We start from the raw sequence: 115,343 nt of genomic DNA, 5'->3' as shown, positions 1-115,343 counted from the left end.
GCCCCCCGATTTTCCGCCCGGGCTCGAAGAGCGTATTCTCTCGGCCACCGAAGAGGCCTCGAAGGTCGTCCCCATTTCGCGAGGGAGGCTCTCGCGCTTGGTGTCGGCCGCAGGGACATGGGCGATGCGCCCGCAGACCGCGATGGCCGCCCTCTTCCTTTTGATGATCGGGTCGAGCGCGGTGCTCCTCCGCACCCGCCAGCCGAAGGAGAGCATCTCCCTCACCGTCACCCAAGAGGGTGCCCCCTCGCCCGCCGCCGCGGCGCCGAACGAAGATCGCGAGTTCGATAGCAAGGGCGCGGCGAACGCCCATGGGCCGGCCGGAGCCGTCGCGCAGGCCACTCCCGTCGCCGCCGCGACCGAGGCCCCGCATGGTCCGGTCGCCCGTACGCTCCTCCCGACCGCCCCGGCCGACGAGCCGAATTCGCCCCTCGGGCTCCTCGCCCAAGGAGGGCGCGCCAAGGAGTCGGAGGCCAAGGAAAAGAAGCTCGACAACGGCCTCGGCGGCATGGGCTACTCCGGCGGCGGGGGAGCTTCTCCTCCTCCTCCGGCCGCGGCTCCGGCAGCCGCACCTGCCGCCCCCGGCCAGGCTGCCAAGGCCTCGTCCGAGAGCCGCGACGACGCCCTCACCGACCCGTTCCAGGCCGGAATGAGCTTCTACCAAGCGCGTCGCTACGTCGAGGCCACACCCAAGCTCGACCAGGCCGCCGCGTCGGGTCACCCGGCCGCAGCCCTCTGGGCCGCGCGCTCGGTGCGCGAAGGGCAAGGTTGTGCGCCGGCGATCCCTCGCTTCAACGCGGTGGCGAACAAGGGCGGCGCGACGGGGCACGATGCCATGTTCGACGCGGCCAAGTGCTACGAGGCTCTCGGCGACCGCGAGGCCGCTCGCTCCCGCTACACGACGCTGCTCACCGTGCCCGCCTACGCGTCACGCGCGCGCTCGGCGCTCGAATCGGGCAGCGAGATGGCGTCGCGAAAGGCCGAGGCGCGCCCCGCGAGCACGACCCAGCCTCCCGCCGCAGGCCCACCCGTCGGGGGCGCGCGCGCCGCTCCGGGCAAAGAGGCCGCTCCCAAGCCAGCCCCCGCCGCGGTCGACAAGGGCGCCGCGTACTGACGCTCGCGCCCATGCTCCTCCTCACGCCAGACGACGAACGCGCCGTGGCGGCGACCGAGGCGCTGCGAAGCGGGCTCGCCGAGTCCCACGCCGAGGGCCTGTCGACGACCGAGCGCACGAACCTCGCGGCCGCGATCGGGCGCGTCCTCGCGGAATGCGGCGCGACCCCCACCCTCGCCGCGACCCTCCTCGACGACGAGGCGTTGCGCGCGGCCCTCTGCGAGACCTACGTGCGCGCCCGCGAGGATCTTCGCGCCGAGGTCGACGCCTCGCGGTGGGAGGTCCCTGGCTGCGCGGTGCGCCTCGGGCACGATCGGTTCGCCGTGTGCGCGACCCCCCCACACGAGGACGACGCGGCCGTGGCCTGGGCGGACCGTACGGCCGCCGGTCTCGTCAAGCTCGGGGCCCGCGTCGTCGTCGTGTCGGGGAGCGGCGCCCCGCGCAAGCACCTCGAAGACGCGCTCGCTCTCCTCGGGGCGCGCGTCGAGCCCGAAGCGAGCGCCGAGCCGCCGAGCCCCTCGCGCTTCCGGTTCCCGTGGGCGCGGTGAGCCGAGCGAAGCCGTTTGCTCGACGGGAAATCTTCGGTACGTTGCGGCGAATCATGCGCCGCCCCTCGCCGAAAAGGCTCACGTCGAGCCCCTTCGTGACCCTCGCGCTGTCGGCGTGCGCGTCGACCGCATCGCCCGAAGGGATGACCGTCGACACTCGCTTCGTGGCCCCGAAGGGCCTCCTCGACACCGTGACCAAGGTCACGATCGACGTGTACGACGCGAGCGCCGAGGTGACGTGCGATCCCGCGAAGGGCACGACCACCGCCAAGCCCGAGACCCCCAAGGTCACCTCCAAGGAGCTCTCGCGGACGGGGTGCGCGCCGGGCGTCGCGTACTGCGGCGACCTCCGCGTCACCCAGGGCGATGCGGATCGCCACTTCGTCGCGCTCGCGACCGACGGCACAGGGGAGCTCATCGCGCGGGGTTGCGCGACGACCAAGGTAACGACGGACTCCGTCCCTCTCGAGATCAAGCTCGTCCGCGCGATCGCGCCGTCCACGTGTGGGAACGGCGCGATCGAGGGGCTCGAGCAGTGCGAGACGCCGAACGCGAACGGGTGCAGCGCCACGTGCACCACCGTCGAGGCGCACCTCTCCGCGGGGGTCACGGCGGCCGCCACACGAACGGGCGCTGCCGGCGAGAAGACCGACGTCGCCGCCCTCTGGCGCGAAGGGCCCGCGGGGCGGTTTTTCGGATTCTTTTCGGACACTTCTGGTCCATCGCCGGATGTGGGAGTGAGGGTCCTCGACGCGTCGTTCGCCAACGTGACGTCCCCCGCGGTCGCGGCCTCGGGGTTCGTATTTCTGCCGAACGGCTCGGCCCCGGCGGCCCCGGCACCGCGGCCCCAGTCGGCCCCCCGCGCGACGACGCTCGGGCGGTCCGTGTGGACGACCTTCCAGGTCGACTCGGCCACTCCCGAAAACGGCCTCGACGTCGCCGTGAGATCGTTCGACGAGACCACGCTCGCCCCGGGAGAGGCGACCCCCGTCGTGGTGAACGGCGCGTCGGGTGAGGCGGGCGCGCAGAAGCTCCCCGCCATCGCCGCGGGCGAGAACGGGAAGCTCTTCGTCACGTGGCAGGACGAGAGCGGAGGACCGGGGAGCGGGCGTGTCTTCGGCAGGATCCTCACCCCGCCGAGCACGCTCGGAAATCAACAAGAGCTATCGACCGGCACGGCCAACGCCCGGCCCCGCGTGGCAGCGACCCCGGGCGGTTTCGTCATCGTGTGGGAGAGCGGGGGCGACATCAAGCTGCGCGTCGTCAGCCTCGACGGCACCCCGGCGGGCGGCGAGCTCGTCGTCAACGAGAAGACCGCAGGCGTTCAAGAGCGCCCCGACATCGCCGCCCTCCCCGACGGACGTTTCGCCGTCGTGTGGGGGGACCGTGCGTCGGGCACGTCCGACATCGTGATGCAGCGCTACACCGCGCAGGTGGGCCGCGTCCCCGGCGATCAGGCGAGCCCCCTCAACGACCTCGTCAAGGACGGCGACCAGACGAGCCCCGCCATCGCCGCGACGGCTCAAAAAGCCGGGGTGTTCCTCGTCGCGTGGGCCGACGTCCCGCGAGGCGACGTGCGCGCGCGCTTCGCCCGGACAGGGGGCGGGTACCCGTTCAACACCGTCGACGGCTCCGACAGCGAGTTCGCCGTGGGCACGGCGCCCGGCCGAAAGCGCGCGGCTCCCTCGGTCGCGATCGGAGGAAAAGATCCGCTCGCCGCCATCGTGTGGGAGGACCGCGCCACGCCGACTCCCGGCATCTACGGTCGGCGCATCCCGGTCCCCGCGAAGTAGTCGGCGCTTCGCGCCACGCCTCGTGAAGAGCGCGCGCGGAACGACGCGGCACGAGCGCCCCCCCGCGACCGCAGCTACCGGCGACGAAACCCGGCTACTGCACCGCGAGCGTGCCGGCGACGATGCGGTTGTCCCCGTCGTGGGGGCCGCTCTTCACCTTGAGGCGCGTCTCGCCCGAGTAGAGCCCGAAGTAGATGGTGTAGGAGCCCTGCGTGAAATTCGGCTCCAGCTTGAACTGGTGATCGTCGACGACCACGTCGTCGCGGTTCCACATGGAGAGCGGGTACTTGCCCTCGCAGAGCTTGTGGTCGCCGTTGTGCCGGCGCCGGTAGCCGTCGATGTGGATGAACCCTTCCCACTCGGTCGTCATCGGGGCGAGCACGCGGATGTACGTCTTGATGTGGTACGTCCGGCCCGGGCCGACCGCCTCGACGAGGCGACCGCGATCGTCGGTGATGTCGATGCCGATCACCTGGAGCTTGTCCTCGAGGTTCACGTCGAGCGGCCGCTGCGGCTTCGGCGGCGCCGTGAGAAGGATTTTGTCGAGCGGGTTCTCGCTCACCTCGCCCGGGAGGAGCTCCGAGGCGACGAGGTTGATCTGGCTCGAGCGCCCGTCGAGCACGGGGAGGTTCGTGCGCCGCGCGGCGCGATAGAGCTGGTTCAGTCGAGCGAGCTGATCGGAGCGCACCGAGACGAACCGGCGCTGGCCCTGGGGAGCGCCCATGAGCCACGCGTACGCGGTAGGCGGATCGGCGAGCAGCGTGGGTTGCCCACCGGCGTAGTAGGCCGCCGTACGCCCACCTACACCGAGGAGCGCGAGCGGCTCGTCGCCCTTCTTGAACTTGCGGTAGCTCTCGAAGACCTCTTTGGGCGAGAGCTGGTTGGCGAGGGTCGGGTAATACTCGACCGAGAGCACGAGCCCCGTGAACGCGGCGAACGCCACCAAAAATGCGGCGCGGCTCCCGCGCAAGAGATCGCCCACGATCCCGAGACCGAGGAACGCGAGGACCCCGGAGGGGACGGCGAGCGCGACCGCGACGAGGGGACGAAACCCGGCCTTCTGGAGCACGACGAACGCGACGACCGGGATTTGAAGGAACAGGAGCGGGACGAGGAGCCCGAAGGACGTGGCCGAGACGGCCTCGTCTTCGGTGGCGGACGAGCCGAACGCCACACGCGCGAACGCGAGATGCCCGGCCGTCTTCTTCGCGCCGCCGCGTAGCGCCGCGACGAGCGACTCGAACGGCTCGAAGCCACGGCCGAGGCGGAGCTTCTCGTCGCTCGGCCCCCCGAAGGCCCAGAGCCACACGTCGCACCAGAAGAGGAGCCCGAAGACGAGCGCCGGCGGGCCGAGGGCCGCCTTCCACCACGCGCCGACGGCGATCTCGCGCATCTGGAGCGGGACCTGCGTGAGCCATTTCGCGTGGCTGCGGGTGCCGAACCACACGGCGAGCCCCGAGAGCGACGTGCCCGCCACGATGGCGAAGTACGCGAGGACGAGGAAGCCATCCCACGCGTCACGAATGGCGCGCAGAACGCCGAGGTAGGTGCGCGGATCGAACGGCTTTCGCTTCGGGTCCTTCTCGACCCAGGTGAGGAACGCGATGCCGGCGAAGCCCATGAGCACGACGTTCCACAAGGAGAGGGACTTCTCCTTGAACGACTCGGGGAAGGTGACCGCCTGCGAGATCCCGTAGGCCTGGAAGGCCTTGTCGGGGAGGTTGTGAAAGTCGTGGTGGAAGAGGCCGAGGAGCACCATGGTGCCGACGCCCACGGCGATCGACGGGTGGGCGCCGCGCTCGAAATCGCGGAGGGCGATGCCCACGGCGGCGGCGAGCAGCGCCGGCCCCGAGTACGCGATGAGATCGGTGCGCGACGCGAGGACGCCGTGGGCCACGAGAGAAGCGGACGCCCCGATGACGACGGCCATGCGCGCGGCGCTCTCGCGCGAGATCGACGTCTCGCTGCGGTCCGCTCCCTTCGGAGCGGCGAAGAGCCGACCCATGGCGAACGGGATGAACCCGCTCCACGGCGCGAGCGCGTGGGAGAGATGTCCGACGATGAAGTCGAACGTGGGATATTTCGTGGGGGGGTGCATCGTCGCACCGACCCAGGGGCTCATGTCCGTCGGCAACGGGTCGGCCGTGAAGGCTCCGTAGAACTTCCACGTGGCAGCGGCGCACACGGCGAGGGACAAACCTCCGACGGCGTGCGTGAGGGTGTCGAGCTTGCGCTCCGAGCCCACGAGCACGGCCCACGCACACGCGATCGACGCCGTAGGAACGACGACGCCGATGAGGAGGCCGCGGCTGTAGAACCCGCCGACGAGGCCGAGCGCGGCGACCCCGAGCCACGCGAGCCGCGGGCCCATGTCCGGGCTGCCGTCGTCTTTCGTGCCGAACGCCGCGACCGCCAAGCCACCGAACGCCATGGCGAGGCTCGCCATGGTGGTCACGTCGCCGAGCATCGTGCGTGCCTGGACGAAGTAGAGCGGCATCGTGAGGAGCGCGAGCGCCGAGAACACACCCGCGCGGCGATCGACGAGGCGCGCGACGAAGCCGTACGTGACGACCGCGCCGACGAGGCCCGTGAGCGCGAGCGGGAGGCGCCCTGCCCACTCTTGGAGGCCGAAGAACGAGAACCCGAGCGCGATGAGCGTGAACGGGAGCTGGGGCTTTCCGAGGTCGTTGAGGTGAGGGAGGGAGTTGTCGGCGCCCTCGAGCGCGAGCGACTTGGCGCCGTGGAGCTTCAGGGCGATGCGGCGCGCGAGATCCGCGACGTTGAGCTCGTACGGATCCCAGATGCCGGCCTTGGTGAGCGGCGGCAGCAGGAACAACAAGAGGAGGCCCGCGACGACGACCACCGCGAGGGGAACGAACGGCGAGCGCGCATCCGGGACGGCCGCGAGCACCGGGGAAGCGCTCTCGTCGGGGGCCTTCGCGCTCTCCTCGCGGTCGTTCGCGGGTCGACCGGCATCGTCTCCGGTGGCCGCTCGAGGCTCGTCGGCGCTCGCGTCGGAGGGAATGACGTCGGTTTCGGCGGGGGTCTGGGTGGCTTCGTCGGCTGCCATGAAAGCTCGTTCGGAAGGGCGCACGGCGAGGCTCGCCCGGGCATTCGGCCCGAGGACGGACGGCCCTCGCCACACGTCGCGTGGGTCATACCGAGACCAAAGGCCCGAAGCAACCGCGGTCTTCGTCGGATTTTCCCGCGCGGGCGTGCTAAGGGCGACCGCCATGGCCGAGCCGACCGCCGGAAAACGCGGCACCCCGACCCCGAAACGCCAGAAACCACCCGAGCGACGCGCCGGGACGGTGGCGCTCGTCGGCCGCCCCAACGTGGGCAAGAGCACCCTCATGAACGCGCTCCTCGGGGAGCGGCTCACGATCACGAGCGGGAAACCTCAGACCACCCGCGACCGAATCGCTGGCATTTTGACCAACGATATCGAGCAGTTCATCTTCCTCGACACCCCCGGTATCCACGCGGCGCGGACGAAGCTCGGCGCCCACATGAACGCCCTCGCCGAAGAGTCGGCGCGCGAGGCGGACGTGGTCGTCTTCGTGTGCGAGCTCACCCAGCCGCCGAAGACCGAGGTCGCTCGGGAGGACCGCGCCATCTTGGCGAAGATCCCCGAGGGCAAGAAGGTCGTCTTGGTGCTGAACAAGGTCGACCGCATCAAGGAGAAGGCGGCGCTCTTCCCGGTGCTCGAGGCCTACGGAAAGCTCCGCGATTTCGAGGCCATCGTTCCCCTCTCGGCGCGCAAGGCCGACGGGGCGAGCCGCGTCCTCGGCGAGGTCGGGAAGCTCTTGCCGGTGGGCGACCACCCCTACCCCGACGACGAGATCTCCGACAAACCCGTCCGCTTTTTCGTGGCCGAGTACGTGCGCGAGCAGGTGCTCAAGTACACGAGGGACGAGGTCCCCCATGGGGTGGCCGTCGAGGTCGAGTCGTTCGAGGAGGGCCTGCGGGTCCCCCGGATCCAGGTCGTCCTCCACGTCGACAAGGACTCGCACAAGGCGATCGTCCTCGGCGAAAAGGGCAGCCTGATGAAGGAGATCGGCAAGGGTGCGCGCGCGCGCGTCGAGGCGCTGATCGGGCGTCAGGTGCACCTCGCCGTGCACGTCCGAACCACCCCCGGCTGGTACGAGAGCGATCAACGGCTCATGGAGCTCGGGTACGCCCGGACCTCGGCCGAAGGCCGGAAAAAGACTCCGAAGCCTGCCAAGAGCAAGGCGAAGGGCGAACCACGATGACCAAACACTACAGCCCCCGCATCCGCCGCGGCGTCCCTGGCGGCACCTCCGGCCTCCCGATCGTCGCGGTCGTCGGCCGCCCCAACGTCGGCAAGTCGACGCTCTTCAACCGTCTCGCGCGAAAGAAGCTCGCGATCGTGCACGACGAGCCCGGCGTCACGCGCGATCGTCACTACGCCGACACCCACGCGTTCGGGCGCGAGTACACGCTCGTCGACACCGGCGGGTTCGACCCCGAGGACGACGATCCCATGCGCGCGGGCATCGCTCGGCACGTCAAGTCGGCGATCGAAGAGGCGGACGTCATCGTGTTCGTGACCGACGGGACGCTCCCCCTCACGGCCGCCGACAAGGCCGCGGTCGCCCTCCTCCGCCGCGCGAAGAAGCCCGTGTTCTACGCCGCCAACAAGGCCGACTCCCCGACGATCGACGCCGAAGCGTACGAGCTCTACGGGCTCGGCGTGAAGAAGGTGTACCCGGTGAGCGCGCTCCACGGCCGCGGCCTCGCCGAGCTCGAGGGAGACTTCGTCGCCGCGTTCCCGCCCGAGGCTCCCGCCGCCGAGGCCGACTCGCTCACCCGCATCTCGCTCATCGGCAGGCCGAACGCCGGCAAATCGAGCCTGATGAACCGCCTGCTCGGCGAAGAGCGCATGATGGTCGACTCGCGCCCGGGCACGACGCGCGACGCGATCGACGCCGTCGTCACGCGCGGCGAAGAGACGTTCGTCTTCGTCGACACGGCGGGCATCCGCAAGAAGGGCCGGGTCACCAAGGCCGAGGACGCCGTCGAGTCGATGAGCGTCGTGTCGTCGATCCGGAGCATCGAGCGCTCGAGCGTCGTCGTGCTTTTGTGCGACGCGAACGAGGGCGTCGCCGAACAAGACGCGAAGATCCTCGGCCTCGCCGAGGACCGCGGGCGGGCCATGATCATCGCGCTCAACAAGTGCGATCTCCTCGACCGCGAGGAGAAGAAGCGCGCCGTCTTGCTCGCGCGCGAGAAGATCTCGTTCGCCCCGTTCGTGCCCGTCGTCGAGATCTCGGCCAAGACCGGGCGCGGCGTGAACGAGCTCTTCGAGGCCGTGTCGACCGTGAGCGCCGGCTACTACCGCCGCGTCGGGACGGGCGAGCTCAATCGGTTCTTCGCCGAGGTGCTCGAGTCGCGCCCGCCGCCCACGCAAGGCGGCAAGGCACCGCGCCTCTACTACATCACCCAGGCCGACGTGGCCCCGCCGACGTTCGTCATCATCTCGAGCGCGCCCGAGGCGGTGCACTTCTCCTACCGCCGCTTCGTCGTGAACCAGCTCCGAAAGAAGTTCGGCTTCGACGGCGTGCCCATCCGCATCTTCTACAAAGAGAAGCGTCGGGGCCGAAAGAAAGAGGGCCCCTCGCACGACGCCGACGAGGCCGTCGAGACCGAGGCGCTCGAGTCGACGCCCTCGGTCGACACGGCGGCCACCGAGGCTCCACCCAAGGCGCGCGCGCAGGCGAGGCCTCGCCCCAAAAAGACGACCCGCCCGATGCGCATCCGCGACAAACGCTGAGCCACGGCCCGTGCCACGTGGCACACCGGCCGCGTGCATCTCGAGCAAAATCGATGACTTAGACGTGGCGCGCGCCTTGCTCATGGGAAGGCATGCGCCACTCCCTCCGCTCCGTGCTCCCGGTCACGATCGCCCTCGCCTTGCCGCTCGTGTCGATGGCCTGTGGAGGCCGTGTCGACATCGACGTCCCCGACGGCGGGCCCATCCCGACGACGACGCCGACCCCGACCACGTCGGGCACGGTGCCGCCACCCAGCACGAGCACGCCTCCCTTCCCGGGTGAGCCGCCGGTCCCGCCGCCGTCTCCGACTACGCCGCCCGTGCCGACGCCGGAGTGCAACCCGGCCGATTGCGCGCTCCCCAACACCGAAGCGACCACGTGCCGCGGCGGGGTGTGCACGCCCGCGGTCTGCACGAGCGGCTTCGCCGACTGCGACGGAAACCCGAGCAACGGGTGCGAGCTCGGCCTGGGTGGTCTTTTCCCCGACACCGACGGAGACGGCTTCGGCGACGGAACGAAGCCGCTCATGACGTGCCCGGTAGCGGGCGTCGACTACGTGAAAAACGGGGACGACTGCTACGACCAGAACTACTACGCGCGCCCCGGTCAGACCGGCTTCTTCGTGCCCGACCGCGGCGACGGGAGCTTCGACTACGACTGCGACGGCCAAGAGCAGCTCCGCGCCTCGGCCACCCACGACGAGGTCTGCATCTGCAGCGACTTCGGCTGCAGCATCGACGAGGGTTGGATTGGCCCCGTGCCGACGTGCGCGGCCACCGGCACCTGGGGTCGCGCTCCGGGCGGCTTCTCGTGCACGGCCATCCCGGAGCGGCGCGCTCAGGCCTGCCGCTGAGCCTCGCGGCGAGCGCGCGCCGAGACCGTTGCCCACAGGCTCGCGGCAGCGGTGCTCCTACCGCGTGCTCCTCGGGGGAGACTTGGCCTTCGAGCGCATGGTCTCGAGCTCGTCGCAGACGCGGTGGAGCCCGAGGGTGCAGGCCTTTTCCCAGAACGGCACCGCCCTCGCGTGGTCGGCGGTCTCTTCGTAGCTCTTGCCGAGGTGGAAGCAGCCGTCTCCCCACCCGGCGTCGCAAGCCTTCTCCAGGAGCCCGCGACGCTTTGCGAGCTCGGCCCGCTTGCTCGCCGCCGACTGCCCGTCGGAGAACGTGACGGACCGAAAGGCGAGCCACTCGCATGCGGGGCCGACGCGGGAACGACAGGCCCTCTCGAGGAGCGGCTCGAGGTCCTTTTCCTCGTCGGCTCCCTTCACGGTCAACGCTCCGACCTCTTGGATGTACTCGCCCTGGACCAACGTCGCCAGCATGTGGCAGGCGACGCCGCGACCACGCTCGCATGCGGCACGAAGCGGCGGCTCGAGCTCGCGCTGGACCTGCTCGATGGCCCGCGCGCAGGTCGCCTCGCACCCCTCTTTGCACGAGCGGCCTGCGCAACACGAGACGCTCGATCCCGTGATGGCGTGCTCGCGCGCTTGTGCAAGATCGAACGCGCCGAAGCTAAGCTCGCAGGTCGCACCGCGCTCGAAATAGGCGAAGGCCGCGAGGGGGTCGCGCTTTACACCGTCGCCGGAGGCGTAGGCGAGACCGAGGAGCACACACGCGGCGCGCTCCGTGGCACGTGAGCCCTCCGTCGCTGCGTCGCACGCCGCCTCGAGCGCGGCGTTGGCGCCGGGCGAGCCTGCGGGCTCCTCGCTCCAACGGACGAGCGCCGCGTGAAATGGGGACGGCTTGGACAGGATCGCCGTCGGTGCCTTGCACCTGACGTCGGCGTCCGTGGTGACGAGCGGGAGCCTGCCGTCCGGGCCGCTCGACGCGGCGCTGCGGGCGCTCGGCGCGCCGACGGGAGGGTTCGACCTGATCACGGGATTCCGGGTCGCGCCGCACGCTGCGCAGGAAAAAAGCGGCGCGAGGAGCGCCGACAGCAGGCGAAGGGTGCTATGTCGCGGATGCATTCGCGCCCATGGACCGCCCGAGCGCTGGAGAAGTTCCTGGTGGGCGCGATTTGCATCCGAGGAGCCGTAGGGCGGCCCGGCGGATCGTCGCGCACGGGCACGCCGGAGAGGAAGAGAGACCGCTCGAGATCGGGCGGGCGGACGTCGGTCCGGCGCCACCTCGAAGCGCGTGCCCTTCAGAGATCTCCGCCGCGCATGAGGACGTCGCCGAGATCGGCGAGCATGCGGACGTCGTGGACGTCGGTGGCGCGCTCGGCGACACGCACGACGGGGACGCCGCTCGTCGCTTGGGCCGTGATGGCCTCGACGTTGCGCGCGTCGAGGGCCGACATGCGGGTCGCGTCGCCGTGGGCCTCGGAGAGCCGATCTGCCGCGCCGTCGTCGAGCGTGAGGCCGTATTTGGAGATGCCCGCGGCCGCGTCTTCGGCTGTGACGGCGCCCGAAAAGGCCGGCGCTCGCCGCATGCGGTTCACGACGAACGCGCCACGAGGCATGTTCGCTTCGGCGAGGCGATCGGCGAAGTAGAGGACCTCTTTGATGCTCGGAGGCGAAGGCGACGTGACGAGCACGAACGCGACGTCGGGCGAACGGAGCGTCTTTTCGACGTGGCGCGCGCGCTCCTTGAAGCCCCCGAAAAGCTCGTTGATCTCGGAGATGAACTCGGCCATCGCCTCGAGCAGACCACCGCCCGTAAGCTTGCCGATCCCCTTCAGGACCGCCGACGCGCCCTTCGCGAGGATGTTGAGCGAAAACTTCCCGCTCGACTCGAACGCCTCTTGGAACCACTTCATGGCCGCGCTGTCGAGCATGCCGATGAGGCGCTCGGGGGCGTCGAGGAAGTCGAGGGCGTTGGCCGTGGGCGGGGTGTCGAGCACCACGAGGTCCCAGCGTGGGTCCTGTCGCACCTCCACGAGCTTCTCCATGGCCATGTACTCTTGGGTCCCCGCGAGGGACTCGGAGACGTACCGATAGAGCTTGTTGCCGAGCACACGATCGGCCTTCTCGCGCGACGACGCATGTTTCACGATGAGGTCGTCGAAGGTGCGCTTCGTGTCGAGCATCGCCGCCGTGAGCGACCCCGAGACCACGACGCCGGCGTCCGCGAAGATCTTCTCGTCGACACGAACGGCCTCGGAGCCCATCTCGGCGAGCCCGAGGGACTGCGCGAGGCGCCTCGCCGGGTCGATGGTGAGGCAGAGCACGTTCCTGCCCTCACGCGCCGCCGCGAGCGCGAGCGCCGCCGCCGTGGTGGTCTTCCCGACCCCTCCCGCCCCCACCGTGACGAGGACGCGTCGCTCGCGGACGAGCTCGGACAGCGGCACTTTTGCGACCATACCTTCTCCCGGTTACCACGTTTTCGGCAGCGCCCGCGGCCGAAAGGGCTACGGCTCAGCCGGCCTCGAAGTCTTCCTGGAATTCGCCCGGCGCGAGGTTGTCGAACCGCGTGTACTCCTTGTCGAAGCGCACCTTGACCGTGCCGGTGGGCCCGTTGCGCTGCTTCGCTACGATGAGCTCGGCCACGTTGGGCTCCTCGCTCGCTTCCTTCGTGTAGTAGTCGTCGCGGTAGATGAAGAGGATGTTGTCGGCGTCCTGCTCGATGGCGCCCGACTCACGGAGGTCCGAGATCATCGGCCGCTTCGACTTCTCGCTGCGCGTCTCGACGGCACGATTGAGCTGCGAGAGCGCGATGACGGGCACCTTGAGCTCCTTCGCGAGCCCCTTCAAACCACGCGAAATCTCTGAGATTTCTTGCTCGCGGGACTGTGCGCCGTCGCGCCCCTTCATGAGCTGGAGGTAGTCGACGATGACGAGCCCGATGCGGTGGGTGAGGTTGCCCGCCTCGTCGGTCCGGTTGAACTCGGCCTGGAGCCTCCTCACCTTCGAGCGAAGCTCCAGGATCCCGAGCGAAGGCGAGTCGTCGATCCAGATGGGGCATTTGCCGAGGAAGCCCGCCGACTGCGTGAGCTTCTGCCAGTCTTCCTGGCTCAAATAGCCCTTCCTCATCTTGCTGACGTCGACCCGCCCCTCGGAGCAGACCATACGATTGGCGAGCTGCTCGCGGGGCATTTCGAGCGAGAACACGACGCACCCGACGCCTGGCTCCTCCCACCGCTGGTTCGGGTCGTTCGCGAGCTCGCGGCCCTTCGGCGCGGCGACGTTGACGGCGATGTTGAGGACGAAGCTGGTCTTTCCCATGCCGGGGCGCGCGGCCACGATGGTGAGGTCGCCGTCGTGGAGGCCGGACGTGAGCGCGTCGAGTCGGTCGAAGCCCGTCGGGACGCCGATGATGCGATCGCCTCGCTTCATCGCCTCCGTGAGCTGCTTGAACGACTTCTTCATGACGTCGAGCAGCTTCTCGGTCTGCGACGTCTGGCTGACGCGGGCGATGTTGTAGACGGCCTGCTCGGCGTTATCGATGAACGACTGGGCCTCGCCGTAGTCGAGGTAGGCCTGCGCCGACACCTTCTGGCACGCGAGGATGAGCGCCCGAATCCTGAACTTTTCGAAGATCACCTGCGCGTACGCGGTGACGTTCGCGACCGCCGGAGCGCTGTTCAAGATCTCGGTCAGGTAGCCCATGCCGCCGACCTGCTCGATGCGCCCACGGCCCTTCAGCCACGAGCCCACGGTCACCACGTCGACCGGCTGCCCCACGGCGCGGAGCTCGAGGGCGGCCTCGTAGATGCGCCGGTGGGCCTCGGAGTAGAAGTGGTCGGCCTTGAGGAACTCCTGGACGCGGTCCATGGCCCCGCCGTCGATGAGGATCGCCGAGAGCACCGCGGCCTCCGAGTCGAGGTCGTGCGGCGGGACGATGCCCTCGATGGTGGGCGGCGTCTCGACCTCTTTCTTCTTGAACCCGAAGCTTCGTTCCACGGACGTATCCTCGAAAATGGGCGAACGCCCCAGTACCACCAGGGTACCGGGGCGCTCTCGTCACGAGAAGCCCGAGCCGCTCGATTCGCAGGAGCTGCGAGATTCGAGGGGCGCGCGCCCGGGCTCGTTGGCCCGGGACACGCGCGAGGGTCTCACTTCTTGACGACCTCGACCTTGAGGGTCGCGCCGATGTCGCCGAGGAGCTTGACCGGGACCTCGTGGGTCCCGAGCGACTTGAGCGCGTCGGCGAGGTGCATCTTCTTGCGGTCGAAGTCCGCGAGGCCGGCAGCGCGAACGGCCGCCTCGATGTCCTTCGCCGAGACCGACCCGAAGAGGCGGTCGTCCTCGCCCACGGGGCGAGCGATCTTGACCGTGAGCGCGCCGATCTTGGCGGCGAGCTCTTTCGCCTCTTTGCGGGCCTTTTCGGCCTTCGCGAGGGCGACGGCCTTGTCGTGGTTGAGGCGGTTCACCTGCGCGGCGGTCGCCGGGACGGCGAGCTGACGCGGGAGGAGGTAGTTCCGGGCGAAGCCGGGGCGGACCTTCACGAGGTCGCCGGACGTGCCGACTTTCGCGACGTCGCTCTGGAGAATGACCTGAATGGTGGCGGCCATGGGAAGCGTCCTTTCAGCCCGAAACGGTGAAGGGCAGGAGCGCGATGTTGCGCGCGCGCTTGATGGCGAGCGCGACCTTGCGCTGGTGGAGTGCGCAGTTGCCGCTGATGCGGCGCGGGGTGACCTTGCCTCGCTCGGACACGAAGTACTTGAGCGCTTGCGGGTCTTTGTAGTCGATCGTGGCGGCCTTGTCCGAGCAGAACTTGCAGACGCGCTTCTTGCCACCGCGGCGGCGGCCGGGGGCGTCGGCGTTGAGGTCCGGGGTACGGCCAAAGTCTTTGTCGTCATCCATCATGGCGAAATCTTCCAGTTCCGACCGCGTCGAGCGGTCACGGGGTCAAAAGTCTCGAGGGCGGGAGGGCTCAGTTGGCCTCTTCCTCGTCCTTCTTGGGGGCGTCGGCCTCGGCCATCTCGTCGTCGAAGTCGTCCTCGCCGCGGGGCTCGCGGCGCGGGGCGTCGTGCGACTCGATGAGTCCGAGCGCGCGCTCACGCGACTCTTTCTCCTCTTCCTCGGCCGGGAGCTCGAGGCGAGCGAACTTGATCTCCTCGGGGTCCACGGCGATGGCGCCGGCGTCGACGTCCGACGCGAGGAGGACCGTCTGGTACTTGAGGACGGCGTCCTGGAGCTTCAGGTTGCGCTCGATCTCTTGCACGAGGCCGCCCTTGCCCACGTACTTCACGTAGACGTAGACGCCCTTCGAGTGCTTCTTCACGGGGTAGGCGAGCTTGCGGCGGCCCCAAGCCTCGACCTTGACGAGCTTGCCCGCGTCACGCGAGATGACCTCGGAGATGCGGCCCTGGACCTTGTCGGCCGTGTCGGCGTCGACGTCGGGGCGGAGGACGTAGATGGTCTCGTATTCTTTCGACTTCAGCGTTTGTGCGGTGGCCACTATGGAATCTCCTCGTGGAATCCCCGTTCGGCCTCGGGAGGCCCGGGGGTAGCCCGCGGACGAGCCGCGAGCAAGGGGAGCGGGGCAATAGCACGTGCCACGTAGAAAGAAAGCCGAAAACGCCCTAACGAGGCCTTTCCGCGTAGAGCCTCCCTCATACCCGGGATCGCCCCGAGCATGGACCTAACCACTTGTATCTCCAAGGCTTTTAGGCTGATACGGCGAACACGGGGCGCCCCGAGGCCGGTTCCGGGGCGTCGACGACCCCCACCTCGCGGAACACCCCGGCTCGCACGAGCGACTCGAGCGCCGTCCGCGACGACGACACGACCACGCACGAAAAGGGCGCGCGTTCGAGCAGCTCGGCGGCTTCGTCGTGGAACACGCGGCACACGATCTTCACCCTCGGAGCGACGTCGCGGATGCGGTCGAGGAGCACGAGGTTCTTCCCGAGGTCGTCGTCCGCGACGAGGACGAGGTCGGCCGAGGGGACCCCGAGCGCCGAGAGCTCCTCGTGCGACTCGGTAGGGTCGGCCAGAGTGCACGGGATGCGAGCGTGCGCGAGGGCAGCGGCCACCTTCACGCCGACCGAGGTCGCGCCGAGCACGACGACCTTCTTGGCGCGGCACGCCTTCGCGTGGCCGAGCACGACCTCGGCCGCGACCTTCGACGTCGAGACCACTCGCGCGCGGTACGCCTTCGAGAGCACGCTCGCGACGTCGTCGTCCGAGCAGCGGACCACGAGCTCGCACGTGGGGGAGAGGGCGCGAACGTGGCGCGCCGCGACCGCTACGTCCTCGAGATCGTCGGCCGTGAGGAGGACGACCTTGGCGTGCGCGACGGACGCCGCCTCCAGCGCGGAGCGAGTGCGCCCCTCCCCTCGCACGACCGCGTGGCCCTCGCGCACGAGCGCGGAGCAGCGCTCGGCATCCGGGTCGACGACGACCACGCTCGCGCCGTTCGCGACCATCCGGTCGACGGCGCGGCGGCCTAGGTTCGAGAGACCCACGACGACCACGTGGTCTCGGGCCTCTCCGGCGAGCGCGCGGCTCGTCTCCTCGGGCCGGTAGCGGCGCGTGACGTTGGTCACCACCGTCGACACGACGAGCCCGAACACGACGAGCTGCGTGAAGGTTTGGTACGTCCCGACGAGGCCACCGTCGCCCTTGACGAGGCACGTCGCGACGGCGAGCGCACGCCCCGGGCGAAGCCCGACGATCTCGACGAGGACGCCGAAGGCCAACGCCACCCAGACGACGACGAACACGAGGGCGGCGCGGTTCTGTCGAACGGCGAGGCGCGCGCGCATCCAACCGAGCTTCGTGGCTTGCGACATGCCCATCACGTGGGCACGGTCGAGCTCCGAGAGAACCCCCTCGGTGCACACCTTTCGCCCTCTTTTCTCCGTCGTCACGGCACGGACACACACGGCGGTGGCACGCGCGGCGCGGGGCCTCGAGCGCACATTCCACGACATGCTAGGCTCCTCCGCGTGCGGAAGCATCGTTCGGCCCCTCTCGTGCTCTCGTTCGGCGCGGCTGCGCTCTTCGCGGCGTGTGGCCCCTCCCCCGTCGTCGACGTCACGGTGCGCTTCGACGGTGGCGACGCGAGCGAGGCTGGACCCATGGCCGACGCGGGCCCGGACGGCCCCTCCGACGATCCGACCCTCGGCGGCCCTTGCACCGACGCGCGCCAGTGCGACGACGGAATCCCGTGCACCTTCGACACGTGCGACGCCACGCTCGCGCGATGCCGCAACACCCCGGACGATACGCAGTGCGCGGATCCCGTCCACTGCAACGGGCGCGAGAGGTGCGTGCCGAGGCTCGGGTGCCGCCCAGGTGAGCCCGTCACGTGCCAAGACGGGAGCTCGTGCACCGTCGACCTGTGCGTCGAGGCCGAGAAGACCTGCGTGAGGCGCACGCGCGACGTCGACGGGGACGGCGAGGCCGACGATCACTGCGAGGGCGGCAACGACTGCGACGACACCGACCCGCTCGTCGGCGCGACGAAGACCGAGATCTGCGGAAACGGCAAGGACGACAACTGCAACCGGAGGGTGGACGAGGAGCCGTGCGCTTCCCCGCGCGACGACACCTGCGCGACGGCGCGCACCCTCGTCGCGCCCACCCGCGCGTCCCTCACGACGGTCGCCGCCAAACGCGATTTCTCGCCTCCGTGCAGCGTCGGGAGCCCCCAAGCCGCCCGCGACGTCGTCGTGCGCGTCGACGTGCCCGGGCAACCGGGGGACCCTCCCAAGGATCTCGAGGTGTGGGCCACGTCGCCGACGACCGACACCGCGGTCGCCATCCTCTCCGCGTGCGTGCCGTCGGGCGGGGCTCTCGCGTGTGGCCACACGACGAAGAGCTCCGAGGCCCGAGCGCGCGCCCGGAGCGTCGCACCGGGCACGTACTTCGTCGTGGTCACGACCCAGGCCGAGACGACGGTCGAGCTCGCGGTCGACCTCTTGCCCCCGACCTCGCCCCCCACGAACGAAGCCTGCGGACAGCCCGCCCTCGTCGCCACCGACACGCCCTTCACCGTGTCGCTCGTCGACGCAAAAAAGGACCTGACGACGGCGTGCGCGAGCGAGATCGGAGAGCTCACCTACACCTTCACACTCACCGAGCCGAAGGACGTCCGCGTCGTCACCACCCGCACACGCGGCACGGGAAGCGTGGTCACGTCGTTCCGCGGTCCGACATGCACGGACGAGGCCCGCTGCCGCACCGGAGGGACGCCGCCGCTGCTCGCGCGGAGCCTCCCCGCCGGCCCCCACGTGGTGGCCATCTCGGGCACCGCGGCCCTCGACGCGACCGTCCTCCTGCAGACGTTGCCGCCGTCGTCGCCCCCCGCGAACGGCTCGTGTGTCGCGCCACCGCCCATCGCCCCGAACACGACCGTGGTCCAGGACCTCGGCGGGTACGACGAGATCCCTAGCGGCTGTCTCCCTGGCGCGCCCACCGCCGCCTACACTCTCACCCTCACCCAGCCGAGCGACGTGCTCCTCGTGGGGCGGTTCCCTCCGAGCGACAACGGCGCCGTGTCTCTCAACCAAGGCCTCTGCACCAAGGCGGAGGAGCTCGCCTGCCAGAGCGGCACCACACCTGCGCGTGTCGCGCGGCGCAACGTCCCCGCGGGCACCTACCGCGCCCTCGTGCACGACGACCGAGGCGAGATCGTGTCCCTCGGCGCGTTCGTCCGCCCCACCGTCGCGCCCGTCACGGTCACGGCCGACGGGTGCGCCGACGTCGCCACGATCCCGTTCGAGGGAGGCTTCTTCACCGGCGACACGACGACCCGCGGCGCCGACTTCGCCGCGAGCTGCGACTCGGTGGGCGGCGCGACGCCGAACGGCGCGAACGACCAGCTCATGAAGCTCGAGCTCCCTCTCCGGCGCCGCGTGCTGCTCGACACGCAGGGCTCGAGCTTCCCCACGATCCTGAACGTACGCACGGGCGCCACGTGCCCGGGCCTCGAGATCCCCGACGCGTGTTACGTCGGCTTTCGGGCGCAGCGCTCCTTCCTCGACCTCACCCTCGACCCGGGCACCTACTGGGTGCAGATCGACGGCCACGCCGGGGCCGTGGGCGCGTGGAACCTCGACGTACGCATCCTTCCCCCGTAGCGGAGTCCTGGGGTAGCGTGCACCCATGGTGCCCCGACCCGCCCAGGCCTCCGAGACCCACATGACCGAGTACGTGCTGCCGCAGCACGCGAACGCGCTCGGGAACGTGTTCGGCGGTCAGATCATGGCGTGGATGGACGTATGCGCCGCGATCACCGCGCAGCGGCACACGGGAGAGATGTGCGTCACGGCCTTCGTGGATGACTTAAAATTTCAAAGCCCCGTAAAAGTGGGCGAGGTCGTCCGGCTGTCCGCGCGCCTCTCGGCCGTATTTCGGACGTCGATGGAGATCGAGGTCCACGTGCACGGCGAGGACGCGCGCTCGGGCCGTACGTGGCCCTGCGTGGACGCGCGCCTCACGTTCGTGGCGATCGACGCGCACGGGAAGGCCGTGCCGGTGCCTCCCCTCGCCCTCGACGACGAGACCACGCGGGCCTCGCAGGCCGCGGGTGAAGAGCGCCGCAAGGCTCGCCTCCGAACGAACGACCCGAGCCGCGCGTGAAGGCGCAAGCCCCTCTCGACGAGACGGGGCGTGTCGGACTAGCGTCCCGCCCATGCAGGTTTCCGTCGATGACGTGCTGAAAGGCCGGGGCGCGGCCAAGGTGGGTGAGACCGTGACGGTGGGCGGCTGGGTCCGCACCCGCCGCGACTCCAAGGCGGGGCTCTCGTTCATCGCCCTCTCGGACGGGTCGTGCTTCGACACGCTCCAGCTCGTCGCCAAGAGCGACCTCGAGAACTACGCGGACGTCCAGAAGCTCACGAGCGGGTGCTCGATCGAGGCCTCGGGCACGGTCAAAGCGAGCGAGGGCAAGGGCCAGAGCGTCGAGATCGAGGTCACGTCGATCACGGTCGTGGGCTGGGTGGCCGACCCGGACACCTACCCCATCAGCCAGAAGCGCCACACGTTCGAGTACCTCCGCGAGGTGGCGCACCTCCGCCCGCGCACGAACACGTTCGGCGCCGTGGCCCGCATGCGCCACGCCCTGTCGCAGGCGATCCACCGGTTTTTCCACGATCGCGGCTACTTCTGGGTGCACACGCCGATCATCACGGCGTCCGACTGCGAGGGCGCCGGCCAGATGTTCCGCGTGTCGACGCTCGACTTCTTGCACGCCGACGAGAAGAAGAAGCTCGACGCCCAAGACGACTTCTTCGGCCGCGAGGCGTACCTCACGGTCTCGGGCCAGCTCAACGTCGAGACGTACGCGATGGCCCTCTCGAAGGTGTACACGTTCGGACCGACCTTCCGCGCCGAGAACTCGAACACCGCGCGTCACCTCGCCGAGTTCTGGATGGTCGAGCCCGAGATCTCGTTCTGCGACCTCTCGAAGCTGGCCACGGTCGCCGAAGAGTTCCTCAAGGTCGTCATCGCCACGGTGCTCGAAGAACGCGCGGACGACATGAAGTTCTTCGAGGAGCGCATCCAGCCGGGCCTCATCGCGCGCCTCCGCCACGTGGTCGACTCGCCGTTCAAGCGCATCGACTACGGCGAGGCGGTCGACGTGCTCCAAAAGTCGGGGAAGGCGTTCGAGTTCGCGCCGACGTGGGGCGCCGATCTGCAGACGGAGCACGAGCGGTACCTGACCGAAGAGGCCTTCAAGCAGCCGGTCGTCGTGATGAACTATCCGAAGGACATCAAATCCTTCTACATGCGCCAGAACGACGACGGAAAGACCGTGGCCGCGATGGACGTGCTCGCGGGCGGCATCGGCGAGATCATCGGCGGCTCGCAGCGCGAGGAGCGCCTCGATCGGCTCGACCTCCGCATCGACGAGCTGGGCCTCCAGAAAGAGGCCTACTGGTGGTACCGCGACCTCCGCCGCTACGGGACGGTTCCGCACGCGGGCTTCGGGCTCGGCTTCGAGCGGCTCGTCATGTTCGTCACGGGGATGGCCAACATCCGCGACGTGATCCCGTTCCCGCGCACGCCCAAGTCGGCCCCCTTCTGAGAGCGGGCGGCCGACGACGAATCGTCGGCCACTTTCCTCCCCGAGCGCTCTCGGTTGCCGCTCGCGCTCAGTGCGCGATCGCGCGAAAGAGCTCCACGTAGGCCCGCGCCGAGGCGCCCCACGAGGCGTCTCGCGCCATCGCGCGCTCGATGACCTGGCGGCGCCCGACCTCGTCACCGTAGAGGACGAACGCGTCGTCGCAAGCGACCAGGACGTCGTCGACCGTCGCCCCGTGGGCCACGATCCCCGTGCCCGTGTCGTGAGCGACGGAGACCGGGCTCACCGAGTCGGCGAGGCCACCCGTCGGCGTCACGATCGGGATGGCCCCGTAGCGCATCGCGTACATCTGCGTGAGCCCACACGGCTCGAAGCGCGACGGCACGAGGACGAAATCGAGGCCCGCGTACATACGCCGCGCGAGCCCGTCGTCGAACGTGATGCGCGCGGCGACCCGCCCCGGGTGACGGTGCGCCGCTTCGAGGAGGCCCGCCTCGAGGTCGCGTTCTCCCGTGCCGAGGAACGCGAGCCGCGCCCCCCGATCGACCAGCGTGTCGACGAGCGGCAGCACGAGGTCGATGCCCTTCTGCCAGGTGAGGCGCGACACGAGGCCGAAGAGAGGCCGCGAGACGTCCGCGTCGAGGCCGAGCTCCTCGAGCAGGGCCGCTTTGCACACGCGGCGCCCGCCGACGAACGACGCAAAATCGTACTTTCGAGCGATCTCCCCGTCGAGACCAGGATCGAAGCGCAACTCGTCGATTCCATTGAGGATTCCGCTCACCTTCGAGGCGTGTGCGCGGAGGTGCGCGTCGAGCCCGAAGCCCCCCTCGGGGGTGAGGATCTCGCGCGCGTGGGACGGGCTCACGGTCGTGACACGATCCGCGAGGGCGATCGCGGCCTTCACGAGGTTGAGCGCGCCCTCGTGGCCGCCGATCTCGGGCGAGACCACCCACTCGGGGAGGCCGAGGCGCGCCACCGCCGAGACGTCGAGCACGCCTTGGTACGAGACGTTGTGCAGCGTCAGCACCGTGGGCACCCTCGCCCACTCGGGACCTAGAGCCTTCGCATGCACGATCGTAAGGGCCGCATGCCAGTCGTGCGCGTGGACCACGTCGGGACCGGCGCCGTCCCGGGGATCGCCGAAGACACGCGCGGCGATCGCGAGGGCGGCCCGTGACAACGTCGAGAAGCGCAGATCGTTGTCGCCGAACGGGCCGCGCGTGTCTCCGTAGATCCCCGCACGGTCGAAGAGGCCGGGATCCGAGACGAGGCAGGTGCGAAGGGTCCCTCCGCCCGCACGCTCGACCCGAGGCAGCTCGAGCACCCGGACCTCACGAGCCAAGGCGCCCTCGCCGACCACGAGCCCGTCCGACCACGGGACGCGCGGGACGGATGCGCGTGTGGTTCCGTAGTGAGGGGTGACGACGAGCACGTCGTGCCCCATGTGCGCGAGCTGGACGGCGAGCGCTGCGACGGCATCTCCGAGCCCACCCGTGCGCGCGAGGGTCTCGACCTCCGCCGAGACCATGACGATCTTGAGGCCCATCAGGTCAGAACCGCGCGAGCGGGGCCACCACCTTACCGAGCGACCCCGCGTCGACCTCGGGCTCGGGAGCCGTCGCGATCGCGATGGGCACGATGACGGCCGCGGCGACGACGGTCACGACGCCCGTCCAGAACCACCACTTCTTCGTGACGGGCTCCGGCTTCGACAGCGGGACGACGAGGTCCTTCGTCTGCCCGAGCTCGATGATCACGGGCACGGTCGCGTCCTTGTAGGCCTCGAGCTTGGCGACGACCTCGTGAGAGCCGGGCGCGAGGTAGAGCTCGATCGGCGGGTTTCCACGCGCTTGACCGTCGACGAGGATCGTAGCGCCCATGGGCTCGGTGCGGAGCCGGAGCGTCCCGGACGTGGCCTTGGGCACGAGGTCGACCCGCACCGGGAGCGGTCCGCCCGACTTCAGGAGCAACGCGGTGTCTTGAGCCCGATGCGACGCCGACACGATCTTCAAGGTCGTCTGCGGGTTGCCGTGCGGGATCGAGACGCGGATCATCGAACCGGCGGTCCTGCATCCACGGCTCACCTGGACGCCCCCGAGCTCGATCAACGCCGCGGGCTCGTCGACCGTGCACACGAGAGACACGGTGGCGACGCGCGCGCGCAGCTCGGCGACGACCTCGAGGATGCGTGGCACCTTCGCGCGCAGCTCCGGAGACGCATCGCGAAGGAAGATCTCAAGCTCGTCCACCGCCGCGGGGTAGTTCCCGCGGGCCTGGTGCACCTTGCCGAGGTTGTAGTGAAGGGTGGTATCCGTCGGCGTGAGCTCGACGGCCTTTCGGTATGCCTCTTCGGCCGCTGCGAAATCCAGGCGATCCATCGCCGCGCCGCCCTGGCGTTTGAGCTCGGCCGACGCGGTGGCCGGGTCGGTGGGCGTCGATTGCGCCCGAGCCGCACAAGGACCCAAGAGCCCCATCGCGAGCACGGTCAGCGAGAAGAGGCGCGCGATCGGGCGGGCGCGGTACGTCGGAGGCTTCGAAGGAAGGTGCATCGTCACAGATGGTTGGGGTCGACCGTGGGCGTGGGAGGAACTACCGGAGGAGGCTTCGGCGGGGCGGACGGTACGGGTGGCGATACCGCCGACGGCTCGCCCTTCGGCTTCACGATCGTGCCGGGCTTCGGGGTGGACGATGGCTGTGCGACCGGGATCGGCACCGGGGCTGCGCTCGCGGCGGGCAATGCGGTGACCGTCGCAGAAGGGAGTGAGGTCGACACCGCTGCGATCGAAGGGGCCGCGCTCGGCGTCACGGGAGGTGCGGCCGTGCTCGACCCGCTCGGGGCCCCCGACGCGACGGCCTTGCCTCCCGAGCCCTGCGCGCGACCATGAATCTGCCCCGCGATGACGCCGACCAACCCGAGCGCGACGACGATCGACCCGACGCCGACCCACTTCGTGAGCGTCGAGCCGCGCTCGGGCCCGGGAGAGCCCCACGAGAGCACGGTCTTCGCATCGCCTCGCACGGCGCCCGGCGACGTCGCAACGACCCTCGAGGGTTCGTCGCGGAGGGCCTCCTGGGCCGACAGCGCGCCGAGGCTACCGGCAGGCGCGAACGGGGCTATCTCCCGCATGAGCTCACGCACGGAGCCGAAACGGCCCGCAGGGTCGCGTGCGAGGCACCGCGCGATGGCCGACGCGATCGGCGCCGGGACATCGACGAGCGTGCCGATGGCCGGAGCGTCCTCGGAGACGATGGCAGCCACGACCTGCGTGGGCGTACCGACGAAAGGAGCGCGCCCCGAGAGCAGCTCGTAGAGCACCACCCCGAGGGACCAAATGTCCGCGCGTGCGTCGACGTTGCGGGAAGACTTCACCTGCTCGGGCGCCATGTACATGGCCGTCCCCATGACGGCCTCCGCCGCCGTGAGGCGCGCGTCCCCTTCGCTCGATACCTTGGAGATGCCGAAGTCGAGGACCTTGGCGACGCGGCCGCCACGCTCGTCCGAGAGGAACACGTTCGACGGCTTCAGGTCGCGATGCACGATGCCGAGGGCGTGGGCTTCGTCGATCGCCGCACACACTTGGAGGACGTAGTCGACCGCTTCGCCGACAGGGATCGCCTTCCGCGCGCCGAGCTCGGCGTCGAGATCTCTGCCGTGGAGGAGCTCGAGCACCATGTACGGGACGCCGCCTTCGGTGACGTCGACGTCCATCACGCGGGCCGTGTGGCGGCTCTTCAGTTGGCTCGCCGCGCGGGCCTCGCGGTCGAAGCGTTGGACGAGATCGTCGACCGGGACGAGCTCCGGGAGGAGCATCTTCAGCGCGACCTTCTGACCGAGACGGGTGTGCTCGGCCTCGTAGACGACGCCCATGCCACCTTCGCCGAGCACACGGACCAGGCGGTACTTTCCCGCGACCACTTGACCGGGCTGAGGTAACGCCTCCACGAGCCGGAGTGTACCCCGAACCGCGTGTGTGCCAACAGGGGTGTGCGCCCGAGGTCGCCTACGTTTCACGCCCGACGGTTTGCTTTCCGGTCATGGCGTAAACTTAGGGGTTCGCGAATCACGCGGGCTCTATTACCGTGGGAGGGGCATGGCGCTTTACGGCTCTTCGACGACGAGCGACATGGGCACGGTCGTCGAGTGCCGTCACGCGGAGCGGTGTGGTGGGTGCCCGATCCTGAACCTCACCTACGGCGAGCAGCTCCTCGTGAAACGCGGACGCGTCGTCCAGTCGGTCACGCGGTACCCGAGCCTCGAGCTCGTCTACACCGAGCCGCTGGTGCCGGCCGAGCCCATCACCGAGTACCGCACGCGCGCGAAGCTCATCGTCGGTCCGGGCGGCTCGGTCGGCCTCTACGGTCGCGGCGGCGGTCACCACGTGGTCGACATCCCCGGGTGCCGGGTGCTCTCCCCGGCGCTCGCGCGGGCGGCCGACCTCCTCCGGCAGCGAATCATAGTCGACGAGCGCGAGGGGGGCCCGCTCGCCCCCGCCGCCGATGGGCGCGGAGCGTTGCGTGCCATCGACCTCCGCGAGACCCGGACCGAGCCCGACGCGCCCGCGGCGGTGCTGGTGACGCTCGTCATGTCGCGCCAGAGGTGCCCCGCGGAGAGCGTGCTCACGACCCTCGCCGAGCACCTCCGCGAGGCACACCCCTTCATCGCGGGAGTCGCCGTGAGCCTCCACGACGGCGAGAGCCCCCAGGTGCTCGGCTCCGAGACACGAGTTCTCTCGGGTGAGGGGGCCGTGCTCGATCGTGTGGGGCGATCTCTGCACCTTGCGACGTACGGCTCCTTCGTACAGTCGCATCGCGGGCAGGCGGGCAACATCCACGCGCTGCTCGTCGATGCGCTCGGGCTCGAACGGAGCCCGGCCCCGAAACGCGTCCTCGACCTCTATGGCGGGTCGGGCTCGATCGCGATCGCCCTCGCGGCGGCGGGCGCGAAGGTGACGTTGGTCGAGTCGTTCCCTCCGGCGGTCGAGCAAGCGGTAGCGGCCGCGCTCCTCCAGGGCCTGTCGATCGAGGCCGAATGCCAGGACGTGGGCACGAGCCTGAAGGAGCGCTTCGGGCGCGGTGAGGCCTTCGACTGCGCGGTCGTCAACCCATCGCGCCGCGGGATGGGCCCGGTCGCCCGAGACGGCCTCGCGAAGCTCGAGATCCCCACGATCGCCTACGTTTCGTGCGATCCCGACACCCTCGCGCGCGACCTCGACCACTTCGTGCGGCTCGGGTACGGAACGACCACCTTGCGCCCCCTCGACATGATCCCTCTCACCGAGGAGGTCGAGACGGTCTCGATCCTGCGCCGAGGGGCGTCGCCGACCCCGCCCGTGCTCTTCGAGGACGACGACGTGCTCGTCGTCGCGAAGGCCCCCCACGAGCCGGTCCTGCCCCGCGCCGATGGGGCTCCCGGGGTGTCGCTGAAAGAGCGCGCGATGCGCTTGCCCGGGATCCGATCGCTCCGGCCCGTCGGCCGCGACGACACGAGCACCAGCGGGATCGTCTTCTTCGCCAAGTCGGACGAGAGTCACGACCTCTTCACGCGCGCCTTCGTCGCGCCGTCCACCCGCCGGGTGTACGTGGCGTACGTGCGCGGTGTGACGCCTCAGAAGGGCACGATCGCGCGCGACCTCCGCGAGGACGGACGGACCCACCCCGCTCGTACCCGCTACCGACGGCTCGCGATCGCGGGAGGCCACAGCGTGCTGCGCGTGGTGCCCGAGCAAGAGCGGCCCCACCAGGTGCGAAGGCACCTCGCCGCGATAGGTCACCCGGTGCTCGGCGACGAGCGCTACGGGCACCCCCCGTCGAACCGCTTCTTCGAGGAGCGTAACGGGCTCGATCGCACGTTCCTTCATGGGGTACGCGTCGAGATCGACCACCCCCGCACCGGCATTCGGCTCTTGCTCGAGAGCCCGCTCCACGGGGATCTGAGGTCCGTCCTCGAGCGCACGAGCGGCGCGGGGACCCTTCGCTTTCTCGAACAAAAACACGCACTTGGATCGGGCCCACTGTCGAGCTTCCCGCCGCCTTCGGAGTCCGAGTCGCCCGAGAGCGCGCTCGAGCTCGACCTCGGCGCTCCGTCGGTGCGTCTCGATCTCACCGGCGACGACGACGACTCGCGCGGGAGCGTCTTCTGACCGACGAAGCCGGCTTCGTCGACGACGCCGACTGCAGATTCAGACGAAGGCCGCGCGAAGCCCTTCGACTCCGAGCGACACGGCGAGAGCCGCCTTCGTGAGGCGCGGGAGGCGCTCTCCCGCGTACCACGCGGCACCGGCACGGCGGGCCGATGGCGAGTCCCGAAGTAGGGTGCGGTAGCGCGCGCCCGACGCTCCGTACACACGCGCGGCGAGCCAGGCGCTCTGCAGGAGATGGCGCCCGACACGCGACGTTCGGACGGCCCCTGGATACGCCTCGATGGCGTGCCGACCGACCCGAAGCGCACGCGCCAACGTCCGAGCTGCGATCTCGGCCATCACGATCGACTGCGCGATGCCCTCTCCCGTCGTGCGATCGATCCCTGCAGCCTCCCCGACGAAGACGATCCCCTCGTGGGCGAGCACGGTCTCTGGCACGAACGGTCGCGTGGGGAACGGCCGCAAGACGACCTTCTCGGGGTCGAGTCCACGCGCCGTCAACGACCGAGAGAGCACGGCCTTCACGTCGCTACGAGGGGTCATGTTCGCGTGGTAGATCCCCCGATTCACCCATTGCCCACCTGCGTCGGGCGCAGGTGTCGGAAAGTCCCAGTAGTAGCCCTCGACTCCCGCGCCAGTCACGTCGAGGTCGAAGTCGCACAAGTGAGCGAGAGCTCCGACGTCGGAGGTCGTGCTCGGCGTGTCGGTCACGTAGAGATGGCCTTTGCGGGCGGGCTCTCGCAATCCGAGGAGCTTTCGGGTGCGGCTCCCGGCGCCGTCGCACGCAGCGACGTACCTCGCCGAGAGAGCGCCCGTGGCCGTCGACGCACGAAACACGTCGCCTTCGCGCGCGAGCGAGACGAGCCCCGAGGCTTCACGCACCTCGACACCGGCGTTCGCTGCCTCACGGAGCAGCGCGGCGTCGAACGAGGTGCGGCGAACGAGCGCCCCGAGCTCGGCCTCGGTCGCCCCGAAGGCCCCTCCGTGGAGGACTCGGAGACCTCGCATCGGCACGCTCGCCACACCGAGAGAACGCAAGCTCACGCCGACCGCGCCGAGGGCACGAAGGCCCCACGAAGAGATCGCCCCGGCGCACGGCTTGTCGCGTGGGAAGCGCGCCGCGTCGATGACGACGATCCGCGACGGCTCGATGCCGTCGCACCGCACCAAGTGGAGCGCGAGGCTCGCACCCGCGGGACCCCCGCCGACGATCAGCACGTCGTACGGACGAGTCATTCGGTCGGGCCTTCGAGGAAGGGCACCTCGTCGGCGAGGCTCGCCAGGAAGGTGTCGAGCTCCGAGGCGCGGCTCTCGTGCGCCACCACGGAGAGCTCTCCTCCCCGCGTGGCGTAGACCGCGGCGAGCCCTTCGGTCGCCTCGACGATGCCCTTGAAAAACACCACGTCGCGCGCGCGAAGGACCACACGACGCGAGACCATACCGTGCCCGAACGAGCCGTCGATCACGGTGGCTCACTCCCTTCGGCGCGACGCTCGCGCCTTTCTCTCTGACGTTGTGCGACGAAGTCGACGAGCTTGTCGACATAGGTATGAAAGGGTGGGCACTCGAGCGGAGAGCTCGCCAAGAGCTCGTCGGTCGCCGACGTGTCGTACTCGACCGGAGTGAGCAGCGCGTCGAGGAAGGCTCGGGGGCTCTGGGCGACGCGATCGAGGCCCGGCGCGCGCAGGAGGGCCTTCGTGAGGTTCGCGGGGATATGCCCGCGCGGACCACGTTTTCCGCTGGCCTCGGCCACGAGCTCGAAGACCCTCCGCGCCGTAGGAGGAGAGGGATCTTTGACGTGAAACGTGCGGTGTACCGCGCGAGCATCGCCGCCGACGCGAACGGCGAACTTGGCGACGTAGTCGGCGGGGACGACATGGAGAGGGAAGCTCCCCTTCCCGACGAGCGGGATCGCGACGTCCGGGGGAGACGTCACGATGAGCAACATGAGGAAGTACGGGCCTTCGTGCCGATCCACCTCGCCCGTCTCCGAGTCGCCGACCACGAGCGTGGGCCGCACGATGCTCCACGGCACGCGCTGCTCCCGCCGCACGAAGCTCTCGGCGTGGGCTTGGGCCTCCTCGACGACCGTGCGGAACGACTGCCCATGAGCGAGCTCGTCCTCCCGGACGATGCCCGTGCGCGCGCCGGCGACGCACGCCGACGAATGATGCACGAGTCGCTTGAGGCCCTTCGTGTGGCGCGCGAGCTCGAGCACCTCTTTGGCGGACGCCACGTGCTCGCTCATGGCCTCCTCGCGCGAGAGGCCCAACCTCGAGCCGCCGGCGACGTGATGGATACGATCGACGGTCCCCACGAGGCGCTTCCACTCCGCCCCGGAGAGGCCGAGATCGATGGCCGCCGGATCCCCTGCCATCGCGACCACGCGCGCACGCGCTCCGAGGGGAAGCTCGTCGAGGAACGCACCGAACGCGTCGCGATCACGGTCGCGCACGATGGCGTGGACCCGCCGGGACGGTGAGCCCGCGAGGAGCGCCTCGCACGTCTTGCGGGCCGCGAACGACGGAAGGCCCGTGAGAAGCACCTCTTCCCCTTGGTCGCTCATGCGTCCTCTCTTAGCCAAAGCGGGCCGTCACGTCACCGCCGAGCACCGGCCGGACACAAAACTGCGAAGGACCCCGAAGGGCCCTTCGCGCGCACATCGCCGCACGCCTTTCGACGAGCTAGAGCGACTGTTCGAGCTGTGCTTTGGCGAGCGCGTCGGCCGCTTCTTTCATTTCCTTGTCGGCGGCCGACGGAGCCTTCTTGGGACCCTCTTCGGGACCCTTCGTCGGTCCGGCGGCGGTCGCTCCACCCTTACCGGGTTTGGGGGCCGGCTTCGCGGCGGGCTCTTTGGGCTCGGGCGCGGGCTGCGCCACGGCCACCTTCACGGGAGCCGGAGCGGCAGCCACCACGGGCTTGGGCTCGGCCTTCGGAGCGGCCGCGACGACCGCGGGTTTGCTCGCCTCGGTGGGGGCGACGGGGGCAGCGACCGGAGCGGCCGCGACCACCGCCCCCGGCTGAGCCACCGGAGGTTGCGCGACCACGGGCGCAGCGATGAGGTCGGCCGGGGTCACGGTGGGCTGAGCCGGCGGGGTCTGCGCGACCGGCTGAGCCGGAGTGACGGCCGGCGGCTGACCTTCGGGAGCCTGCGGGGCCGCCGAAGGAGCCGGAGGCTCGCCGACCTTCGACGGGTCCACGAACGCTGCCGTGGCGGACTGCGTGCTCGGGGCGCTGCGGTTGAGCCCGAACGCCGCGATCGCAGCGGCCGCGCTCACGGCCACGAAGGCAACAACCCACTTGCCCATCGGCTTGGGGCTCGTACGCGAGAGCGACACGGCCGTGCCCGGAGGGTCCATCGTCGACGGCGGGGCACCGGGGAAGGCCCCCGCCACCGCATATCCACCCGACATGTTCGCGGGCGCCATCTGCTGGGGGAAACCGCCCGACATCGACGCCATGTGCGCATGCGACATCGAAACGGCCGGCACCTGGCCCGACATCATCGCCGGCACCTGGCCCGACATCATCGCCGGCACCTGGCCCGACATCATCGCCGGCACCTGGCCCGACATCATCGGCTGCGGACCGGGCATCATGGCCGGCTGTCCCGACATCATGCCGGGTCCTTGCGGCATCGGAGCGCCCATCCCTTGCCCACCCATCATCGCCGTGCTCGCCAGCGGCGCAGGCGCGGGGCGAGCAGGAGCGCCCGGGAGAGGCGCGAACGCCTGCGTCGACATCTGCATGGGGGGCGGAGGTGACGACGGAGGCGCCGCGGGGGCCGCCGCGGGTGAAGGCCCCGCTCCGAGCTGCACCGTGAAGTCGGGAGCGTCGGCCCCCGAGTCGTCGGGCATGTCCATCACCACGGCCGAAGACTTCGGCAAAGAGATCTCGGGCACCCGGACGTCTTTCCGCGCGGAGCCGAGCTCGGGGTCCTTCGCCTTCGCGATCGACACCGACGACGTCGGGAGCGAGAGCTTGCCGCCCTTCGGCATGGGACGAATCTGAGTGCGTCCGTCCTCTTCGTCCTCGTCGACGATCGAAGGTGCCGGCGGCCGAATGTGCTTCTTCGCCGAGGTCTTCGTCTCCCCGGTCTCGTCGAGCGGAGAGACCCGCGGCTTCTTCGCCGGCGACGGCATGAACGTCGTCACCTCCTCGTCCGAGAGAGAAGGCTGGAAGGCGCGTGCGGGGGCAGGCTTCTCCTCCATCCGCGGCTGCGAACGCGCCGGGGGTGGCACGCTGCGACGCGCCTGCGAGGCATCGGCCTCCGAAGGTTCTCCATCGCGAGCATCACGACCAGGGCGCTTGTTGAAAGGGAGCACGTAGCCTCCGGGGTTCAGGTCGAGGAGCTGGGATGCGAAGGGCGAGCCACCGCCAGCTTTCCTCTTCAGACGAGCGTACGGGAATCACGATGGAGTGAAACCCCAAGAATGGCCCCAGGTTTTTTTTGGTGCGATATCGCCGCACGTCCACCTCAACCGTGGGGACGAACGCCCCGGGGTCCGGAGACGACGATGGGGGCATCGTCCACCTGGTGGTCGAATGATCCACGCAAGCTCGCCCCGAGAGCGCGGAATAGACGGCCCCGGACCACACGTACATGGGCGCGTGGATCACGTTCTGCGGTTCCGCCCTCGTGGACCGGAACTTTCCCTGGGCCACCACGTCAAGGAGTCCCCATGAGCGTTCGCACGAGGTGGCTGGGTCGTCGATTCCGTTCGGGTGCGGCCGCGGCGTTCGGCGCGGCGCTGCTCGTCTCGCTCGGCACACGTGAGGCTCGTGCAGGCGGGCTCGGCACGTCCGTCACCGTCGAGCCGATCTTTCGAGACGTGCCGCCGAGCGAGGGTTGGACCGACGTCCTCGTGACGATCGAGAACGCCGACGATGCTGCCTTCTCGGGAACGATCGAGAGCGGAGGCGACGAAGGCGCATCGTCGCCTCGCGTCACCCACGCGGTGGTCGTCGCGCCGCACGGCACCAAGGCCACGAGGTTCCCCGTGCGCGTGCCCCATTACGGCCATAGCCCCGTCGTGGTCGGCGTTCGCGACGCCCGCGGGGCGCTCGTCGCCCGCCGAACGGTCCCGACCGAGACCGGGAGCCACCCCCCTACTCTAGTCGACGTCGGAGCCCTCACGCCGTCGAGTGCCCTGCGCAACGCCGAGGTGTGGGTCCGCTCGGGGCGCGTGGGCAGCCGCAGCCTCCTCAGGGTGGGGTCCGTGGCGCGCGATCCTGCCACCCACGCGCCCCTCCTACCGACACGCACCGCCGCCTACGAGGGAGTCGACGTGGTGCGAGCCACCGTCTCCGACCTCGCCGCGCTCGAGAACGCGGAGATGCTCGCGCTCTCGACCTTCGTCCTCCAGGGGGGAACGCTCCTCCTCACGGGCGCGACCACCGCGGACCTCGACCACCCTCGCGTCGCGCCCATGGTCGACAAGCACGGCGCTCCCTTCGGGCGATCGTCCTACGGGCTCGGCGAGGTCGTCTTCGACACGGACGGCGACGGCAACGTCCCGGCCGCGGTCGGGAGGGCCCACGATCGTCGAGCGCTCCGGGCCTTCCCGAGTCGCGCCCTCGCGGACGAGGACGGCGCGCTCGAGAGCGACGCGATCGAGAGAGCGCTCGATCCGAACGAGAGCTTCCGGGGCGCGCTCGGCGCCTCGGCCGTGCTGCTCGTGCTCTACGCCATCCTCGCGGGGCCCGTCTTGCACCTGCGTGCGCGGAAACGCGGGAAGCCGTTCACCCCGCTCCTCGGCGCGCCCCTCCTCGCGGCAGGCGCGTTCGGCGCGGTGGTCGGCATCGGGCTCGTATCGCGGGGCGTGAACGGACGCGCACGCCACGTCGCGATCGTCGAGGCCAGCGCCGGGGCGTCCCGCGGGACGGGGGTGCTCTTTCGGGGATTTTTCACGAATCGAAGGCAACGGTTGGACGTTCGCGCGCTCGGGCCGACATCGTCCCTCGCGCGCCTCGAAAGCGGAGACACGGCGGCGGATCACCTCGTCGCGGACGGGCGCACGCTCACGCTCTCCGACTTCGTCGCTCTCCCGTGGCAGTCCTCGATCGTCCGAGAGACCGGCTACGCGCGCGATCTCGGCGGCACCGTCGACGTCGAGCGGCGCGACGGGAGGCTCTTCGTCCACAACGGGCTCGGGACGTCGCTCGTGGACGTGATCGTCGCCGAAGGTGACACGGCGAGGTACTTCGCCGTGGTCCCCGCCGGCGCCACGATCGATTCCTCCGAAGGAACCCGACTTCCCGATCATCGAAGCACGAGCGTCACGGTGCACGATCTCGCCGCCTACCGGCTCCGAGGAAACCTGCCCGATCCGGTCGCCGAGCGGGTATCGGCGAGATGGCAGCTCGCGGAGGGGCTCGCGCGCGGCGCCGATTTCTGGCCCGACGAAAACGCGGTCGTCCTCGCGGAGGTCGATGCCCCGCCCTCCCCTCGGGACGACTCCGGCGTCGCGCTCGAGAGCGACCGGCTCCTCCTCCGGGTGGTCGGCACCGGGACGCGGAGGTCGCCGTGACGAGCCCGATGATCTCGGTCCGCGGCCTGTCCCACGTGTTCGGAGATCGCCAGGTCTTGCACGACGTCTCGTTCGAGGTCGGCGCCGGCGAGATCTTCGGGTTCATCGGCCCGAACGGAGCAGGAAAAACCACGACGATCCGCGCGATGGCGACGCTGCTCGAGCCGACCTCGGGCACCATCGAAATCGACGGCATCGACGTCACGGCCGCGCCCGAGCGCGTGCGAGCGCGGGTGGGCTACATGCCCGATCACGCCGGGGTGTACGAGCGGCTCTCCGTGCGGGAGTACCTCGAGTTCTTCGCGGACGCCTACGCCGTCTCGCGAGGGGGCCTCGACTACAGCGTGGTCGACGCCGTCCTCGAGCTCACCGATCTCGCGAAGCTCGACTCTCGGATCGTGTCGACCATGTCGAAGGGGATGAAACAACGTCTGCAGCTCGCACGGATCCTTCTCCACGATCCCAAGCTTCTCATCCTCGACGAGCCGGCGAGCGACCTCGATCCGCGCGCGCGCATCGAGATGCGTGACCTCCTGCTCGAGCTCCGCGGCCTAGGAAAGACGGTGTTTCTCTCGAGCCACATTCTCACCGAGCTCGCCGACGTATGCACCTCGGTCGCCATCCTCGAGCGCGGTCGCTTGGTCGTGTCCGGACCGATCGGAGAGATCTCCGATCGCCTCGCGGCGGCCCACTCCCCAGAGGCACGGGTCACTTCGGGCTCGGCGCGCGCACGCCCCCGCGCGCTCCGGGTGAAGACCCTCGGGGCGAGCCTCGACGACGTCCGGCGCGCCACGTCCGGGCTCTCGGAGGTGACGTCGGTCGGCGCGGGCTCCGCGGGTTCGGTATCGATCGCCCACCTTGGCGACGACAAGACGGTCGCGAAAATCGTCGCGACCCTCGTCGCCGCGGGCGTCCCCGTGTGCGGCGTGGAGCCCGAGCGGAACGAGCTCGAACGGATCTTTCTCGAAGTGACCCAAGGAGACCTTCAATGACGGCCAAGCCCACACTCTTCGAGAGGGTCGCGTCCTCGAGCCCGATCTGGGTACGTGAGATGCGGCAGTCGGCGCGGCTCGCAAAGACGCCGTGGGTGCTGCTCTCGCTCACCGTCACGGTGAGCCTCGTCTTGGCCTCGGCCGGATGGATAGGGAGCCAGAGCCGGGCGAGGCCGGCGGTCGTGGGCTCGATGCTCTTTCAGGCATTTTTCGCGATAGCGACGATGGTCGTGGCGATCGTGGGTCCTGCCATCGCCGCGAACGCCGTGGCGGCCGAGCGCGAGGGACGCACCTGGGAGGCGCTCGTGCTGACGGGGATGACGGCGCGTGACGTCGCGCTCGGCAAGCTCCTCGCCGCCTACTCGACGCTAGCGCTCTACGTGGTGACCCTCGCCCCCGCCGGAGCGCTCGCGTTCGTCTTCGGAGGCGTCACGGCCACCGAGGTCGTCCTCGCCTTCGGGATCCTCTTCGTCCTCGCCGGCCTCGCGGTGGGGTTCGGTCTCGCGATGAGCTCGCTCATGCCGAGCCTCCGCGGAGCCTTGCTCACGACCCTCCTGGGAGCCGCGGCGATCGCCCCCGCGCTCGGGCTCGTCTTTGGCTTTGGCGGCTCCCGTGTCGCGCACGACATGTTCCGCGCCGTCCCGGCGCAGACGCCCATTTGGCTCCCTCTCGCCCTCACACGCGCCGACTTCGGACCGCTCTACGTCGTCTTGCTGGTGCTCGTCCCGGTCGGGCTCGTCCTCGTCGCGGGGCGCTTTCTCTACGCGCTGACCATCGCGAACCTCGACGAAGCCGGCGCCGATCCCGCGTCGCGCCTGACCCGCTGGTTTCTCTCCGCCACCCCGGCGGTCCTCGGGCTCCTCGCTCTCCCTCCCGCGCTCGCTCGGTCGGGGCGCGGCGAGCTGACGGTGCTGTCCCTCGGCACCCTCGCCACGTTCGGCTACTTCGGCGTGCTCCTCTTCGCGCGCGAGCCGGTCGCACCTTCACGACGTACGCAAAGAGCATGGGACCGCGATGGGGCTTCCTGGCTCGCCCGAGGGCTCGGCGGTGGCGCGGCCTCGAAAGCCGCCCTCGTGGCGACGACCATGAGCTTGTCGCTCGTGTGCCTCGCCTGGTTGGGCTCGCGCGCAGCCGACGCGGATCATTCCCCCGAGACTAGCCGCATGTGGGTCGCGCTCGCCGCTTCGTACACCATTCCCTTCCTCGGCTTCACGGCAGGGCTCATGGCCTGGCTGCGCGCGCGAGGGACGTCGGTTTGGGTGGCACGAGCCGTGTCGATCGCGACCGTCCTCGGCGCGCTCGTCGGCCCGTGGCTCGTTGCGGCGCTCGTGTCGGCCATTTCCGGGGATCCGGCGCGTACATGGATGGCTCTCGCGTCCCCGAGCCCCTTCTACGTCGCCACCATGTTCGACGCCGTGTCCCCATATGCCGGCATCGACACGGCTCGCATTCACGCGGGGCTGGTCGCTGAGCTCGGGTGGACGTTCGCAGCCGCCGTCCTCTTCGCGCGCGCATTCGTGCTGGCGCGCCGAACCGAGGACCGGGAGCGCTGACTGCGACACTCGGGGCGGTGTATGCGGGTATCTCCCGGATCAGCGCAAGACGAGGAGCGCGACGGCGGCGAGCACCAACACGACGCCACCGGCGATCGCAGGCACGAGCCAGGCTGGGGTCTTGCTCGGCACCCCAGCCAACGCGACCTCGACGTCCGGAGGCGACTCGAGGACACGGGCGGGACCGCTGGGCGCCTGGCTCGCGGCGGCGTGGTGAGACGGGGCGGGTGCGGGTGCGCGCGAGGGGGCGTGCGCTGGTGGCGGAGCCGACGCCCCGAACGGATCGCGCGCGGGGGCCGCGAACGGGTCCGCTTCGGCAGGACGAGGCGCCGCGGGGACGGCCGTCTCGAGCATCTTCGTGAGCTCGGCGAGGGGAATTTTCGCCCACTCGAGGTGCGAACCGGAGAGCCCGTACGCATGTCCGATGGCGTCCGCGAAGGCGCCTACCGACGGCTGCCGGTGGTTCGGGTTCTTCGCGAGCGCAAGCTCCATGACCTCGTCCATCGCGGCCGGGATCGGGTACTTCGCGTCTTTGCCCTTCTGCGTGGGCGGCGTCGGATCCTCGGTGAGGATGGCGAGGAGGATGGATGGACCATTGTTGCCGGAGAACGGCACCGTCCCGACCATGCACTCGTACGAGATCGCCGCGAGCGCGAAGACGTCGGCGCGGGCGTCGAGCGTGTCGAGCCCCTGCGCCTGTTCGGGCGCCATGTAGAACGGCGATCCGATGGTCGTGCCCATCACCGTGAGCTTCTTCGCGTTCGCGTTCTTGTCCTTCACCGAGCCGAAGTCCAAGATCTTGGTCGCGTCACCCTCGCGGGATCCACAAAGAAAGAGGTTGTCGGGCTTCAGATCGCGATGGATGAACTTGGCCGCGTGGGCGGCGTCGAGGCCGATGGCGACGTGCGACACCATGCGCACGAGGCGCGCGGGCTGAAGGAACTTCTCGCGCTTCAGGACGACGCGGAGCTCCTCCCCGTCCAAGAACTCCATCACGAGGATCCAAGCCCCCGCTACCGGATCCCGCTGGAAGTCGAGCACGCGGACCACGTGGTCGTTTCCAAGCTGACTCGAAATTTCATATTCACGCTTAAAACGGGCAAGGGCGACCTCGTCGCGGGCGACGTCCTCGTGGAGCACCTTGATGGCGATCCGGCTGTTCGTCTCCTTGTCGATGCCCTCGTACACGCGCCCCATCCCGCCATCGGCGACGATGCGCCGCACCTCGTAGCGCCCGCAGAGACGGAGGCCCACCCGTGGGTCTTCGGCGTTCGCTGCGGGGAGCGTGCTCGACGAGACGAGGCTCGCCCCGTCCTGCGGACAGAAGGCGCCGTCGTCAGGGTACGTCCGATAGCACTTCGGGCAGCTCTTCACGGTCGGGGCCCTCGCTTCACGACACGACGCTCGGTGCCGTGGGTGGCACGAAGAAGATGATCCGATTGCACGACGGGCACTGCTCCACGAGCGGCTCGCGACGCAGGCGGTGGAAGAGCTGGGGCGGGAGGGCCATGTTGCACGCGCTGCACGTGCCGTTCGTCGTCTTGGCGACGCCCGAGCCTCGCTTCTGACGGACCGCCTCGTAGCGGCGGTAGAGCACGGGCGGGAGCGCCTTGACGAGCGACTCGCGGCCCCCCGCCTTGGAGCCGTGGGCCGATTCGAGCTCGGCCACGTTCGCCGAGATCGCCGCCTCCTTCTCGCCGAGCTCGGCGAGGATCGCGGTCTCCTCCGCGCCAGCCGCCTCGAGCGACGCGCGAATGGCCTCGATCGACTTGGCGAAGCGCTCGATCTCCTCTTCGCGATCGCGCTGGAGCTTCTTCAGCTCCTCGATCTCGCGTTGCGCGGCGTTCGACTCTCGCTCGGTGCGAACCCGGTTGAGCTTGTCGCGCGAGGCCTCGAGCTGGGTGCCGTTGGAGCGGAGCTCCGATTGGGCGTCGTTGCGGGCCTTCTCGGTACGCGAGAGGTTCTCCTTCTCACCCACGATGGTGGCACGCACCGCGGTGAGGCGAGCGTTCAGCCCCTCGAGCAGGCCCCGTTCTTCGGCGAGCTTGTCGGACGTGGCCCTGAGCTCGGCGTCGAGCTTGGCAAGGTCTTCGAGGACACGAATCTGTTCGGCGATGGTCAAGCCCGATTCTCCCGAGCGAATGAGGTCGTCCCACCGAGGGTGGGGGCGAGAAAGAATGAGGGTAGGCCCACCTGGGTTCGAACCAGGAACGGCCCGGTTATGAGCCGGGGGCTCTCACCGATTGAGCTATGGGCCCTCGTCTTCACGCGAGGACGAAGCTAGACGATGCGGCACGAAGAAGGAAGGACACTCGAGCCGCTCGGCCTCGGGGGCCTCTTCGGGCGCTCCCACAGCAGCCGACGCCCGTTGAACGGGAGTTCAGGGGCAGCGCATTCGCCGCAGCATTCCCCTCGCCGGGCCGCCGTCACCTTGGACGATCGAGGCGGCGAAGAGGGAGCCCTCCGCGTACGCCACGAACCTGCCGCCCAGGGCCAGCGGCTCGCGGGACTGCACGAACGGGGCGTCGCGCGAGACGAGCATCGTGCGCTCCGAGCCGTCGACGAAGCTCACGAAAGGCCCCACGACGGTCGCGCCCCCCGACACACCGAAGGGTACGAGCTCGGACGATGTCGCAACTCTTCCGCCATGAACGGGAACGCGTACGATCCGCGACAACGAGCCGTCCCGCTGCACGGCGGCGTCCACGACGACCACGTCGAAGCCGTCGCCCTCCGGCACGAGCTCGAACGACGACGCGAATCCCCGCGCCTTCGGTGTGACGGGCACGGCGACCCCTTTGGGCCTGCCCGCCTCGTCGAGCGCGAGCACCTCGACCCACTGGTGGGAGCGCTCCTCCCCGGGGGCCTCGAGGTACGCGCCAGCGACGTCCGCGTCGGTGAGCCCGCCGTCGGTACCGACGCCCTCCCGCGCGAGCCACGCCACGAACACCTCCCCCTTCGCGGTTCGTACGAGCTTCGGAGTGTCGGCGTCGGTCTCGTAGGGCGAGACCACGACCGGCTCGGAGACCTTCCCGCCGGCGAACGTCGCGACCTTGACGATCCCTCGAACGACGCGGTCCGAGTCCTCGTCCCATGCGACGAGGCCGGTCTCACGGGAGCTCGGGAGGAGATCGAACGCCGAGGACTCGTCGGCCTGCTCCTTGACGCGCACGACAGGCGCGAGCGTGTCGCCGTCGAGCGACGCGATGGACAGCACCCGGGGTGGCGCCGCACCACGAACCGCGCCGCTCGGCGCGACCGCGGGCTTCGCCATCGGCTCCGGCTTCACGTGCGTGGCCACGAACCTCCGCCCGCCGCACGCAGCGCACGAGGTGACGATGGGCGCCGCGTCCCCCGCCGAGAGCTCCCCCAACGCGAGCGAGCGGACCTTGCCCAGCGCGAGATCCGCGACGACCACCGCGCCGACGCGCGCCCCGTCACGACCGAACGAGACACCGACCGCGAGCCCTCCTGCGCCGACGTCCGCCGAGCCGACCTCGAGCGAGTCCCCTCCTTCGAGCGGCGCCTCTGCGAGGGCGACCGTGCAGCGCGCGGCGAGCTCACCGGCATCGACACGCGCGTCCACCCCACCGGCCTCCGCGCTCGGAACGGCCCCTTCGCCTTGACGAGTCTCGCGGCACGAACCGCAGCCGACGAGCCCGCCCCCGAGCACGCACGCGAGCACCGTCGCCCGCACGAGCCGGCTCATCGGTCGAGGTAACCGTCGACGACCTCGAGCGCGAGCTCGTAGCGCTCGAGGGGTGGCATGATGTACGCACCCGCCACCCGTCCGCGCACGGCGGCCAGCATTTCTCGGGCGATCGCGACCCCTTCGGCGCGCGCCTGCGGCCCCGATCCGGCCTTTCGCATGCGCTCGCGAACCGCGTCGGGGACCGACATCCCGGGCACCTCGTTGTGGAGGAACTCGGCGTTGCGGTAGCTCGCGAGCGGCAAGAGACCGACGAGCACGGGGAGCCCGAGGGGCGCGATGTCGTCCAAGAACTTGTCGAGGACGACGGGGTCGTACACCGGCTGGGTCATCACGAGCTCGGCACCGGCAGCCTTCTTCTCGGCGAGGCGACGGAGCTCACGCTCGTAGTTGAGGGCCGCGGGCTCGGCCCCCGTGGCGAGGAGAAACCGCGTGACCCCGCCGAGCGGCTTCCCGCCCGGATCGACGCCATGATTCAGCTTCTGCGCGAGCTTGAGGATTCCGATCGAGTCGAGGTCGTAGACGGCCGACGCATCGGGGAAGTCGCCCATTTTCGGCGGATCCCCCGTGATGATGACGAGGTTCTTGACGTCGAGGTCGTGGGCGCCAAGGAGGTGCGCGAGCGTGCCGAGCAGGTTTCTGTCGCGCCCGCACACGTGGAGGATGGTCTCCATTCCCGCCTCGCGCTGCACGCGGACGGCCATGGCGAGGTTCACCATGCGGGCCTGCGCGCGCGCGCCGTCGGCGATGTTGACGACGTCGATGCCACCGGCCTTGAGCATCTTCGCCGCGACGATCGCTTTCGTGGGATCGAGGCCCACAGGAGGGTTCACCTCGACCGACACGACGAAGCGCTTCTCGGAGAGCTTCTTCGCGAGCAGGCTCTTCTCCGCGAAGGGCACGGGAGGGAGCGTCGGACGGGCGGAGGTGCCTCGCGAGAGGACCTCGACCTCGGTGGGCTTCGGCTCGGCCTCCGCGCTGGCCGAGCCCGCCATTTTGGCGGCGGCGGCGATGCGCTTGATGTGCTCCGGCGTCGTGCCGCAACACCCGCCCACGAGCTTCACCCCGAGCTTGAACATGCGACGCGCGTAGACGCCGAAGTACTCGGGCGTCGACACGTAGACGAGCCGCTCGTCGACGCGGCGCGGGAGGCCCGCGTTCGGCACCGCGTAGACCGGGAGCCCCGACTCGAGCATCGCCTCGGCGGCGTCGAGCACGGTCATGGGCCCTTCGGAGCAGTTGATGCCGACGACGTCGACCCCGAGATCTTTCAGCATGAGGGCGAGCTCGCGGGCCGACGTGCCGTCCGACATGCGGCCGTTCTCGTCGACCGAGGCGCTCGCGATCACGGGGATCTTGGTGCCCGCGGCCTCTCGGGCCGCCGCGACGGCGAGCTTGATCTCCGAGGTCTGCCGCATGGTCTCCACGGCGAGCACGTCGACCTCGGCGGCGACGAGCGCGTCGCACTGCTCGCGCAGGGCCGACTTCACGCGGTCCATGTCCGCCGCGCTCGGATCGCCCATGAACCAGCCGCTCGGCCCGACGTTGCCGGCCACGTAGGCGCGCGTCCCCACGGCCTCCCGCGCGAGGGCGACGGCGGCGGCGTTGATCTCGGCGACCTTCCCCGCGAGCCCGTGCTTCTCGAGGCGGAGCGCGTTGGCCCCGAACGTGTTCGTGACGATCACGTTCGCCCCGGCGCGGAGGTAGTCGTCGTGGATCTTCTTGACGAGCTCGGGACGGGAGAGGTTGAGGTCCTCGAAGCACGCGCTGTAGAGCACGCCGCGCTCGTAGAGCTGCGTGCCCATCGCGCCGTCGACCACGAGCCCTCCTTGGGCGATCGCTTCGAGGAAGGGCTTCTCGGGACCTTTTGCGCCGTGTGTCATACGCGGCGATGCCTTAGGCACAAACGCGGAGCGACGCAAGTCGACCTTTCGCGCGAAGGTCGGGGGATCCGCGCGCCTTCCCCGGAAAGCCGCGCACCCGACGACGCACTCCGGGTACTCTCCTCGTCCGATGACGTCCCTCCTCGATCGGCTGTCCCACGTGGTCCCCGGCGTTCGAGCTTCCGACGAGCGCGTCGAGCGGGTCGCCTACGCGCGCGACCTGTGGCCTCGCCATCACCTCGCGGTGCGCTCCGGCACCGGGACGCAGGGGCCCTTCGAGCCCGGCGCGATCGTGTGGCCCGAGTCGACCGACGACGTCGTAAGAATCGTGAAGTTCTGCGCAGATACGGGCACCCCTCTCGTACCTTTCGGGGCGGGCAGCGGCGTGTGCGGGGGCGTGCTCCCGACGAGCCGAGCGCTCGTGCTCGACATGAAGCGCATGGCTCGCATCGTCTCGATCGACAAAGCGCGCCCCTCGGTCCTCGTCGAGGCCGGGGCCATGGGCCTCCCGTTCGAGGACACGCTCGGACGTCACGGCTTCACCCTCGGTCACTTCCCGTCGTCGATCGTGTGCAGCACCGTCGGCGGCTGGATCGCGGGGCGCAGCGCCGGCCAGTGCTCCGGGAAGTACGGGAAGATCGAGGACATGGTCGAGTCGCTCGAGTGCGTCACGGGTCTCGGCGAGGTCGTCACGCTTCATCGGCGGGGGCACGGTCCGAGCCTGCTCCCGCTCGTCATCGGGAGCGAAGGGACGCTCGCCGTGATCACCCGCGCGACCCTTCGCCTGCACCCGAAGCCTGAGGCGCGTGCCTTCGCCGCGTTCGCCTTCGACTCGACCGAGCAAGGCTGGGAGGGCATGAGAGAGCTCTTTCAGCGGGGCCTCCGGCCGGCGGTCGCTCGCCTCTACGATCCGTTCGACGCGATGCTCGCCCGCCAAGGCACGGTGAAGGCCGACCGCGCGGCCTCCGAAGGCCCCGGCCACGCGGCCCCCGGAATGGGCCCGGCCGTGCTCCGTACGATCCTGCGAGCCCCCGGCGCCATGAACGCCCTCGTCGAGGGGCTCGGGAGCCGAGTCTTCGGAGGAGCGCTGCTCGTGCTCGTCTTCGAGGGGTCGGCCGCCGAGACCGAAGCCGACGCGCGCCGAGCCCGGCAGCTCCTCGAGGCACGAGGCGCGCGCTACGAAGGCGAGGGCCCGGCACGAAAGTGGCTCGCGCACAGGTACTCGGTGAGCTACCGGCAAGCCCCCGTGTTCGCAGGCGGCGCCTTCTCCGACACGATGGAGGTCGCGGCGTCGTGGGACAAGCTCGGCGCCCTCTACGACGGCGTCCGGCGGGCGCTCGGCTCGACCGTGTTCGTCATGGCGCACTTCAGCCATGCGTACCCCGACGGCTGTTGCATCTATTTTTCGTTTGCGGGGAGCGCGCCTCGTTCCGCGGCCAAAGGCGAGTGGGACAAGAGCTGCGAGGCCGTCTACGACCGCACGTGGCGCGCCGCTTTGGCCGCCGCCGTCGACGCCGGAGGCACCCTCGCCCACCATCACGGCGTCGGGAGATCGAAGGCTCCGAAGCTCGCCGCCGAGCTCGGGAGCACCGGCATTTCGGCGGGACTCGCCGCGAAACGAGCCTTCGATCCCAAGGGAATCCTCAATCCGGGCGCGCTCTTCCCGCCCATCTCACCTTCCCCCACCCTGGCGCGCGCCGGCGCCTTCGGAGACGAGCCATGAGCCGCATCGTTCTCGACCGTGTGAGCCTCCTCGCCGACGTCGCGGCCGACGTGAGCGTGCGCGACCTCGAGTCGCACCTCGCCGCGGAGGGCCTCACCCTCGGCCTCCGCGAGATCCCCGAGGTCTCCCTCGGCGCCTTCGTCGCGCGCGGCGCGGAAGAGGCGCCCTCGCCGTGGGACGACCCTGCCGATCATCTCGTCGCCGGGTTCACGGCCACCCACGTCGCGACGGGAGAGCGCCTCGTCGTGCGCGCCGCACCACGCCGGAGCACCGGCCCCGACCTCTTCGCGCTCGTCGCGGGGATGCACGAACGGTACTACGTGCTCGACCGAGCGACGGTGCGTGTCCACCTCGCGAGCGCTCCGCGTGTCGTGCTGCCCTTCGAGGCGGCCTCGGCCCCACCCCCCGGAGACGTCGAGCTCGCCCTCCTCGAGAGGCTCGGCGCCGAGCTCGCCAAAGGGATCTGAGCGCGCGCGGCTGCTGCGAGCCCTTGCGGTGCGCAAGGGGCGGACGATGCTCCTTCGCCGGTCTCTCCGCGTCAGTCGCGCCCGAGCGTGCCGTGCCGGTAGTCGTAGTAGGCGCGCTGGATCTCCTCTTCGGTGCTCATGACGAAGGGGCCGGACTGGACGATGGGCTCTCCGAACGGCTTTCCCGCGGCGAGGAGCAGCGAGGCTCCGCGCTCACCGGCCGTGAGCACGACACGCTCCCCGCGCTCGAGCACGCCCACCTCGGCGGCCCCGAGCGTGCGCCCCTCGATGTCGACCGCGCCCCCGCCGACGAACACGAACGCCGTGTGGGACATCGGTGTGGGCACGTCGATCCTATGGCCCGGGAGGAGCGTCACGTGGGCGAGCAGCGGGGCCGAGGGACGATCGCGCACGGGGCCGCGGGCTCCGAAGAGGTCGCCCGAGACGACGCGCGCCTCCCCTTTGCCGTCGAGGGACACCCGCGGCACCTTCTCGGGTTGGACGTCTTGGTAGAACGGCTCCGTCATCTTCTCCGCTCGGGGGAGGTTCACCCAGAGCTGGAAGCCGCTCATGAGCCCGCGCTCCTGCTCGGGCATCTCGGAGTGCACGATCCCGCGCCCCGCCGTCATCCACTGGATGCCGCCGCCACCGATGAGCCCCGAGTTTCCTCGGCTGTCCTTGTGCCGCATCCGACCGTCGAGCATCACCGTCACGGTCTCGAAGCCCCGGTGCGGATGGTCGGGGAAGCCGGCGATGTAGGCGTCGGGATCGTCCGAGTGGAAGCGGTCGAGCATCAAGAACGGGTCGAGGTTGCGCAGCTTCGGCTGGCCGATCACCCTCGTGAGCCGCACGCCGGCGCCGTCGCTCGTAGGCATGCCGGAGAGCGCACGCGCGATCCGTCGCGACGACGTGGGAGCGGCGACCGGCTGGGGCCCCTCGCTCCGGGTGCACCCGAGACCGCCGACGGCGACCGCCGCGACGACCTGCGACAACATTCCACGCCTCGAGATCATGGTCACGAGCGTAGGTCGCGTCGGCCCGTCCGGGAATGGTCGCGACACGCCGTTCTCCGTAGGAGAACGACGGCGGCGAATCCTCGGACGAGAGACCCCAGCAGGCGTTTCCCCTGAGGCGGAGGCCGGAGCCCTCCGAGGATCAGGCGAAGAGCGACGAGACCGACTCGCCCGAGTGGATGCGCTTGATGGCCTCGGCGAGGAGGCGAGCGATGGTCACCTGCTTGATTTTTCCGCAGGCCCGCGCAGCGTCGGAGAGCGGGATGGTGTCGGTCACGACGACCTCCCGGAGGGGCGACGCCGCGATGCGCTCGATGGCTGGACCGCTCAGGACGCCGTGCGTCGCGCAGGCGACCACGCTCTTCGCGCCGTTGTCCATGAGGGCCTTCGCGGCGCCCGCGAGCGTACCGGCGGTGTCGATCATGTCGTCGACGATGACGCAGTCGCGCCCGCGCACGTCACCGATGAGGTGCATGACCTCGCTCACGTTCGCGCGCTCCCGGCGCTTGTCGATGATCGCGAGCGACGCGTTCAGGCGCTTCGAGAAGGCGCGAGCGCGCTCGACGCCGCCCGCGTCGGGCGAGACCACCACGCACGACGAGTCGAAGCTCTTCTTGAGGTAGTCCTCGAGCATGACCGGCATGGCGTAGAGGTGATCGAACGGGATGTTGAAGAAGCCTTGGATCTGACCTGCGTGGAGGTCGACCGAGACGACGCGCGTGATGCCCGCGGCTTGGAGCAGGTCGGCGACCAGCTTGGACGTGATCGGCGTGCGAGGGGCGACCTTCCGGTCTTGCCGAGCGTAGCCGTAGTAGGGAATGACCGCCGTGATGTGCTTCGCCGACGCGCGCTTCAGCGTGTCGGCCATGATGAGGAGCTCCATCAGGTTGTCGTTCACGGGGCTCGACGTCGACTGGACGATGTAGGCGTCGACGGCGCGTACGTTCTCGCCGAGCTCGCAGAAGGTCTCGCCGTCCGAGAAGCGGACCACGCGGGCCTGCGCGAGGGGGATCTCGAGGGTGCTCGCGATGGCCGTGGCCAAGGCGGGGTGCGCGTTTCCGGTGAAGAGTCGAACCTGGGTGTGCACGCAAGTCTCCCGCGTTGTCGCGAGCCCGTGGCCCGTGAATTTGCGCGTGGTGTAGCCCCGTGACCTGAGCCTGTCAACGCACTGCATCGCATTCTTTCGGCGGTGGGTGAACCGGCTACTCTGTGGGCCATGTCGCTCGGACCGAAGCCGCTCGTGCTGCCGTCTGCCCCGCCCGACCGCACGCGGCGGCTCCGCGTCCTCGGCGCCCTGGTCGGAGTGATCATGGTCGTCGTGCTCGGCGCGTCGGGAGCGCCGGGGCCCGCGGCGCTCGCGCTCCTCCTTGCCGTGGCGCTGCAGTACTTCTTCTTCTGGGCCCGTCGGCGCGAGGTCGGTGTGCACCTCGCGCTCGCGGCCCTCGATCGGACGTCCCGTGGCCGGTTCGACGACGCACGCGCCATCCTCGACGCCGTGCCACCCGCGGTGCTCGGCAGCGTCGTCGGGCAAATGGTCGACTCCCAGCGGGCAGCCATGGCGCTCTACGAAGGAAAGCTCGAGGAAGCTGTGACGTTCGCGACACGCGCCGCCAAAGACGGCGCTCGCCTCGCCGCCCACGAAGAGATCCACCGCGGCTCGGCCCTCTCGATCCGCGCGGTCGCCCTCGCCGCTCTGGGGCGAGACGAGGCCGCCCTCGCCGACGTCCGCGCCGTGCGGGGAGCCGGCCTGAGGCAGGCGGGGTTCGTCGCGCGTGCGGCCCTCGCCGAGGCCATAATCCTCGCGAGAAGGAGTGACATCGACCGCCTGGCCGAGCTCGTGCGGTCGGAGCACCCCCTCCTCTTCGGAGCGACGAGCCCTCGGGAGCGGCTCGTCGCGCGGGCTCTCGGGAGGCTCGTCTCGGCACGCAAGCGGCATGTCTACCGTGAGCCCGCGCGGCGCGAGACCGACGAGCTCGAAGGCGACGCGAGCTGGGTCGCGAAGCTCGCACCCGAGGCGGCGGCCTACGCCAAGAGCGCCCCGCTCGGCGCCGCGACCGACGCGCCCGACCCGGTCGCCCCAGAGACGACGAAGGCCGCGATCGCAGCCGCGCCGAAGGCAAAACGCCGCGCAACGGCCTTCGCCGCGGTCGTGCTCGGGCTCGCCGTCGTGCTCGTCGGAGCGCTTCAGATCTTTGGCCTCGGCGCGGGTCCGGAGCTCGACGAGGCGGGCGGCGCAAAGGCTCGCTCGCCGTGGCCGACCTTGGCCGCGACCTACGTCGTGGCGCTCACGGCCGCGGCGACGTTCGTGGTCGTGCGCCGTAGGCGTGCCTTTCGCGAGAGCGCGACCCTCGCTCAGGCCATCGAGGCTCGTCTGCGTGGCGATCTCGCCGGGGCGCGCGGAGCGCTAGGGTCCGTCGTTCGAAGCCCGGTGCCGCTCGTTCGGCCTCAGGCCCTCCGAGAGCTCGCCGTGACGGCGTTTCTCGAAGGCGATTTCAAGCGCGCGCACGAGCTCGCCGAGGACGGCGTCAAGGCCACGCAGGTGTCGGAGGCCGTGCTCGCGATGGCGCGACCGGTCGTGCTCCCCATGCTCCATGGCGAGCTCGCGATGGCGCTCGCCGCGCAGGGTCGCATCGCTCGCGCCGAGGAGGAGCTCGACCTCGTGCGGCGGGCCTTCCCGACCTATCCGTTCACCGCGCGGGACACGTTCCGTGTGCGCCTCGTGGCCGCCGTGGCGACCGGGCGACGAGACGAGGCCGCTCGCATGGCGCGCGAGCGCCCGTCGGATCTCCCCTTGGGCCTCGAAGAAGAGCTGCTCTGCGACGCGCTCCGTGTCTACGCGAACGACACGCTCCCGGAGGGCGAGCGAGACCGGATCTTGGACGAGCTTCGGCAAGACTCGGGAGCGACGCGCTGGCTCGACGCCGTGAGCCCCGAGCTACGATCGGGCGCCCTAGGGACGCGGCCGAGGATCGCGCCCTCCGAGGAAGGCCAGGACGAGACTACGCCCACGCACGACTCGGAAGACGAGGCCGAAGACGAGGCCGAAGAGACGGAGGGCCGGGGAGGTCGAGCGAGACGCGGGACCTAGGAACACGCGCGACTACCTCAACCCGTGGGCCTTCCGCAGCGTGCGCATCGCCTCGTCGCACGCGGGCATGGCGTCTTTTCCGCGGACGAGGAGCTTCTCCGCGGCGTCGAGCTCGCCGAGCATCTCGAGCGCCTTCGGGTCTCCAGGAGCGAGCTTCGTGAGCTCGTTCGCCATGAAGGCCTCGACCGCGTGCTTCTTGGCGAGCCCTTCCCCCGTAGGCTTCGCGGTGGCGACGCACGCCGCCTTCGCGTCGCACACGTCCTTCGCCGTGCAGGAGACCGCCTCGAGGCGGGTCGCGAGCTCGGGGCGCCGCGTGTTGTCCGCCTCGCGGTACGCGAGGAATGCGCGGTCGAGATCCATCGCCTCCTTCTTGGCCGCCTCGTCGCACGCCGTCATGACGAGGAGCGCGCCCAAAAGCGCGAAGAGACCCAATCGACTCATATTTCCACCTTGCTCCACATTTCACGCCTCATGCGCTCTTTTTGTCCGTCGGTTCGGGTGATGATCCGAGCGACGCTGGTCGCCGCCAAGAGCTCGCCCTCTTGCCCGAGGGTCGGGAGCACGGAGCGACCGCACAGGAACGCCCCCTCGAGGGGCGAGCGGAGCGGCTCGGCGGCGAGGCCGTAGAGCTCGGCACCGGCGACGCGGTACCTCGGGACCATCGGCTCGGCCTCGACCGACCCACCAGAGGCCCGCAGCAACACGCGATCGCGTTCGATGCGCCGGCCCGAGCGAAAGTCCCACAGCGGTCGACCGTCGTGCGGCGAATCGCACACGAGCACGTGACGCTCGAGGAAGGGGATCTGCGCGGCGAGCGTGGCGATGACGGCCTCGCGCGCCTTCGCGAGCCGGGGTGTCGCGTCCGAGAGCAACGCCTCGCAAACGAGCCTTTGGGTGCCGGGCCATGGCCCCGGGCCCAGCTGGACACGGATGCTGAGCTCGGCACGGGATGGCTCTCCGAGGACGAACGCCTCGACGCCGAGCGGCGGCGGCACGGCTTCGTCGCGAACGACGAGGGTCGTGCACATACGGTGCTCCTCCGGGATGAGCTCCGGGAAGGCGTCGGCGACTTTTCGAGGCACGGGAAACGACGGCGCGAGCCGGAGCAGGTCTTCGAGGGTTCCGCCCGAGACGAGGAACCCGAGGCCGACAGGCTCGGCGCTCCCGTCGATCTCGACCGCCCGCACCTTGCCGCCGCGTTGCACGACGGACACGACCCGATCCTTCTCGCGCACCTCCCCGCCGTGCGCGCGAATGCGCTCGATCAAAAACTCGGTGAGCTCGGCCTCCCCTCGCGCGAGCGACGCGACGCCCCGGGTGTACGAGCCGTGCACTCGAGCGAGCGCGAACGAAGGGAGCAACGTGGCGTCGCTCGCGTGGCGCCCGGTCTCGATGACGAGCCTCCGAAGCGGATGCCTCAAGGGAAAGTCGGAGAGGAGGTCGCGCTCCGGCTCGCGCGCGATGCGGACCTCCGAGAGCGCGCGCCGGGTCTCGCGACGCTCCCAGAACGTCCCGGGCGGCCACGTGACGTCCTTTTCGAACGCCGAGTCGACCTCACCGTTGATGCGCCCGAGCTCGGCGTAGAGCTCGTCCGCCGCGCGACGCTGCGCGCCCATCTCGCGATCGACCTCGGCCCCGAAGAGCTCGACGTCGGGGGGGACGTCGAGCCGGAGGCCATCGCCGAGGACCTGGAACATCGGGCTCAGCGGGCGCGTCTTCCGGCGAAAGGTCATGGTCTGGGCGAGCTCACCGAGCGCCCGGGTCCACACGGGCGACGCGCCGAAGAGCAGCGTGAACGCTCTTCGGGAGAGCGGGCAATCCTCGAACGCGTACGACGGTGGGCTTTGCCCCTGTCCGAGGACGAGCACGCGCCAGGAGCGGCGCGAGAGGAGCGCCGCCGAGAGGAGCGGCCCGAGACCGAGACCGAGCACGACGACGTCGTAGTGTTTGCTCATGGCCCGCGGACGCTCTTAGCAAAGAGTCACGCTCCGTCTCGCACGAAGTTCGCGGCGAGGCCGTCGTCGAGGGCGCTCAGAAATGGACGGGGGCAGGCACGTTGAGCGTGTCGCCGTGCCCTGGAGAGAGCCGCCCGTCGTCGTTTCTGCCCCAGCAACGCACGGTCTTGTCCGTGTGGCGCACGCACGTCCCGTCTCCCGCGGCGACGATCTGCGCGGCACCGAAGATGCCTTGGATAGGCACGGGGACGTCGCTCGACGCAGGCCGCGGCGCGGCGAGCTGGCCTGCGCCATTGTCGCCCCAACACACGATGGTGCCGGTCTCGAGGCGTGCGCACGCGTGGGCTCGTCCGCTCGCGACCTCGGCGACCCCGCTCAGACCGTCGAGCTTGGGCGCGGACGGGAACCGCGCCGCGTCGCAAACCACACGCCCCTCGCGCAGGTAGCAGGCGGCCGGCGTGACCTGTACCTCTCCTTCGCCGACCCCGAAGCACTGCGAGGTGGAGGGCGAGACCACGCACGTCGCGCGCTCGGAGAAGCGCACGTCGACCACCTTCGCGGCGACGGGGAGCGCGTGCGGGCCCGGAGGCGCCGCGCCCGGACCGAGCTGACCGTCGGCCCCCCTCCCCTGGCACCGCAGCTCACCCGACAGGAGCTCGGCGCACGTGACGTGTGGCCCCATGAAGAGCCGCACGACGGGCGGAGGCTTGTTCTTCTTGGGGCAACCCGTGAGCCCAGTGAGCAGCACGAGACCGGCGGCGGCCCGCGCGACCGCGCTCACGGATGCCCCATGGCGGCCTTCGCGATCACCTGGGCCATGATGACCTTCGCCGCCTGCACGAAGATGACGATGCCGAGCACGTCGACGAGGCTCGCGATGAACGGCGTGGAGCTCGTGGCCGGGTCGAGCCCGATGCGCTTCAGGAGGATCGGGAGGAGGCTCCCCACGGTGCAACCCGTGACGACGATTCCGACGAGAGAAGCCGAGACCGTGAGCGCGAACGCGACGCCTTGCTCGGGATACATGAGCACGCGTACGAAGCCGACCGCCGCGAGCCCCAGGCCGAGCACGAGGCCCATCAAGGTCTCACGGACCATAATCCTGAAGAAATCCGAAGACTTAATCTCTCCGACGGCGAGCCCACGGATGATGAGCGTCGACGACTGCGAGCCCGAGTTGCCGCCCGCCGAGATGAGGAGGGGCACGTAGTAGGCCGCCCCGTGGATCGCCTCGAACACGGGGTCGTAGTGGCGGAGGGCCGTCTGCGTGAAGAACTCCCCCAGGAAGAGCGCGAGCAGCCACACGCCTCGCTTCCGGATGAAGCTCACGAACGACGTCTGGAAGTAGGGGACGTCGAGGGGCTCGACGCCACCGAGCTTCTGGACGTCCTCGGTCTGCTCTTGAGTGAGCACGTCGACGATGTCGTCGATGGTGATGACCCCGAGCAGGGCGCCGTCCTTGTCGATGACGGGCATCACGTTGAGGTCGTACTTGGCCATGCGCCGCGCGACCTCTTCTTGGTCGAGATCGGGGGTGACCGAGAGCACGTCGTCGTGGGTGACGGTCGAGAGGGCGACGTCGGGCTTGGCGAGCAAGAGGTCGCGCATGCTCGCCATGCCGAGGAGTCGCTCCCCTTTCCCGACGACGTACACGTTGTAGACAGGGCTGTGGTGCTCCTCCGAGAACGCGCGGACCGCCTCGATCGCCTCGTGCACGGATCCGTCGGGAGGCACCTGCACGAACTCCGTGGTCATGAGGTGCCCGGCGCTCGTCTCGGGCCACTTCTCGATCTCGCGGACCTCTTGGGCAGCCTCGGGGTCGACCTGCTCGAGGGTCGCGAGGAGCTTCGTGCCAACGTCGTCGGGGAGCGCGCTGAAGAGGTCGGCGCGATCGTCCGGGGCCATCTCGCTCGCGATGTGGGCGACCGACTCGGGCGCCATGATCTCGACGAGCTCCTCTTGTTCGTGCTCGTCGAGGCGCTCGAAGATGGGAGCGGCTTCGTCGGCGGGCAGATGCGAGAGGAGCTTTGCCGCCTCGTCGGGCTCGAGCTCGGCCACGATGTCGGCGAGGTCCTCGGCGTGGATCTCTTGGAGCAGGGCGCGAGCTTGCTCGGGATCGTCGCGGAGGACTTCTTTGAGGTCGGGGCCGATGAGCTTCGAGAGGCGCATGCGGGACGGCGCGAGACTACCTCGCCCGCGCGCCGCTCCGAGCCCCGAATGCACCTCAGGGTACGATTTCGGCGCGAAGGGCCGCCCGCTGCGAAGGGCTACTTTTTCTTCTCGGAAGCGGGGCCGTTCGCGTAGCCCCACTCCCGCAGCATACGTGCCATCTCCGCGGCACCCTCGCCCGCGGCGCCTTCTCGGCCGACGGCCCCACCCGCGCGATCACGCGCGACGAACAGGCCGTCGTCACGACGCGGATCGACCTCCGGGAACCGCCCCGCGCGGAGCGCCTGCCGCATCGCTTCGCCGCGGACCCCCGCCTCGAGCCCCGCCCGCGCGACGCCGAAGGGCCCCCCGTACGCCGCCGTGAGCGGCCCCCCGTCGGCCGTGAACGACCACGAGACGTCGGCCGAGGGTGGGCTCGTGAGGAGGTCGAACCCGACCACGTCCAAGGGGGCCGTGAGGAAGTCGATCTCGAAGCCCCCAGGGACCACACGGAGCGCGTCCTTCGCGATCCCCACGGGGACGAGATCGGTCACCTCGCCCTTCTCGACCGTGACGCGGCCGCGGATCGCACGCGTCTTTCCGGCCCCCGCGAACCGGGCGTGGAGGTACGGGAGCTCCTCCTTTTTACCGGCGCAGCCACGCTGCCGGCCGGCGCGACGTTCTTCAGGGCCGACGCGAGGCGCGCGCGCATCTCGGCGACCACGTCCGCGCGCGACCCGGCGAGGTCGTGGCGCTCGCCCGGGTCGGCCGCGAGATCGAAGAGCGACTCGTGCGCCGCGAAGCCCGGGCCACCATCTTTCGAGGCTTCGGCGTCGTGGACGACGAAGTGCCACGGGCCGAAGAGGATCGAGCGGGTCCCTCGACCTTCGGTCACCACGACGCGCGCCTCGGGCTCGGCCTGCCCCTTCGTGAGGCCCAGCGTCGACGCCCCACTCATCTTCGGGTGCGGCTCGAGCCCGAGGATGTCGAGCACGGTCGGGGCGATGTCGGTGCTCCGAACCCGCGCGTCCACGGCCTTGCCGGCGGGGACCACCCCCGGAAGCGACAGGACGATGGGAACCCGCGTGGTCTCCTCGAAATTGCTCGCGGAGTGATGGAACCGGATGGGGATCCCGTCGTTCGATTTTCCGACGTGCGCCGAGGAGAGCGTCTCTCCGTGATCGGCCGTCACGACGACCAGCGTCCGGTCCTTGAGCCCGAGCCGAACGAGCGCCGCGAGCAGCTCCCCTATGGCAGCGTCGTCCTTCGCGCCCTCGGCCATGTAGCGACGCACGAGGGGGTCCTTCGGGCCCTCGGGTGCGGGCGGCACCCTCGCGAGCATGTCGTCCGGAGGGTCGTATGGGTCGTGTGGGGAGTTGTAGTTGACGAAGGCGAAAAACCGAGTGTCCTTGCGGGTTTCCAGGAACGCGAGGGCGCTCTTCGTGACCTCGGCGGTGTCGCGCGTGCGGTACCTGTGGTCGACCACCTGACCGAAGGCCATGTCGAGCCCGATCGGCGTGTACCCGACGAGGAAATAGTTGTTCACGAACGCCGACACGACGTACCCGCGACGCCTCAGCCCCAGCGGGAGGAGCGGAGGGTCCGACGCGTAGAAGCGACCGACCGCGTCGCCGTCGAGCACCCAGTTCTTCGTCTCGATGCCGAGCTCGCTCGAGCGTGCGCCCGAGAGCATGGCGAGCGTTCCCGGTCGCGTCCACGACGCCGCGGAGGTCGCCGAGCGGAAGACCGTGCCCTCCTTGGCGAGCCCGTCGAGCGAGGGCATGAGCCCCGGCACCTTCGGGAGCAGGGCCTCGAGCGGCGGAGCCTCGGCGCGGAGCATCCTCTCGTCGCGGGCGTCGTCGTGGAGGCTCGCGATGACGTCGGGGCGGAGCGCGTCGACCACGATCCAGAGCACGTTGTAGGGCGCGCTCGGGACACGGCCGAGCAGCATCGGCTCCGCGAAGAGAGCGACGTCGAGCCGAGGCGGAGCTTCGTCCCCCGCCCCGCCGTCTCCGCGGGGGCGTGCACGTGGAGATGGCTCCGAGGAGCCCTCGTTCGCCTTGACGGACAGCTCGACGCTCCCTGCTTGCCCGGCGCTCGCCGAGAGGTCGCAGGTGACGTCGTGGAAGGCGCGGGCCGCGTCGGCGCCGACGACGACGTCGCACGGGCGCGGCGCAGGTCCGCTCGTCGGGACGAAGGCGACGCGGAAGGTCAGGGTATGCCGCGGTCGCGCGGCGAGCCCCGCGCCGAAGGTGACCCGGGCGCCCTCCGGGAGCACCACCGGGAACCGCGCCGTGGCGGGCGCTGGGAGCACGATCGACTCTCGCTGGTCGAAGCTACCCTCGTTCATGTTCCAGAGGCGCACGTCGGGTCGCCACGAGCCCGAGCCCGAGCCCGACCCGGAGGACTGCGTCTGCACGGCGAGCTGATCCTCTTTTTCGCTCGTGCGGAGGGAGAACGAAGAGACGAAGCGCGCCGAGTCGGGAGGGACCTTCGCGAACGGAGGCCTAAGCTTGCGCCAATATCCCGCGAGCGCCCCGTCGAGATCGTGGGCGAGCGGGGCGTCGATGCGCGCGGTCTTCATCTCCTCGGTGAACCTTCGGACGACGGCGAGATCCGCCGACGGCGACGCGCCACCGTCGCGTGAGCCGGCCTCGACGCCCGCGTCGGCGCGAGGGACCTCGGCCGGAGGATCGGCTGCGCCACCGCGCGAGAACGCGAGGGAGAGCGAGCCCGCGACCGCAGCCGCGATCAGGACGAACGGCGAGAGCCCCTCGGCGACCCGTGCAGCGCTGCGCTTCACTGCGCGTCCTCCCGTGGCACCAGCAGCCCGTCTTTCTGGGTCATGCCGCGATCCTCGAGCATCCACTTCCAGAGGACCCCGCGCAGGCGCTCCACCTCGGCTGGCTTCTCGCGCGCCACGTCGCGGACCTCGCTCGGATCGGTCGACGTGTCGAAGAGCCGGTAGATGGCGCCCTTGCGCGTCGGCACGTAGACGAGCTTGTAGCGATCGTCCCGCACCATGCGGTGGCGCGCCACGAGCGTGACGGGGATCATCGCCTTCTGCAGGACGACCTCGATCTGTCCGTGCGCCGAGTCGAGCTCGGTCATCTGCATGATCCCAGGATAAGGGAGCCGCTCGTCCGGCCGCACCCCGGCGATCTCCTCGGTGAACCAGAGCTCCGTCTCGGCGAAGGCGAACCGCTTCTCCGAGGGCTCGCCGTGCATGAGGGGCACGAGCGACGCGCCGTCGAGGCCGGGCGCGGGCGGCACCCCCGCGAGCGCGTACAGGGTCGGCGCGATGTCGACGTCACGGACGATCTCGCTCACGCGACGCGGCGCCGTGATGCGCGGGTCGTACACGATGAGAGGGACGTGGGTGCCCTCGTCGCCGAAGAGGTGATCGCCGTGGCCCTGGCCGTGCCCGTTCTCGTAGAGCGTCTCGCCGTGATCGGCCGTGACGACGACGATCGTGGAGCTCGCGAGGCCCTGCTCGGAGAGCGCCGTGAGCACCCGACCGATGGCCGCGTCGATGCTCAACACGGCCCCGTCGTAGAGGGCGCGAATCTGACGCACGTCGGCTTCGTCGGGCGGGAGCTCCCCGCCGAGCCCGACCGGTTTGTGGTACTTGTACCTACCTCGGTAGGCCGCATCGGTGAACGTGCGGTAGTAGGGAGCCGGAGCCGCGTACGGAAAGTGCGCCGTGGAGAAGAACACGGTGTCGAAGAAGGGCCGCGGCGTAGCTCGGAGGGCGGCGATGGTCTCGTCCGCGAGGAGGTCGGCGTCGGCCGCGTCGGACAGCTCCTTCAGCACGGGAAACAGCGCTCTCCCCGTGTGCGAGTGGAGAAAGGGCAAGAGCGGCGTCTCGCGCTCGAGCCCGCGCTGACGAAGGAGCTGCCGGAAGTCGAAGCTGGGGGTGTCGACCTTCTCGAACCCGAGGTCGACGCGACCGAAGATGTCGGCCGCATAGTCGCCGAGGACTTGGGTTCGGTATCCATCTCGGACGAAGCGATGCGGCGCGGCGTCGAGGTCCTTCGCGCGCTCCTCCCAACGCGGGAACATGCTCCGAACCCCGTGGTGATGAGCGTGCCGACCGGTGAGGATGTTCACCCACGACGAGAACGTGCGGGGGACCGAGACGTAGGCGCGCTCGAAGACCACGGCCTTCTTCGAGAGCGCGAAGAGGTTCGGGGTGGTCTCGGGGCCGATACGATCCGCGCGCAGAGAGTCGGCGGCGATGACGAGCACGTTCGGGCGCACGCCCGCCCCGGCGGAGGGCGGCCCAAGGGCGACGGTCGACGTCGCGGGCGGAGCCTTCGGGCTCTCGGTGGGCGCGGCGACACCGACGAGCGCGAGCGGAGCGAGCTTCGGGAGCCGACGGCGGAGAAGGAGGAGCCCTCGCGCGACGAACGGACGAACGAGCGCGCTGCGACCTCCCGGGCCGAGCACGTAAAACACGAGCGCGACGAGCAGCGCGAGCTTCACACCGAGAGGGCCGAGCACGTCGGTCACCACGACCTGGACCGTGCGCAACGGCCCCCCCTTCGCGTAGAACGACGCCACGTAGAGCTGCGGCGAGCGCGCCATACCGACGGCGAGGAAGGACGCGTGCACCGCCACGACCACGACGGCCGACTCGAGCACGAACCGCGAGAGGTGGGCTCGATGTGCGCCACGCGCCCACATGACGGCATACGCGATCAGGCCCAAAAGGAGCCCGATCCCGACGGCGGCCGCGCCGATCGCCGTCGCGATCTTGGCGACGTCGGTCGCGAACTTGGCCTCGATGAAGTGGCTCACGGCCTCGGCCTTGTCGCCAAGGGCAGCGTCGTCGCCTCGCCGACCCGAGACGGCGGCGAGCGCGAGGACGTAGAGGGCGCCGGTGAGCGCCGGGACGAGGGGACCGCGGCTTTTCCGCACGAGAGGTCAATACCTCGGTTTCGGCACTCGTTCCACGGGTCCTTCGCCGAGCGCGCGGGTGAGCGGGGCCCCTCGGCCGTCTCGAGGGTCGAAGGACTCGGCGAGGGCCGTCAGCTCGCGAAGGAGGCCCCCCACCTCTCGCCTCGGGAACTTGGTCGGGGCATGGTCCGCGAGCGCCTTGTCGCAGAAGAAGGTGCGGCAGCCGAAGGGCCGAGCGGAATAGACCGAGCACCGCCCGTCGTCCCCGAGGAGCGGGCACCTCCGCTCGCCGCTCACAGAGAGGCGCTTTCGCTTCGGGAGGCCCCCCCGCGCGCGGAGCTCGCGGTCGAGGAGCGCGAGCTCGAGGCGCGTGACGTACGGCTCGCGCCCCGTCACACCGAAGCGGCAGCAGTCGGTGCTGGCATCGCAGCCGAAGCCGTCGAGCGTCGCGTCCAATGCCTCGTAGACGGCACGTAGGCGCGAGAGGAGGTCGACGACGTCGTGCTTCGCCACGGGAGCGCGATACCATGACGGGGCCGATGAGCAAGCCCCCGACCTTGCCGAAGCTCCGCCCCGTCGACTCCTTCGTCGCGACGGGAGACGATGGCGAGCCGTGTCTCGTGCTCCGCGATCCCGAGGGTGTCGCTCGCGGTCCGGTGTTCGTCCCGCTTGCGCTCGCTCCGGTCGTCGCCCGGTTCATAGGTCGGCACACGACCGCCAGGATCCGCGCCATCCTGCTGCACGACGAGGGGCTCGACGTCCCCCTCGACGCCATCGACGACGCCGCGCGTACGCTCGACGACGCCCTCCTCCTCGAGGGGCCAGCCTTCCAGCGCGCGAGGCGCGACGCGGAGGCGGCGTTCGCCCGGGCGGAGGTGCGCGAGGCGGCGTTCGCGGGGTCGGCGTACCCGGGAGAACGAGAGGAGCTCTCCACCTACGTGGAGACTGCATGCATCGGGGGTAGGCATCGGTCCGAGGAGGCGCTGTCTCCGACCGACCGGCTCGCCGGGATCGTGATGCCCCACATCGACCCGTGGCGCGGGGCGCGCGGATACGGAGCCTGCGTCGACGCCCTCGTGCGTGCGCTGCCGCGTGAGCCAAAAACCTTCGTGCTCCTCGGGACGTCCCACGCCCCGATGTCCGCGCCGTACTCCGTGTGCGAGAAGGTGTTCGCCACGCCGCTCGGCGCGCTCCGCCCGGCCCGCGGCGCCATCGCGAGGCTCCGCGGCGCGATGCGGTTCGACGACACGGCGGACCTCCTCGGGCACCGAAACGAGCACTCGATCGAGCTCGCGGCCGTGTTCCTCCGGTACGCCCTCGACCGCCTCGGGGCGAGTGAGGGGTCGACTATCGTCCCCGTTCTGTGTGGCCTCGGTGCGGCGCGCGCGCGACGCGAGGACCCACGGAGCGACGGCGGCACCGCGAGCTTCCTCGACGGCCTTCGCCGCCTGGTTGCCGACGAGGGGGCGATCGTGATCGCCGCGGCCGACCTCGCCCACGTGGGCCCGAGGTTCGGCGACCCGCGGGCCCTCGACCACGACGCGCGTGCCGCGCTCGAGGCGCGAGATCGGGCATCCATGAGGCTCGCACGCGAGCGCGACGCGTCGGCGTTCTTCGATCACGTCGTCGAGGACCAGACCTCGAGGCGCGTGTGCGGCGCCGCCTGCGTGTACACGCTGCTCGACGTGCTCGGCGGCGCGGCGAACGGAAAGGTCCTTTACTACGATCAGAACGTCGACCCCGAGGAGGGCTCGATCGTGAGCCACGCTGGCCTCGCCTTCGTCGAGTGAGGCGAGGGCCTTAGGGCGCGGAGAGCTTGCCCGAGAACGGCAGCTTGACGACACACATCGATTGACCGCCCTCGACGAGCGTCGCCACGCCAGAAGCGATCCTGGCTTCTTGGAGGGTCGCCGAGAGCTCCATCGCGAAGGAGCCACCTGCCGACGGGTCGAGTCGCGTGAAGGCGTACGAGCCGGAGACGGCCACGAAGCGAGCACCGCAGTGATAGTGGTCGCCGTGCGCGTTGCACTTCTCCTGAGCCTGAACGGAGACCTTGGCGTTGCCTGGGTTGAGCTGCTCGTCCCCGAGCTCGCCGGAGAAGGCGCCCGAGGTGGCCCCCGCGGACTCACGGACGGTCACGGTAACGTTCGTCGTCCCGGACCGGCCGCGGAGGATCCACAGCCCCTTCTGCGTGGCTGGCTCGGTCGACACCACGGTCGAGAGCACGGGATCGAGGGAGAGCTCGACGAACGCGGGCGCGCACCCTGGGCCACCGTCGGCCGTCGGCCCAGAGCCGGCGTCGACGCCTCCATCGGGAGCGGAAATCACTTCGGTCGTACAGGCGAGCATCGGGACGAGCGCGAGAGCGCCGAACCCATGGCGGAGCGTCGGCATGACGGGGTCCTCGGGAGCGAACGGTAGGGAAATCTCAGTGAACGGTGTCGAGGCCTTCACCGGGCGGCGCCGGGTTGGCGCGCCGCACGGCGACGATGGTCAGCCCCTTCGCAGAGCGCTTGCGCGGAGCCTCCGAAGGGGGGAGCCCCTTGGCCTGCTTGGCGCGGACCGTGAGGTGCTGGCCGAAGAAGCCTCCGACGAAGAGGAGCGCGAGCCCCGCCCACGTGAGCGCGGCCACCTCCCCGGCGAAGTGCCCGACGACGAGGGCGAGGCACCCTGCCAGCGTGAACGCGAAGGGCCGATAGTCGCCCAGCGTGCGCGCCCGACGGAGGCCGAAGCCGATGGAGAGCAGCACCGCGAGGGCGAGGAACGCGAGGTGCTCGCGCTCGGAGAGCCACGCCGCGAGCCCTGCGACGGAGAGGGCCTTGGCGTACGTCGACAGACACGCCGGGCACAGCGCGCACGCGAGGGCCGGCAGCATGTCGGCGAGCCACCCGCGTACGCCCGGAGCCTCGTTCGTTCCACGGTGCGCGGGGCACCCGCACCCGTCACCGTGGGCGTGGACGTGAGCGTGACGTTTCGGAGCAACGCGCTTGGCGAATCGCATACGAGGCCTATAGCGCCCCCTCGACACTCTTGCAACTGGACTACACTGGAATCCAAGATCACCTTACGTCCAGAATGCGAAAGCCAGCACCACCTCGACCACCACGGCGAAAACGAGCCGATGCGGAGCTCGCTCGCCTCGCAGAGCGCATCCGAAGGACGAATCCCACCGGTCGTGGGCTGCCCGCCGCGGTCGAGCTCGCTCGCTACGCCGAGAAGGCTCAGCTCCAGTCGTCGGCCATCGAGCGCTACCCCGACCTGATCTCGGCGGTGTTCGATCGAGTCACGCCGGGGGTCGTGCTCTTGGAGGTTCCGTCTCTCGGGCTCTCCCTGTGCCACGCGATCGTGGCTGAGCTCTCTTCCGCCGCACGCGATCGGATCGTGCAGCTCAACGAGGCCGAACGCGCCGACGACCGCCTGCGTCGCGAGCCGAGGAGCCAAGGTGACATCGACGACCGCGTCGGAGACGAGGACCCGGCGCTCGAGGAGGAGGTCCAGCGGCTCGCGCGAGCGTACGACTACGCAGGAGCCCTCGAGACGCTCTTCGCGAAGAGGCAAACCACGCCCGCATCGACCTGGACCGAGCTCTTTCTCTTCGTCTCGGTCCACACCCTGGGCGACGTCGCGACCGCGAGCTCCGCGAGGCTCGATTCGTCCGCGGCGGTGACTCCAGAGGCGAAGCTCGCGATGGCTCGAGTAAGGCTGTTCGAGAGCAAGCCCCGCGAGGCCCTCGAGCTCGTGGCGCCCCTCCTCGATCGCGCGGACGTCGGACTCGTCAGAGACCTCGTGACCGCGATCCTGTCCGCGGACGACGTCTCACTCGAGTCGATGCTGGAGGACAGGCTCCTCGTTGCGAGAGGCGACGGGTGCGAGACGATCGCACCCCTCAGGTCACGGAAGGCGGAGCGATGCCGACGACTGAGAGAAGAGCTCGACGCCCTCGGCAGCGACCCTGAGTGCCCGGCATGCCGCGACATCGCCCTCGCGATCGGACGGCTCGCCCCCTCCGACGGGGTCGCTCGAGAGCTCCTCGCCGAAGGCCAACGGCGCCATCGCGAGAGGCACCTCCGAGCGGAGCTCACGCTCGTCGACGACCACATCGTCCAAGGGAGGCTCGACGCAGCGCGGAGCCTTTACGAGGATGTGCGTTCGAGGTCTCGCAGAATCGACGCGGTGCGGACGGAGCTCGAAGACGTCGAACGACGCGTGAGTGAGGCCGAATCTCAAGCAGTCGCGCGAGCCGCCAGGCTCATCGTCGCCGAAACGGTACGGAACGCGCGACTCGCAGCCGTCGCCGGCGCGAGCCCCGAGGTCCGTGCCGCTTGCGTCCTCCTCGCCCCTGACCTCGCTCGCTTCGTCGGGCTGTCCGAGGTCCTTCCGGTCAATGAGGCGATAGCTATCGAGGTCGCCCTCGAAGACATCGACGCCCTACCATCCCCCGAGGCGAAGCTTGCGCGGCTCAGAGCCTTCCGTCACCACGCGACCAAGGCTCCCGCCCTTGGCGCTCGACTCCGTGAGGTCGAGCGCACCATCGCGTCCAAGCTCGACGAGACGGCCGAAGGCCTCGACGGGGACCTCGCGGTCCTCCTCGACGAGGCGTGGCTCGATGAGGCGAGGAGACTCGTCGGCGCCGTTCTCGAAGTGGGCGTACCGCAGATCACCGAGCGGGCCATCACCCTCGATACCACCCTCGAGCGCATCGCCAGCGCGCGGCGAGTGGCACGCCTCCCGACCCGCTCCATGCGCCTCGAGGCCGCACATCGGCTCCACCCACGGGCGCGTTCCCTTCTCAGAGGCGTCCTCCGCGACGATTGGCTCCGAGAGCACTCATCAACTTACACTCCCTCACATGCGCGAGTGGTGATCGCTGGTGGGCAACCGATCGTCGCGTTCTGTGACGGGCCACATCTCGTCGTGCGGTCGGAGACGACCACGCTCGCGTTCGAGTTGGAGGAGCCTGCGGCGCTCGCCGAGCTCGTCCAGACCTACGGGAACATCTTCGCGTTCACCCGCAGAGGCGAGCTCCTCGCCCTCGATGCCCGGACACTCGAGCCCACGCTGCATCGGCGGCTCGACGGGAACGTGTCGGGCGCGCGGATGCTGCCGAATGGCGAGGCCGTGGTGTTCGACGACACGCTCGCGGAGCTACGACTTCACCGGACATCGGGCCAGGTGAGCCGCACGCGCCCGGCGCATCTGTGCCGCTTCGACGACGACGGCGGGCGGGTCGCCGTCGCGGCGGGAGACGCGATCGTCGTCACCTCATACGACCTCGATGTCATGGAGGAGTACCCGGCGGCCGAATACTCCCTCCTCGGACTTGGTTCGCACCCGCGAGACGGTGTGACCGTCTACGCGCTACGTCAGCGGGAGACCTGCGAGACCTCCCTGAGCTTTCGCCACGGGAGGACGTTCGTGACCGAATGGCTCGACGACGTCGACGACTGCGAGAGCGTGACCTTCGACTCACGCGGGGGCTCACTGTCCCTCCTCTTCTGTGGCACGGTCAGCTCGGCGCGCAAGTACCTCCCCTTCGACATGGGCCTCCTCGAGATCGGTCGCCATACGTTCTCGAGCACGCTCGTCGCCCACACGGGGGGAGGTCGCCTCGTCGAGGTCGCGACGGACGACAGCGACGCGAGCGGTGGTCTCATCGCGCGCGTAGCGCTCATCGGCGAGACGACGTCGCAGACCGGAGAGGCTCCTTGAGCTCGAGGAAGGGGCGCACCACCTCACGGTAGGTATCCGCGACGAGGCGTCTCGCCTCGTTCGCGGCGCGCTCCGCCGAGCTGACGCGGAGCTTCACGTAGACCTCGCCGCACTGGAGGAGCGTCAGCCACGCCCGTGCACCGCCGGCGTCGATACCAGAAGGGATCCTCGCCGCGAGCTCGAGCCCGAGTGCTCGTTTTGCGCCTTGGATGGCGACTGCGAATCGCCGCCGCGAGAGCACGAAGACACCTGCGTAGCGCCGCGAGAGCTCCGCCTCGGCCTCGGTGAAGTGGGTCACGAGGGACTCCCCGGCCCGGGCGCCGAACACGAACACGGTCACCCAGGGTTCGCCATCCTCGCCCGCCCGGTACGTAACACCTAGCGACGCGCCAAGGGCGTCATAGAGGCGCACGTCGATCCTGGGGAGCCCCGCGACCCGCGACGGAAACGAGAATCCCGTAGCCCGCTGAAAGACGTCGCCGTCCTCTCCGAGGACGACGCCCGGGGGGAGCATACCTAACCCTTGCGGGGTCATCGTGTCACGCGAGGCGGGGCGGCCACGAGAGCGCCATCACGTAGCGTCGCAGCCCCGTCCCTTCGATGGGGGGTGATCGATGCACCTGCCCGCGGACGTGCGCGCCATAGAGCTCGCCCTTCATCAGGAGAACGTCCCCGGTGCTGGCTCGGCGAATCGCGCCACCGTCTCGAACGACTCGGGGTGGCTCATGGCAGTCGCACGAGAGCGCATGATCGAGCGCTCCGACGTCTACGTCGTCCGGGGCCACCCACTCGGTTCCCGGCCCGGCGTAGGTCGTGACGAGACGCAGCGCGACATGATCGACATGGAAGTATCGGCACGAGTCGTCCGCGACACTACCCATCACGACCCGTGCGCGATCCGTCCCCGCGAGCGCGCAGAAGCGCGCGAAGAGCGCGGCGATGTCCGATCGAAACCACTCGCCCGCGAGGGTGGTTGGGGCACACAAGAGTGACTCGATCTCGGCGACTCGCGAGACGACCGCGTCGAACCTGGGAAGACGATGGAGCCAGGCCGCCTCCGAGACAACGTCCACGAGCCCAGCACCTCGCGAGAGCAGGGACATCGATACATCGTCGCGGTGGATGGCATCGAGCTCCTCCAGAGAAGCGACGCTGACCACGGCGCCAGGGCGACGCGCCAGCGGTCGGTCCAGCGAAAAGGGCTCCCTCGATGGTACGGCGTTCATGCGGCGAACCTACCCACCGCGCGCGCCTATCGCAACTGCCTTGCATTAGCACATAGAATACAATACATTGACGCTCCACCCCACGGAGGTCTCCATGCGCGACATCATCCAGCTCGTCTCCACCGCCGGCACCGGCTACGCCTACGTCACCACCAAGAACAAACGAACGATGGCCGAGAAGCTCGAGATCAAGAAGTTCGACCCCATCGCGCGAAAGCACGTCGTCTTCGTCGAGAAGAAGATCTCGCGAGGCTGACCATGGGCCCCCGAGAGAAGGACGACTTCGAGGACAGCCCCGTCGAAGCCATTCCCGGGCGCAGCGGGGCGCGTCGCGGCAAGAGGCTGGCGACACGGCTCGGCATCGGCTCCGACTTCCGCTTCGACTACAAGGACGTCGGGGTGCTGAGGTACTTCGTGACGGAGCGCGGGAAGATCATCCCGCGTCGCATCTCGGGGCTGTCGGCGCGCCAACAGCGTGACCTCGCCCTCGCCGTGAAGCGGGCGCAGAACATCGCGCTCCTGCCCTTCACGGAGGCGAACCCTCGCCGACTCTGAGCGGACGTCGGGGGCGGCCTCCATGAATGGGCCGCCCCCGGCGCCGACGCGTCATGCATCCCACTCGGGGAAAGGGTCGGGCAAGCGCTTCCACGCCTTGGGACCTCCTCGCATCTCGCCATCCTCGAGGAGGCACTCGGTGAGGCCTCGTTCGATGCGACCGCGGTCCATCCCCGCGCCGATGATCACGAGCTCCTGGCGACGGTCGCCCCACTCGCCATGGTGGTCCGCGCGGATCTTCGCGATGGTCTCCTCGTCGGCGTCCCACTCCGCCTCGGGGATGGCCGCGTAGAAGTGCCCTGCGGGCTCGGTCGCCGCGCTCGCCCCCGCGAGCGACAGCTCGCCCACCAGGTCGTGACGTGTCGCGAGCCAAAAAAAGCCCTTGGCGCGCAGCACACCCTCGAGCCCTTCGTGCAGGAACGCCCAGAAGCGCTCGGGGTGGAAGGGCCGCCGAGCCCGAAAAACGAAGCTCTCGATGCCGTACTCGACGGTCTCGGGCACGTGCTCTCCGCGCAGCTCGGCGAGCCAGCCCGGCGCCGCTGCCGCCTCGTCGAAATCGAAGAGGCCCGTGTCGAGCACCTCCTCGAGAGGCACTCTGCCCCGCTCGGATCGCACGATGCGAGCGCTCGGGTTGAGGTGGCGAAGGAGGGCCTCGAGGAGCCCAAGGTCCTCGGGAGCTACGAGGTCCACCTTGTTCACCACGAGCACGTTCGCGAGCTCGACCTGCTCGACCAGCAGGTCGGCGACCGTGCGCTCGTCGTCCTCGCCGAGCGCAGCCTTCCGCGCCCGGAGGTCGTCCTCGCTGTTCCAGTCGTCGAGGAACCGCCGCGCGTCGACCACGGTCACCATCGTGTCGAGCCGGGCCACCTCGGAGAGGGAGCGCCCGGTCTCGGGATCCTCGAAGGTGAACGTCTCGGCGACGGGGAGCGGCTCGGAGATGCCCGTCGACTCGATCAACAACGTGTCGAAGCGCCCCTCTTTGGCGAGCTTGGCGACCTCGACGAGCAGATCCTCGCGGAGCGTGCAGCATATGCACCCGTTCTGCATCTCGACGAGCTTCTCGTCGACGCGCGAGAGGGACGCGTCGGACGCGACGAGCTTCCCGTCGACGTTGACCTCGCTCATGTCGTTGACGATGACGGCCACCTTCCGCCCCTGTCGGTTCCTGAGGACGTGATTGAGCAGGGTCGTCTTCCCTGCCCCGAGGAACCCGGAGAGCACCGTGACCGGCAGACGGCGGTCCTCTTTCGTTGAAACTTGCATACTACCTCTATTGGGGGCACGTCAGGATTGGACGAACAGTGCGACGAGAAGCCCCGAGCCCCAGACGAGGCCGAGGGCGCCCGCGACGCGGACGAACACTCGGGACGCTGCCTTTCGGCGAAGGTAGAGGGCCGGGACGGACAGCGCGGCGGTCGCGAGGCCCATCGAGACGGTCGTGCCCGCGCCGAAGAGCACGAGGTAGCCGAGGGCGAGCCCCCGCGTCGGCAGCGTGGTCATCGCGAGGAGCGCGAGGCCCGCCGATCCGGCGAGGCCGTGCACGAGGCCCACGACCGCGGGCCGCACTCGCTCGAGGCGCGAGGCCCGTCGTTCGAGGTCGTCCTCGTCTCGCCTTCGAAGGGCGACGATGCCGAGGCCGATCATCATGAGGGCGACCATCGCCTCGACGGCGCGCTCGATCGCGCCCGACACGCGCAGGCCGAAAAGCACGATCGCGACGCCGAAGAGGAGCACCGAGACCGTGTGCCCGACACCCCACGATAACCCGGCGCGGAACGCCGCGCTCGACCGGCCCTCGCGCCCGACGAGCGTCCCCATCGCGACGACGTGATCGGGATCGAGGGCGTGGCGGACCCCGAGGAGGAGCCCCAAGCCCAGCGTTTCGGCGGGGGACACGCTCACACGTCCAACGTGAGGACGAGGCGACGCGTGCCCGAGGCCTCGATCGGCGGAGAGCGGTGCACCGCGCCGCGCCCCGCGTTTCCTGGGTACGACTCGCCCTTCAGGAACACGACGTCCCCCGGGTTGGCCCGCTCGATGCGGGAGGGGTCGCGGACGATGCGCGCGTTCTGGGCCTCGAACGACGTCTCGTGGCAGTGCCGCGAGACCTCCTCGCGAGAGACCGCGCGCTCCTCGACCCACTCGGTTCCGGGCCCCACGTACGTGCACACGGCGCGGACGGACTTGTAGTCGACGTGGAAGCGCTTGCACTTGTCGGTGGTCACGATCTCGAGCTGCACGGTGACGACCTTTCCGGGGAGGATGCTCCGGTAGGCGCCGAGCACGCCCTGCGCGTCTCGCTCCCACGCCGACTCGACCCGCCCCGGGAGCGACCCGACGAGCGCGCGAAGGTGGGGGACGAGGGCGTCCGGCTCGGTCACCCGCACGGGGCCCGACTCCGTCGCCCGCGCCGTCGCGGCCCGGAGCTCTTCGGCGAGGGAGGCAGGGAGCGCCCTCCGCCACACACAGGCCGAGAGACGCATGTCGTGGATGCACGCCACCTCACCGCGACGAAACACGGCGCTAAAGCTCTTTCTCCGGTAGGTGGGCGACCCGCGGTGAGTGGACGACGACGCTCGATCCATGACGACCAGATACGGCATCCACGACTCATATGCAACTACATCTCAAATAATGTCACCCGTCCTGCCGCGCTCCCGGCGACGAGCGAGCCCTTCCCGAACCGTAGGCTCGTCACGACGTCGTCGGTCAGGCCGAAGGCCGAGGGGGCGCGGCTCTTTCTCGGCTCCCAGAGGAAGACGGCGGTCTCTTCGCCGCCCGACGCGAGCAGGGCGCGGCGCTCCGCGAAGGCGAGCGACGAGACGAGCCCCTTGTGCGCGTCGAGCTGGATCGGCGCCGTGCCCTCCGGGCCCTTCCCTTGGAAGTCCCAGACCGTGACCTTGGTGTCGCCCCCGGTCGCCAAGAGGGAGCTCGCCGAGTCCCACGCGAGGGACTTCGGCTTGAAGGGGTACCCGGTCATCGCCGAATCGCGCCCCGTCGAGAGCCTCCAGAAGTGCACGCTCCCGTCCTGGCTCCCACACGCGACCACCTTGTCGTCGGGGCTCATCGCGAGCGAGACGAGCGAGCCCTTCCACTCGAATCGGCGGATGGTGCGGCGCTCTGCGAGCGAGAAGACGCACACACCGCCGTAGGCCGCGGTCAGAAGGCGCTTTCCGTCGCGACCGAACGTGAGCGCCGTGACCGTGCTCGGATGGTCCTCGCTCTCGACGACGGGGCTCCCGTCGACGCCGAAGACGCGGACCCTGCGACCACACGCGATCGCGACGAGGTCCCCCTTCGGCGAGAACGTAGCCGCCTCGACCCACGCGCTCGGCGACGGGAGATCCGCGTGCGGAACCAACGTGCGCGCGTCGAAGACACGCGCGCGGCCGTCTTGGCCGCAGGTGACGACGTGGGCTCCCGCTGGAGAGAGCGCCGCGGCGTTGGCTCGCCCGGCGTGCGCCCGTACCCGCTCGAGCGTCCGACCGGTCGCTCCGTCGAGGAGGAAGAGCTCTCCCTCCCCCGTCGCGGCGAGCACGTTCTCGCCCACGGGATAGGCGGCGATGACGTACCCCTCGACGGAGACGTCGACGCGCTTCTTGAGCTCGGGCACGCTCACGCGAGGCACCCCCGAAACCCGGCCTCGAGCTTCTCACGATCGAGGTTTCGTCCGATGAAGACGATGTCGTTCGTCCGAGGCGCGTCCCCCCAGGGCTTGTCTTGGTTCGTGTCGAGCAGCATGTGCACGCCCTGCAGCACGAGGCGCGTGGGGCTCCCCTTCAGCGCGACGATGCCCTTCATGCGGAAGATGTCCGTGCCCTGCTCGCGAAGGACCTTGCCGATCCACTCCTGGAGAGCTTCGGGCCGAAGCTCTCCGGTCGCCGAGAGGCCCACGGAGGAGACCGTCGCGTCGTGCGTGTGACCCGCCGCGAAGTCTCTCCGCCGCAGAGGCGCGAGCGCCCTCCCCTGCGCGAGGAGCTCGAGCGAAAACTCCTCGGGCAGGTGCTGCGTGAAGAGCGCGTAGGGGCCGGGCCTCGGCACCGTGATCCGCCACCGGCAAGTGCCCTCGCCGAGGACGAGCCTCCGCCACTCGCCGTTCGCCTCGACGACACCGTCGGGCGCGACGCTCGACGGGTCCTTCTGGTGCGCACGCATCACGCGCTCCGCGAGCGCCTCGATCGGCTCGTCCCCGGCGGGGAGCACCACCACGTCGATCGCGGGGTCCGGGCCGGGCTCGAGCTTTAGCTCCACGTTCTCCGTGAGCTCGAAGACCCCACCCCACTCGAACGGGTACTCGGGCTCGAGAAAGGTCGGCTTCTTCTCGAGCGCCCGGTCGAGGTCGAAGCCGCCCACGTCGAGCACGACGTCCATCGGGACCTTCGCGTGCTCGGCGCGAACGACGCGCGCCAGCGAGTTCATCGCGCGGAGGCGCGTCTCGACCCTCGCGAGCTCCTCGGCCGACACGAGGTCGGTTTTGTTGAGCACGATCACGTCGGCGAACGCCACCTGCTCCTTGCACTCGTCGCTCTCGTCCAGGTGGAGGCTCACGTGCTTCGCGTCGACGAGCGTGACGATTCCATCGAGCGCAAAGAGGTCCTTCGTGTCGTCGTCGACGAAGAAGGTCTGCGCGACCGGGCTCGGGTCGGCCATGCCCGTCGTCTCGACGACGATGCGGTCGAACTTGTCGCGACGCTTCACGAGGTTCCCGAGGATGCGGATGAGGTCCCCGCGGACGGTGCAGCAGATGCAGCCGTTGTTCATCTCGAAGACCTCTTCGTCGGCCTCGATGACCAGCGCCTGATCGATCCCTATTTCGCCGAACTCGTTCTCGATCACGGCGATGCGCTGCCCGTGATTCTCCGTGAGGATGCGGTTCAAGAGCGTCGTTTTGCCCGAGCCGAGAAAGCCGGTCAGGACGGTAACGGGGATCTTCGTGCCAGTCATGTCGCCTCCGATACAGAGATGCACTACCACATCGACTGCATCGCACATCCATTTCGATCACCATTGCTTTTACACACAGGTTGCATTACAAAGATAAGCGATGCCGCTCTTCGCGCGCTTCCACCCGTTTGCCCCGACCCTCGCGGCCGTGATGCTGCTCGGGGTCTCGGCGCGCGCCGAGACGGGCGAGGTGCGTGGCCCGGAGCTCGTTCACCATGACGAGGCGTCGTTCCCCGACGGTCAGGTGGACGAGAGCGAGGTCGAGCTCGAGCTGCTCGTCGACGTTCGTGGCGGGGTCGTCGAGGTACGCGTGACGCGGTCGGGCGGCGCTCCGTTCGACCACGCCGCAGAACGAGCCGCGCGCGCATATCGGTTCCGTCCAGCGACCCAGGCCGGCGTCCCTGTCGCGGCTCGGGTCCTCGTGCCGTTCCACTTCAAGAGGTCACGCGCGCCCCAGGATGCGCCCAAGGTCGAGCCCACGCCCCCGCCGAGCCCCGAGCGTGTGTCGGTTCGTGGCGGCGCGAGAGAGGTGTCGCGCGGCGGCTCCGACTACGACGTGCGCATCGGCAAGCTCGCGCTCGTCCCACGGGGCGACGCCGCGAGCCTCTTGAGGCTCGCCCCGGGGGTGCTCCTCACGAACGAAGGCGGGACGGGGCACCCGTACCAAATCTTCCTCCGTGGCTTCGACGCCCGAGAGGGCCAAGACATCGAGTTTTCGGTCGACGGAATCCCGATCAACGAGGTCGGCAACGTTCACGGCAACGGCCTCGCCGATACCCACTTCCTCCCGCCCGAGGCGGTCCTCTCGCTCCGCGTGATCGAGGGCCCGTACGCGCCGCAGCAGGGCAATTTCGCGGTCGCTGGCTCCGCTCAGTACGACGTCGGCCTCCCCGAGGCGGGGATCTTCGCCAAGACCACCCTCGGCTCCTTCGGGACGAAGCGGCTCCTCCTCGGCTTCCGGCCCAAGAAGCAGAACGCGCACACCTTCGCGATGGGCGAGCTCTTCCAGTCCGACGGGTTCGGCGCGAACCGTGCGAGCAAGCGGGCGTCGGTCATCGGCGGCTACGAGACCCAGGTCGGTGACACCGGGCTCTTCCGCGTGCTCGCGCAGAGCTACGCGACCTCGTACGCGCAAGCCGGCCTCCTCCGGCAGGACGACGTCGCCGCGGGGCGCAAGGGCTTCTACGACACGTACGACTCCGAGCAAGGGGGAGACGCGACGCGGACCTCGCTCGGGGCCACCTACACGCGAAAGCTCGAAGAGACGCGCCTCTCCCAGTCGGCCTTCGTGATCCTTCGTGACTTTCGGCTCCGAGAGAACTTCACGGGCTTTCTGAACGACCCTCAACGGTCGTGGCAGAGCCCGCACGTGCAGCGCGGCGACCTCATCGACCAGCGCTCGAACGCGGTGACCGTCGGCGCGCGATCCTCGGCGCGGCATGGCTTCTCTTGGCTCGACAGGCGGCAAGAGGTCGAGGTCGGGCTCTTCGCACGCCTCGACATGGTCGATGGAAATCAGCAGAGAAACCGCTCCGGGACGACCATCCCGTACCGCCGCGAGCTCGCCCTCGACTCGGCCCTCTCGAACATTGCACTCTACACGGACGCGAGCCTCTCTCCCCTCCCGAAGATCACGTTTCGGGGCGGCGCCCGCGCCGACTTTTTCCACTACCGGGTCGACGACCGCTGCGCCCTCACCTCGCCCTCGTCGTTCGGTGGAGACCCCGTCGACACCGAGTGCTTCGCCTCGGACCGGCTCGGCTACCGCAGCCCCGACCAAACCACGAGCACGGCGTCGGGGCTCTTCCAGCCCCGTGCGACCGTGCTCGTCGGGCCGTTCGACGGCTTTCTCTTCTCCGCGAGCCGAGGGACGGGGGCACGGAGCCTCGACCCGCAGTACGTCGACCAGCGGCTCGTCACTCCATTCGCCGAGGCCGTCGCCACCGAAGGCGCCGTCACCTACCGGAGAGACTTCGACGCAGCGTCGCTCGAGGTGCGCTCGGTGTTCTTCTCGACCAGCGTCGACAAGGACCTCTTCTTCAACCAAACCGAGGGGCGCAACACCCTGGCGGACGGCACGACGCGAACGGGGTTCGCCGGGAGCGCGCGCGCCACGGGCCGGTTCTTCGACGTGGCCGGTTCGGTCACCCTGGTCAACGCGCGCTTCTCCGACACCGGCCTCCCGATTCCGTACGCCCCGCCCGTCGTCGCGCGGTGGGACGGCGTGCTCTTCTCGGCTCTGCCCTTCCGTGTAGGTGGCACGAAGCCCGAAGCCTCCCTCGGTACGGGCATCTCGTACGTCGGGCGGAGGCCGCTCCCGTTCGACGAACGCTCGGACGTGCAGCTCCTCGTCGACGCGGCGGCGCAGGTCTCGTGGAAGGCCCTGACGCTCGGGATCACGTGCACGAACCTGCTCGGCCGCCAGTACCGGATCGGTGAGTACAACTACGTGTCCGACTTCAGGAGCGCACCTTACCCTACCCTCGTCCCCGCGCGGCACTTCTCGGCGGGCGAGCCGCGCGCGGTCTACGCGTCGCTCACGATCACCTTCGGACGAGAGTCCAAGGAGGACGGCTCGTGATCGGCCGACGGATGCTCCTCGCCGGCATGCTCGGGCTCGTGTCCGCGTGCGCGGGCGGCACCGGGGCACGAAAGTTCGACGTCGACGCCTTCGCGAGCGGTCATCCGGACGTCGCGAAGGGGCGCCCCTTCGTGAACGACAAGGGCTACGTCGTCCGGCTCGACCGCGCCACGGTGACCGTCGGGCCCGTCTACCTCAACGTGGTCGCGCCGCGAGGCTCGAGCACCGCCGCACGGGGTCTCCGTTTCCCGTTCGAGGGGGTCGCGCACGCCCACGGAGAGGACCACCTCGGCTCCGGGAGGATCGTGGGCGAGGTGCTCGGACAGGTCACGTTCGACGCCCTCTCCGACGCGCATGTACCCTTCCCGAGGCGCGCCACGGTCACGAACGAGCCCGTGCGCACCGTGGACATCTGGCTCTATCCCCCCCCGGGCGACGATCCCGAGACCAAGAAAGCGCGAGCATCGCTCGACGTCGAAGGCACGGCCGAGCGTGGCGGAGCGAGCCTCCGCTTCCGAGGCAGCCTCGCCATCGACGACGCGTTCCTGCCCGACGCCGAGCCCGGCACACGCGGCGCGAGGACGCTCTCCGAGATCCGCAGGATTCGTGGCATCGCGGCGTCGTTCACGCCCGAAGAGGGCGGCGCGCTCGAGGTGCTCTTCGACGTCCGCGAGGCCCTCCGAGGGTGCGACTTCGGCGCGCTCGACGCGAACCCCAAGGACGCCGACGGCGCGGCGCGCCTCGTCCAGTCCAAGGCGACCGGCAATGACCAGGTCGTCACCAGCCTCTTTCAAGGACTCAAGTCGGCCACGGGCACGTGGACCGTGCGCTTCGTCTCGCCATGAGCGGAGCGCTCTCGCCGACCCACTCGACACCTCCAGGAGAACCGTTCATGAAGCTCTGGCGCCTCGCGCTCCCCGTTCTTTCGGCATCCATCGCGACCATGGCCTGCTCGTCCGACCCCGTGGGGACCGGAACGGGCGGCACGTCCACGTACCCGCCGAGCGACCCCGGAAAGGGAGGAATCCTCGTGACGGTGTCGGGCGAGGACCTCGCCCTCAAGGGGTACGATTTCACGCCCGCGTCTCTCTCGGAGGGAGATCCCCCCGCGTTCGTCGACGGATGGGAGCTCCGCTTCGAGCACGTCATCGTCACGCTCGACAACGTGCGCCTCTCGGCCGACCCCGACAAAGACCCAGGCTCGCCCGACGTCGTCGGTGAGACCGTCGCCGAAGCCAAAGGGCCCTTCGCCGTCGACGTGACCGTCGGAGGCCCCATCACCGGCAAGAGCGGAGAGCCCGACGAGAAGACGGTCGCCATCGCCGCCTTCAAGGACACTCGCTCGGGGGCGTTCGATCCGCAGAGCCGCTATGCGTTCGGGTACGACATCGTCGCCGCGAACGACAAGGCGACGCTCGTGAACCTCGACGAGACCGGGAAGGCGCTCTACCGCGACGCGGTCGCCAAGGGCTACGCGACGGTGGTGGTGGGCACCGCCACGTACAAGGGCCCCGCGCCCGAGGCGGGCACGGTGTTCGCCAAGCTCCCGAAAAAGGTGAAGTTCACCCTCGGGCTCAAGAACCCGGCCTCGTACCTCAACTGCCAAAACACCGACCTCACGGCCAAGGGCGACGAGTTCCCTCGAGGCGTGCAGGTGAGCCCCGACAAGACGACCACGGCCCAGATCACGATCCACACGGATCACCTCTTCTGGAACAAGCTCAACGTCGAGGGCACCCCGCTCCACTTCGATCCCATCGCGGCGCGCGCGTCCACCTACGGAACCCCCGACAGCGAGGGCACCGTGACCATCGACGACCTCGAGCCCGTCGACGTCACCGCGTTCACGACGAAGGCCGGCGAGCCCCTGCCGGGGCGCAGCGTGGTCGCCGACTACAAGGCGCCTCAAGGTCAGCTCCGGTTCGACACGAACGGCGTCACGTTCACCAAAGCGAACAGCTTCGCGGCGTTTCTCGGGTACACGGCCACGTCGGGCGGGCACTTCAACTCGGACGGCGAGTGCGAGGTGAAGCTCGGGTACAAGCCCTGAGGCAGCATGGGTCGCGCCCCCGACGCCACCGACCCGAAGCCGTTCGCCGACCGCGCGGCGCGCCTCCTCCGTGAGCGAGGGCTCCGCGTGACGCGCGCGCGCCGCGCCATCCTCGCAACGCTCATGCGCGAGCAGAAGGCCATGAGCCACGCCGAGATGCTCGCGGCCGTGGGGGGCCTCGCGCTCGACCGAGCCACCGTGTACCGGGTGCTCGTCGGCCTCGCCGACCATGGCGTCCTCGCACGGCACGATCTCGGGGACCACCTCTGGCGGTTCGCTATGTCGGACACCACCGGAGGCCACGATCACCCGCACTTCGTCTGCGACGCCTGCCAGGACGTCACCTGCCTCGAGGGCGTCGTCGTCGCGACGAGGGACGGGCACGCCATCCCGATCGCCATCGCCCAGGGGTCCTGCACCGTTCGGCTCTCGGGCATCTGCGACAGCTGCAGACACCACGGCCCTCCGTCGGGCACCCGGCTCACGACGCGGCAGGGCCCCAAAGCGCCTCGACCCACCCCCATCGACAAGGATCCCACATGAAACACATGGTTACGGCTCTCTCGATCACCGCGGCGCTCTCCCTCGCCATCGCCTGCAGCGATGACCACGACCACGAGGGGGAGGACCACGACCACGGCGCGATGCCCGCGTCGTGCGAGGCCTTCCACGAGGCCTGTGTGAAGGCCGAGTCCCTCGGAGGGAAGGCTGCGGAGTGCCACGACCTCACGCACAAAGAAGGGGTCACCGAGTCGGAGTGCGCGGCCAAGAAGAGCGAGTGCACGGCCGCGTGCGCGTTGACCGCGCCGCCCGACGCGGGAGGCCCCGACGCGACAAGCCGCGACGTCGCGACCGGAGGCTGACGTTCATCCGCCGAAGGTCGCGCGGAGCTCACCCCGGCGAAACACCCACATTTCCCCGGGTTTTCCTACCGTCCAGGTCTCGTCTCGGGTGAGCGGAACCGTGGCCACCACGGCCACGCGATCGCGCGGCGTCGTCACCTCGGCGAAATCGACGCGCACCTCGTCGTCGGCGAGCGTCGCCTTCTGAAACGGTGCCTTGCGCACGATGTGGGCAAGCTTGGTCGCGCAGCGCGCGTAGAGATGCGTCCCGTCCCCGAGCAAGAAGTTCAGCGTGCCCTCCTCACCGAAGCGAGCGCCGAGCTCGAACACGGCCTCCCAGAGCTCCGACGCCTTCTTCGGGTAGGACGGGAACCGCCGCTCGAGCTCCGAGAGCATCGCGCAGAAGACATGCTCGCTGTCGGTGTCACCGATCGGCCGGAAACGGCCGATCGGCAAGCGCGACTTTCCGCGGACCGTGCCGTTGTGCGCGAACACGAACGTGCGCCCCCACAGCTCTCGCACGAACGGGTGCGTGTTCTCGAGGGCCGCGCGTCCGCGCGTCTTCTTGCGGACGTGAGCGATGGCGAGCAGCGTCTTCGTCGGGTGGTTCCGCACGAACTCGGCGAGAGGAGACCGCGCGGCGGCCGAAGGCTCGAGGAACGTCCGCGCCGCCTTGCCGTCGTAGAGGGCGAGCCCCCAGCCATCGGAGTGGGGCCCGGCCTTGCCCCCTCGGAGCACGAGGCCCGAGAACGAAAAGACGATGTCGGTCGGTACGTTGCACTCCATGCCGAGGAGCTCGCACATGGCGTCGAAGCATGCACGACGTGGGACCCCCACGTAAAGCGCCCACGCACGCGCCTGTCGACCACGGGCCGTCGCCTCGGCTATGAGGACGATGCCATGAGCGATGACCACGATCTCCAGAGCCAGCTCGAGTCCCTCGTCCGCACCGCTACCGTGGAGGCGTTCGGCCCCGAGCTCGCCGACGTCGATCCGCTCGTCCGAAGGTCCGATCGGGCCGATTTTCAGGCCGATCTCGCGCTCGGGCTCGCCAAGCGCACGAAGAAGCCACCGCGGGCCGTGGCCGAGGCCATCGTCGCCAAGATCGACACGACGTCGAGCCCCCTCCTCGAGAGCATCGAGATCGCGGGCCCCGGCTTCTTGAACCTCACGCTCCGCGCGACCTTCCTCGGGGAGACGTGCGCTCGCGTGCTCGCCGACGCGCGGCTCGGCGTGCCCGAGGCCAGCCTCAAGGACACCGTCGTCATCGACTACTCGGCACCCAACGTGGCCAAGGAGATGCACGTCGGCCACCTGCGCACCACGCTCATCGGTGACGCTTTGGCGCGGCTCCTCGAGCACCGTGGCCATAGGGTCGTGCGCCAAAACCACCTCGGCGACTGGGGCACCCCCTTCGGCATGTTGATCGAGCACCTCCACGACCTCGGCAGCGAGCAGGCCGAGAGCGACCTCGCGGTGGGAGAGCTCAGCGCGTTCTACAAGGCCGCGCGCGCCAAGTTCGACGCCGACCCGGCGTTCGCGGAGCGCTCCCGAAAGCGCGTGGTGATGCTCCAAGCCGGCGACGAAACGACCCTCGCCTCGTGGCAGGTGCTCGTCACGCTCTCGAAGCGCTACTTCGAGTCCGTGTACGAAAAGCTCGACGTGACGATGCGCACGGGCGACGCCTGCGGGGAGAGCTTCTACAACGGCAAGCTCGCGCCGCTCTGCGACGAGCTCGCGAAGGGCGGGAAGGCCACGATCTCGGAGGGAGCGCTCTGCCTCTTCCCGGCGGGATACACCAACAAGGAGGGCGAGCCCCTGCCGCTCATCGTCCGCAAGACGGATGGGGGGTTCGGGTATGCGACGACGGACCTCGCCGCCATTCGCTACCGGCTCGACGATCTCGGAGGGACGCGCCTGCTCTACGTCGTCGGAGCTCCCCAAGCGCAGCACCTCGGCATGGTCTTCCAAGCCGCGAAGGAGCTCGGGTGGCTCGCGTCGCCGAAGCGCGCCGAGCACGTCGCGTTCGGCTCCGTGCTGGGCACCGACAAACGCATGTACAAAACACGCTCCGGCGAGACGGTCCGCCTCGTCGACCTCATCGACGCGGCGATCGAGCGGGCCCTCGCCGTCCTCGCGGAGAAGGCCCCCGAGCTCGACGCCGAGACCCGCGACGACATCGCGAAGATGGTGGGCATCGGGTCGATCAAGTACGCCGACCTCTCCTCGGACCGCGTGAAAGACTACGTCTTCGATCTCGACCGTATGGTCTCGTTCGACGGCAACACCGCGGGGTACCTCCAGTACGCGTACGCCCGCGTGCGTTCGGTCTTCCGCAAGGCCGGGGTCGACGGCGGAAAGGGCGCGATCCTGGTCGCCGAGAAAGAGGAGCGCGCGCTCGCCCTCGCCCTCCTCGCCTTCCCGTCGGCCATCCGCGCGGTCGAGACGACGCTCGAGCCCCACAAGCTCACAGGCTACCTCTACGGCCTCGCCATGACCTTCACGTCGTTCTACGAGAAGTGCCCCATCCTGAAGTCCGAGGGCGCGACCCGCGAGTCACGCCTGTCTCTCGCGGATCTCACCGCGCGAACGCTCGCCGAGGGGCTTCGCCTTCTGGGCATCCGTGTGCCCGAGAAGATGTAGTACCGACGACCCGTCCCGCCACCCGGACGAGCACGGCTCACGAGCCACTTTTCATAATACTATCAAGCACTTGGTGGGGCCCCTCGTGCTAGGCCCCGATCCGGATCCCGACGCGGTTCGCCTCGCCGATGGCGTGGCGCAGCTTCGCTTCCTGCTCGTCGATCGCGCGCCCGGTCTCGCCACGCCGACGTCGGCTCTTCAGGAACGCGAGCTCCACGAGCGAGAGCTGCTTCTTGCGGCGAACGCGCCACGCCGAGAAGCCCAGCGAGAAGAAGATGCGGAGGTTCTTCGCTCCGAGCGTCACGTACGAGCTCACGAGCTTGAGCTCCGACGGATGGATCAACGTCCCCACCTCGCCGAGCAGCTCTCGGATGACGATCGAGCGGTCGCGGGTGACGAGCACCCACAGCAGCGCGAAGAACAGGAGGTCGATGAGCCACGACGCGAGCAGCATGAGCACGAGGCCCCCGTCTCCGAAGAACGTGGGGAGCCCGTTGTGCATCGCGTGCATCGCCATGGCGCACCCGAAGCCGAAGAGCGGAGCGAGCAGCTTGACGGCCATGCTCTTCGACTCGGCCGCGATCCCGAACCCGAGCCCCGTGCAGGCGGTGAACGTGCAGTGCGAAAAACCGAGGAGCACGGTTCGAAGGAAGAGCAGCACCACGAAGCCCCCGAGGCCCTCTCGCGCGTATTGCTGCGCGACGTAGAGGATGTCCTCCGTGAACGTGAAGCCGAGACCGACGACGCCTCCGTAGATGGCACCGTCGAGCGGGCCATCGAGCCTCTTCAGTCCGATGAGACCCAAGAACGCGATGAGCGCCACGCCGATCGCCTTGAACCCCTCTTCGAAGACGGGAGCGAGCACCGTGGAGCCGAACGCATCGAGCCGGGGATCACTGCTGCTCGCCCCCAAGACCTTCTGCACGGCGGTCTGCACGTACGCCGACGACGCGCCCCCGCCCGACGTCGCGAACACCGCGCCCCACACGAAGGCGACCGCGATGAGCCACCACGGCTCGGGCTCGAACCTGTCGACCCAACGGATCAGCAGCACGTACGTGAGGACGAACGGCGTGACGAAGAGCACTCCGAGCACGATCCCGGCGACCATCGGCTCGAGGGTACCACGAGGCCGAGCCCTTCCCTCACTCGGATGGCGCGGGCGGCCCAGGCTCCGACGCCGCGGGCGCGAAAGCGGCCCCGATCCCCTCACGGCCATCGGTCGACCGGGGCTCGGTCACGTAGAGGTACCCTCGCTCGCCGAGGTCGAGCAGGGAGGGCGCGCGCTCCTTTCCCTTCGCGGCGTACACGGGGAGGGGCTGGCGCGAGAGCTTGCCCGCGTGCCCGTACCGCGCCGCGAAGCCCACGACCTTCGCGCCGGCGGAGGACGTACCCGTGTAGAGCACACGCACGTGCACGCGCCCGGCCGGGGTCTCGCGCACCGAGACGTCCGGATCCCCCACGCCGGCCTCGTCGAACGGAGGCTTCTCGTTGGGAGCGAGGCTCTTCGGGTCGACGGTCGGGCTCGGAGAGAGCGCCGGATCGAGCTCAGGGGTGCTCGGATCGGCGTCGACACGCCGAAACGTGAGCGTCCCGGGGTCTGCGACCGCCTCACCGACGAATCCACCCGCGGCATAGAAGAGGTGCACCCTGTCGCCCTCGACGTAGGCCGTCGGGGCGCGCGGCGGCTCGACCTCCCATGGAGCGCGGCCCGTCTCGTCGAGCACGGGGCTGTCGGAGGGAACGAACGGGCCATCGAGCGAAGGGCCTCGCGCGAGCCCGATCCGCCCATTTTTCCCCGAGTAGAAGAGCACGACCTCCCCACGGAGGCGCATCACGAACGGTGACCGCACCTCGCCTTCTTCCCACGGTCGTGACGGTACGAGAGCGACCTCCGTGCCTCGCCCGGGACCGCCACCGCTCCCACGGAACGAACGGCCATCGAGCGCGCGGGTCCGAACGAGGATGGGCCCGACGGGGGTACCGTCGCGCCCCGAGCCCGTCGCTTCGGCGAAGAGCACGACCTCGGGCCCCGCGCTCGAGACCGCGAGCGCCGTAGGCTCCCGGTACCCACCCTCGCCGTCGAGCACGAACGGCGCAATCCCGACCACCTCGCCCGCGCGGAGCCGCCGAAAAGGCCCCACGCCAGCCGAAGGAAGGCCCACGTCGCCGAGCCCGTCGGACCCGATCGTCGCGCACGCCGAGAGCGCGAAGGCGAATAGGCAGCAGAATGCACGGATCCGCGCGACGGGACTCACCGGCTCGCTCCCTTTCCTTGGACCGCGGGTCGGGAGAACGCCGACACGACGGGCCCGTCGAACGCCGCCGTCAGGGTGGCTCCGAGGTTCCAGATCTGCCCCCCGGCGCGGAAGTCTCCGACGAGATCGGCGGGGCTCGCCTTCAGGGTGACCTCTTCGGGCATGACGCTCACCTGCGCGTGCGCGTCGAGCGAGAGGGTTCCACGAAACACCTCACCCGGGTTCTTCCACGCGAGGCCGAGCCCGAACGACATGGTGTGACGATCACGGTCGATGTACGAGACGGTGCCGGTCTGCGCCAAGATCGGCGTCTTCTGGTGCTCGTACCCGGCGCGGAGGGCCACGCGGCCTTTCGACCCGTCGACCGGGACGAGCTCGAGACCGAGGTGCGGGACGAGGCGATTTCGCATGCGGAGAGGGACGATGGCGGTCGGCGCGGGCGTCTCCGGGGGCGTGATGCTCGAGGGCCATCCGCCCTTGGGCGGCGGGATGTCGAGCGCGACACCGAGCGAGGCGACCGGCGCGACGTACGCGCTCCACTCGACCCACGTGAAGTCGGCGTTGACGCGGAGCGCGTCAGTGACGAGCCACGAGCCCCCGAGGACCACTTGCCGGGGGAGGTAGTTGTTCACGCTGGAGGTGGTGAGGTCGTACGTCGCCGTGGTGAGGCCCGAGATGTCGCCTTCGAGGTGCGCCGACAGATCGAGCCCGAGCTGGAACTCGTGGCGGTACACGGCCGCGAGCGCGACACGTTCGGAGAGCGCGACACGTGCCCCCACGTGAGGGTAACGGATGGCCGTGAGATCGGCGTCGACCTCGTGCCGAAGCTGGCTCTGCACCGGCGCGAAGATGTTCGCCGAGCCGCGGATGTCGAGGCGCCCGACGGTCGACGACATGAACGAGAGCCCTGCCCCGAGCTCGAGCCAGTCGGTCGGCGCGAACGCGAGCGCCGCAGTGAGCGTGAGCCTCTGGTTCCGGTTGTCGTAGAGCTCCCAGCGCGGTTGCTCTTGGCGGAACGCTCGGACACGCGAGATGCGATCGTCGGGGAGATGGGCCCCGAGGCCGAAGGCGAAGCGCTTGCCGAAGAGCTCTCCGGGCGCGACCACGCCGAAGACGAGCCCCTTTACCGGGTCGACCTCGTTGTCGGTGCCGTTCGTTTGGAGGTGGTGCGACGCCCTGAAATACCCGAGCGAAAGCTCGAGGCCACGCGCGCGCGCGAGGCCCGCGGGGTTGTAGTACACGGCCGAGACGTCGCTCACGTCGGCCGAGACCGCGTTCCCGAGCGCCGGCCCCCGCGAGCCGAACCCGAAAATATCGTGAGGGTTCGCCTCCGCCCGCGCTCCGACGAGCGCGACCCCGAGGACCGCGAGCGTGCCCGCGATGCGACGGAGCGCCTTCAAAACCGCACCCCCGCGAGGAACCCGTAGACGAGCACTCGCCCCGAGATCGACGTCCGCTCGGGCGGGCCCCCGGCAACCTCGCTCGTGATCTCCCGAGGGAGCACCGCGTGGAGCTGGGTGTAGAGATCGAGATCCAACGGAGGCAAGGGCGCCTTCATCGAGAGCCCGAGGCCGAGCGTTCCTGCGAGCCGAGAGCCGTCGTAGTAGCGAGTCGGGACGCTACGGAGCTCCTTCTGCGCGAGGTCGAACGCGTCCGACGACGGGAGCGTCGCGGGGAGCGGGCTCGTCTCGAAGAACGCGCCAACCCGCGCGTGGCCTTCGAGCGAGGGGGTCACGTGGATTCTCTCGTCGAGCCCGACGCGGACGACCACGGTGTCCCGGTAGGGGACAGTGGGAGGGACGAGCGCGCCGCAGCCCTCCTCCCCCTCGGGGCACGGGACCGTCGGCTCGATGGGGCCGCGGTACGCGCTCCATCCCTTGTAGGTTACACCCAACGCCACGGTTCGCTCTCGGCTCTCGTGGGCGAGCTCGACGGCGAGCTGCGCAGGATCGTACTGGGCGAGCCCGCTGATGTTGAACACGGGGATGTTCAAGGACGAGAGCTTGGTCGCGTCGATGAGGACGGAGAAGCGTGCGTCGAGCGTGCCGCGGAACGTCGCGCCAAGACGCGCGCCGCGCCAAAAAGGGAGATCGTACGTGGCGCCGAACGTGGGGGCATACGACGCGACGAGCTGGTCCTCCACCCGCGTGCCCACGCGGCCCGAGGCGTCCGTCGCCACGATGACGTCGCCGACGATCTCGGCGAGCGCCGCGAACCCGGCCCCGACGCGGAGCCCGTAGCCTATGTCGACGCCGAAGCCCGCGCGCACCGTGAGCGACTGCGCACGCTCCCCGAGGAGCGGGAACTGAGGCTTGTCCGGGTAGAGGAGGCGCCCGCGGATGATGATGCTCGACGGGGTGTAGAACGCGAGCGCCGCGCCCACACGATCCTTCAAGATGCCGCCGAACGGGAGCGGCAGATCGGCCCCGATGAAGATGCCCCGCGCCGCCTCGGCGTCGTGCGAGATCGACGGGCCGCCCTCGGGCGTGCGCGTGAGCCCGAAGGTCGCGCCCCCGTAGCCGAGCGTGAGCTTGCGTGACGTCATCCGCGACAAGAGCGCAGGGTTGCCCCAGGCCGCCTCGAACCCCTGGGCCGACGCCGCGCCCGTGCCGCCCATGGCCGACGAACGCGGACCGTACCCGAAGAGGTCCTCCGGCGACGCGCTCGCCTCACGTGACGCGAAGAGCGCGACGAGCCCCACGACCAAGCCCGCGGCCCGCGCCCCTCTCGCCCCCTCCGACGTGCCCCTACGATCGACGCTCACCGTGCTCTCCCACGGTTTTCAGAATCGCTCGTCGAACACAAGGGCGACCTTCTCCCACATCACGAAAGTGCCTTTATTTCGAGCACTTGCAGGGTCACGTCAGCCGCGGCCGGCGAGCTGCCCGCACGCGGCGTCCACGTCTCCGCCGCCGCTGTACCGCTTGTGGGTGTGCACGCCCTCGGCTCGAAGCGCCTCGCGGAAGGCCTCCTCTCGCGCGTCGGACGAGCGGACGAACGGGTCGTCCTCGTCGGCGATGGCGTTGTACGGGATGATCGAGAGGCGCGGCCTCTTGCCGGTGCGCTTCGAGAACCCGTGCACCACGGCGGCGAGGGCCCGCGCGTCCTCGGGGTCGTCGTTGTGGCCGGCGAGCAGCGTGACGGCGAAGAGCGGCGCGAGCCCGGTTTCGGCGACGTGGAAGGCCGCCGCATCGAGCGCGACCTCGAGCGGGTGAGCGTCGTCGATGGGCATGAGGCTCTTGCGGCGTCCGGGGCGCGCGCTCGCGATCGAGAGCCCCAGGCGCACCTTCGGAGCCTCGACGGCGAGCCTTCGGATGCCTGCGGGCAATCCCGAGGTGCACACGGTGATGGCCCGCGCGTCGATCGCGAGCCCGCTCGGCTCGGTCATGACCCGAATGGCGTCGAGCACCCGATCGGCGTTCGCGAGCGGCTCTCCCATGCCCTGGAACACCACGCCGTGCACCCGCGGACGCGCGGGCCCCCCCGGGTCGAGGTGCGCGCGCACGATGCGCACCTGCTCGACGATCTCCCACGTCTCGAGGTTCCTTCGCAGACCGAGGCGCCCGGTCGCGCAGAAGGCGCACTTCAACGCACATCCGACCTGCGAGCTCACGCACACCGAGAAGCGCCCGGGCTCCTCGAGCGGGATGCGCACGGCCTCGATGCGCTCGCCGTCGTGGGTCGCGAGCAGGTATTTCACGAAGGGATCGACGAGGCTCTTGCGCTCGGCGAGCACCTCGAGCGACGGCACCGAGCCTCGCGCGCGCACCGCCTCGAGCGCCGTTCGCCGCACCTGCTCGACCGGACCGCGGAGCGCCTCTCCCCCGAAGCGGACGATCGTCGACACGATCTTTCGCGCCTCGCCGAGCGAGACCTCGGGAAACGCGAGCGTCATGGCCTCGGGTGTGAGCCCCTGGAGCGCTGTCACGCCCCCCTCGTAGCAGACGCGTCGCGCCGCCGCACCCCGAGATGAGCGCGGGAGGCGCGGGAGGCGCGCGCGACGAGGGCCACGGCTGCGCGGCTCTGCTACCGTGAGAGGGTGCGCCTCCCCTTCGCCTCACGCCTCCTCGCCGCCGCTGTCTCCTTGCCACTCACCGCGTTGGCCTGCGGCCTCGCCCTCGACGAGGAGCCTGGGCCGCCCACCGCCGACGCCGCGGCCGACACGTCCCCGGGTGACGAGCGCGCACCCGACGACGCGCGCACCCCCGACGCCACGCCCCGCGACGGTGCCTCCCCGGACGCGATCGCCGTCGACGGCGAGGCCGGCCCGGTCGTGCCCAGTTGGGACTTCGACTGGACCACGATCGTCGGCACGGGCCAGAGCCTCTCGATCGGCTCGCAGGGCGCTCCGCCCCTGTCGACCGCGCCGTCGTTCGACAACATGAAGCTCGACGACGACGGCCCCGAGCCGAAATTCCAGGCGGCCGCGGGCCTCAAGCTCGTCCCCCTCGCCGAGCCCATCCGACCTACGACCTGGGGCGCGCCCCTCTACACGGCAGGAGTGTATCCTGCAAACATCCGCGGAGAGACGCCCCACACGGCGATGGCCTCGCAGATCACCGCGCTCGCCCGCGCCGCCGGCATGGTCGGCCTGCCCCAGATCCACTCCGTGGTCGGCTCCGGCGGGAAGCCCATGAGCTTCATCGCGAAGGGGGGCACGGGCAACTCGTTCGAGCGCACCACGTTCGAGGTCACGGCGCAGAAGGCCCTCGCTCAGACCGCCGGAAAGCGCCTCGGTGTCGGCGCGGTGATCCTCACGCACGGCGAGGCCGACGCGATCCTCGGGACGTACGAGGCCGGGCTCGTCACGCTCCAGCGCGACTACGACACGGATCTCCGCGCGCTCACCGGGCAGACCTCGACGATCCCGATGTACGTCTCGCAGCAGCACTCGATCCCGCGCCGCGGCGACGCCATGCTGCGCTCCACGTCCACGCTCGCGGCGTGGACCGCGAGCCGCACGGCGCCCGGGAAAATCGTGTGCCTCGGGCCCAAGTACCAGTACCCCTACGTGAGCGACAAGGTCCACATGGACGCCTTCGGGTACCGGAGGCTCGGCATCAAACACGGCGAGGCGTTCTTCCAGAACCAGGTCGAGAAGCGGCCCTTCCGCCCGCTCGAGCCCACCGCGGTCGCGCGCGTCGGGCGGGTCGTCACGGTCACGTTCCACGTCCCCTACCCGCCGCTCGCGTGGGACGCCGTGCTCCCCACGCCGCACCCCGAGGCCGGGCACCCGTGGGCGCTCGGCAAGGGCTTCGAGGTCGAGGACTCGAACGGCAAGGCCGTCATCGAGAGCGTGGCGATCGCCGGAGACAAGGTCACCATCACGCTCGACACCGAGCCCACGGGGCAAGACCTCGTGGTCCGCTACGCGATGACGATGGACGACACGGGGCCCGCGGGCGCGCGCGCCGGCGAGGGAGATGGCCGCATGGGGCTCCTCCGCGACTCGGATCCCCTCGTCGGCATCGACGACGAGCCCGTCGTGATCGAGGCCGTGACGGGCGCGACGTCCGTCACGGGCGACTTCTCCAAACACGGGCGCTACGAGCTCGTCGTGGGAGGCGGCCTCCCCGCAGAGACGGCCATCGTCACGCGCACGGCCACCTCGGCGGAGCTGTCGGAGCCGTGGCCCGGGGCGACCGGCACGGCCACCGTGCGCGTCCGCTCGAACCAACACAACTACGCCGTCGCGTTCGAGCTCCCCGTCCCGTAAACGGCCGTAACTACGGCACAATTCAGGGGCGAACGCCGCCCGCGAACGGGAGGATCGTCTTGAGGTCCTCGTCCGTGAAGCGGAGCTGGAGGCCCAAGAAGAAGTCGCGGCGTTGCTCGAGGAACACGTGGTCCACGCCGCCGAGCAACCAGAAGTGGTCGAGGAACTGCCAGGCCGCGTAGACGCGGTAGCGAGGCACGGCCTCTTCGCCGAAGCCGAACACGTCTTGCACGAGCTCGAGCCGGTTGCGGAAGAGCGTCGTGTCGACGCCGATACCACCCGACGACTCCTTGATGCCGAAGCGCCCCGTGAACGGCCCGAGCCGCTTCGCGAACTGGATCGAGAACCTCAGCGACGACTGCGTGGTCGTGGTCACCGTGCGTGACTGTGCGGGTTTGTTCGGGTCGGTCGACTCGACGTCTTCTTGTTTGTACGAGGTGACGCCCCGCGGATCGTTGATGAGCTCGACGAGGTAGTACTTGTCCTCGCGGGGCTGGAGGCGGAGCTCGACGTAGCTCTTCACCGTGCTCGAGAGGTAGTTGTAGTCCGATCGGAGACCGACCACGGTCTGCAGGCGGCGCAGGCTGTCCACGTAGTCGTTCACGCCCTCGGCGACGCCTTGCACCTCGTTCACGAGGGCCTCGTCCTTCGAGAGGCGGCCGAGCGTTCCCTCGCCGCGATCCATGCGGCCGGCGATGTTGTCGGCGTGGGAGAGCGTGCTCTCGAGGCTCTTCGACGCGCGGTTGATGCGCTCGATCGTCTGCCGGAGCTCGCCGCTCTCGCCGTTCTCGCCGCCGTTCTTGGCGAGCATCACCTTCACGTTCGCGGTGATGACCTTGACGTTCTCGAGCACCTCGTCGATCTGAGGGCCGCTGCGCGTCGTGATGCGATCGACGTTGTCGATCGTGTGCTTCAGCCCGGCGCGGTTCTCGCGGACCATGAGATCGAGCTGCTCGGTCGCGTCGGCCACGTTGCGCAGGATGTCGCGCATCTCTTGGCCCCCGCGGTCGGTTCCGACGCTCTCGGCGAGCTGGTGCGAGACCTTCTTGATGTCGTCCGCGATCGACGAGAGCTGCTCTTTCAGGTTGTCGAAGCTCTTCGGCTCGGGGAGCGTCGCGATCTCGTCGCCGTCCTTCTTCTTCGGTCCGCCGACGCCGGGCTGGAGCACGATCACGTTCTCTCCGAGCAGGCTCGCCGAGCGCACGCCGAGGGTGGCCGTGGCGTTGAGCTCGACGTCGCTCCCGACGTGCACGTCGACCCGCGCGCGGCCGCCCTCGAGGTAGATCTTCTGGATTTGCCCGACGGGGATGCCGGCGATCGTGACCCGCGAGTGCGGGGCGAGGCCGGACGCGTCGTTCAGGTAGGCGTGGACGGTGTAGCCCGTGCCGCGCCCCACCTCTTTTTTCACGGTGTTGTAGACGAGGAAGCCACCCGCCGCCGAAATGAGCAGAAACGCTCCGACTTTCGCGCCTTGGGTTACCGTCGCCATGCCGTTCGAGGGGCTACCCTAGCGGAATTCGAGCGCCTTTGCCTCGGGTTTGGCGAAGCCGACGCCAACGTCAGGGCGCGCCCGCGTCTCCGTCGTCGGGGGCCTCGTCGTACACCTCGTCTTGGGCCGGGGCCCCTGCGTCGACGGCCGACGGAGCGGCGGGCAGCGGGACGGCGTCGAGGGCGGCGTCGAGGGCGGCCCGCGCGCGCGCGAAGGCCTCCCGGTCCCGCGCGGGGAGGACGCGCACCCCGTCCATCTTGAGGGTCATCGGATCGATGAATTTTCCGTCTTTCTTAAGGGCAAAATGGAGATGCGGCCCGGTCACACGGCCGGTGGCGCCGACGAGCCCGACGAGCTGCCGCGTGTCGACGTGCTGCCCCGCGTGCAGGCCGGGCGCGAACTTGGAGAGGTGGCAGTAGGCCGTGACGAGGCCGCCCGCATGCTCGATCTGCACCATGTTCCCACACGGCCCGCCGTTGCCCGCGAGGAGCACGGTCCCCGAGGACGCCGCGTAGACCTTGGCGCCGGTGGGCGCGGCGAAGTCGATGCCGTTGTGGGGCATGACCACGTGAAGGACCGGGTGGAGACGCTGCGGGTTGAACCGCGACGAGATGCGCGCCCCGGGCACGGGTGACCGGTAGCCCCCGTGGTACGGCTGGTGCCCCTTCGCGTCGAAGAAGCCCGTCGGTCGATCGTGTTTTTTGCTCTTTTTGTCCTTGCCGCGCCGCTCGTCGGGGTCGTCGTCCTCGTCGAAATGGTAGACGCGCATCACCCCCTGGCCGGACGGCGGGCGGACCTCCGCGGCGTCCACGTGGGCGTACTTCGCGAGCTGCCCCTCCACACGAAGCTCGGTGAGCACTAGGCGAATGCGTGTCCCCGGGCGCAGATCCGAGAGCTCGAAGTGACCGTCGAGCGCGTCGTCGAGGCGCTTCATCGCGTCGTCGTCGAGGCCCGCCCGGGTGACGGCCTCGTGGAGCTCACCGGTCACCGCGAACCCTACCGCGACCTTGCGGCGCTCGACCGAGAGCTCGAGCTTCTTCACGGTGAGGCTGCCGTCCTCGTCTCGCGCCTGCCACACGTCCTCGGGCGAGGTAGCGAGCTCGAACGCCGTGAGGCGGCCCTTCTCTTTGTCGACCGCGAACACGAAGGTGTCCTTCGGGCGGAGCCTGTCGACCTTCTTTTTCCCCTCGAGCGCCTTCAGGAGGCGGTGCACCTCGCGCGAGGGCAGGCCCGCTTTGGTGAGGGCCGCCGTGAGGGTTCGTTTGCCGACCGTGCCCTCGGCGAAGGTGACCTTCGGATCGTCGCGGAGCTCGGTGACGCGCCACACGGCCGGCCCCTTCGGGGTCGCGGGCGGGTCCTTCGGGCTCGGCAGCGGGGTGAGCCCCACGGCCACCGCGGCCTCCGTCGACTCTCCCTCGGCCCGCTCCGCGCCCGCCTCCGGAGCACCCGCGTCGGCCGCCACGAGCGCCGCTCCATCCGGGGGTGTCGCCCGCCGTCCGGCCACGAAGAGTCCGGTCGCGACGAGCACCGAGGCGACGAGCGCGATCGCGCGAGGCAACGCCCCAGGGGCTCGCGAAGGCGGTCGGGGAGCCGAGGGGGCCACGTCCTCGGGCGCGCTCGGAGCGTCCTCCCCGGCTTTCGGGCTTCCGACCGGCTCGCCATCCGGAGCCGCGGTCTCCCCAGCCTGCTCGTCCCCCGCGGCCTCGCCGTCGCCCCGCTCGTCAGGGGGCTCGCCCTCGAATTCATTATGGATTTCGGTAGCTTGGGCAGTTCCTTCGCCAGGCTCGGGCCGAACATCCAGAGGCGCGACCGGCGCGATCGGGGGCAAAGGCCGCGCGGCCTCGTCGGCCGGTTGGGCGTCCGGGCCGTCCTCGGGGGCGGCCACGTTCTCCGAATCGTGCGTCAAGGCCCGCACGGCTTACCCGCGACCGGCCCGCGAGGCAATCCCCGTGTGGTCCAAGGCCCCCAGGAGGCCAGGCGACAAGTCTCGACGCGTCAGGTGAAACAAACTAAAAATGGGCGGGGTCCGCCTCCTCGGCGGGCCGCAAGGAGACGCCTTCATGTCGGTGAGCGAGCGCGTGAAACAACTCGTCGTCCTCGGCCGCGAGCACTACGGGAAACGCGAGTTCGAGCAAGCGGAGCGTGTGCTTCGTGAAGTGCTTCAGGAGCACGACAAGTACGCCGACGTGCACGACATGCTCGGGGTCATCTGCCACTCGCGGGGCAATTTCGTGGCGGCGGAGCACCACTTCGAGCGCGCCCTCGAGCTGAACCCTGCCTACACCGAGGCCGCCCTGAACCTCGCCGTCACCTACAACGACCGAGGAAAGTACGACAAAGCGAAGGAGATCTACGCCAAGATCAAGGCGGGCCCTGCGGGCTCGGGCTCCTCGCTCGACCCGTTCGCGCGCGGCAAGATCGCGAACATGCACGCGGCCGTGGGCGAGGCGTACGCCGACGCGGGCCTCCTCCGCGAGGGCATCGCCGAGTACCAATCCGCCGTGCGCCTCTGCCCCGAGTTCGCCGATCTCCAGGTTCGCCTCGCCGCTCTCCACCGCAACGTCGGAGACCTCCCCGCCGCGCGCGCCGCGTACGAAGCGGCGATCTCGGCGCGCGACACCTACGTTCCGGCGCGCCTCGGCCTCGGCATCACGCTCTTCACGATGGGCGACACCAACGGCGCCGAGCGCGAGTGGAAGAAGTCCCTCGAGCTCGAGCCCGACAGCTCCCAGGCGAAGCTCTACCTCCGCATGCTCGAGCGGGCGCGCACCCAGCCTCCTCCCAAAGCCGAATGAGCGACGCCCCCCCGACCGGTGAGGGCGGGGTCCCCGACACCGAGACGACGAAGGCCCCCGCGCGGGGCTTCCGAGGGCGGTTTCGCGCCTTCGTGCAGCACGACAAGGTCAAGGCCGCGTGGGCGCGCGTGCGCGGCGGTGAGCTCACGTTGGGCCGGGCCGCAGCCAGCGTCGCCGTAGGGGTCCTCGTGGGGACGACGCCGCTCTACGGCCTCCACTTCTTCCTCGTGATGGGGATCTGCCTGCCCCTCAAGCTCGACGCGGCCATCGCGTACGTGGCGTCGAACGTCTCGCTCCCGATCTTCGCACCCTTCATCAACATCACCGAGATCGAGGTGGGGGCCTACCTGCGCACGGGCTCGCTCATCCACCTCGACCGTGCCGACTTCGACGCCCGCGGCCCGCTCGACTACGCGCGCGAGCTCGCCCTCGGGACGCTCGTCGTCAGCCCCGTCTCTGCGGCGGTCGCCGCGGGGCTCACGTACGCGGTGGGATGGATCTCGAGGCGGCGCCGCGGCACGAGCGCGAACGTCGCGAAGGCCTGACCCTCGCGACGCGTCGCTAACCCATTGGAACTAGGGGAGGATCTGCTCCTCGAGCGGTCGCGTCAAAAGCCGACCACGAGGGACAACGTCCCACCGACGAGGAACTGCGGGTCGACCTGTGGGGTCACCGCGATGGCCTGCCCCGCGATGCTGACGACCTGCGGATCGCCGTCGTACTTGGCGAACATGACGGCCGGATCGAACGAGGCGTCGAGCGCGACGTTCGCGCCGAACACGTGCCGGAAGCCGACGCGCCCCCGGAGGTGGAAGGTGTTGAACGCCGCGGCGTTCGATCGATCGAGGCCGCTGTACCGCTCGAAGCCCGGGCCGAGCGCCAGGAGGATCTGGTTCGAGGCGTAGGGATCGAGCTTCAAGCGAATCTCGGGCGCGGCCCACACCTGAACGCCGCCGACGGCCGTGCGCGGGCGAGTGCCCACGCCCGCGAAGCCGAGCTCTCCGATGACACTGAAGAACGAGTTGAACGAGTACCGAGGCGTGACGCCCACCGCGTAGGAGAGCTCGTCGGCGAAGCCCTTCGTCGCGAAGCCGCGGAACGACAGGTAGAACCCGAACGCCCCACCGGACCCCGAACGGATGCTCGAGCTCTCGGCTTCGTCGCGGCGCTTCACGCGCGCAGAGAAGTCGTCGTAGCTGGTCGCCGCCTTGTCGTCGCTCGACTCGCCGGACCCGCCCTTCGTCGAGCCCTTGGCCTCGGCCTTCTCGCCGTTGATGGAAAGCGAGGCGCTGGCCTCCGCTCCGCCCCCGCCCTTCGTGTCCTCGGGCTTGCGGGCCGCCTCGAGCTGACCGTCGAGCACTTGAATGCGCTCTTCGATCTCCTTCGCGTCCTGGGCCTCGGGCCGGGCATAGAGGTACGCGCGGTAGTCCTCGATGGCGGCGGTGGCGTTGCCGAGCTTGTCGTGGCACGCCCCGCGATCGCGCCGGAGCGTGGGCTCGATGGTGATGCGGATGGCCTCGTCGAAGAGGGGGAGCGCAGCTTCGCACTCACCCGCCTTCGCCTTCGCGCGCGCGCGCTGGGCGGTCGACGCCGACGCGTCGCTCGAGCTCAGGTTGAGCGGCTGGTTCCGGCTCCGCGGCGGAGGGCCCCCCGCCTTTTGGGCGAACGCGGAGCCGGAGAGGAGGGCCGTGGCCATGAGGAAGCCTGCCTTCAAGAAGCGCGAGCACGTCGAGATCGACATGCGCCGAGCATACTGAGGTTTTTTTGGGCGGCCGAATTTCCGGACAGTCCGACATGACGACGAACGGCCCCGGGGGGCCCGGCAACGAACCTCGTGGGCCGATACCGCGCCCGCAAAAACTCTGGTAGCTGCTCGGTGCCCATGATCGTCATCGTCGACTACGAGGTCGGGAACATCGGTTCCATCCTCAACATGTTGAAATTCCTATCCATTCCGGCCAAGGCAAGCCGCGACAGGGCCGAGCTCCTCGCCGCGCCCAAGCTGCTCTTGCCCGGGGTGGGGGCCTTCGACGCAGGCATGGAGCAGCTCAAGAGGCACGACCTCGTCGGCGTCCTCGACACGTGCGTCCACGAGAAAAAGACGCCGGTGCTCGGGATCTGCCTCGGCATGCAGCTCCTCACCCGCGGCAGCGAAGAGGGAAACCTCCCCGGGCTCGGCTGGATCGACGCCGAGTGCAAACGCTTCACGAAGGACCGCGACCCGACGGGCAAGATGAAGGTGCCGCACATGGGCTGGAACGTGGCCACGCCGGTCGACACGACGTCGGGGCTCTTCGCCGGCATGACCGACGAGTGCCGCTTCTACTTCGTGCACTCGTACCACGCGGTGTGCGACGACGCGGGAGAGGTCGCCGCGACGACGCCCTTCTTCGGGCCGTTCGTCTCCTCGGTCCGCAAGGGTCACGTGTACGGCGCGCAGTTCCACCCCGAGAAGAGCCACAGGTTCGGCATGCGTCTCCTCAAGAACTTCGCCGCCGTTCCGTCCCGCGAGGAGGCCGCCTGATGCTCCGCGTCCGTGTCATCCCGTGCCTCCTCCTCCGGCGAAACGGCCTCGTGAAGACGGTGAAGTTCGAGAACGCCAAGTACGTCGGCGATCCGATCAACACCGTGCGCATCTACAACGAGAAGGAGGTCGACGAGCTCTTCTTCCTCGACATCACGGCCACGCCCGACAAAAAAGACCCTCCTTACGAGATGATCCGCGAGATCGCGACGGAGTGTTTCATGCCGTTCGCGTACGGCGGCGGCGTGAGGACCTTCGAGCAGGCCGCGCGCATCTTCGGCATCGGCGCCGAGAAGGTGTGCCTCAACACGCAGGCCGCAGAGAACCCGGAGCTCCTCTCCCGGATCGCCGACAAGTTCGGGAGCCAGGCCGTGGTCGCGTCGATCGACGCCAAGCGTGACTTCTTCGGGCGGTACCGCGTGGTCACGAACGGCGCGCGGAACGCGACCGGCAAGGACGTGGTCGAGCAGGCGAAGCTCATGGAGAAGATGGGCGCGGGCGAGATCCTGCTCACGTCGGTCGACCGTGACGGCACCTTCGAGGGTTACGACGTCGAGCTCGTGCGCAAGGTCACGCGGGCCGTCTCGATCCCGGTCGTCGCGTGCGGCGGCGCGGGCAAGCTCGAGCATCTCCCGGCCCCCGTGAAGGAGGGCGGCGCGTCGGCCGTGGCGTGCGGCAGCCTCTTCGTCTACCAGGGAAAACACCGCGCCGTGCTCACGAACTACCCCACGAGGGCCGAGCTCACGCGCCTCTTCCCCTGAGCGCGACGCGGCCGGGCGTGCGTGCGCGGGCGGGCGTTCCGTGGTTCGATGAACCCGTGAACGGACGCTCGCCCCTGACGAAGCTCGCTCCCCTGCCCCTCCTCTTCGCGGCACTCGCCGGCGCTTGCGGAGACGATCCCGTGGGCGAAGGTGACGCCGCGGCCCTCGACGCGAGCACGAACGAGTCGGGGGCTCCGAGCGACGCCACCCCGCCCGACGCGCGCCCGGTCGACGCGGAGGTCGACGTGGCCGAGGCCGGTCCCGTCCGCGCGCCCTTCGGCCTCGACGTTCGCCCCCCGAACCCCACGTGCACGGCCCCGGCGCGACCGAAGAAGAGCGGGCGCGAGGTGCGCTTCACGCAGGTGTTCCAGGGCGCGGGCCTCACGAGCCCCATGGTGCTCGCGCAGATCCCGGGCGACAGAACGCGGTTCTTCGCCGCCGAGCTCGGGGGCAACATCGTCTCGTTCGCCGCCCAGAACCCGACGTCCAAGACCGTGGTCGGGCGCGTGCCGGGCGAGGTCTACACCGAAGGCGAGTGTGGCCTCCTCGGCATGGCCTTCCACCCGCGCTTCGCTCAGAACGGCTACGTCTACCTCTCCTACGTCCGCGAGACGCCGGCGTTCGAGCTCGAGTCCCTCGTCGTGCGCATGCAGAGCCCCGACAACGGCGCGACGTTCGGCAACCCCGTCACCATCCTCGGCCCGTACCCCGAGATGGCCGCGAACCACAAAGGCGGAGACCTCCACTTCGGGAACGACGGCTTCCTCTACGCGAGCTTCGGCGACGGCGGCGGGCTCGCCGATCCGTTCGGCAACGGGCAGAGCCGCTTCGGGCACTTCTCCAAGATCCTCCGCATCGACGTCGACTCGGCCTTTCCGTACGCCATCCCCGATGGGAACCCCTTCAAAGCGGGCGGCGGAGAACCCGCAACGTTCGCTTATGGATTCCGAAATCCCTACCGATTTTCGATAGATCCGGTCACGGGCGACGTGTGGACGGGCGACGTGGGTGAGGCCGACTGGGAAGAGGTCGACAAGGTCGTCGCGGGAGGGAACTACGGGTGGAGCCTCCGCGAGGGCGCCCACTGCTTCCCCCCGGGCTCGTCGTGCAACCAGGGCGGGCTCGTCGACCCGTATTGGGAGTACGGGCGCGACACGGGGGTGTGCCTCATCGGCGGCCCGATCTACCGCGGCAGCAAGATGCCCGACCTCGTCGGCAGCTACCTCGGCGCCGACTGCGCGTACACGAACGTGTTCACGCTCTCGCCCGACCCGGTGACGGGCGCCCCCGTCTACACGCGCCACAACCCCGAGGGGCCCGGGTACAACTGGCTCGGCTTCTCCGAGGACCTCGATCACGAGGTCTACCTCATGTCGTACGACTCGCGGGTCTACGCGCTCGACCAGGGGCCCGGCACGCCCGGCGTCGCCTTCCCCGAGAAGCTCTCCCAGACCGGCTGCTTCGACACGCAAGATCCGAAGAGCCCCGTTGCCGCGATGATCCCCTACGCGCCGGTCGCGCCGTTCTTCTCGGACGACGCCGACAAGGAGCGATTCTTCGCGATCCCCGATGGCACGACCGTCGGCATCGGGCCCGACGGCGACTTCGACTTCCCGAACGGCACGGTGCTCGCGAAACATTTCCGCGTCGGGGGGAGGCTCGTCGAGACGCGCCTCTTCGTCCGCCACGACGACGGCGAGTGGGGTGGGTACACGTACGAGTGGAACGCCGCCCAGACCGACGCGACCCTCCTCCCCGCGGGCAAGACCGTGGCGCTCCCGCAAGGAAAATCCTGGTACTTCCCCGACCGCGGCGAGTGCCTCGCGTGCCACACGCAAGCCGCCGGGCGCTCCCTCGGCCTCGAGACCGCCCAGCTCGACGCCGACTTCGTCTACACACGGAACAATCGGCTCTCGAACCAGCTCGCCACTCTCGCACACATCGGCGTGCTCGCGTCGGCCCCGCCTTCGGCGCAGACCGTGCCGAGGCTCGTCGCGCCGTTCGGGCAGGCGCCGCTCGAGGCTCGCGCGCGCTCGTACCTGCACACGAACTGCGCGGGGTGCCATAGGCCGCAGGGGCCGGGCCGTGGGCCGATGGACCTCCGCTTCTCGCGCACGTTCGCTCAGACGAGCACGTGCAACACGGAGCCCGTGGCCGGGAACCTCGGCGTCGCGGGCGCGAAGCTGCTCACTCCCGGCGCTCCCGCGACGTCCCTTCTCTCCCTCCGCCTCCGGGCCCAGGGAGCGGGCCGCATGCCGAACGTGGCGGCGCGCACGACGGACACGGCGGGAGCGGGCCTCGTCGACGCGTTCATCCGAGCCCAAGGAGCCTGCCCATGAAGCCTCGCCACGACCGCGCCGCGCTCGTCGCGTTCCTCTCGGCCCTCGGCGTCGCGGCGACCTTCGGCGCGTGCGGCGATCCGGACCCGAGCCCCGAGGCCGACGCCAGCACCGACGTGGGCGCCCCCGACGCCCCCTCCGACACCCTCGCACCCGTCGACGCCACGCCCGATCGCGCGGCGCCGGACGCCTTCGCCGACGCGACGACCGACGCACCTACGCGAGCCCCGTTCGGCCTCGACGCGCGCCCGGCCAACACGACCTGCAAGGCGCCCGCGCGCCCCCCTAGGCCCTCGCGCGCCATCCGGTACACGCAGGTCTTCCAAGGGGCGGGCCTCGCCGAGCCCACGGTGCTCGCGCAAATCCCGGGCGATCGCACGCGTTTCTTCGCCGCGGAGCGCGGGGGCACCGTGGTGTCGTTCGCGGCGCAGAACCCGACCTCGAAGCGGCTCGTCGCGACGATGCCGGAGCCCGTGAACACCACGTACGAGGGCGGCCTCCTCGGCATGGCCTTCCACCCGCGCTTCGCCCAGAACGGATACGTGTACTTTCTCTACACACGCTTCGGCGGTGCGCGCCCCTCGAACATGCAGACGAAGATCGTCCGCATGCGCAGCCCCGACAACGGCCTCACCTTCGTCGACCCGGTGACGATCCTCGGCCCGTTCGACAAGGAGGACGTGAACCACTGCGGTGGGGACCTCCACTTCGGCCCCGACGGCTTCCTCTACGCGAGCATCGGCGACGGCGGCGATCAGGCGAACGCCCAGAATACACAGGGGTTTTTGGCCAAGATCCTGCGGCTCGACGTCGACACGGCGTTCCCGTACGCCATCCCGCAAGATAACCCCTTCCGCACGGGCGGCGGCGAGCCCACGACCTACGCGTACGGCTTCCGCAACCCGTACAGGTTCTCGATCGATCCCGTGACGGGCCAGGTGTGGGCGGGCGACGTGGGCCAGGCCGCGTGGGAAGAGGTCGACAAGGTCGTGCCCGGCGGCAACTACGGGTGGAACGAGCGCGAGGGAGCTCACTGCAACCCGCTCGTGACCCAGCCCTGCAAAGACACGGGCTTCGTCGAGCCCTACTGGGAGTACCCGCACGGCGTCGGCGCCGTGGTGATCGGCGGCCCGGTCTACCGAGGCACGAAGCTCACCGAGCACGTGGGGCGCCTCTTCGTCGCCGACTTCAACTACTCGTGGGTGAAGACCCTCGCCGACGATCCCGTGACCGGGAAGGCGACCGAGATCGACGTCACCTCGCCCGCGATCGCCGAGGCATGGATCGGGTTCGCCGAGGACAACGACCACGAGCTCTACCTCATCAACGTCCTCGGCGGCGTCTTCGCGCTCGACGAAGAACCCGCCCCACCGGGGCCCGCGCCTACGTTTCCCGACAAGCTCTCCAAGACGGGCTGCTTCGACGCGCAAGACCCGAAAAAACCGGCACCCGGGCTCGTCCCGTACGCCCCGGTGAGCCCCTTCTGGTCCGACGGCGCGGACAAGGACCGGCTCTTCGCGATCCCCGACGGCACCACCATCAGCGTCGCGGCGAACGGGCACCTCGACCTCCCCGTCGGCACGGTGCTCACGAAGACGTTCCGTATGGACGGAAAGCGCATCGAGACGCGCCTCTTCGTCCGCCACGACGACGGCGGATGGGGCGGCTACTCGTACGAGTGGAACGACGCCGAGACCGACGCGACCTTGCTCCCGGCCGGCAAGACCCGTGCGCTCCCCGGCGGGAAGACCTGGATCTATCCGAGCCGCGGAGAGTGCATGAGCTGCCACACACAAGCGGCCGGCTACTCGCTCGGCCTCGAGGTGGGCCAGCTCAACTCGGACTTCGTCTACGAAGCGACGAACCGCATCTCGAACCAGCTCGCGACGATGGACCGCATCGGGCTCTTCTCGCAGCCGCTCGCGCCGGTCGCCACCCTGCCCGCGTACCCGAGCCCCACCGGGCAAGCCTCCGTCGAGGCCCGCGCGCGCTCGTACCTCCACGCGAACTGCGCCCAGTGCCATAGGCCTGGAGGCCCGACGCGCGCCACGATCGACCTCCGCTTCGAGCGCACGTTCGCGCAGACCGGCCTCTGCAACGGGGCGCCCGTCGCCGGAGACGTGGGCCAGCCCGGCGCGAAGCTGCTCGTCCCCGGAAATCCCGCTCAATCGGTCCTCACGAAGCGCCTCGGCGGCGGCCCGGCCATTCGCATGCCGCCGCTCGCGAGCCGGGTCGTCGACACGAGCGGCACGCAGCTCGTCGAGTCGTGGGTGCGCGGCCTCACGAGCTGCCCGCCCTGAGCTAACGTCGCGCGACCGGCTCGGTAGGGCGCGCGACGACCTCATTGCGGGCCCACGCAACGGGTGCGCGCGCCGACGCTGGCGCGCGGTGAAAGGCCACGTGGCATCGATCCTGCTCGAGCGAAGGTATGCGCCCTCTGTTCCTCGCCGTGCTCGTCGGATGCGCCGTCTCGTTCGCCCCCTCGCGCGGATGGGCGACGCCGGGCACCCACCCGACCATGGTCTCGACCTGGGACACCACCGCATCGAGCATCACCGGGTCCTTCACCGGCGCGTCCTTCGGGAGCGGCGGTCGCATGTTCGTGGGCAGCTACGCCTCGAGCTTCAGCTCCACGTCGGGAAACATCGGCGCGCAGTTTGGTGTGCACTACATCAATTACGCGGAGAGCAGCGTGGCCCCGGTCGCGCATGGTGGCTCGGGCACCGCGGCGTTCGTGTTCAGCGCGCCGCTCCTCGGCCGGCACGCGTCGGGGCTGCCCAAGGTCGCGCTCGGGTTCTATGTCGGTGTCGCGCCCACCCTCCTCGTGAGCGGAGAGCGCAACTACGGGTGGGTGCCGCTCACGACGGGGATCGCGGCGCCGATCTCGCCCTGGCCGTTCCTGTCGGTCGTGCCCTCGCTCGAGGCGGGCATGGGCATCACGATCGACACGATCGTCCGCGCGCCCGACTTCACCACCACGGCGGGCACCGTCGTCGGTCCCGACGGGTCCATCCGCTTCTCGCAAGCCGACATCGACCGCCTCGTCGCCGACTCGCTCCGCTACGAGGTCCGCGGCGCGGCCACGTTCCGGGGGGGTCTCGGCGTCGCCGTGCACCTCGGCGAGCGCGTCGACATGGGAGCCGACCTCGCCCTCGGGAACGTCGGCACCTTGTCGGAAGGGTCCCTCGGAATCTTCGCCGGCGCCAAGCTCCAGCTCCACTGGGACAGCGTCGTCCCCGCGGCGCTCCCCGCCCGCACGCGCCTCGAGCGAGAGTCCTGCGAAGACGTCGAGGAGCGCTTCCGCACCTGCCCAGGGTTTTCACGCCCCGTCACGCCCGCGCCCGCATCCAACCCCACGCCCGCGCCCGCATCCAACCCCACGCCCGCGCCCGCAGCGACTCCCGCGCCCACGTCGATCACGACGCCCGCCCCCGACGCGACGCCGAGCGCCCCCGCCGCCCCATGAGCGCGGCGAGGGACGATGGACGAAGCGCCGACGTGCACGAGCGCGCGACTCTCAGCCGACGACGCGCGAAATCTCCGAGACGACCTTCTTCACGTCGTCCACAGCGAGCCCCTCGTAGAGCGGCAAGGTGAACGCACGCGCGAAGACGCGGTCCGCGACGGGAAAATCCCCCGGGCGGAAGCCGTAGCGCGTGCGGAAGTACGTCGTCATCGGCATGTGCCAGGTGCCGATGTTCGTCTCGATGCCGCGCTCGCGCAGCGTCGCGATGATCTCGGCGCGACGCGGGGCCGCGTCCTCCGGGAGCAAGGTCACGTAGCTCTGGTACGCGTGGGTCGCCTCGGGCTGCACGAACGGCGCCGTGACACGCGTCCCGGCGAGCTCCTTCGCGTAGACCCCCGCGAGCGACGTGCGCGCCGCGAGCACCCGCGGCATCTTGGCGAGCTGGGTGACGCCGAACGCCCCTTGGAACTCGGTCATGCGGCAGTTGAAACCGGGCATGACGAAGTCGGGCGTCTTGGCCGTCGGATCTTGGCCGTGGTTCCTGAGGGCGCGGAGGCGGTTCGCGAGGGCCTCGTCGTCCGTCGTGATGGCCCCGCCCTCGCCCGTCGTGACGGCCTTGCGCGGGTGGAACGAGAAGCAGCCCATGAGCCCGAGGCTGCCCGCTTGTTTCCCGTTCCACGTGGCGAGCAAGGCGCACGCCGCGTCCTCGATCACGGGCACGCCGTAGCGCTCTCCGACCGCCAAAAGACGGGTCATATCGGCCATTTGGCCGAAGGTATGCACGGGTAGGATGGCCTTGAGCCGGCGCTTGCCGTCGGCCGTCGTCGTCACGCGCGCGAGGGCGGCCTCGAGGGCGTCGGGGCACATGTTGAAGGTCTTCGCGTCGACGTCGACGAAGACCGGCGTCGCTCCGCAGAGCTCGATGACGTTGGCCGTCGAGAGCCACGAGTACGCCGTCACGGCCACGAGATCCCCGGGGCGCACGTCGATCGCGAGGAGCGCGAGCTGGAGCGCCGCCGTGCAGTTCGTGAGTGCGACCGCGTGCTTCGAGCCCGTCATCTGGGCGAGCTTCTCCTCGAACTTGGCCACGTTCGGGCCTTGCACGAGGAAGCCCGTACGGAGGACACGCTCGACCTCGGCGACGTCGTCGTCCTCGATGCTCGGGATCGAGAGGCGGATCACGATCCGAGCCTCGTGTAGTACTCGGCCGCGCGGCGGATGCCCTCGTCGAGGTCGACCTTCGCGTCGAAGCCGATGAGCTCGCGCGACTTCCTCACGTCGGGGATGCGCATCGCGACGTCGGCCAGATCGCGCGGGACGAGAGTGATCTTGCTCTTCGAGCCGAGCACGCGCACGGTCTGCTCGGCGAGGCCCAAGATCGTGCAGATCGCACGGGAATTTCCGATGTTGAACGTCTCGCCGACGGCCTTCGGGTGCTCCATCGTGAGGAGCACGGCGTCGACCATGTCGTCGACGAAGCACCACGCGCGGATCTGGCTGCCGTCGCCGTGGACCTCGATGGGCTCGTTCTTGATGGCGCGCAGGATGAAGTTGCGGAGCGCGCCCTCCCCCACCTGACCGGGGCCGTACACGTTGAAGGGCCGGACGACCGACGTCGGGAGCCCGTGCTCCTTGTGGTAGGCGATCGCGAGGTGCTCCTCGGCGAGCTTGCCCACCGCGTACGTCCAGCGCGGCTCGCCCACCGCGCCGATGACCGTGGAGTCGCTCTCCTTCGACCGGAAGGCGTGCACGCCGAAGACCTCGCTCGTCGAGAAGCACACGACGCGCGACACCTTCGGGAGCTTCGCCGCCGCCTCGAGCACGTTCGCCGAGCCCATCATGTTCACGCGGAGCGTGGTGCACGGGCTCTTCGTCACGGTGTCGATGCCCGCGATCGCCGCGCAGTGCACGACGAGGTCCGAGCCCTCCATCGAGCGGCGCACGTGCTCGCCGTCCATGACGTCGCCCTTGATGAGCTTCAAGTTCTTGTGATCCCTAAAGGTTTTGTCCTTCAGGGAGTCACGGGCGAGGTTGTCGTACGCCACGATCTCGTTCTTCTCGATGAGGCGCCCGATGAGCGTGGAGCCGATGAAGCCCGCGCCGCCCGTGATGAAGATCTTCGCTCCCTCGATGCTCATTTGACATTCCCTCTCTCGGCCGCGTTGCCGAGGCTCCTCACCACGAGACCGGCCGCACGCGCGGCCCCGACGTCGAACACGTGACGGGCGTCGACGAACGCCTTCGTGCGCAGCTTGGCGGCGACGGCGCCGAGGTCCAAGCCCTTGTAGGCCGTGTGCGCGACGAGCAAGACCGCGCAGTCGGCGCCCTCGAGCACCTTCCACAGGTCGCCCTTGTGCTCCTCGACGTACGGGTCGTGCACGACGCACTCGCAGCCCTTCTCCTTCGCGCGAGCGATGAAGTACTCCGAGGGCGCGTGCCGCGTGTCGTCCGAGTCCTCGAGGTACGAGAACCCGAGGATCGCGAGGCGCGCGCCGGCGAGCTTCTTGCCGTGCTCGGCGAGGGCCGCCTCGACGAGCGAGAGCACGTGCGAGGGCATGCCGTCGTTCCGGGCGCGCGCGGCGGCGATGACCTTCGTGTCGAGCTCGGGCGCGCCGTGCGCGAGGAGCCACGGGTCCTTCGTGATGCAGTGGCCGCCGACGCCCGCGCCGGAGAGGAGCACGTTGCGCCCGGGCGACTTGTTCACGAGCTCACGGACGCGCATGAATTTGCCGCCCGAGGCCTCGCAGATCATGGCGAGCTCGTTCGCGAACGCGATGTTCACGTCGCGGTAGGTGTTCTCGGCCGTCTTGACGAGCTCGGCGGTGACGCAGTCGGCCTCGTCGAGGTCGCCCTTCACGATCGTGCGGTAGAGCGCCACCATCGCCTTCGCGGTCTCGGGCGTGCTGCCGCCACACACGCGGGAGAGCTCGGTGAGGTTCTTGAGGAGCCGCCCGGGCATCACGCGCTCCGGGCAGTGACCGAGGAAGAAGCCCTCGTTGCGCTTCTTTCCGGAGACCTTCTCGAGCAGCGGGGCGACGACCTTGTCCACGGTGCCGGGGGCGATCGTCGACTCGACGATGACGAGCACGCCGTCCTTCATGACGGCGCCGAGCGCCTCGCACGCGCCGCGGAGGGCCTTGTACGCGGGGCGGTTGTCGGCCTCGACCGGCGTGTCGACGTCGATGAGCACGACGTCCACGTCCGCGAGCTTCGCGTAGTCCGAGGTGACCACGAGCCGGCCGTCGGCGACGACCTTCGTGATCATGGGCGCGAGGCCGGGCTCTTCGCCCTCGATCGGGCACTCGCCCGCGGCGATCTTGGCGAGGCGCTCCTGCTTGAGGTCGACGCCCGTGACCTTGAAGCCCGCGTCGGCGAGGCACGCCGCGACGGGGAGCCCGACGTACCCGAGCCCGATGACGGCGATCTTCGCCTCTTTGCGCTCGACCTTGGTGGTGAGGTTCGACATGACGTTTTCCTAAAAGTTACGAACAGTTGGAGAGCCTCAGCGCGAGCCCCAGACGTTGATCGGCACCTTCGTCCGGAACGTCCACTCTTTGGCCCCGGCCTTCTTGAGGGCGCGCTCGACCTCTTGCCAGGTCATGGGCGCGTCGTACGCCGGCGCGAGCATGTCGAACGTGTCGAGCACGCTCTCGGCGTAGCGCTGCTCGCGCGAGTACTCGGTGCGCTCGGGGTAACACGCGACCGGCATCGTGAACCGCGCCACGTCCCCGAGGACGGGCACCCGGAAGAGGGCGTCGGCGACCGGGAACACGAACGGCATCGAGGCCTTGATGGCGCCGAGGAGGAGGTCGTCCGGGAGGCGCTTCGTGAGCGGGCGAATGAGGTACTTCGTGTTGAGCTTCGTCCACGGCTGCCGCGCGTAGGCGGTCATGGCGAACTTGCCGCCCTTCGGCTTCGTGACGCGGGCGACGGAGGTGCACGCGCCCTCGGGGTCGGGCGTGTGCTGGAGCACGCCGATGCTGTAGGCGAGGTCGAACGTGCCCGGCCGGAACGGCATGTCGAGCATGCTCGCCTGCACGACGTCGACGTTGGAGAAACGCTCGAGCGTCTTCTTGGTGGCCTCGACGGCCGACGAGATGTCGAGCCCGACGAAATCGCCCCCGCGCGAGGCGGCGACCTCGGCGAAGCGCCCGGCCCCGCAGCCGGCGTCGAGCACCCACTTCCCCGCGACGTCGTCCGACGTCCAGCCGACGTCGTTGTCGAAGCGGTTGGTCGAATGGGCGGTGCGCGTCTCGCTGTCGACCTGCACCTCGCGGAACATGTTCCACTGCTTGCCGAAGTTCTCGGCGTACATCGAGTTCGGCACGAAGCGCGGGATGCCGCGCACGATGGGGTACGTCTTGCCCGTGAGCACGCTCACGAGGTCGCCCGAGACGATCTCGCCCCCCTCACGCACGAGGTTCTCCGGGCGGAGCTCGGCGTAGGTGGTCGGCTCGACGAGGATCGACAGAAGCTTTTCTCTCACGACGTTCCCTCCAGGACGCGATGGCGCGGCGCACGGCCCGAGGACGACGCCGCGCGGGCCGAGCCGCGATGGGCTCGTTTCCGCGACTTTTTGGCTCGATTCGTCATGGGCTAGGGCTCCGCACGCGGCTTCGACACACGAGATCCGCGTTCGGTGCGAGCCGCGCGGTCGGCATTCGATACGCGCCTCTCGGCGCGATCCGGCTCTATAGCCGGCCTCTTCGCCCCGGGGAAGACGCGCCGAGCGGTCGTTTCGGCCCCTGTGCCGGCGGGCGACCATGGTGTAGCGTGCGGCGCCGCGCGGCGGGTCGGCGCGGAGACGGGATCGACGCTCGCGTCGCCGATGCACGACCTCGCACGCCGCCGACCCAGGAGCTTCTCACGTGATTTCCTCGAAATTGCCCCGAACCCAAGAAGACCGCGCCATTTTCTTCGACGAGAAGGCCTGGCTCAATCGATGGGACCGCCTCACGGAGGAGGGCAAGAAGCTCCGGCGGTGCAAGCGGTGCCTCTACGGAGAGGACATCCCCTCCATCAAGTTCGACGAGCGGGGCGTCTGCAACTACTGCGCGATGCACGACAAGCTCGCCGCCGAGTACCAGACCGGCTCCCCCGCGGCCGAGCGCCGCTTCGCCGAAATCGTCAGTAAAATCAGGCAAGAAGGCAAGGGCAAACCCTACGACCTCGTGGTCGGCGTGAGCGGCGGCGCCGACTCGTCGTACCTCATTCACCTCGCGAAGGAGCGCGGCCTCCGCCCCCTCGCCGTGCACTTCGACAACACGTGGAACTCGAGCATCGCCGTCGAGAACATCCACAACGTCCTGAAGAAGCACGACGTCGAGCTCAACACGTACGTGGTCGACAACGAGGAGTACGACGAGATCTACCGCGCGTTCCTGCGGTCCGGCACGATCGACCTCGAGATCCCGACCGACCTCGGGCTCGCCACGGTCCTGAACCGCGTCGCCGAAGAGGTGGGCACCCGCTTCATCTTCGAGGGTCACTCGTTCCAGAGCGAGGGGCTCTTCCCCATCGGCTGGCTCTACATGGACGCGCGCTACCTCGAGAGCGTCGTGAAGCGGCACGGGTACGTGAAGCTCGACACCTACCCGAGCCTCTGGCTGAAAGACCAGCTCCGCTGGATGCTCATGCGCCGCATCACCAAGGTGCGCCCGCTCTGGTACCTCAAGTACGACAAGCCCGCGGTCAAGGAGATGCTCCAGCGCGACTACGGCTGGAAGTGGTACGGCGGCCACCACCTCGAGAACCGCATGGCGTCGTTCTTCCACACCTATTTCGCGCCTCGCCGGTGGGCGATCGACGCGCGCATCGTGGGCCACTCGGCGCACGTGCGCTCCGGCCTCATCGGCCGCGAAGAGGCCGCGAAGGAGATCGAGCCCCCGCCCGACTGCTCGATGGACCAGGTCTTCATGCTCATGAAGCGCTGGGGCTTCGATCAGACCCAGTTCGAGGACCTCATGACCCTGCCCTTCCACACGTACCGCGAGTACGACAACTACAAGCCGATCTTCGAGAAGTACCGGCCGTTCTTCTACCTGCTCGCGAAGGCGGAGCTCATCCCGATGAGCTTCTATGTAAAGTACACGTCGAAGGACAACATCTGAACGCGGCGGGCGTGCGCCGAAACGAAGGACGATCGATGACCACCTCTTCGCACACCGTCGAGCGCGGGCTCGCGATCTCCCAAGACGACGTCCGCCCCCTCTTCGCCGACTACGAGCTCGGGCGCTACTGCGCCGACTGGTCCATGCCCAAAGAGGGCGCGCGCGCGATCGAGGCCGAGGCCGCCTTCGCGCTCGTCTCGAGGCCCTCCGCGGTCACCTTCTACGCGACCCGCGGCTCGCGAATCGTGGGCTTCCTCACCGGCCAAAAATCCGCGTGGGACACCGATTTCTGGGGCATCCCCTACGCCTCTGTCGATCAGCTCCACGCCATCGGAGAGACCGAGGCCGAGCGCGAGGAGATCCACGTCTCGCTGCTCGAGGCCTTCGACGGGTGGCTCGCGAGCGAGGGCATGCGCTTCGCGAACGCGCGCGTCCATATCCTCGACCTCGCGCAGGTGCACGCGCTCGAGCGGCGCGGCTACCGCTACATCGAGACCACCCTCACGAACTGCCTCGACGTCCGCAAGGAGCGCTTCTCTCTCCCGGAGGGCTACGTCATTCGCGCCCCCAAGGAGGGGGAGACCTCGCTCCTCGTCGGCATGACGAAGGATGCCTTCGTCACCCACCGCTTCTACGCCGACCCGGGTTTTCCCCGGAAGAAGGTCGACGAGATGTACGAGCGGTGGGTCGAGTCGAGCCTGACGTCGCCCGCGTGGACCACGATCGTGCTCGACAAGGACGGCGACGCGAAGGGCTTTTTTATCTACAAAATCGAAGACTTGCGGAAGCACATCGGCCTGCGCATCACCAAATGGCGCATGGGCGTGCTCGGCGGCGACGACCGCGCCAAAGGGCACGGCATCCCGCTCTTTCAAGGGGCGATGGACTACGTGCGCGCCGAGAGCGACATCGTCGACTCCGGGCTCTCGCTCCGGAACACCAAGTCGTTCAACCTGCACACGAAGCTCGGCTTCCGCGGGCTCGCGTTCTCGTCGACCTACCACAAGTGGCTGTGACGCTCGCGGAGCCGCCGGCCTGAGACGACGATGGCCCGCGTCACCTCTCGACGGAGGGAGCGCGGGCCTCTTCGATGCTCGAGCGCGTGACGCCTACTTCTTCGGTGCGACGGGCTTCTTCGCGCCCGCGTCCCCGCCGGAGCCGCCGTCCTTTGCGCCCGCGTCCGTGGCCGCGCCCGCGTCGCCTGCCCCCGCGTCCGCCGCGCCCGTGGGCTCGTCCGACACGAAGCGCACCTTGCCGAACCGCGACGACTTGTGGAAGTTGCCCTGCCCCAAGATCGCCGACCACGCGACGCCGCCGTTGTCCTGCATCGCGTAGAAGTTCACGCGCCACGTGTCGCCCGACTTGGGTGGCAACGTGGCCGCGCCCTTCGTGTAGGCGGCCCACGGGATCGCGACCTCGACCACGTAGCCTTCGTCTTTGTCGTCGGCCTTGTCGAGCGTGCCCTGGATTCCGACCGCGCTCTTCAGCTTCGGGTCCCAGTCTTCGTGGCCGAACGGGCCGTAGTCGCCGCCGCGCGGGGCGTTGTACCCGTCGAACTGGCTCTTGAAGACCTTGTTCTGCGGGTTGATCTGGAGCTCGTAGTAGTTGACGTTGTCGCCGTCGCCGTCGGGGTCGACCATCATCTCGACGGTGTGCCCGTTCCAGAGCATGGGCTGCCCGGTCGACGTGTGGCGCTTCGGTTGATCCTTCGGATCGGTGAAGCCGCCCGTCACGTTCGGATCCTTCACCTCGAAGAGGACGTAGAGGTTCTCCTTGTCCCACGCGAGCTTCGCCTGGCCACCGAGCGCGCCCGTGTTCGGCTCACCGCTCGACACGTTGACGAAGGCCCCCGTGCTCGGCGCCACCTTCCACGCCGGCTCGTCGCCCTTGCCGTCGACGACGATCTTCTCGGTGGCCGCGAGCTTCTTGACGGAGAGCTCCGGGATCGCGCCCTTTTCTTGAACCTTTTCGGGAGCTTGCGGGGCGAGCCCCGTCTTCAGCTTGGCCGCGATCACGCGGTTCTGGCCATCGGTCGGGCCGCTCTGGATGCGGAGGCGCGCGTCGTTCTTCCAGATCGAGAGGTAGACGAGCGAGTCGGGCCCCTTCAAGTCCGTGGGCATGCGGTACGTCTGCTCGTCGACGTAGATCTTGCCGCGCTCCCAGCGCGACGGCCCGAAGATCTGCTGCCCTTCCTTCCACTCGCGGAGGGGACCTGCGGCGTCGAGGTTGTCGGGGCGCTCGAAGCCCTCGTGCTGCACGTGGGTCGACAGCGCCCAACCCGGCTCGATCGGCTCGTCGCAGCGCCAGTAGAACGTGAGCTTCACCTCGGTGCCCGGGGGCGCGTTCTCGGGCTCGGCGCGCACACCGACGAGGTGGATTTTGTTCTCGAAGTTGGCGTCGATCTTCTTGGCGTTGTCGGGGACCGACTCGACGACGAAGGCCTTGAGGCGCTCTTTGTCCTCGGCCGACTGACCCTTGCCTCCGCCGACACACGCCGCGAGGCCGAGGGCCGCGATCGCCGCGAAGAGGAGCGCCGGGCGGACCCGCTTCGTCACTTTAGAGATGGTCGTGCTCATGACGTCGTCCTCGGGCTCAGCGGCGCGTCTTCTTGCGGGCGTCTTTTTCGCGCTTTCGTGCCGCTTTTTTGGCGTTCTTCTCGGCCGTGGAGAGGGGCTTCATCTTGGTGAGGCTCTCGTCGGGAGCGCCCTGACCGAACATGTTGCCCATGCCGGGGAAGCCGCCCATCCCCGGCATCCCGGGGAAGCCGCCCATCCCCGGCATCCCGGGGAAGCCGCCCATGCCAGGCATCCCCGGCATCCCGGGCATCCCGGGGAAGCCGCCGCCGCCTTGGGCCATCTTCTTCATTTGGCGCGCCATCTGGACGCCCTTCATCCCGGGGATCTTCCCGAGCAGACCGCCGAGCCCGCCCATACCGCCCATGCCGTCCATCATCTGCTTCATGAAGAGGAACTTCTGCACGAGCTCCTGGACGCCTTGCTCGGTCTGTCCGGAGCCCTTCGCGATGCGGGCGACACGCGACGGCTCGCGCACGAGCGCGTACGGGTCGTTCCGCTCGAAGGTCGTGAAGCTCTGGATCATGGCCTCGATGCGCACGAGCTCGCGGTCGTCGAGGTTCACCCCCGGCGGCACCATCTGCTCCATGCCGGGCATCTTGGCGACGATGTCGTTCAAGCTGCCCATCTTCTTGATCATGCGGATTTGATCGAGGAAATCGCCCAGCGTGAAGTTGCCCGAGAGCATCTTCGCGGCGTCCTCGGCGGCCTTTTTCTCGTCGATGACCTCTTGAAAGTCCTTCATGAGGCCGACGACGTCGCCCATGCCGAGCACGCGGCTCGCCATGCCCTCGGGGCGGAACTCCTCGAACTTGTCGGTGCCCTCGCCCATACCGACGAAGCGCACCGGCGCGCCCGTGACCTCTTTCACGCTGAGCGCCGCGCCGCCGCGCGCGTCGCCGTCGAGCTTCGTGAGCACGACGCCGGTGAGCCCGAGGCGGTCGTGGAAGCCCTTCGAGACCTTCACCGCGTCTTGGCCGATCATGGCGTCGACGACGAGGAAGATGTTCTCGGGAGACACGTTCTCCTTGATGTCGGCGAGCTCCTTCATGAGCGCCTCGTCGATCGCGAGGCGGCCCGCCGTGTCGAACACGATCACGTCGCAGCCCTTGGATTTCGCCTCGGCGATCGCCTTCGTGCAGATCGTGACGGGGCTCTCTCCGGGGATGTTGAACACCGGGACGCCGATGCTCTTTCCGAGCACGGTGAGCTGCTCGACGGCCGCCGGGCGCTGCATGTCGGCGGCCACGAGGAGCGGCTTCTTGCCGTCTTTTTTGAGCATGCGCGCGAGCTTGGCGCACGTGGTGGTCTTGCCGGAGCCCTGGAGGCCGACCATCATGATGCCGGTCGGGCCCTTCGACGCGAAGGTGATCGGCGCGCCCTCGGGGGGCGCCATGAAGCCGACGAGCTCGTCGTAACAAATCTTGGTGAACTGGTCGCCGGCCGAGACCTTCATGGTCTCCCCGTCCTGGCCCTTGGCGCGGATGCGCACGACCTCGCCGAGCGCCTTCTCCTTGACGCGGGCGAGGAAGGTCTTCACGACGCCGATCTCGACGTCGGCCTCGAGCAGGGACAGCCGAACCTCGCGGAGGGCCGTCTCGACGTTGCCCTCGGTGAGCTCGGTGAGGCCCGCGAGGCGGTTTTTGGCTTGGCGAAACCCTTTGGCGATGGCGTCGAACATGGAGCCTCGCACTTACCACGGGACCGGGCGCCCGGGAACGCGTTCGCCGGCTCTTTTCCGCGAGCCCACGACCCTCCGGCCCCCCGGCCGACCGCCTTCGCGCTTTCCGCGTGATCGAGCATGGGCTCCCGGGCGACCGCGTATGCTAGGGTACGTCACGTGTTCGGAATGGGCTTCGGCGAGCTCGTGCTGGTCGTGATCGTGGCGATCGTCGTCATCGGTCCGAAAGACCTGCCCAAGGTGCTGAAGAAGCTCGGGATGTGGTCCGGCAAGCTGCGCCGGATGGCCTTCGACCTCCGCTCCCAGAGCGGCATCGACGACGTGCTCCGCGGCGAGGGCCTCGGCAAGGACATCGCCGAGATCCGAAAGCTCGCGCGCGGCGAAATCGAGAGTGTTTCCCGGGACATACGGATCGACGACGGCCCCGCGTACTCGCCCCCCGACCCGTACGTCGACGCGGCGCTCGGGGCGAGCTTCGTCTCCGAGGACCGCGAGCACCCCATCGTCGGCCCCGACGGGTTCGACGCCATGCCCGACACCTCGTTCGTCTACGACGCGAGCTTCCCTCGCTCCGCGCTCGACCGCGATCCGCTCTACCGCACGGGCTCGGTCGACGGCATCGTCCCCGACGATCCGGTCCCCGACGAAGGCGACGACGGAGAGACCGACGCCGACTCCGGCGAGCCGTCCGAGCCCACGGGCGACGTCACCTCGACCGACCTCCCTAACGACGGCAGCGACGGCACGGCCAGCGGCGTCGCCGTCGACGCCCCCCTCCGCGCCGAGGCCCCCGAGGCGGAAAAGAGCGCGCCATGAGCACCGACGAGACCGAGGAGCTCACGCACACGGACCCCGAAGCCGACGTGCGCATGACCATCTGGGAGCACCTCGACGAGTTCCGCAAGCGGGTCATCAAGGCCGCGGCGGGCACGCTCATCGGCACGATCGCGTGCTGGACGTACAAAGAGAAGCTCCTCCGCTTCCTCGCCCTGCCCTACCAGCGCATCTGGAAGGAGCACTTCCCGGACATGAAGTTCGAGATGCAGGGCCTCGCCCCGGCCGACGCCTTCTCGAACTACCTCCAGCTCGCCATGACCGGCGGCGTCGTCATCGGCGCGCCCATCATCTTCTACCAGCTCTGGGCGTTCATCAGCCCGGGCCTCTACTCGCGCGAGAAGCGCTACATCGTCCCGTTCGTCTTCTTCTCGACGGGGCTCTTTTTGTCGGGCGTGGCGTTCGCGTACTACGTCGCGTTCCCGTTCACCTTCAACTACTTCTTCTCGCTGAACGGCCGGGTCGACGGCGACGCCGACATGCTGCTCATCACGCGTCCTACGCAGGAGCACTACCTCGATTTCGCCACGCGCATGTTGCTCGCGTTCGGCTTCGTCTTCGAGCTGCCGCTCTTCATCACGTTCCTCGCGATCGCGGGCATCGTCACGCCGAAGCAGCTCGTCAAGTTCAGCCGCTGGGCGATCTTGGGCTCGTTCATCCTGGGCGCCATCGCCACCCCCGGCCCCGAGGTGACGAGCCAAATCGCCGTCTCGGGCGCGCTCTGCCTCCTCTACTTCGTCTCGGTGGGCGTCTCGTTCCTGGTCGCGCCGAAGCGCCCGGAGCCGGAGCCGTCGGCGGACGAATGACGTGAGGCTCGGGGTGCGCCATCGAGCCCGCGCCCGCGCGCTCTCGGCCTCCGTGGTCCTCGCCGCGGCGGTCACGCTCTCCCGGGCCGCCACGGCGACGCCGACGGCGAAGCTCGTCTACGTGCGCGGCGAGGGCGCCACCTCGTGCCCCGGCGAGGACGAGCTCCGTCGGGCCGTCGTGCAGCGCCTCGGGTACGATCCGTTCTTCCCCGTGGCCGACACGACGCTCGTCGCCGAGCTGGAAAAGCGTGATCCCATGGGGTTTTCTGCCCGAGTGCGCGTGATCGACAAAGAGGGGAAGGTCACGGGCACCCGCGCGCTCCAGTCGTCGTCACGCGAGTGCGGCGAGCTCGTCCGCACCGTCGCGCTGAACCTGAGCATCGTCGTCGACGACCTCGCCGCGTCGCTCCCGAAGACCCCCGAGCCCGAGGCGACGCCGGAGCGTCCGCCGGAGCCCGTCCCGGAGAGAGCGCCCCCGCCACCTTCGACCTCGGACCGCACGGAGCCCCCCGCCGCCCCGGCCCCGGCCCCTCGCACCGTCTTCCCCGAGGCCACGATCACCGGGCTCGGCACGGCCGGGCAGTCCCCCGCGCTCACGCTCGGCCTCGGGGCCGGGCTCGGCCTCCGCGTGAGAGACGTGCGCGTCGCGGCCGATTTCGTCGCGCTCTTGCCGTCGGAAGGCTCCGAGGGCGCCTTCAAGGCTCGCGCGTCCGTCGCCACGGGCTCGCTCTCGGTCTGCTACCACCTGGCCCTCCCCTACGCGTGCGCGAAGGGCGCGGTCGGTGTGCTCGAAGGCGGAGGCGCGGGCATCGACGCCCCCAAGTCGGGCACGGCGATCGTCGCGTCCGCGGGCCTCGAGCCGGGGATCGAGCTCGTCTTCGGAGAGCACCTCGTGCTCCGCGCGTTCGCGGACGTGCGCTTCGCCCTCACACGGCCGAGCATCGCGGTGAACGGCATCCCGGCCTACCGCACCGGCCCCGCGGCGCTCGGTCTCGGCCTCCAGGTCGCCGTCCGGTTCTAGAGCATGCCGAAACGGCATATGTCCCCATCGGGCCGAAAATGCTGGGGAATCTGGCCGTGCGAGGGTCCACGGCGTGCCGTACGCTGAGGTGTGGGCGACGCGGCGGAAGAAAGCGAAATGGGCGCGGAGGGGCCGGCCCAAGCCATGGATGTGACCCTGACGCTCTCCCCCCTCCACGCCGCCTCGGCGCTCGACAGCGAAGCGCCGCCCGCGCCCGAGGCCCGGCCTCGCACGAGCGAGCGGGTCTTGAGCTTTCGCGCGATCTTCGAGGCCCACTACGACTACGTCTGGATCTCCCTGCGGCGCCTCGGGGTCTCCGACCGCGACCGCGAGGACGTGACGAACGAGGTCTTCTTCCGCGTGCACGGCAAGCTCGGCGCCTACGATCCGGCGCGCCCCATCCGGCCCTGGCTCTTCGCGTTCGCGGTCCGCGCTGCATCCGATTACAGAAAGCTCGCCCGCAACCGCCACGAGACGCTGGGCGGTGAGTCGGAGCCCCTACAGGCTCACCCCGGGCCCATGCCCGACGAGCAGGCCATCCGACAGGAGGAGCGTGTGCTCGTGGCCCGCGGCCTCGACACCCTCGACCTTCCCCATCGATCGGTCTTCGTGATGCACGAGCTCGATCACGTCCCCGTCCCCACGATCGCCGAAGCCCTCGGTATTCCCCTGGGGACGGCCTACACGCGGCTCCGCGCCGCACGCCAAGACTTCGCCGCGGCGATCCGCCGGCTGAGCGCCCAAGGGAGCCGCCCATGAGCTACGACCTTCCCCCCCTCGACGACGACATCTCCTCCCTCCTCGATCGCGATCGCCTCGCCGAGCCCTTTCCCCCTCCGGGCGCCCGAGAGCGGGCCTTCGACGCCATCATGAAGCGCGTCGAAGCCGCGGAAGCCGAAGCCACGGCACCCGTACCGCCCGCGGCGCCCGCGCCGAGCCGAGCCGCATCCCCCATCGTCACGGGTCTCGTGGGCGTCCTCGTCGGAGCCCTCGTGATGGGCCTCGTGGGCCTGCCGAAGGGCACGACGACCCCCGCGACCCCGAGCGAGATCGTGTACGTGCCGGTCGACGTGCCCATCGCTTACCCGGTGAGGGCCGACGCGCCCGCCCCGGCCGAACAGGGGCCCGCCAAGGCAGGCGTGTCCGCCCCCGCTCCCTCCGCGTCCGGCGATCGCCTCTCGGCCGAACGAAACGTGCTCGACGCGGCGCGGGTCGCCCTCGCGAGCGGAGAGCCGAACCAGGCCGTCGCCCTCGCCGATCGCCACAAGAGGGACTTTCCCCAAGGCGCCCTCGTCGAAGAGCGCGAGGCCATCGCGACGAAGGCCCTCGTCGACGCGGGCCGGCACGCCGAGGCTCGAGCCCGAGGCGCCGCGTTCGAGCGCCGGTTCCCGCAGAGCGCCATGCTTCGTTCGGTGCGCTCGTCCCTCTCGACGATCGGAGACGGGCGGTGAGGACCAAGTCTCGGGCCGCCTTCGCTCCGCACGCGATCGCCCTCGCCATGCTCGCCGTCCCCTTCCTGGGCGCCGGCTGCGAGGGCGCGGCGATCGACGGCGGCTCGAACGGTCCGAGCGTGAACGGCACGTCGTCCTCTCCGCCGGTCGACGTCCGCAACACGATCTTCGGCCGATTCTCGCTCCGAAGCCTCACGAAGTCGGCGTCGGCCGAGGGCACCGAGGTCGCCCCGGCGAGCATCGGGGTCACGTTCGAGATCACCCTCACGGAGTCCGGGGTGTACGAGCTCGACGACGGTACGACGTGCATCCGCGGGCGCTACACGTTCGCGAGCGCCGAGTCGGGCGACCGAGCAGGCTTCTCGTTCAGCCCGCGCATCGTCCGCGACGGCGTCCATGCGGTCGAGTTCCGCGACAACCAGCTCGCCGTGGCCGACCTCGTGCAAGGCCACCCTTGGGGTCGCCTCGTCGCCACGAACGCTCGCAGCCGCTGCTCGCTGTGACGTAGCCCCGGTGTGCCGAAGGCCCGGCCGAACGCGGTCGAGCCGAGGCCCGGATCCGCCCTCGCGACGCCGCCCCGTTCGCGGCGCCAAGGCCCCCCGCGAAAACCAAAGGAGCACGTAATCCTATGAAACCAATTGTAATTTCGACGATCGCCTGCGGCCTCGTGGCCCTCGCGACCGCGGGCTGCCTCGGCGTCGTCGATCCCGACAGCACCGACGTGCCCGGCGTCCACGAGCGACTCGGGATCGGTGACCCGTGCGTGCCGGCGGCCGAGAGCGACCCGCGGTTCGCGTCGTTCCACGAGGCCGAGGTCGTGATCGAGGATCGCAGCCGCTCGTGCACTTCGGGTGTCTGCCTCGTGAACCACTTTCGGGGGCGGGTCTCCTGCCCGTACGGGGACCTCACGAGCGGCGGCTGCCTGACGCCGAGCGGTGAGCCGGTCCGGCCCTCCGGCGTCGACGGCGTCGAGCCCCAGTGCGCCGACCGACGCGCGGCCGACGCGGTCTACTGCTCGTGCCGATGCGCCAACGCCGAGGGCCGCACCGACGACGGCGGCTCGTACTGCCCGTGCGGAGCCGGGTTCTCCTGCAAGGACATCATCGCGCTCGTCCCGGGCGCGGAGAAGCTCGCGGGCAGCTACTGCGTGAAGGAGAGCGTCCCGGTCACCGCAGAGTCCTCCTGCAAACGCTCGTGTAGCCCCTCCTCGGGCGACGCCTGCGAGTGACGCGACGGCCGCGCCGGCCCTTGCTACCGTGCGCTCATGATCCACGAGCGGCACACCATCGACTGCGAGCCCGCGCAACCCGGCTACGTCGGCGCCTACCTTCGTGTCGCCGGCACCGAGTGCGCCATCATCGAGACGTACACGAGCCACGCCCTCCCCCACCTCGTGCGGGCGGTCGAGTCCCGAGGCCTTCGCAAAGAAGACGTCCGCTACGTCGCGGTCACCCACGCCCACCTCGACCACGCCGGTGGCGCGAGCGCCGCGATGGCCGCTTTCCCCAACGCGATCCTGCTCGCGCACCCGAGGGCCGCGCGTCACCTCGTCGCGCCGGACAAGCTCGTCGCGAGCGCCACGGCCGTATACGGCGAGGAGCACTTTCGCCGCGTATACGGCACGATCGAGCCCATCCCCGAGGGCCGCGTGCGCACGCTCGACGACGGCGCGTCGGTCGAGCTCGGAGACAGCGTCCTCGTGGC

The 115,343-nt window shown here is 69.6% G+C and carries 97 protein-coding genes, 1 tRNA gene and 1 pseudogene (1 of these 99 running past the window's edge); 45 read left to right on the top strand and 54 right to left on the bottom strand.

Annotation, left to right across the window (positions count from 1 at the left end; all coding sequences use genetic code 11):
* The first annotated feature begins 547 nt into the window (after positions 1 to 547).
* From IPK71_19095 to IPK71_19080, 4 genes and pseudogenes are all read left to right on the top strand, one after another.
* Positions 548 to 632 (top strand): annotated as a pseudogene (locus tag IPK71_19095) (OmpA family protein).
* A gap of 17 nt (positions 633 to 649) precedes the next feature.
* The gene (locus IPK71_19090) at positions 650 to 1,114 is read left to right on the top strand and encodes a hypothetical protein (GenBank protein MBK8215842.1); all 465 of its coding nucleotides are present in this window, start codon (positions 650 to 652) and stop codon (positions 1,112 to 1,114) included.
* A gap of 11 nt (positions 1,115 to 1,125) precedes the next feature.
* Positions 1,126 to 1,662, top strand: a complete 537-nt coding sequence (locus IPK71_19085; GenBank protein ID MBK8215841.1) for a hypothetical protein — start codon at positions 1,126 to 1,128, stop codon at positions 1,660 to 1,662.
* Between the two features lie 53 nt (positions 1,663 to 1,715).
* Entirely contained in the window at positions 1,716 to 3,455 is a 1,740-nt protein-coding gene (locus IPK71_19080; protein ID MBK8215840.1) for a hypothetical protein, read from the top strand.
* Between the two features lie 94 nt (positions 3,456 to 3,549).
* Here the strand turns inward: IPK71_19080 and IPK71_19075 are convergent, their stop codons facing one another.
* Positions 3,550 to 6,525, bottom strand: a complete 2,976-nt coding sequence (locus IPK71_19075) for a glycosyltransferase family 39 protein (protein MBK8215839.1) — start codon at positions 6,523 to 6,525, stop codon at positions 3,550 to 3,552.
* 163 nt (positions 6,526 to 6,688) lie between these two features.
* On the opposite strand from IPK71_19075, the gene era reads away from it, so the two are divergent.
* From era to IPK71_19060, 3 genes are all read left to right on the top strand, one after another.
* The gene (gene era, locus IPK71_19070; protein ID MBK8215838.1) at positions 6,689 to 7,708 is read left to right on the top strand and encodes a GTPase Era; all 1,020 of its coding nucleotides are present in this window, start codon (positions 6,689 to 6,691) and stop codon (positions 7,706 to 7,708) included.
* On the top strand, positions 7,705 to 9,249 hold the full coding sequence (gene der, locus IPK71_19065; protein ID MBK8215837.1) for a ribosome biogenesis GTPase Der: 1,545 nt from the start codon (positions 7,705 to 7,707) through the stop codon (positions 9,247 to 9,249). Before era ends, der begins: the two co-directional genes overlap by 4 nt.
* Positions 9,250 to 9,341: 92 nt before the next feature.
* Positions 9,342 to 10,103, top strand: coding sequence for a hypothetical protein (locus IPK71_19060; GenBank protein MBK8215836.1), 762 nt, complete (start codon positions 9,342 to 9,344; stop codon positions 10,101 to 10,103).
* A gap of 57 nt (positions 10,104 to 10,160) precedes the next feature.
* Here the strand turns inward: IPK71_19060 and IPK71_19055 are convergent, their stop codons facing one another.
* The 7 genes from IPK71_19055 to IPK71_19025 form a co-directional block, all read right to left on the bottom strand.
* Positions 10,161 to 11,126, bottom strand: coding sequence for a sel1 repeat family protein (locus IPK71_19055; protein ID MBK8215835.1), 966 nt, complete (start codon positions 11,124 to 11,126; stop codon positions 10,161 to 10,163).
* 266 nt (positions 11,127 to 11,392) lie between these two features.
* Entirely contained in the window at positions 11,393 to 12,550 is a 1,158-nt protein-coding gene (locus IPK71_19050) for an ArsA family ATPase (GenBank protein ID MBK8215834.1), read from the bottom strand.
* Between the two features lie 55 nt (positions 12,551 to 12,605).
* On the bottom strand, positions 12,606 to 14,090 hold the full coding sequence (gene dnaB / locus IPK71_19045; GenBank protein MBK8215833.1) for a replicative DNA helicase: 1,485 nt from the start codon (positions 14,088 to 14,090) through the stop codon (positions 12,606 to 12,608).
* A gap of 152 nt (positions 14,091 to 14,242) precedes the next feature.
* Positions 14,243 to 14,701 (bottom strand): 50S ribosomal protein L9, encoded by a 459-nt coding sequence (locus IPK71_19040; protein ID MBK8215832.1) that lies wholly within the window; start codon positions 14,699 to 14,701, stop codon positions 14,243 to 14,245.
* 13 nt (positions 14,702 to 14,714) lie between these two features.
* Complete coding sequence (locus IPK71_19035; protein ID MBK8215831.1) at positions 14,715 to 14,996, bottom strand: 30S ribosomal protein S18; 282 nt, start codon at positions 14,994 to 14,996, stop codon at positions 14,715 to 14,717.
* 67 nt (positions 14,997 to 15,063) lie between these two features.
* Positions 15,064 to 15,591: a 30S ribosomal protein S6 gene (rpsF, locus tag IPK71_19030; GenBank protein ID MBK8215830.1), complete on the bottom strand. Its 528-nt coding sequence runs from the start codon at positions 15,589 to 15,591 to the stop codon at positions 15,064 to 15,066.
* A gap of 208 nt (positions 15,592 to 15,799) precedes the next feature.
* Positions 15,800 to 16,927, bottom strand: coding sequence for an NAD-binding protein (locus tag IPK71_19025; protein MBK8215829.1), 1,128 nt, complete (start codon positions 16,925 to 16,927; stop codon positions 15,800 to 15,802).
* Between the two features lie 156 nt (positions 16,928 to 17,083).
* Here IPK71_19025 and IPK71_19020 point away from each other — a divergent pair, with 156 nt between their 5' ends.
* The 3 genes from IPK71_19020 to asnS are packed head-to-tail and all read left to right on the top strand — an operon-like array spanning position 17,084 to position 21,168.
* Positions 17,084 to 19,219 carry a putative metal-binding motif-containing protein gene (locus IPK71_19020; GenBank protein ID MBK8215828.1) on the top strand — a complete coding sequence of 712 codons (2,136 nt, stop codon included), beginning with the start codon at positions 17,084 to 17,086 and terminating at the stop codon, positions 19,217 to 19,219.
* 25 nt (positions 19,220 to 19,244) lie between these two features.
* Positions 19,245 to 19,721 (top strand): acyl-CoA thioesterase, encoded by a 477-nt coding sequence (locus tag IPK71_19015; protein MBK8215827.1) that lies wholly within the window; start codon positions 19,245 to 19,247, stop codon positions 19,719 to 19,721.
* A 52-nt stretch (positions 19,722 to 19,773) separates the two neighbouring features.
* On the top strand, positions 19,774 to 21,168 hold the full coding sequence (gene asnS, locus IPK71_19010; protein MBK8215826.1) for an asparagine--tRNA ligase: 1,395 nt from the start codon (positions 19,774 to 19,776) through the stop codon (positions 21,166 to 21,168).
* Positions 21,169 to 21,235: 67 nt separating this feature from the next.
* Here asnS and IPK71_19005 read toward each other — a convergent pair whose 3' ends face one another.
* Genes IPK71_19005 through IPK71_18995 form a run of 3 tightly spaced genes read right to left on the bottom strand, consistent with a single transcriptional unit; the run spans position 21,236 to position 25,108 of the window.
* Positions 21,236 to 22,711: a glycogen synthase gene (locus tag IPK71_19005; protein MBK8215825.1), complete on the bottom strand. Its 1,476-nt coding sequence runs from the start codon at positions 22,709 to 22,711 to the stop codon at positions 21,236 to 21,238.
* Between the two features lie 4 nt (positions 22,712 to 22,715).
* The gene (locus IPK71_19000) at positions 22,716 to 23,714 is read right to left on the bottom strand and encodes a PEGA domain-containing protein (GenBank protein MBK8215824.1); all 999 of its coding nucleotides are present in this window, start codon (positions 23,712 to 23,714) and stop codon (positions 22,716 to 22,718) included.
* A gap of 2 nt (positions 23,715 to 23,716) precedes the next feature.
* Positions 23,717 to 25,108, bottom strand: a complete 1,392-nt coding sequence (locus IPK71_18995; protein ID MBK8215823.1) for a protein kinase — start codon at positions 25,106 to 25,108, stop codon at positions 23,717 to 23,719.
* 148 nt (positions 25,109 to 25,256) lie between these two features.
* On the opposite strand from IPK71_18995, the gene IPK71_18990 reads away from it, so the two are divergent.
* Entirely contained in the window at positions 25,257 to 27,305 is a 2,049-nt protein-coding gene (locus IPK71_18990; GenBank protein MBK8215822.1) for an RNA methyltransferase, read from the top strand.
* Positions 27,306 to 27,344: 39 nt separating this feature from the next.
* On the opposite strand, the gene IPK71_18985 is transcribed toward IPK71_18990, so the two are convergent.
* From IPK71_18985 to IPK71_18970, 4 genes are all read right to left on the bottom strand, one after another.
* Complete coding sequence (locus tag IPK71_18985; GenBank protein MBK8215821.1) at positions 27,345 to 28,541, bottom strand: FAD-dependent monooxygenase; 1,197 nt, start codon at positions 28,539 to 28,541, stop codon at positions 27,345 to 27,347.
* Positions 28,538 to 28,771, bottom strand: a complete 234-nt coding sequence (locus IPK71_18980) for a DUF4911 domain-containing protein (GenBank protein MBK8215820.1) — start codon at positions 28,769 to 28,771, stop codon at positions 28,538 to 28,540. The genes IPK71_18985 and IPK71_18980 overlap by 4 nt, the downstream gene beginning before the upstream one ends.
* Positions 28,768 to 29,871 carry an SDR family oxidoreductase gene (locus tag IPK71_18975; protein MBK8215819.1) on the bottom strand — a complete coding sequence of 368 codons (1,104 nt, stop codon included), beginning with the start codon at positions 29,869 to 29,871 and terminating at the stop codon, positions 28,768 to 28,770. The genes IPK71_18980 and IPK71_18975 overlap by 4 nt, the downstream gene beginning before the upstream one ends.
* 118 nt (positions 29,872 to 29,989) lie before the next feature.
* The gene (locus tag IPK71_18970) at positions 29,990 to 31,516 is read right to left on the bottom strand and encodes a hypothetical protein (protein MBK8215818.1); all 1,527 of its coding nucleotides are present in this window, start codon (positions 31,514 to 31,516) and stop codon (positions 29,990 to 29,992) included.
* Positions 31,517 to 31,987: 471 nt separating this feature from the next.
* Here IPK71_18970 and IPK71_18965 point away from each other — a divergent pair, with 471 nt between their 5' ends.
* Genes IPK71_18965 through IPK71_18955 form a run of 3 tightly spaced genes read left to right on the top strand, consistent with a single transcriptional unit; the run spans position 31,988 to position 36,380 of the window.
* The gene (locus tag IPK71_18965; protein ID MBK8215817.1) at positions 31,988 to 33,835 is read left to right on the top strand and encodes a hypothetical protein; all 1,848 of its coding nucleotides are present in this window, start codon (positions 31,988 to 31,990) and stop codon (positions 33,833 to 33,835) included.
* 8 nt (positions 33,836 to 33,843) lie between these two features.
* The gene (locus IPK71_18960; protein MBK8215816.1) at positions 33,844 to 34,827 is read left to right on the top strand and encodes an ABC transporter ATP-binding protein; all 984 of its coding nucleotides are present in this window, start codon (positions 33,844 to 33,846) and stop codon (positions 34,825 to 34,827) included.
* Positions 34,824 to 36,380 carry an ABC transporter permease gene (locus IPK71_18955; GenBank protein MBK8215815.1) on the top strand — a complete coding sequence of 519 codons (1,557 nt, stop codon included), beginning with the start codon at positions 34,824 to 34,826 and terminating at the stop codon, positions 36,378 to 36,380. Before IPK71_18960 ends, IPK71_18955 begins: the two co-directional genes overlap by 4 nt.
* Before the next feature lie 39 nt (positions 36,381 to 36,419).
* Here IPK71_18955 and IPK71_18950 read toward each other — a convergent pair whose 3' ends face one another.
* From IPK71_18950 to IPK71_18930, 5 genes are all read right to left on the bottom strand, one after another.
* On the bottom strand, positions 36,420 to 37,754 hold the full coding sequence (locus IPK71_18950) for a serine/threonine protein kinase (GenBank protein ID MBK8215814.1): 1,335 nt from the start codon (positions 37,752 to 37,754) through the stop codon (positions 36,420 to 36,422).
* Between the two features lie 16 nt (positions 37,755 to 37,770).
* Positions 37,771 to 38,502, bottom strand: a complete 732-nt coding sequence (locus tag IPK71_18945) for a hypothetical protein (protein ID MBK8215813.1) — start codon at positions 38,500 to 38,502, stop codon at positions 37,771 to 37,773.
* A 62-nt stretch (positions 38,503 to 38,564) separates the two neighbouring features.
* Positions 38,565 to 38,638 (bottom strand) — tRNA-Ile (locus IPK71_18940).
* A gap of 122 nt (positions 38,639 to 38,760) precedes the next feature.
* Positions 38,761 to 40,089: a hypothetical protein gene (locus tag IPK71_18935; protein ID MBK8215812.1), complete on the bottom strand. Its 1,329-nt coding sequence runs from the start codon at positions 40,087 to 40,089 to the stop codon at positions 38,761 to 38,763.
* Positions 40,086 to 41,972 carry a bifunctional homocysteine S-methyltransferase/methylenetetrahydrofolate reductase gene (locus tag IPK71_18930; protein ID MBK8215811.1) on the bottom strand — a complete coding sequence of 629 codons (1,887 nt, stop codon included), beginning with the start codon at positions 41,970 to 41,972 and terminating at the stop codon, positions 40,086 to 40,088. The genes IPK71_18935 and IPK71_18930 overlap by 4 nt, the downstream gene beginning before the upstream one ends.
* A 130-nt stretch (positions 41,973 to 42,102) precedes the next feature.
* Here IPK71_18930 and IPK71_18925 point away from each other — a divergent pair, with 130 nt between their 5' ends.
* Complete coding sequence (locus IPK71_18925) at positions 42,103 to 43,695, top strand: FAD-binding oxidoreductase (GenBank protein ID MBK8215810.1); 1,593 nt, start codon at positions 42,103 to 42,105, stop codon at positions 43,693 to 43,695.
* Positions 43,692 to 44,162, top strand: a complete 471-nt coding sequence (locus tag IPK71_18920; GenBank protein ID MBK8215809.1) for a hypothetical protein — start codon at positions 43,692 to 43,694, stop codon at positions 44,160 to 44,162. Before IPK71_18925 ends, IPK71_18920 begins: the two co-directional genes overlap by 4 nt.
* 71 nt (positions 44,163 to 44,233) lie before the next feature.
* Here IPK71_18920 and IPK71_18915 read toward each other — a convergent pair whose 3' ends face one another.
* Together IPK71_18915 and IPK71_18910 are read right to left on the bottom strand one after the other, a co-directional pair.
* Positions 44,234 to 45,157 (bottom strand): pirin family protein, encoded by a 924-nt coding sequence (locus IPK71_18915; protein MBK8215808.1) that lies wholly within the window; start codon positions 45,155 to 45,157, stop codon positions 44,234 to 44,236.
* 160 nt (positions 45,158 to 45,317) lie between these two features.
* Positions 45,318 to 46,349 (bottom strand): ribose-phosphate pyrophosphokinase, encoded by a 1,032-nt coding sequence (locus tag IPK71_18910; GenBank protein ID MBK8215807.1) that lies wholly within the window; start codon positions 46,347 to 46,349, stop codon positions 45,318 to 45,320.
* A 42-nt stretch (positions 46,350 to 46,391) separates the two neighbouring features.
* Here IPK71_18910 and IPK71_18905 point away from each other — a divergent pair, with 42 nt between their 5' ends.
* On the top strand, positions 46,392 to 48,263 hold the full coding sequence (locus IPK71_18905) for a hypothetical protein (protein MBK8215806.1): 1,872 nt from the start codon (positions 46,392 to 46,394) through the stop codon (positions 48,261 to 48,263).
* A 12-nt stretch (positions 48,264 to 48,275) separates the two neighbouring features.
* Here the strand turns inward: IPK71_18905 and IPK71_18900 are convergent, their stop codons facing one another.
* From IPK71_18900 to IPK71_18865, 8 genes are all read right to left on the bottom strand, one after another.
* The gene (locus IPK71_18900; protein ID MBK8215805.1) at positions 48,276 to 48,704 is read right to left on the bottom strand and encodes a hypothetical protein; all 429 of its coding nucleotides are present in this window, start codon (positions 48,702 to 48,704) and stop codon (positions 48,276 to 48,278) included.
* Complete coding sequence (locus IPK71_18895; GenBank protein MBK8215804.1) at positions 48,701 to 50,218, bottom strand: phytoene dehydrogenase; 1,518 nt, start codon at positions 50,216 to 50,218, stop codon at positions 48,701 to 48,703. Before IPK71_18895 ends, IPK71_18900 begins: the two co-directional genes overlap by 4 nt.
* 76 nt (positions 50,219 to 50,294) lie before the next feature.
* Complete coding sequence (locus tag IPK71_18890; protein ID MBK8215803.1) at positions 50,295 to 50,999, bottom strand: hypothetical protein; 705 nt, start codon at positions 50,997 to 50,999, stop codon at positions 50,295 to 50,297.
* On the bottom strand, positions 50,996 to 52,387 hold the full coding sequence (gene mgtE / locus IPK71_18885) for a magnesium transporter (protein MBK8215802.1): 1,392 nt from the start codon (positions 52,385 to 52,387) through the stop codon (positions 50,996 to 50,998). The genes IPK71_18890 and mgtE overlap by 4 nt, the downstream gene beginning before the upstream one ends.
* Before the next feature lie 98 nt (positions 52,388 to 52,485).
* Entirely contained in the window at positions 52,486 to 52,920 is a 435-nt protein-coding gene (locus IPK71_18880; GenBank protein ID MBK8215801.1) for a hypothetical protein, read from the bottom strand.
* On the bottom strand, positions 52,917 to 55,169 hold the full coding sequence (locus tag IPK71_18875; GenBank protein ID MBK8215800.1) for a sulfatase: 2,253 nt from the start codon (positions 55,167 to 55,169) through the stop codon (positions 52,917 to 52,919). The genes IPK71_18880 and IPK71_18875 overlap by 4 nt, the downstream gene beginning before the upstream one ends.
* On the bottom strand, positions 55,166 to 57,286 hold the full coding sequence (locus tag IPK71_18870) for a sulfatase (protein ID MBK8215799.1): 2,121 nt from the start codon (positions 57,284 to 57,286) through the stop codon (positions 55,166 to 55,168). The genes IPK71_18875 and IPK71_18870 overlap by 4 nt, the downstream gene beginning before the upstream one ends.
* A 6-nt stretch (positions 57,287 to 57,292) precedes the next feature.
* Positions 57,293 to 57,778 (bottom strand): YkgJ family cysteine cluster protein, encoded by a 486-nt coding sequence (locus IPK71_18865; protein MBK8215798.1) that lies wholly within the window; start codon positions 57,776 to 57,778, stop codon positions 57,293 to 57,295.
* Positions 57,779 to 57,804: 26 nt separating this feature from the next.
* On the opposite strand from IPK71_18865, the gene amrB reads away from it, so the two are divergent.
* Positions 57,805 to 59,055, top strand: a complete 1,251-nt coding sequence (amrB, locus tag IPK71_18860) for an AmmeMemoRadiSam system protein B (GenBank protein ID MBK8215797.1) — start codon at positions 57,805 to 57,807, stop codon at positions 59,053 to 59,055.
* Positions 59,056 to 59,065: 10 nt separating this feature from the next.
* Here the strand turns inward: amrB and IPK71_18855 are convergent, their stop codons facing one another.
* A complete protein-coding gene (locus IPK71_18855; protein MBK8215796.1) occupies positions 59,066 to 59,659 on the bottom strand; it encodes a hypothetical protein in 594 nt (197 codons plus the stop codon).
* Positions 59,660 to 59,693: 34 nt separating this feature from the next.
* Entirely contained in the window at positions 59,694 to 60,266 is a 573-nt protein-coding gene (locus tag IPK71_18850; GenBank protein ID MBK8215795.1) for a hypothetical protein, read from the bottom strand.
* 74 nt (positions 60,267 to 60,340) lie between these two features.
* On the opposite strand from IPK71_18850, the gene IPK71_18845 reads away from it, so the two are divergent.
* A complete protein-coding gene (locus IPK71_18845; protein ID MBK8215794.1) occupies positions 60,341 to 62,974 on the top strand; it encodes a hypothetical protein in 2,634 nt (877 codons plus the stop codon).
* Here the strand turns inward: IPK71_18845 and IPK71_18840 are convergent.
* Entirely contained in the window at positions 62,934 to 63,488 is a 555-nt protein-coding gene (locus tag IPK71_18840) for a hypothetical protein (GenBank protein MBK8215793.1), read from the bottom strand. The genes IPK71_18845 and IPK71_18840 overlap by 41 nt on opposite strands.
* Before the next feature lie 25 nt (positions 63,489 to 63,513).
* The gene (locus tag IPK71_18835; protein ID MBK8215792.1) at positions 63,514 to 64,077 is read right to left on the bottom strand and encodes a DUF1826 domain-containing protein; all 564 of its coding nucleotides are present in this window, start codon (positions 64,075 to 64,077) and stop codon (positions 63,514 to 63,516) included.
* Positions 64,078 to 64,294: 217 nt separating this feature from the next.
* Here IPK71_18835 and rpmG point away from each other — a divergent pair, with 217 nt between their 5' ends.
* Complete coding sequence (gene rpmG, locus IPK71_18830) at positions 64,295 to 64,456, top strand: 50S ribosomal protein L33 (protein ID MBK8215791.1); 162 nt, start codon at positions 64,295 to 64,297, stop codon at positions 64,454 to 64,456.
* A 2-nt stretch (positions 64,457 to 64,458) separates the two neighbouring features.
* Positions 64,459 to 64,755: a 30S ribosomal protein S18 gene (locus tag IPK71_18825; protein ID MBK8215790.1), complete on the top strand. Its 297-nt coding sequence runs from the start codon at positions 64,459 to 64,461 to the stop codon at positions 64,753 to 64,755.
* Positions 64,756 to 64,806: 51 nt separating this feature from the next.
* On the opposite strand, the gene IPK71_18820 is transcribed toward IPK71_18825, so the two are convergent.
* The 5 genes from IPK71_18820 to IPK71_18800 form a co-directional block, all read right to left on the bottom strand.
* A complete protein-coding gene (locus IPK71_18820; protein ID MBK8215789.1) occupies positions 64,807 to 66,018 on the bottom strand; it encodes a GTP-binding protein in 1,212 nt (403 codons plus the stop codon).
* 21 nt (positions 66,019 to 66,039) lie between these two features.
* A complete protein-coding gene (locus tag IPK71_18815) occupies positions 66,040 to 66,651 on the bottom strand; it encodes a high-affinity nickel-transport family protein (GenBank protein ID MBK8215788.1) in 612 nt (203 codons plus the stop codon).
* 2 nt (positions 66,652 to 66,653) lie between these two features.
* The gene (locus tag IPK71_18810; GenBank protein MBK8215787.1) at positions 66,654 to 67,274 is read right to left on the bottom strand and encodes a DUF1826 domain-containing protein; all 621 of its coding nucleotides are present in this window, start codon (positions 67,272 to 67,274) and stop codon (positions 66,654 to 66,656) included.
* A gap of 101 nt (positions 67,275 to 67,375) precedes the next feature.
* Entirely contained in the window at positions 67,376 to 68,374 is a 999-nt protein-coding gene (locus IPK71_18805) for a WD40 repeat domain-containing protein (protein ID MBK8215786.1), read from the bottom strand.
* The gene (locus IPK71_18800; protein ID MBK8215785.1) at positions 68,371 to 69,699 is read right to left on the bottom strand and encodes a GTP-binding protein; all 1,329 of its coding nucleotides are present in this window, start codon (positions 69,697 to 69,699) and stop codon (positions 68,371 to 68,373) included. Before IPK71_18800 ends, IPK71_18805 begins: the two co-directional genes overlap by 4 nt.
* A gap of 100 nt (positions 69,700 to 69,799) precedes the next feature.
* Here IPK71_18800 and IPK71_18795 point away from each other — a divergent pair, with 100 nt between their 5' ends.
* The 5 genes from IPK71_18795 to IPK71_18775 are packed head-to-tail and all read left to right on the top strand — an operon-like array spanning position 69,800 to position 75,193.
* The gene (locus IPK71_18795; protein ID MBK8215784.1) at positions 69,800 to 72,280 is read left to right on the top strand and encodes a TonB family protein; all 2,481 of its coding nucleotides are present in this window, start codon (positions 69,800 to 69,802) and stop codon (positions 72,278 to 72,280) included.
* Entirely contained in the window at positions 72,277 to 73,125 is an 849-nt protein-coding gene (locus tag IPK71_18790; GenBank protein MBK8215783.1) for a hypothetical protein, read from the top strand. The genes IPK71_18795 and IPK71_18790 overlap by 4 nt, the downstream gene beginning before the upstream one ends.
* 47 nt (positions 73,126 to 73,172) lie before the next feature.
* Positions 73,173 to 74,330: a hypothetical protein gene (locus IPK71_18785; protein MBK8215782.1), complete on the top strand. Its 1,158-nt coding sequence runs from the start codon at positions 73,173 to 73,175 to the stop codon at positions 74,328 to 74,330.
* 6 nt (positions 74,331 to 74,336) lie between these two features.
* Positions 74,337 to 74,873 (top strand): transcriptional repressor, encoded by a 537-nt coding sequence (locus tag IPK71_18780; protein MBK8215781.1) that lies wholly within the window; start codon positions 74,337 to 74,339, stop codon positions 74,871 to 74,873.
* Positions 74,870 to 75,193: a hypothetical protein gene (locus IPK71_18775; GenBank protein ID MBK8215780.1), complete on the top strand. Its 324-nt coding sequence runs from the start codon at positions 74,870 to 74,872 to the stop codon at positions 75,191 to 75,193. Before IPK71_18780 ends, IPK71_18775 begins: the two co-directional genes overlap by 4 nt.
* A 3-nt stretch (positions 75,194 to 75,196) precedes the next feature.
* Here the strand turns inward: IPK71_18775 and IPK71_18770 are convergent, their stop codons facing one another.
* Positions 75,197 to 75,976, bottom strand: coding sequence for a class II glutamine amidotransferase (locus tag IPK71_18770; GenBank protein MBK8215779.1), 780 nt, complete (start codon positions 75,974 to 75,976; stop codon positions 75,197 to 75,199).
* 96 nt (positions 75,977 to 76,072) lie between these two features.
* Here IPK71_18770 and argS point away from each other — a divergent pair, with 96 nt between their 5' ends.
* On the top strand, positions 76,073 to 77,815 hold the full coding sequence (gene argS, locus IPK71_18765) for an arginine--tRNA ligase (protein MBK8215778.1): 1,743 nt from the start codon (positions 76,073 to 76,075) through the stop codon (positions 77,813 to 77,815).
* 88 nt (positions 77,816 to 77,903) lie between these two features.
* Here argS and IPK71_18760 read toward each other — a convergent pair whose 3' ends face one another.
* From IPK71_18760 to IPK71_18740, 5 genes are all read right to left on the bottom strand, one after another.
* Positions 77,904 to 78,926: a PrsW family intramembrane metalloprotease gene (locus IPK71_18760; GenBank protein MBK8215777.1), complete on the bottom strand. Its 1,023-nt coding sequence runs from the start codon at positions 78,924 to 78,926 to the stop codon at positions 77,904 to 77,906.
* A 34-nt stretch (positions 78,927 to 78,960) separates the two neighbouring features.
* Positions 78,961 to 80,073 (bottom strand): hypothetical protein, encoded by a 1,113-nt coding sequence (locus tag IPK71_18755; protein ID MBK8215776.1) that lies wholly within the window; start codon positions 80,071 to 80,073, stop codon positions 78,961 to 78,963.
* Positions 80,070 to 81,473, bottom strand: a complete 1,404-nt coding sequence (locus tag IPK71_18750) for an outer membrane protein transport protein (protein MBK8215775.1) — start codon at positions 81,471 to 81,473, stop codon at positions 80,070 to 80,072. Before IPK71_18750 ends, IPK71_18755 begins: the two co-directional genes overlap by 4 nt.
* On the bottom strand, positions 81,470 to 82,837 hold the full coding sequence (locus IPK71_18745; protein ID MBK8215774.1) for a hypothetical protein: 1,368 nt from the start codon (positions 82,835 to 82,837) through the stop codon (positions 81,470 to 81,472). The genes IPK71_18750 and IPK71_18745 overlap by 4 nt, the downstream gene beginning before the upstream one ends.
* Positions 82,838 to 82,936: 99 nt before the next feature.
* The gene (locus tag IPK71_18740; GenBank protein ID MBK8215773.1) at positions 82,937 to 83,968 is read right to left on the bottom strand and encodes a radical SAM protein; all 1,032 of its coding nucleotides are present in this window, start codon (positions 83,966 to 83,968) and stop codon (positions 82,937 to 82,939) included.
* Positions 83,969 to 84,112: 144 nt separating this feature from the next.
* Between IPK71_18740 and IPK71_18735 the strand changes: the two genes are divergently transcribed.
* Complete coding sequence (locus IPK71_18735; GenBank protein ID MBK8215772.1) at positions 84,113 to 85,789, top strand: dockerin; 1,677 nt, start codon at positions 84,113 to 84,115, stop codon at positions 85,787 to 85,789.
* A 22-nt stretch (positions 85,790 to 85,811) separates the two neighbouring features.
* Here IPK71_18735 and IPK71_18730 read toward each other — a convergent pair whose 3' ends face one another.
* Together IPK71_18730 and IPK71_18725 are read right to left on the bottom strand one after the other, a co-directional pair.
* Positions 85,812 to 87,278 carry an MCE family protein gene (locus IPK71_18730; GenBank protein MBK8215771.1) on the bottom strand — a complete coding sequence of 489 codons (1,467 nt, stop codon included), beginning with the start codon at positions 87,276 to 87,278 and terminating at the stop codon, positions 85,812 to 85,814.
* Between the two features lie 70 nt (positions 87,279 to 87,348).
* On the bottom strand, positions 87,349 to 89,184 hold the full coding sequence (locus tag IPK71_18725) for a peptidoglycan DD-metalloendopeptidase family protein (protein ID MBK8215770.1): 1,836 nt from the start codon (positions 89,182 to 89,184) through the stop codon (positions 87,349 to 87,351).
* 109 nt (positions 89,185 to 89,293) lie between these two features.
* Between IPK71_18725 and IPK71_18720 the strand changes: the two genes are divergently transcribed.
* Both IPK71_18720 and IPK71_18715 read left to right on the top strand, forming a co-directional pair.
* Entirely contained in the window at positions 89,294 to 90,073 is a 780-nt protein-coding gene (locus IPK71_18720) for a tetratricopeptide repeat protein (GenBank protein ID MBK8215769.1), read from the top strand.
* Positions 90,070 to 90,618, top strand: coding sequence for a DUF2062 domain-containing protein (locus IPK71_18715; protein ID MBK8215768.1), 549 nt, complete (start codon positions 90,070 to 90,072; stop codon positions 90,616 to 90,618). The genes IPK71_18720 and IPK71_18715 overlap by 4 nt, the downstream gene beginning before the upstream one ends.
* A gap of 62 nt (positions 90,619 to 90,680) precedes the next feature.
* On the opposite strand, the gene IPK71_18710 is transcribed toward IPK71_18715, so the two are convergent.
* Positions 90,681 to 91,814: a hypothetical protein gene (locus IPK71_18710; protein ID MBK8215767.1), complete on the bottom strand. Its 1,134-nt coding sequence runs from the start codon at positions 91,812 to 91,814 to the stop codon at positions 90,681 to 90,683.
* A 141-nt stretch (positions 91,815 to 91,955) separates the two neighbouring features.
* Between IPK71_18710 and hisH the strand changes: the two genes are divergently transcribed.
* From hisH to IPK71_18685, 5 genes are all read left to right on the top strand, one after another.
* Entirely contained in the window at positions 91,956 to 92,597 is a 642-nt protein-coding gene (gene hisH / locus IPK71_18705; protein MBK8215766.1) for an imidazole glycerol phosphate synthase subunit HisH, read from the top strand.
* Positions 92,597 to 93,358 (top strand): imidazole glycerol phosphate synthase subunit HisF, encoded by a 762-nt coding sequence (hisF, locus tag IPK71_18700; protein MBK8215765.1) that lies wholly within the window; start codon positions 92,597 to 92,599, stop codon positions 93,356 to 93,358. Before hisH ends, hisF begins: the two co-directional genes overlap by 1 nt.
* A 56-nt stretch (positions 93,359 to 93,414) precedes the next feature.
* A complete protein-coding gene (locus IPK71_18695) occupies positions 93,415 to 95,697 on the top strand; it encodes a PQQ-dependent sugar dehydrogenase (GenBank protein MBK8215764.1) in 2,283 nt (760 codons plus the stop codon).
* Positions 95,694 to 97,997 carry a PQQ-dependent sugar dehydrogenase gene (locus IPK71_18690; protein ID MBK8215763.1) on the top strand — a complete coding sequence of 768 codons (2,304 nt, stop codon included), beginning with the start codon at positions 95,694 to 95,696 and terminating at the stop codon, positions 97,995 to 97,997. The genes IPK71_18695 and IPK71_18690 overlap by 4 nt, the downstream gene beginning before the upstream one ends.
* Positions 97,998 to 98,125: 128 nt before the next feature.
* Positions 98,126 to 99,163 carry a hypothetical protein gene (locus tag IPK71_18685; protein MBK8215762.1) on the top strand — a complete coding sequence of 346 codons (1,038 nt, stop codon included), beginning with the start codon at positions 98,126 to 98,128 and terminating at the stop codon, positions 99,161 to 99,163.
* A gap of 51 nt (positions 99,164 to 99,214) precedes the next feature.
* On the opposite strand, the gene IPK71_18680 is transcribed toward IPK71_18685, so the two are convergent.
* Genes IPK71_18680 through IPK71_18665 form a run of 4 tightly spaced genes read right to left on the bottom strand, consistent with a single transcriptional unit; the run spans position 99,215 to position 103,649 of the window.
* Positions 99,215 to 100,345 carry a DegT/DnrJ/EryC1/StrS family aminotransferase gene (locus IPK71_18680; GenBank protein MBK8215761.1) on the bottom strand — a complete coding sequence of 377 codons (1,131 nt, stop codon included), beginning with the start codon at positions 100,343 to 100,345 and terminating at the stop codon, positions 99,215 to 99,217.
* Entirely contained in the window at positions 100,342 to 101,301 is a 960-nt protein-coding gene (locus tag IPK71_18675; GenBank protein MBK8215760.1) for an NAD-dependent epimerase/dehydratase family protein, read from the bottom strand. Before IPK71_18675 ends, IPK71_18680 begins: the two co-directional genes overlap by 4 nt.
* Entirely contained in the window at positions 101,298 to 102,629 is a 1,332-nt protein-coding gene (locus IPK71_18670) for a nucleotide sugar dehydrogenase (GenBank protein ID MBK8215759.1), read from the bottom strand. Before IPK71_18670 ends, IPK71_18675 begins: the two co-directional genes overlap by 4 nt.
* A 36-nt stretch (positions 102,630 to 102,665) precedes the next feature.
* Positions 102,666 to 103,649: a methyltransferase domain-containing protein gene (locus IPK71_18665; protein MBK8215758.1), complete on the bottom strand. Its 984-nt coding sequence runs from the start codon at positions 103,647 to 103,649 to the stop codon at positions 102,666 to 102,668.
* Positions 103,650 to 104,172: 523 nt separating this feature from the next.
* Between IPK71_18665 and IPK71_18660 the strand changes: the two genes are divergently transcribed.
* Positions 104,173 to 105,273 carry an LPS biosynthesis protein gene (locus IPK71_18660; GenBank protein ID MBK8215757.1) on the top strand — a complete coding sequence of 367 codons (1,101 nt, stop codon included), beginning with the start codon at positions 104,173 to 104,175 and terminating at the stop codon, positions 105,271 to 105,273.
* 35 nt (positions 105,274 to 105,308) lie between these two features.
* Positions 105,309 to 106,289: a hypothetical protein gene (locus tag IPK71_18655; protein ID MBK8215756.1), complete on the top strand. Its 981-nt coding sequence runs from the start codon at positions 105,309 to 105,311 to the stop codon at positions 106,287 to 106,289.
* A 93-nt stretch (positions 106,290 to 106,382) separates the two neighbouring features.
* Here IPK71_18655 and IPK71_18650 read toward each other — a convergent pair whose 3' ends face one another.
* Together IPK71_18650 and ffh are read right to left on the bottom strand one after the other, a co-directional pair.
* Entirely contained in the window at positions 106,383 to 107,849 is a 1,467-nt protein-coding gene (locus IPK71_18650) for a carbohydrate-binding family 9-like protein (GenBank protein MBK8215755.1), read from the bottom strand.
* A gap of 16 nt (positions 107,850 to 107,865) precedes the next feature.
* Positions 107,866 to 109,527: a signal recognition particle protein gene (gene ffh / locus IPK71_18645; protein ID MBK8215754.1), complete on the bottom strand. Its 1,662-nt coding sequence runs from the start codon at positions 109,525 to 109,527 to the stop codon at positions 107,866 to 107,868.
* Between the two features lie 159 nt (positions 109,528 to 109,686).
* Here ffh and tatB point away from each other — a divergent pair, with 159 nt between their 5' ends.
* The 8 genes from tatB to IPK71_18605 form a co-directional block, all read left to right on the top strand.
* A complete protein-coding gene (gene tatB / locus IPK71_18640; protein MBK8215753.1) occupies positions 109,687 to 110,343 on the top strand; it encodes a twin-arginine translocase subunit TatB in 657 nt (218 codons plus the stop codon).
* Entirely contained in the window at positions 110,340 to 111,167 is an 828-nt protein-coding gene (gene tatC / locus IPK71_18635) for a twin-arginine translocase subunit TatC (protein ID MBK8215752.1), read from the top strand. Before tatB ends, tatC begins: the two co-directional genes overlap by 4 nt.
* 13 nt (positions 111,168 to 111,180) lie before the next feature.
* Entirely contained in the window at positions 111,181 to 112,188 is a 1,008-nt protein-coding gene (locus IPK71_18630; GenBank protein ID MBK8215751.1) for a hypothetical protein, read from the top strand.
* 144 nt (positions 112,189 to 112,332) lie between these two features.
* Positions 112,333 to 112,947 carry an RNA polymerase sigma factor gene (locus tag IPK71_18625; protein MBK8215750.1) on the top strand — a complete coding sequence of 205 codons (615 nt, stop codon included), beginning with the start codon at positions 112,333 to 112,335 and terminating at the stop codon, positions 112,945 to 112,947.
* Entirely contained in the window at positions 112,944 to 113,639 is a 696-nt protein-coding gene (locus IPK71_18620; GenBank protein MBK8215749.1) for a hypothetical protein, read from the top strand. The genes IPK71_18625 and IPK71_18620 overlap by 4 nt, the downstream gene beginning before the upstream one ends.
* Positions 113,636 to 114,142, top strand: coding sequence for a hypothetical protein (locus IPK71_18615; GenBank protein ID MBK8215748.1), 507 nt, complete (start codon positions 113,636 to 113,638; stop codon positions 114,140 to 114,142). Before IPK71_18620 ends, IPK71_18615 begins: the two co-directional genes overlap by 4 nt.
* Before the next feature lie 125 nt (positions 114,143 to 114,267).
* A complete protein-coding gene (locus IPK71_18610; protein ID MBK8215747.1) occupies positions 114,268 to 114,867 on the top strand; it encodes a hypothetical protein in 600 nt (199 codons plus the stop codon).
* 36 nt (positions 114,868 to 114,903) lie between these two features.
* Positions 114,904 to 115,343, top strand: partial view of an MBL fold metallo-hydrolase gene (locus tag IPK71_18605; GenBank protein MBK8215746.1) — the beginning only. The gene runs 505 nt beyond the window's last position; 440 of the gene's 945 nt are visible here — the first part of the coding sequence; the start codon lies at positions 114,904 to 114,906; its stop codon lies beyond the right edge, outside the window.

The sequence above is a fragment of the Myxococcales bacterium genome, assembly GCA_016712525.1.
In the GTDB taxonomy this organism is placed as follows: domain Bacteria; phylum Myxococcota_A; class Polyangia; order Polyangiales; family Polyangiaceae; genus JAAFHV01.
The sequence above is the reverse complement of the archived record's forward strand: the minus strand, read 5'-3'. Positions and strand labels throughout refer to the sequence as shown.

What these genes read in the sequence shown, in the direction of transcription:
- IPK71_19090 (MBK8215842.1), top strand. Translation starts at nt 650, where the DNA reads ATGAGCTTCTACCAAGCGCGTCGCTACGTCGAGGCCACACCCAAGCTC.
- IPK71_19085 (MBK8215841.1), top strand. Translation starts at nt 1,126, where the DNA reads ATGCTCCTCCTCACGCCAGACGACGAACGCGCCGTGGCGGCGACCGAG.
- IPK71_19080 (MBK8215840.1), top strand. Translation starts at nt 1,716, where the DNA reads ATGCGCCGCCCCTCGCCGAAAAGGCTCACGTCGAGCCCCTTCGTGACC.
- IPK71_19075 (MBK8215839.1), bottom strand. Translation starts at nt 6,525, where the DNA reads ATGGCAGCCGACGAAGCCACCCAGACCCCCGCCGAAACCGACGTCATT.
- era (MBK8215838.1), top strand. Translation starts at nt 6,689, where the DNA reads ATGGCCGAGCCGACCGCCGGAAAACGCGGCACCCCGACCCCGAAACGC.
- der (MBK8215837.1), top strand. Translation starts at nt 7,705, where the DNA reads ATGACCAAACACTACAGCCCCCGCATCCGCCGCGGCGTCCCTGGCGGC.
- IPK71_19060 (MBK8215836.1), top strand. Translation starts at nt 9,342, where the DNA reads ATGCGCCACTCCCTCCGCTCCGTGCTCCCGGTCACGATCGCCCTCGCC.
- IPK71_19050 (MBK8215834.1), bottom strand. Translation starts at nt 12,550, where the DNA reads ATGGTCGCAAAAGTGCCGCTGTCCGAGCTCGTCCGCGAGCGACGCGTC.
- IPK71_19040 (MBK8215832.1), bottom strand. Translation starts at nt 14,701, where the DNA reads ATGGCCGCCACCATTCAGGTCATTCTCCAGAGCGACGTCGCGAAAGTC.
- IPK71_19035 (MBK8215831.1), bottom strand. Translation starts at nt 14,996, where the DNA reads ATGATGGATGACGACAAAGACTTTGGCCGTACCCCGGACCTCAACGCC.
- IPK71_19025 (MBK8215829.1), bottom strand. Translation starts at nt 16,927, where the DNA reads ATGTCGCAAGCCACGAAGCTCGGTTGGATGCGCGCGCGCCTCGCCGTT.
- IPK71_19015 (MBK8215827.1), top strand. Translation starts at nt 19,245, where the DNA reads ATGGTGCCCCGACCCGCCCAGGCCTCCGAGACCCACATGACCGAGTAC.
- asnS (MBK8215826.1), top strand. Translation starts at nt 19,774, where the DNA reads ATGCAGGTTTCCGTCGATGACGTGCTGAAAGGCCGGGGCGCGGCCAAG.
- IPK71_19005 (MBK8215825.1), bottom strand. Translation starts at nt 22,711, where the DNA reads ATGGGCCTCAAGATCGTCATGGTCTCGGCGGAGGTCGAGACCCTCGCG.
- IPK71_19000 (MBK8215824.1), bottom strand. Translation starts at nt 23,714, where the DNA reads ATGCACCTTCCTTCGAAGCCTCCGACGTACCGCGCCCGCCCGATCGCG.
- IPK71_18990 (MBK8215822.1), top strand. Translation starts at nt 25,257, where the DNA reads ATGGCGCTTTACGGCTCTTCGACGACGAGCGACATGGGCACGGTCGTC.
- IPK71_18985 (MBK8215821.1), bottom strand. Translation starts at nt 28,541, where the DNA reads ATGACTCGTCCGTACGACGTGCTGATCGTCGGCGGGGGTCCCGCGGGT.
- IPK71_18975 (MBK8215819.1), bottom strand. Translation starts at nt 29,871, where the DNA reads ATGAGCGACCAAGGGGAAGAGGTGCTTCTCACGGGCCTTCCGTCGTTC.
- IPK71_18970 (MBK8215818.1), bottom strand. Translation starts at nt 31,516, where the DNA reads ATGGAGGAGAAGCCTGCCCCCGCACGCGCCTTCCAGCCTTCTCTCTCG.
- IPK71_18965 (MBK8215817.1), top strand. Translation starts at nt 31,988, where the DNA reads ATGAGCGTTCGCACGAGGTGGCTGGGTCGTCGATTCCGTTCGGGTGCG.
- IPK71_18960 (MBK8215816.1), top strand. Translation starts at nt 33,844, where the DNA reads ATGATCTCGGTCCGCGGCCTGTCCCACGTGTTCGGAGATCGCCAGGTC.
- IPK71_18955 (MBK8215815.1), top strand. Translation starts at nt 34,824, where the DNA reads ATGACGGCCAAGCCCACACTCTTCGAGAGGGTCGCGTCCTCGAGCCCG.
- IPK71_18935 (MBK8215812.1), bottom strand. Translation starts at nt 40,089, where the DNA reads ATGAGCCGGCTCGTGCGGGCGACGGTGCTCGCGTGCGTGCTCGGGGGC.
- IPK71_18930 (MBK8215811.1), bottom strand. Translation starts at nt 41,972, where the DNA reads ATGACACACGGCGCAAAAGGTCCCGAGAAGCCCTTCCTCGAAGCGATC.
- IPK71_18925 (MBK8215810.1), top strand. Translation starts at nt 42,103, where the DNA reads ATGACGTCCCTCCTCGATCGGCTGTCCCACGTGGTCCCCGGCGTTCGA.
- IPK71_18920 (MBK8215809.1), top strand. Translation starts at nt 43,692, where the DNA reads ATGAGCCGCATCGTTCTCGACCGTGTGAGCCTCCTCGCCGACGTCGCG.
- IPK71_18915 (MBK8215808.1), bottom strand. Translation starts at nt 45,157, where the DNA reads ATGTTGTCGCAGGTCGTCGCGGCGGTCGCCGTCGGCGGTCTCGGGTGC.
- IPK71_18910 (MBK8215807.1), bottom strand. Translation starts at nt 46,349, where the DNA reads ATGCAGTGCGTTGACAGGCTCAGGTCACGGGGCTACACCACGCGCAAA.
- IPK71_18905 (MBK8215806.1), top strand. Translation starts at nt 46,392, where the DNA reads ATGTCGCTCGGACCGAAGCCGCTCGTGCTGCCGTCTGCCCCGCCCGAC.
- IPK71_18900 (MBK8215805.1), bottom strand. Translation starts at nt 48,704, where the DNA reads ATGAGTCGATTGGGTCTCTTCGCGCTTTTGGGCGCGCTCCTCGTCATG.
- IPK71_18895 (MBK8215804.1), bottom strand. Translation starts at nt 50,218, where the DNA reads ATGAGCAAACACTACGACGTCGTCGTGCTCGGTCTCGGTCTCGGGCCG.
- mgtE (MBK8215802.1), bottom strand. Translation starts at nt 52,387, where the DNA reads ATGCGCCTCTCGAAGCTCATCGGCCCCGACCTCAAAGAAGTCCTCCGC.
- amrB (MBK8215797.1), top strand. Translation starts at nt 57,805, where the DNA reads ATGAGCAAGCCCCCGACCTTGCCGAAGCTCCGCCCCGTCGACTCCTTC.
- IPK71_18855 (MBK8215796.1), bottom strand. Translation starts at nt 59,659, where the DNA reads ATGCCGACGCTCCGCCATGGGTTCGGCGCTCTCGCGCTCGTCCCGATG.
- IPK71_18850 (MBK8215795.1), bottom strand. Translation starts at nt 60,266, where the DNA reads ATGCGATTCGCCAAGCGCGTTGCTCCGAAACGTCACGCTCACGTCCAC.
- IPK71_18845 (MBK8215794.1), top strand. Translation starts at nt 60,341, where the DNA reads ATGCGAAAGCCAGCACCACCTCGACCACCACGGCGAAAACGAGCCGAT.
- IPK71_18840 (MBK8215793.1), bottom strand. Translation starts at nt 63,488, where the DNA reads ATGCTCCCCCCGGGCGTCGTCCTCGGAGAGGACGGCGACGTCTTTCAG.
- IPK71_18835 (MBK8215792.1), bottom strand. Translation starts at nt 64,077, where the DNA reads ATGTCCCTGCTCTCGCGAGGTGCTGGGCTCGTGGACGTTGTCTCGGAG.
- rpmG (MBK8215791.1), top strand. Translation starts at nt 64,295, where the DNA reads ATGCGCGACATCATCCAGCTCGTCTCCACCGCCGGCACCGGCTACGCC.
- IPK71_18825 (MBK8215790.1), top strand. Translation starts at nt 64,459, where the DNA reads ATGGGCCCCCGAGAGAAGGACGACTTCGAGGACAGCCCCGTCGAAGCC.
- IPK71_18820 (MBK8215789.1), bottom strand. Translation starts at nt 66,018, where the DNA reads ATGCAAGTTTCAACGAAAGAGGACCGCCGTCTGCCGGTCACGGTGCTC.
- IPK71_18800 (MBK8215785.1), bottom strand. Translation starts at nt 69,699, where the DNA reads ATGACTGGCACGAAGATCCCCGTTACCGTCCTGACCGGCTTTCTCGGC.
- IPK71_18795 (MBK8215784.1), top strand. Translation starts at nt 69,800, where the DNA reads ATGCCGCTCTTCGCGCGCTTCCACCCGTTTGCCCCGACCCTCGCGGCC.
- IPK71_18785 (MBK8215782.1), top strand. Translation starts at nt 73,173, where the DNA reads ATGAAGCTCTGGCGCCTCGCGCTCCCCGTTCTTTCGGCATCCATCGCG.
- IPK71_18780 (MBK8215781.1), top strand. Translation starts at nt 74,337, where the DNA reads ATGGGTCGCGCCCCCGACGCCACCGACCCGAAGCCGTTCGCCGACCGC.
- IPK71_18775 (MBK8215780.1), top strand. Translation starts at nt 74,870, where the DNA reads ATGAAACACATGGTTACGGCTCTCTCGATCACCGCGGCGCTCTCCCTC.
- IPK71_18770 (MBK8215779.1), bottom strand. Translation starts at nt 75,976, where the DNA reads ATGTGCGAGCTCCTCGGCATGGAGTGCAACGTACCGACCGACATCGTC.
- argS (MBK8215778.1), top strand. Translation starts at nt 76,073, where the DNA reads ATGAGCGATGACCACGATCTCCAGAGCCAGCTCGAGTCCCTCGTCCGC.
- IPK71_18760 (MBK8215777.1), bottom strand. Translation starts at nt 78,926, where the DNA reads ATGGTCGCCGGGATCGTGCTCGGAGTGCTCTTCGTCACGCCGTTCGTC.
- IPK71_18740 (MBK8215773.1), bottom strand. Translation starts at nt 83,968, where the DNA reads ATGACGCTCGCGTTTCCCGAGGTCTCGCTCGGCGAGGCGCGAAAGATC.
- IPK71_18730 (MBK8215771.1), bottom strand. Translation starts at nt 87,278, where the DNA reads ATGGCGACGGTAACCCAAGGCGCGAAAGTCGGAGCGTTTCTGCTCATT.
- IPK71_18720 (MBK8215769.1), top strand. Translation starts at nt 89,294, where the DNA reads ATGGGCGGGGTCCGCCTCCTCGGCGGGCCGCAAGGAGACGCCTTCATG.
- IPK71_18715 (MBK8215768.1), top strand. Translation starts at nt 90,070, where the DNA reads ATGAGCGACGCCCCCCCGACCGGTGAGGGCGGGGTCCCCGACACCGAG.
- IPK71_18710 (MBK8215767.1), bottom strand. Translation starts at nt 91,814, where the DNA reads ATGTCGATCTCGACGTGCTCGCGCTTCTTGAAGGCAGGCTTCCTCATG.
- hisH (MBK8215766.1), top strand. Translation starts at nt 91,956, where the DNA reads ATGATCGTCATCGTCGACTACGAGGTCGGGAACATCGGTTCCATCCTC.
- hisF (MBK8215765.1), top strand. Translation starts at nt 92,597, where the DNA reads ATGCTCCGCGTCCGTGTCATCCCGTGCCTCCTCCTCCGGCGAAACGGC.
- IPK71_18690 (MBK8215763.1), top strand. Translation starts at nt 95,694, where the DNA reads ATGAAGCCTCGCCACGACCGCGCCGCGCTCGTCGCGTTCCTCTCGGCC.
- IPK71_18685 (MBK8215762.1), top strand. Translation starts at nt 98,126, where the DNA reads ATGCGCCCTCTGTTCCTCGCCGTGCTCGTCGGATGCGCCGTCTCGTTC.
- IPK71_18675 (MBK8215760.1), bottom strand. Translation starts at nt 101,301, where the DNA reads ATGAGCATCGAGGGAGCGAAGATCTTCATCACGGGCGGCGCGGGCTTC.
- IPK71_18670 (MBK8215759.1), bottom strand. Translation starts at nt 102,629, where the DNA reads ATGTCGAACCTCACCACCAAGGTCGAGCGCAAAGAGGCGAAGATCGCC.
- IPK71_18655 (MBK8215756.1), top strand. Translation starts at nt 105,309, where the DNA reads ATGACCACCTCTTCGCACACCGTCGAGCGCGGGCTCGCGATCTCCCAA.
- IPK71_18650 (MBK8215755.1), bottom strand. Translation starts at nt 107,849, where the DNA reads ATGAGCACGACCATCTCTAAAGTGACGAAGCGGGTCCGCCCGGCGCTC.
- ffh (MBK8215754.1), bottom strand. Translation starts at nt 109,527, where the DNA reads ATGTTCGACGCCATCGCCAAAGGGTTTCGCCAAGCCAAAAACCGCCTC.
- tatC (MBK8215752.1), top strand. Translation starts at nt 110,340, where the DNA reads ATGAGCACCGACGAGACCGAGGAGCTCACGCACACGGACCCCGAAGCC.
- IPK71_18625 (MBK8215750.1), top strand. Translation starts at nt 112,333, where the DNA reads ATGGATGTGACCCTGACGCTCTCCCCCCTCCACGCCGCCTCGGCGCTC.
- IPK71_18620 (MBK8215749.1), top strand. Translation starts at nt 112,944, where the DNA reads ATGAGCTACGACCTTCCCCCCCTCGACGACGACATCTCCTCCCTCCTC.
- IPK71_18610 (MBK8215747.1), top strand. Translation starts at nt 114,268, where the DNA reads ATGAAACCAATTGTAATTTCGACGATCGCCTGCGGCCTCGTGGCCCTC.